Raw genomic sequence first — 115,343 nt, forward strand, 5'->3', positions numbered from 1 at the left:
CAAGGACGAGCTGGGCATCGACGACCTGAAAGCGTGGGACATTCCCTACGCTTCCGAAAAACTGCAAGAGCGCCGCTACGCCTTCTCGGCACAGGAAGTGAAGCAGTACTTCCCTGAACACAAAGTGGTCGACGGCCTGTTCCGCCTGATCCAGAACCTGTTCAACGTCGAAATCAAACCCGACGACGCGCCGGTATGGCACAAGGACGTACGCTTCTTCCGCATCGAGCGCAACGGCAAGCTGATCGGCCAGTTCTACCTCGACCTGTACGCCCGCGCCGGCAAGTCCGGCGGCGCCTGGATGGACGACGCACGCGGCCGCCGCGCCGACGTGACCAACGTGCAAACGCCAGTCGCCTACCTGACCTGCAACTTCACCGAGCCAGCCGTGGTGGATGGCGTGGCCAAGCCATCGCTGTTCACTCACGATGAGGTGACCACGCTGTTCCACGAATTCGGCCACGGCCTGCACCACATGCTGACGCAGGTGGATGAGCTGGGCGTGTCCGGCATCTCCGGCGTGGAATGGGATGCCGTCGAACTGCCATCGCAGTTCATGGAAAATTTCTGCTGGGAATGGGAAGTGCTGGAACACATGACCGCGCACGCCGTCACCGGCGAACCGCTGCCGCGCGCGCTGTACGACAAGATGCTGGCCGCGAAGAACTACCAGTCCGGCCTGCAGACCCTGCGCCAGGTCGAGTTCTCGCTGCTCGACATGCATCTGCACTACGACTACGACGCCAACGGCGGCAAGACTGTGCAGCAGCTGATCGATGAAGTGCGCAGCAAGTTCTCGCTGGTGATTCCGCCATCGTTCAACCGCTTCCAGAATTCCTTCGGCCATATCTTCGCCGGCGGGTACGCGGCCGGCTACTACAGCTACAAGTGGGCCGAAGTCTTGTCGGCCGACGCCTACGCCGCCTTCGAAGAAGCGCAGAAGCTGGGCCCGGCCGCCGTGTCGGAAACCGGCAAACGCTACCTCGCGGAAATCCTGTCGGTCGGCGGTTCGCGTCCGGCGCTGGAATCGTTCACCGCTTTCCGCGGCCGCGAGCCGAGCATCGATGCACTGTTACGCCACAGCGGCATGGCCGCGTAACGATTAACAATCTCCCCTCCACCCAAGCCGCACGGTAGCAAACTCGGTGCCAGCGGCTTGCGGCGTTTTCGCATACACTGGATTCACCATGACACGCATCGACTTCCACACCAATGTACCGGACAAAGTAGCCTACGCCTGCCGCCTCGTGCGCAAGGCCTGGGCCGCCAACAACCGCGTGGTGCTGATGGCGGAAGATAGCGCGCAACTGGCAGAACTTAACGCGGCGATGTGGGATTTTTCCGCCACCGACTACCTGCCGCACGTGCTGGTCACGGATGAGCTGGCGGCGCAGACGCCGATCCTGTTGACGGACTCGGATGAGGCGGAATTACCACACACGCACAAAGAATTATTGGTCAATTTGTCGCGCCGCGCGCCATCGCAGATGACACAGTTTGCGCGCATGATCGAAGTGATTTCCTCCCAAGAGGATGATGCGGCCGCCGGCCGCAAGCGTTATGTCGCATACAAGCAGCAAGACTATCCACTTACCCACTTTGTCGCAGGAAAATCATGAGCCAAGCATCGTTTGACGCAAGTATCCCTGTACTGACGGAAGTATTGAAAGCGGAACCGCTGGGCGAGGAGGGCGCCGCACCACCACCAGCCTCCGTCGCCGAACAACTGGAAGCCGCCGCCATCGACGGCTGGACCGAAGCCGAATGGGCGATGATGGAACACCGCCTGGCATCGCGCATCATGCACCAGCTGCAATCGCGGGTGGATTTCGTGCTGGAGCAGCGCATCAAGGACAGCATGGCGGAAGTGCTGAGCCATGCCTTGCATGACCTCACCAACGAAATCCGCATCGGCCTGCACGATACGATAGAGAAAATCGTCTCGCGCGCTGTCTCGCAAGAAATCACCCACCTGCAAGCGCAGAAAAAGTAAGTCCTCCGCCCCGATCCGTGCCCATGCTGGTGCACGGATCGCACCACCCTGAAGCAGGTTTGCCTCAAATCAGGGAAACGCTCCAAAAAAGTACAAAACCTCCGGTTTGCCGCTTTGCGCCGCCAAAAATTTGTTGTACCTTGGTGCCTTGCATACAACTTTGGAGATTGTCACATGCAGTTCAAATTCATTCCCCTCGCCATCGCCCTGGCCTTTGCCGGCAGCGCTGTTGCGCAAGAAGTGATCAAGATCGGTCACGTCGGTCCAGTCTCCGGTCCTTCGGCACACCTCGGCAAGGACAATGAAAATGGCGCCAAAATGGCGATCGAAGAATTGAATGCCAAAGGCATCAAGATCGACGGCAAGCCAGTCAAGTTCGTGCTGCAGCTGGAAGACGACGGCAGCGATCCGAAGCAAGGCACGGCCGTCGCGCAGAAGCTGGTCGACGCCAAAGTGAACGGCGTGATCGGCCACCTGAACTCCGGCACCTCCATCCCCGCCTCCAAGATTTACCACGACGCCGGCATCCCGCAAATCTCGCCGGCCACCACCCAGACCAAGTACACCCAGCAAGGCTTCAAGTCGGTATTCCGCGTGGTTGCCAACGACGCCAAGCTGGGCGGCTCGCTCGGCAACTACGCCATCACCAAGCTGGGCGCGAAGAAGATCGCCGTGATCGACGACCGCACCGCCTACGGCCAGGGCGTGGCCGATGAATTCGTCAAGGCCGCGAAGAAGGCCGCACCGAACGCCGAGTTCACCAAGGAATTCACCACCGACAAGGCCACCGACTTCAACGCCATCCTGACCAAGATCAAAGCCAAGAACCCGGACCTGGTGTTCTTCGGCGGCATGGACTCGGTGGGCGGCCCGCTGCTGCGCCAGATGAAGGCGCTGGGCATCAACGCCAAGTACATGGGCGGTGACGGCATCTGCACCGAATCGCTGCCGAAACTGGCCGGTACGGCCGCCGCCAATGGCGTGGTCACCTGCGCTGAAGCGGGCGGCGTCACTGCCGAGCAGCAAAAGGGCATGGATGATTTCGTGGCGCGCTACAAGAAGAAGTACAACGCCGACGTGCAGATCTACTCGCCGTATGTGTACGACGCCGTCATGACGATGGCAGCCGCCATGCAGCAGGCCAATTCGGCACAGCCGGCCAAGTACCTGCCGGTGCTGCAGAAGATCAAGTACCAGGGCGTGACCGGCCTGATTACCTTCGACGACAAGGGCGACATCAAGGATGGCGCGCTGACCTTGTTCACTTACACGGACGGTAAGAAAACCAAGATCGAAGTAATTCACTGATCCATAAAATTAAAAAGCGCCCTAGGGCGCTTTTTTCATTTCTGGCTCAGGACCCATTTCACCAGGGTCTTGGCTTCCGCTTCATTGACTTGCGGATTGGCTGGCATCGGGATCGCGCCCCAGGTGCCGGAGCCGCCTTTGATCACTTTGGCAGCCAGCTTGGCTTCCGCATCTTTCTGGCCGGCGTATTTGGCGGCAACGTCCTTGTAGGCAGGACCAACCAGCTTGGTGGCAACCGCGTGGCAAGCCATGCAATTCTTGGCCTTGGCCAGATCCAGGCCCGCGTCAGCCATAGCGGCCTGCGAAGCGAACGTCGATGCCAGTACTACCCCAATCATCATCAAATGTTTTTTCATAGTGCTCTCCTGAGTAAGTGCTGCTAAACATTCTACCGCGTTTTGCTTGATTACTTGTAAGATGGAGGCTAAGGAGGAAATCATGCCACTGATCCTATTGATCGTCGCTCTGGTTGCGTTGCGCTACTTTGAAGTGTGGAAGTTTGCCGAATTATCCTGGTGGGCGATTGGCGCCCTGATGGTGGTGGCATTCCTGTGGTTTGAATTCCTGGAGCCGATGCTCGGCTTCGACAAGCGCAAAGCCCACAACGAAGACGAAAAGCGCCGCAAAGCCCGCGTCAGCAAAACCTTCGACAAGAAATGATGTCGTTCCGGCGCAGGCCGGAACCCAATTGGGTCCCGGCCTGCGCCGGGACGACGTAGTTACTTCCGCAGCTGCGACAGGTCGCGCACCGCGCCACGGTCGGCGGAGGTGGTCAGCGCGGCGTAGGCTTGCAGCGCTTGCGAGACGTAGCGCTCGCGGTTCACCGGCTGCCATGCATCGGCGCCCTTGGCTTCCATCGCCACACGACGCGCCGCCAGCGTCTCATCGCCGATACGCAGATTGATGGTGCGGTTCGGAATATCGATATCAATCATATCGCCCTCTTCCACCAGACCAATCGCGCCGCCCTCCGCCGCTTCCGGCGAAGCGTGACCAATCACCAGGCCCGACGAGCCACCCGAGAAACGGCCATCGGTGAACAGCGCGCACGCCTTGCCCAGGCCCTTGGACTTGATGTACGAAGTCGGATACAGCATCTCCTGCATGCCAGGACCGCCCTTCGGACCTTCGTAGCGGATGATGACCACATCGCCTTCATGCACGGTGTCGCCAAGGATGGCTTCCACCGCCGCGTCCTGCGATTCAAACACGCGCGCCTTGCCGCTGAACTTCAGGATGCTCTCATCCACGCCTGCGGTTTTAACGATGCAGCCCTTCTCCGCCAGATTGCCGTACAAGACCGCGAGGCCGCCGTCCTTCGAATACGCGTGCTCCAGGTCGCGGATGCAACCGGTGCTGCGGTCCAGGTCCAGCGATTCATAGCGCTCCGATTGCGAGAACGCCACCTGCGTCGGCACACCGCCCGGCGCGGCGCGGAACAGCTGGTGCACTGCAGGATCGTCGCTGCGCTTGATATCGTTGCGTTCAATCGCCTCGCCCATCGTCGGCGCGTGAATGGTTGGACGCGACGTATCCAGCAAACCGGCGCGCGCCAGTTCGCCAAGAATCGAAATGATGCCGCCAGCGCGGTGCACGTCTTCGATGTGGAACTTGTCCGTCATCGGCGCGACCTTGCACAGGCATGGCACTTTGCGCGAGATGCGGTCGATGTCGGCCATCGTGAAGTCCACGCCCGCTTCGTGCGCTGCGGCCAGCAAGTGCAGCACGGTGTTGGTCGACCCCCCCATCGACACATCCAGCGCCATCGCGTTTTCCCAGGTCGCCTTGGTGGCGATGGAGCGCGGCAGGATGCTGTAGTCGTCCTGCTCGTAGTGGCGCTTGGCCAGTTCCACGATCAGGCGGCCGGCGCGCAGGAACAGCTGTTCGCGGTCCGAGTGCGTCGCGACGATGGTGCCATTACCCGGCAGCGACAGGCCCAGTGCTTCGGTCAGGCAGTTCATCGAGTTGGCGGTGAACATGCCGGAGCACGAACCGCAGGTCGGGCAGGCGGAACGCTCGATCTCGGCCACGTCGGCATCGCTGACGGTGGCGTCGCCGGCCTTGATCATGGCGTCCACCAGATCCAGCTTGATGATCTTCTGGCCGCCATTGACGACCTTGACTACCTTGCCCGCTTCCATCGGACCGCCCGATACGAACACCACCGGGATGTTCAAACGCATGGCAGCCATCAGCATGCCCGGCGTGATCTTGTCGCAGTTGGAGATGCAGACCATCGCATCGGCGCAGTGGGCGTTGACCATGTACTCGACCGAGTCGGCGATCAGGTCGCGCGACGGCAGCGAATACAGCATGCCGCCGTGGCCCATCGCGATACCGTCGTCGACGGCGATGGTATTGAATTCTTTCGCCACGCCGCCCGCTTTTTCAATCTCGCGCGCTACCAGCTGGCCCAGATCCTTCAGGTGCACGTGGCCCGGCACGAACTGGGTGAAGGAGTTGACCACGGCCACGATCGGTTTATCGAAGTCGCCATCTTTCATGCCGGTGGCGCGCCAGAGCGCGCGTGCGCCGGCCATGTTGCGGCCATGAGTGGTGGTACGGGAACGGTATTGCGGCATGATGATTCTCCAATGGTAAGGCTAGCCTAAGAGTGTGCGACTACCCTGCCACCATGTCAAATATCCGATTTCCGCACCTGTGATTCGTATAAAATATCACAGATAACAAATTGCATAGTTAACCATATGGAACTGCGCCAGCTCCGCTACTTCACCACCGTGGCCGAAGAACTCCACTTCGGCAAGGCCGCGCTGCGCCTGCACATGACGCAGCCGCCGCTGTCGCAGACCATCCAGGCGCTGGAGGAAGAACTGGGCGCCGCGCTGTTCGAGCGCAACCGGCGCGGCGTGGCGCTGACGCCGGCCGGCCTGGCGCTGCTGCCGGAAGCGCGCCGCATGCTGGCGCAGGCGCAGGAACTGCCGCAACTGGTGCAGCGCGCCGCCGCCGGCGAGGTAGGCCGCCTGACGCTGGCCTTCGTCTCCTCGGCCGATTACAGCGTGCTGCCGCCGTTTTTGCGCGCCTACCGCGCCGCCTACCCGCAAGTGCAGATCACGCTGCAGGAAGCCACCTCCGACCTGCAACTGGACGACCTGCTGCACAACCGCATCGACGCCGGCCTGCTGATCCCGCCGCTGCCCGACAAGGCGAAGCAGGAACTGGACTACCTGCCGGTGCTGAACGAGCCGCTGGTGCTGGCCCTGCCCGCCGGCCTGCCGGCGCTGAAGAAGAAAGGCAAGCTGAAACTCTCAGCGCTGCCGCAGCTCCCGCTCATCATCTTCCCGCGCGCGATTGCGCCGGCGCTGCACGACGCCATTCTGTCGGTATTCCGCGAAGCCGGCATCACGCCGCAGATCGGGCAGGAAGCGATCCAGATGCAAACCATCGTCAGCCTGGTGTCGGCCGGCATCGGCATGGCGCTGGTGCCGCAGTCGGTCTCCAACCTGATGCGGACCGGGGTAGAATACCGGGCGCTGGCCGACGCCACGCCGCTGGTCGAAACCGGCCTCGCATGGCGGCGCGATAATGCCTCGCCGGTACTGCACGGCTTTTTGGAACTACTGAGAAAGAACACCCTATGCTGATACACCCGATGCCCGACCCCATCGCCCTGCAACTGGGGCCAGTCGCCATCCACTGGTATGGCCTGATGTACGTGCTGGCCTTTGCGCTGTTCATCGCGCTGGGCCGGGTGCGCATCAAGCAGCCGCACATCGCCGCGCAGCAGTGGAAGAAGGAAGACCTGGACGACATGCTGTTCTACGGCATGATGGGCGTGATTATCGGCGGCCGCCTGGGTGAAGTGCTGTTCTACGAACCGCTCAAATACTTCTCCGATCCGATTGAAATCTTCAAGGTCTGGCACGGCGGCATGTCCTTCCACGGCGGCTTCATCGGCGTGCTGGTGGCGATGTCGATCTGGGCGCGCAAGGCCGGCCGCAACCTGCTGGATGTGTACGACTTCATCGCGCCGCTGGTGCCGCTCGGTTATGCGGCGGGCCGTCTCGGCAACTTCATCAACGCCGAACTGCCAGGCCGCGTGGTGAGCGATCAATCGCTGCCGTGGGCCATGCTGTGGCCGGACATCCGCTACCCGCTGCATCCGGATCCGGTGTTCCTGCAAGGCCTGCGCCATCCATCGCCGCTGTACCAGCTGCTGATTGATGGCCTGATCGTGTTCGTGATTTTGTGGCTGTATGCCCGCAAGGAGCGTCCACGGTTGGCGGTCGGCGCGTTCTATACCCTGCTGTATGGCTGCGCGCGATTCTTCACCGAGTATTTCCGCACGCCGGACTGGGAGCGCGTCATTGCCGGCGTACCGATCACCTCCGGCCAGGCGCTGTCGCTGCCGATGATTATCGGCGCGATCATCATGCTGGTGTGGGCTTACAAAGTACGCCAGCGCGGCGCACCACCAGTCATTTCAAAAGCTTGACGATGGCTTTCCATTGCGCCGGTGTGACCGGCGTGATGGACAGGCGGCTGCCCTTCTGCAGCACTACCATGTCTTCCAGCGCGGGGATCGTCCGCATCTCCGCCAGTGACAACAGGCGCGTTTTCTGCGTGCCCTGCACATCAATCGAAATCCAGCGCGGCTGCTCCTGCGTGGCCTTGGCGTCGTAATATTTGCTCTTGCTATCGAACTGCGAGGCGTCCGGATAAGGAGTGCTCACTATCTGCGCCAGCCCTGCAATGCCGGGCTCCGGGCAGCTGGAGTGATAGAACAGCACACCATCACCGACCTGCATCTGGTCGCGCATGAAATTGCGCGCCTGGTAGTTGCGCACGCCGAACCACGCGGTGGTCTGCTGCGGCGACGCCATCACGTCATCAATACTCACTTCATCCGGTTCGGATTTCATCAGCCAATATTGCATGCATATCTCCAGACGAAAAAAAAGCGGCTGCGCATTCACATGCTAACAACCGCTTCTTTTGATATAAGGCCCCGCCTGTGCCGTCTTGCCGGCATCCCGAACCTAAAAGGCTCAGGTGGTCACGGTTAGTTCAATTTCGGGTTCATCGGACTAGCGACGCTCTCGCCCACCGAACAAATTTCCACGACCGGTGCAAACAAATGGTTCAAGGAATATATGACAAGTCTCGAACACCGCAGGGTGAAACAGAGTTTACTCTTTTGTGCGCTGCAAAGGAAGGCCGATTTACAAATTAAAACAGCGCTTCCTGCGGCGTCAGGGCGGCGTCCAGCACTTTGTGCATGGCAGCCATCTTGGTCTGCACTTCCAGCATCGACATGTCAGACAACGGTCCCTGTGGTGCTTTCACCGACAGGAATTCGCCGGCCATGCTCAGTGCCGCCATCACGGCGATACGGTCGGTGCCCTTGACTTTACCGGCGTCGCGGATCGCGCACATCTTGCGGTCCACAAAGGCGACCGCCTTGCGCAGCGCCGCCTCCTCATCCTCTTTGCAAGCCAGCTTGTACGGCTGGCCCATGATGGTGACATCCAGCTGAATCATTGCGCATCCTCGTTTTCTGGAAGCTTGTCATCGGTATCGGCGCTGTCGAGGCCGGGGATCGATCCCAGCAAAGCTTCGAGGCGGCCGGAGGCTTCACCCAGCCGGCGCTGATAGCCCATGTTCTCCACCACGAGAGCGGCATTGGCCTGGCGCAGTTGCGCATTTTCCCGGCGCAGCGCGGCGGTCATTTCAGCCAGCTGGTCGATTTTATCGGAGAGGTCTTGGAATTCGGAAATCATCCCGCCACTATAGGGAGCGGGCGGGATGCCGTCAACCGAATCGCGTGTTTGCAACCAACAAGCACGCGATTTATTTACTGCTTACCAACAATCCCGCCTCAATCGTGACGTGGCCTTCAATACCGCTGCCCTGGCCCGGTTCGGCCTCGATCAGCACATTGAGCTCGCGCTTGCCGGCGCCGGCTGGCAGCGTCACGTCCAGCGCTTCGCTGGCGTAACTATCCTTCTTGCCGATCAACTGGCCGTTGAGCCAGACCTCCGCCTTGCCCTTGATGGCAGCGAAGCGGATCCGGCCGGTGCCGTCGGCCAGGTTCTTGCGCGGCGTGAAGCTGGCGCGATACAGGTGGTACTTGCTGCCCGCTGCGGCGCGCATCGGCGGCGAGCCCCAGCCCCAGGTGTTCATGTCGAAGCTGGCCAGTTTCTGGTTCGGATCGGGACGCGCGTCGCCGTCCGGCGCGATGCGCCAGCTGCGCACGAAGGTGAGCGGCGCATCGGCCGGCTCGACGAACGGGATGGCGGCAACCTGCTTCACCGGGATCGTCACGCTGGCGGCTTGCAAGCCGGCGGCAGTGGCGTTGATGGTGACGGCGTCCTTGCTGCCGTAGTTGGTCTGCACGATCAGCTGCGCCAGGCCGTTGAACAGGCGGCGGGTGGCGCCCTTCTCGTCCTCGTGCGAATTCGGATCGCCGTTGCCGTGGCCGATGGAGCGGCCGCCGCCGCTGACGGCGAAGGTCACTTCATTGTCCGCCAGCGGCACCGCGCGACCTTGCGCATCCAGCGCGCGCACGGTGATCGGCATGGCGTCGTAGCCGTCGCCCGCCAGTTGCGCGCGGTCCGGCACCAGTTCCAGCCTGACCGGCGCGCCGGTAGTTTCCACCGCCGTGCGGACCACTTCCTTGCCGCCCTTGTAACCAATGGCTTCCAGCTTGCCCGGCTCGAAGGCGACGTTGAAGTTATTCATGCGGTACGGATCAACCTTCTGCTCGCCCAGTTCGCGGCCGTTCAGCAGCAGCTTGATGCGCTCGACGTTGGCCATCACCATTACGCGCACGTTCTCGCCCTGCTTCCAGTTCCAGTGCGGCGCAATGTGGATCAGCGGCTTATCCTTGATCCACTGCACCTGGTGGATGTAGTACGCGGTCTTGGCAAAACCGTTCAGGTCCATGATGCCGAATACCGAGCTGACCGACGGCCATTCATTTGGCGTTGGTTCGCCGCGATAATCGAAACCGGTCCACACGAAACCGCCCGCCACGAATGGACGCGTGTCGATGGCTTGCCATGCGTCGCGGTGGGTGTTGCCCCACTGCGCCGCATCGTCGTCATAGCTGGCGATGAGGTTTTTCGACGGCACCGTCTTGTACTCGCCGCGCGTCATGAAGGCGGAGGTATCTTCGGAGCTGGTGAACGGTTTGTTCGGATACGCCTTGTGGTACTTGTCGTAGTCCGGCACCTGATAGTTGGCGCCCACCACGTCCACCGCGTGCGAGACATTCAGCTCGGTGAGGAAGCCGCCGTTCATGGCGGCGGTGACCGGGCGTGTATCGTCCAGCGCCTTCACGGCAGCCGACATGCGGCGCACCATTTCGTAACCGACTTCGGTCGCCTGCACCGGCTCTTCGTTAAATACGGACCACAGCACTACACCCGGATGATGGCGGTCGCGCTTGACCATCCACTCCAGCTGCTTCATGTAGTCCGGCGATGGATTGAAGTTGCGATTCTCGTCCATGACGACGAAACCCATGCGGTCCACCATGTCCAGCACCTCGGCCGCCGGGGCGTTGTGCGAGAAGCGAATCGCATTCACGCCCAGCTCCTTCAGGCGGCGCAGGCGGTACTCCCACACCGAATCCGGCACCGCGACGCCGACACCGGCGTGGTCCTGGTGGATGCACACGCCTTGCAGCTTGACGTGCACACCGTTCAGGAAGAAGCCTTGCGCCGCATCGAAGCGGATGGTGCGGAAGCCGGTGTGCAGCGTGGTTTCATCCACCGCCTTGCCGGCCTGCAGGACGCGCGTGGTCACGCGATACAGATTGGTTTTCTCGATCGACCACAGGGCCGGATCGTTGATCGTTACCGGCAGCTGCACCACGCTGTTGGCCAGCACGCCCACGCGCGCCGGCGCGCTGCGTTGCGCCACCTGCTTGCCGGACGGGTCGTACACCGTCACTTCGACGATTGCATCGCCGGTGGTCTTGCCGCTGTTGTTCAGCGTGACCGCGACCGGAATGCTCCACTGTTTATCTTTGACGGGGCGCGGCGTGGCGTGCACGCCGTCCGTCACCACGTGCAGCGGGCTGCGTTTCACCAGCCAGCTATGGCGGTACATGCCCGCGCCTTCATACCACCAGCCCTCCATCGCTTCCGCATCGACACGGATGGCGATGGTGTTCATCGCATCGCCGTAGCGCAGGTAAGGCGTGATGTCGATGTAGCTGGCGTTGTAGCCGGACCAGTTGCGGCTGACCACATTACCGTTCACCCACACCGTGGCGTGGGTGGCGATGGCGTCGAACTGCAATTCGAAATGCTTGCCGCGATCGGCCGCATCCACTTTCAGGTAGCGGCGATACCAGCCGATGCCGCGCGGACGATAGCCCTGCGCCACATTGGCTTTCGGATCGAACGGGCCTTCCACCGCCCAGTCGTGCGGCAAGTCGAGACGGCGCCAGTCCGAGTCGTCATATTCATTGCCGGCCGCGCCGCCGGCGCTGCCGGCCTTGGCATTGCCGTAGGATTCTTCATGTCCAACGATGGGCGGCTGGACGATATCGCCCTGGTGGAACAACCAGCCACGGTCGAGCGACAGGCGCTCGCGCGGGGCCGCACCTGCAGTCACGCAGGCCAGCATCAGCAGGACAGTAGCTATCAGTCTTGTTTTCAAAATCGGGCTCCAGATAAAAAAAGCGGAGTAGCGCCATCACGCACCACTCCGCAAAACCACGATAAAAAAGGGATTAACGCGTGCTTACAGCTTGAAGGTCAGCCCCAGGTTGAAGCGGCGGCCGAACTCGGTGACTTCCTGCTGTCCCGGAATGTTGGCGCTAGTGTAGACCGCTTTCTGGTTGGTCAGGTTGTCGATACCGAAGCGCACTTGCAGGTTAGGCGTCAGTTGCTTCGCCAGGTTCAGCGTCACATAGGTTTCGGCTTCGTTCATGATCAGCTGACCAGCGCCCCAGGTTGGGTTACGCGCAAACTTGCTGTGGTAGTTGGCCGACAGGCGCGCTTCGTAGCCTGCTTTCTCGTACCACAGGGTCACGCCACCGTTGGACTTCATCAGGCCTTCGATCGGATAAGGATTGTTGGCCGGCGTCTGTTCCTTGATGTTGCTGGTGGTGTAGGCGTAGTTGCTGGCGATACCCAGGCCATCGAACGGCGCAGGCAGCGACGTGAAGGCTTGCTGGTAAATCAGTTCCAGGCCGCGAATATCACCACCTTCGCCGTTCACTGAACGGGTAATGGTCGCAGTGCGGCCATTGATGGTGGTGGTGTCGCTTTCGATGGCGATATAACGCGATACCTTCTTGTAGAAGCCACCGGCCGACAACAGCGCGCCTTTGCCGAAGTACCATTGGTAGGACAAATCAACCTGATTGGCCATCATCGGCTTCAGGTCAGGATTACCGGCACTGCCGGTGATCGGCTGGCTGGTGTCCGTGGTGCTCAGGCTCAGGTTGCGCGAAGCGCGCATTTCATCCAGCGGTGCACGCGACATGGCGCGCGCCACGCTGAAGCGCACCTGGCGTTCCTGTGCTTCGTCCAGATTGAACACGAGGTTCAGGCTAGGCAGGACTTCGGTGTACGAAGTGCCGGCTTCCGTCGGGGTAGCCGCCGCGCCGTTGATCGACTCCGCGCCGTAGCCGGTCTGCTTGGTGTGCACCAGGCGCACACCGACGTTGCCACGGTAGGTTTTGCCGAAGGCTTCGCCATCCAGGTCGCCCTGCACGAAGGCCGAGGTGCTGCGCTCCTTGACCTTCCAGCCGGCCAGCTTGTCGTTCTGGATCTGCCAGTCTTCCTGCTTCTGGCCATTCGGGTTGAAGGCGTTGGCGCCGTAGGTCGAAGCGATGGTGCTGTCCCAGTCTTTCAGACCGATGAAGGCTGGGTAGCCATCAACGTTGATGGTCTCGTAGGCCGATGCCGGAATAGTTTTGCCGGCCAGGGTCCACGTGGTCTGGTGGTAGCTCTTCTCGCGATCGGTGGTGCGCACGCCAACCTTGAGGCGGTTGATAAAGCTGCCGTCAATGGCGCGCGATGCACTCAGGGCCGCTGCATTCAACTTGTCCCGCACGTGGCCGTCGGTGTCGATGTACAGGCTAGGATCGCCGAAATTGGAGACCTTGCCGCTGTCGATGCCAACGCTGTAGTTCTGCACTTCGTCGCCAGGGAACGACCAGGTGACCGGTACGTTGAAGGCACTCTGGCGCAGGTCGCGCCATGCGCTGCCACGGCGTGCGTGCGAAGTGGACAGGTCGGCGTCGATCTTCCACTCGCCGGCGTTGAACTTGCCGTTCAGGCCAGTGGCGGCCACGCTGGTGTCCTGCACGTAGATGAAGTCGTTGTTGATCAGGGTGGCGTTGCTGATGGTGCCGCCAACCACGTAGCCATTGCGTACATCGAGCTTGCTGTAGTTGGCCGAGTTGTAGCCATCCCAGTTGCCAACGCCGTCAATCCAGTGCTGCAGGCCGCGCTCCTTGATCTTCGCTTCCGCGTAGTAGGTGTCGGCGGTGATCTGCACGTCGTTGTTCGGCTTCCACTCAACCTTGCCCAGCACGCTGCCGCGCTTGTCCTTGCCCTGGCGCGCTTCGTCCTGGAAGCCCCACGGCAGCTTGTCGATCTTGCCGTCGCCGGTCACATCGACCGAGTTGGTTTCATTGAAGCCCCAATGACGCTTGTTCTTCTGGATCGCAGGCTGGTCCTGGTAGCTGAAGGCCAGCGCCGCGCCGATGGTCTTGTTCGCGAACTGGTCGAGGAACACGCCACCGACACGCGGTGCGCTCTTGTCGGCGCCCTGGATATCCTTACCCAGCGGGTAGTACAGCGCATCGGCGCGCAGCACCACCTGGCGGCCGCTCATCTTCAGCGGCGAAACCGTTTGCAAATCAATCGTCGTAGCGATGCCGCCTTCAGCCAGGTCGGCCTGCTGCGTCTTGTAGACGGTGGCGCCGCTCAACGACTCCGACGGGAACTGTTCGAAACGCACGGCGCGGTTAGGCTCCGACGATGCCAGCTCACGGCCGTTCAGGGTAGCGCCGATGAAGCGCGGGCCCATGCCGCGCGCCACGATCTGCGAAGCGTTGCCGCGATCCAGGCCCGAGGACAGGCCTGGCAGGCGCGCCAGCGATTCAGCGATGGTGGTATCCGGCAGCTTGCCGATGTCTTCCGATGCGATGACTTCAACGATACTGTTGCTGGCTTCCTTGGCCGCCAGCGCATTGCGCACCGAAGCGCGAATACCGGTCACGTTGACCTGCTGGATGCCATCGGCGGCAGCTTCTTGTGCGAGAACGTCTTGGACCAGCAGTGGGGAAGTGAAGAGCGTAGCAATCAGCCAGCTCATTTTTTTATGTTTCATTGTGCATCTCCAGTGTTTGTATTTGTCCCGTCTCTGATGAAGATGTGGACGGATAACCGGATGCTAACGAAACACGAATTTACAAACCAATAGCTATTTTAGTTTGGGCCATACCAAGTTCGTATATCACGAACCGCTTCAGCCCTGCGCTGGCGCGCGATAGTGAGGATAGATGCTGGCTGCAGCGTCGCGCAGCGCGGTCAGCATGGCATCGGCGCCGGGCGAGAGCTGATGTCGCTTGCGCGTCACAATGCCGAATGAGTCCATGCTGACGCCAAGATCGAACGGCAGCACCTTCAGCAAGCCGGCGTCGAGATAGGGCTGCACGGCTTCGGCCGGCAGCGCCACCACCATGTCGTTATTCAGCAGGAGGCTGGCAACCACCGGCATGTCCAGCGTTTCGACGGTTTCCGCCGGCTGCTCAAGACCGTGCGACAGGAACAGCGCGGTCAGGCGATCGCGCAGGATGGAACCGGCTGGCGGCAGGATCCAGCACTGCTCCATCAGGTCTTCGAGTTTCAATTCCTTGCGGTCCATCAGCGGATGGCTGGCACGCGCGATCAGCAAATGCGGCTCGTCGGTCAGTGGTTCAAAATTCAGTTCATCGGCCGCCTCGGTGTCGAGGATGCGGCCCACCACCAGATCCAGCTCACCACTGCGCAGGCGTTCCACCAGCACTTTGCTGGTCGACATATTCACCGCCACGTGCACGCGCGCGTGGCGCTCCTTGAGCAGGTTGATGGCTTTCGGCACCAGCCCGGTGGCCGGCGCCAGCACAGTGCCGATGCCCACGCGGCCGCGCAGGCCGGACAACAGTTCCATCACTTCCTGGTGCGCCGCGTCCATCTCCGCCAGCGCCGCGCCGGCGCGGCGGATCAGCACCTTGCCATACCAGGTCGGCGACACGCCGCGCGACAAGCGCTCGAACAACTGCACCCCGAGCGCGTGCTCCAGCTCACCCAATAATTTGGATGCACCGGGTTGCGTCAGGTTGGCTGCTTGCGCTGCGTGGGCAATCGAACCATGCCGGCCGAGTTCGACCAGCAAGACGAGGTGACGGGTTTTCAGGTGGGAACGAACAAAGCGGTCCGAGCGGGAATCAGTCATATTGGTGATCAGTTTGATTGCCCATCATAAAGGGGGGCCGGAGCAGCGTCAATCACCGTCACGCGTGCAAACTGGCAGTGGAAGCGCTCCCGCTATCAATAAACAAGGTATCGGCCACGCCGGGCGCCAGCCCTTTGAGCAGGCCAGGCGGCAAGCCGTACAAACCGCCCTGCGCGCCCAGCACCAGCAACTGGTCCAGCCCCGGGCCGCCGAAGGCCACGCTGGCCGCCGCCTCGCGCGCCAGCGCAACCTGCTGCAGCGCGTGGCCATGACTGTCGTACTGCACCAGTACGCCGCCCTGCACGCTCCACAAGTTGCCATCGCTGTCGAAGATGGCTGCGCCAGCGCCCTGCTCCAGCAACTCTGAAAACGGTTTCACAACGCTAACCTTGGCCCGTTCCGGCTCGTAGTCGCATTGCATGATGGCGCCCCGCGCGGCGTCGGCAAACACCATGCGCCGGCCGTCCGGGCTGAAGGCGATGCTGGCGGCGGCGGCCACCGCCGGCAAGGCCAGGCGGCGCAGGCCGTAACGCTGCGAATATTGGTAGAAGCTGCCGATCGGGCGCTTGTCCTGCCCGGTGTTGGCGGTGCCGAACACGAAGTTGCCGGCACGGTCGGCGCAACCGTCGCTGATGCTGGTGCGCGGCTCGGCCGCATCGATGGTGATCAGCACCTGCGCCTGCAACGGCCGGCTCGGCTGGCCGGGCTGCGGCAGCTCGACCATGCCGAGGCGCTTGCCCAGTCCCAGCAACACGCGGCCGGAGGTGCAGCACGCCATCACACTGGCGCTTTCCAGCATGCGCACGCCGCTCGGCATGGCGGGCGGCGCCGGCCATGCGTACAGCTGGCTACCGATCGGATCCGGCCAGCGCCAGCACTGTGCCAGCGCGTCCCAGCGTAACGCGCTACCGGCCTGCCCGACCCGGATTAACATGACGCCGGGCGTGGAAGCGACGGTGGTGCTGGGGGAGTTCATACGGCAGTCCTGGCAGGCGATTTTTGACGTTCCCAGTCTAAGCGAGGCCCCTGTGCTACAGCTATGAATAAACCGCTTCCAACCATGACGATATCGGATAGCACAGCCAACGTCATCCCGGCGCAGGCCGGGATCCATAGAACGCTGGCCGGTCAGCTCAGCATGGGTTCCGGCCTGCGCCGGAACGACGGCCGGAAGCTATCCGATATTGATATGGGTCCTTACGAATTAATCATATTTCCAGTCTAGCGACCCGGCTTAGACTGAGCGCTGTTCCCTGAACCACCCTCACACCGATCCGATCCTATGAAAATCATCAAACTGACGACCTACCGTGTTCCACCGCGCTGGATGCTGCTCAAAATCGAAACCGATGAAGGCGTCGTCGGCTGGGGCGAACCGGTCATCGAAGGCCGCGCCCGCACCGTGGAGACGGCGGTCCAGGAAATGGAACCGTACCTGATCGGCCAGGACCCGTCGCGCATCAACGACCTGTGGCAAACCATGTACCGCGCCGGCTTCTATCGCGGCGGCGCCATCCTGATGAGCGCCATCGCCGGTATCGACCAGGCGCTGTGGGACATCAAGGGCAAGGTGCTGGGCAAGCCGGTGTACGAACTGCTGGGCGGCCTGGTGCGCGACCGCATGAAGATGTACAGCTGGGTGGGCGGCGACCGTCCGTCTGACATCATCGAACAAATCCGCACGCTGCAAAAAGGCGGCTTCAATACCTTCAAGATGAACGGCACCGAGGAACTGGGCATGCTGGACACCTCGGCCAAGGTCGATGAAGCGGTGCGCCGCGTCGCCGAGATCCGCGAAGCCTTCGGCACCACCATCGAATTCGGCCTGGACTTCCACGGCCGCGTGGCCGCGCCGATGGCCAAGACCCTGCTGCGCGAGCTGGAACAATTCCGTCCGCTGTTCGTGGAAGAACCGGTGCTGGCCGAGCAGGCCGAATACTACCCGCGCCTGGCCGAGATGACCTCCATCCCGCTGGCGGCCGGTGAGCGCATGTACTCGCGCTTCGAATTCAAGAACGTGTTCGCGGCCGGCGGCCTGTCGATCGTGCAGCCGGACCTGTCGCACGCCGGCGGTATCACCGAGTGCCTGAAGATCGCCTCGATGGCCGAAGCCTACGACATCACGCTGGCGCCGCACTGCCCGCTGGGCCCTGTCGCACTGGCGGCCTGCCTGCACGTCGACTTCGTGTCGTACAACGCCGTGCTGCAAGAGCAGAGCATGGGCATCCACTACAACAAGGGCGGCGAGCTGCTCGACTACGTGGTGAACAAGGACGACTTCAAGATCGTCGACGGCTACTGCAATCCGCTGCCAAAACCAGGCCTTGGCGTGGAAGTGGATGAAGCGCGCGTCATCGAAGCGAGCAAGAACGCCCCTGACTGGCGCAATCCGGTCTGGCGTCACGAAGACGGCAGCATCGCGGAGTGGTAATTCGATGATCTTCCGCCTGCGCACCTGCGCGGCTCTGGTTGCGGGTGTGCTGGCGGCGGGTGCCGCTGGTGCAGACACGCTCACCATCGATGCCAGCGCTCCCAATCCTGCCCCTCTGAAAGCGGCGCTGCGTCTCGGCAGCGCCACCGCCCCTAACGGCGACACCCTCGGCGCCAACGCGCGCTACCTGACCCGCAACGGCGGCCCGTGGCTGCCGGTGATGGGCGAATTCCACTACAGCCGCACGCCCGCTTCGCAATGGGATGCGGAACTGCGCAAGATGAAAGCGGCCGGCATCGATATCGTGGCCAGCTACGTCATGTGGAATCACCACGAAGAAGTGGAAGGAAAATTCGACTGGTCCGGCAACCGTGATCTGCGCCGCTTCATTCAACTGGCCACCAAGGCCGGGCTGGATGTGGTGGTGCGCGTCGGCCCTTGGGCGCACGCGGAAGTGCGCTACGGCGGCATTCCGGATTGGGTGGTCAACGCCATGCCGACCCGCTCCAACGACCCGCAATACATGGTGCATGTGGAGCGTCTGTACGGCCAGATCGGCCAGCAGCTGAAAGGCCTGCTGTGGAAAGACGGCGGCCGCGTGATCGGCGTGCAGCTGGAAAATGAATACAACATCGACGGTCCCGACAAGGGCGTCGCGCACATCGCGGCGCTGAAGAAGCTGGCGCTGAAGGCGGGCATGGATGTGCCCTACTACACCGTCACCGGCTGGGACGGTACGATTTATCCGACCGGCGAAGTGACGCCGGTATTTGGCGGTTATCCCGATGAGCCTTGGGGTGTGAGCACCAAAGAGCTGCCACCAAAAGAAACGTACGCCTTCCGCTTCGATACGCGCGTGAGCGGCGATCTCGGCGCGCAGACTGCGGCGCATGCGCCGGGCACTGCGGAAACCGACAAAGATGTGACGCCATTCCTCGGCGCCGAATACGGTGCTGGTTTACCGTTCATGTATCGCCGCCGCACCGTGGTGTCGGCCGACGATATCGCGTCCATGCTGCCGGTGCAGCTGGGCTCCGGCGTGAACCTGATGGGCTACTACATGTTCCACGGCGGCCGCAATCCGCTGAGCCTCGGCGGCAGCGGCATGGAAGAGAGCACGCTCAGTGGCGGCTACAACGACACCACCATGATCAGCTACGACTTCCAGGCGCCGCTTGGGCCGGATGGCCAGCAACGCAAGGTGCTGGAGAAGCTGCGTCCATTCCACTTGTTCCTGCACGATTTCGGTTCGCGCCTGGCGCCGATGACGGTGCGTAAGCCGGATGTGTCGCCGGCCAAGCCGGATGATCTGGCGACTGCGCGCTTTGCGGTGCGCAGCGAAGGCGATCGCGGCTTCCTGTTCGTGAATAACCACGTGCGCCAGTACGACATGGCCGCGCAGAAGGCGACGCAGTTTGCGGTCAAGCTGCAAGGCCAGAGCATCACGCTGCCGAGCAAGCCGGTGGACATCGCCAATGGCGCGTACTTCATCTGGCCGCTGAACCTGAACCTCGACGGCACCAACCTGCACTACGCCACCGCGCAGCCATTGACGCTGCTGGATCAGGGCAAGGCAGGCGTGGTGGCGGTGTTTGCCGCCACCACCGGCGTGCCGGTTGAACTGTCGTTCGATGCTGGTGCGAAGATCAGCGCACCGGGCGCGCAGATCGCCACGGCGGCTGGCAAGACACTGGTCACCGGCGTGCAGCCTGGCGCTGGCGCGGCAGTGACTGTGCAGCGCGACGGCAAGCGTCCGTTGACCATCGTCGTGCTGACGGCGGAACAATCGCAGCAACTGAGCGTGGTGCAGCTGGCCGGCCAGCGCCGCCTGCTGCTCTCCGCAGACCAGGCCTACGTGGACGGCAACGCGCTGCAAATGCGCTCGGTCGGCGACAGCAAATTCCGCTTCGCTATCTACCCGGCACTGTCCGCCGCACCGAAAGCGACGACGACCAGCGCCGCATGGACCGCCGGCGCCCCCGCCACCGCCACGGTTGCTGTGCGGGCGGCCGGTAGCGAAGGCATCTTCCAGGCCTTCGAAGCGGCCCTGCCAAGCCACGATATCAAGGCCAGCGTCACGCAAACGCGCAACGCACAGGAAGCAGCCCCTATCGTCATCGGCGGTACGGCAAAGGCGGCAATCCAGCCGATTCCGGAAAACTTCAAAGCTGCCGGCGCATGGCAGATCAACGTCCCGCGCGAGCAATTGAAAGGGCTGGACGATGCCCTGCTGCAGATTGACTTCGTGGGTGACATCGGCCGCTTGTACTCCGGCACCCGCATGCTGGACGACTGGTACTACAGCGGCTACCAATGGCAGTTCGGTCTGCGCAACCACAGCGCGCTGCTGGATAAGCCGTTGACCATCTCCGTGCTACCACTTCGCGCCGACGCGCCGATCTACCTGCCAAAAGAAGCCCGCCCCAACTTCGGCGGTCAACAGCAGATGGCCACCGTGCGCGGCGTCACCGTCATCCCGGTCTATCAACTACGCATCACGCCTTAGGAGTAGCAATGTCTGAACGCCTCAAAGGCAAAGTCGCCATCGTCACCGGCTCCACGCAAGGCATCGGGCTGGCCATCGCCCGCCGCTTTGCGGCCGAAGGTGCGATGGTCACCCTCAACAGCCACCGCGAAGACGACGCCGCACGCGCCATCACCACTGAGCTGGGCTCCGAGCGCAGCCTGTTCGTGCATGCCGACGTCGCCGACCGCGCCGCGATGGAAACCCTGGCAGCGCGCACCATCGAACGTTTCGGCAAAGTCGATATCCTCATCAACAACGCCGGCATGAACGTGTTCGACGACCCGCTGGCGCTGAGCGAGGAAGACTGGAAGCGCTGCTTCGCGGTCGACCTGGAAGGCGCGTGGAACGGTGCGCGCGCCGTGCTGCCTTCGATGCTGGCACAAGGCGCGGGCAGCATCGTCAACATCGCCTCGGTGCACGGCCACAAAATCATCCCCGGCTGCTTCCCCTACCCGGTGGCCAAGCACGCGCTGATCGGCATGACGCGCGCGCTAGGCCTCGAATATGCGGCGCGCGGCATCCGCGTCAACTCCATCTCGCCGGGCCTGATCGTGACCGACATGATCGAACGCCACTTCGCCGCCCAGCCCGACCCGGAAGCCGAACGCGCCCGCCAGGCCGCCCTGCTGCCCTGCAAGCGCCTCGGCAAACCGGAAGAAGTGGCGGCTACCGCCCTGTTCCTGGCCAGCGACGAAGCCCCCTTTATCAACGCCACCGACATCCTGATCGACGGCGGTCGCTCCCAGTTGTACCACGAGTAATATTTCCCTCCTGACCACGCCGAAGGCACTTTTTTCGCCTTTCGGCGTGCTTTTTTGCCCTCCCGCAAAGTGTTTGCCTTGAAATGCTCCAAGGTCGTCCCTATAATTGGCACTCGTTAGGGAAGAGTGCTAACAACACGCCCGACTACCAACATTTTGTACCATTGTTAAAAAATTAAGGAGTTTTGTATGAACCTTCGCCCTTTGAACGATCGCGTAATCGTCAAACGTCTGGACCAAGAGACCAAAACTGCGTCCGGCCTGATCATCCCTGATGCGGCTGCTGAAAAACCAGATCAAGGTGAAGTCCTGGCTGTTGGCAATGGCAAGATCCTGGAAGACGGCAAAGTACGTCCTCTGGATGTCAAAGTAGGCGACCGCGTCCTGTTCGGCAAATACGCCGGCCAGACCGTCAAGATCGACGGCCAGGAACTGATGGTCATGCGCGAAGAAGACATCATGGCGATCGTCACCAAGTAATCCTTGGTCGAACCGATCCCACTTAATACCTCACAGGAGTAAATAACATGGCAGCTAAAGAAGTAATCTTCGGCGACGCAGCGCGCGCTAAAATGGTTGAAGGCGTTAACATTCTGGCTAACGCGGTCAAAGTCACCCTGGGCCCGAAAGGCCGCAACGTGGTGCTGGAGCGCTCGTTTGGCGCCCCAACCGTGACCAAGGACGGCGTGTCGGTTGCTAAAGAAGTCGAGCTGAAAGACAAACTGCAGAACATGGGCGCCCAGATGGTCAAGGAAGTCGCTTCCAAAACCTCGGACAACGCCGGTGACGGCACCACCACCGCAACCGTGCTGGCACAAGCACTGGTTCGCGAAGGCATGAAGTTCGTTGCCGCCGGCATGAACCCAATGGACCTGAAGCGCGGTATCGACAAGGCAGTTGCTGCTACCGTCGAGCAGATCGCCATCATCGCCCGTCCATGCACCACCACCAAAGAAATCGCCCAGGTTGGCTCGATCTCGGCCAACTCGGATTCGTCGATCGGCGAGCGTATCGCTGAAGCGATGGAAAAAGTCGGCAAGGAAGGCGTTATCACCGTTGAAGACGGCAAATCGCTGAACGACGAGCTGGACATCGTTGAAGGTATGCAGTTCGACCGCGGCTACCTGTCGCCATACTTCATCAACAACCAGGACAAGCAAGTTGCCGCTCTGGACAACCCATTCGTTCTGCTGTGCGACAAGAAAATCTCGAACATCCGTGACCTGCTGCCGATCCTGGAACAGATCGCCAAGTCGGGCCGTCCGCTGCTGATCATCGCAGAAGACATCGAAGGCGAAGCGCTGGCGACCCTGGTGGTCAACAACATCCGCGGCATCCTGAAAACCGTTGCTGTGAAAGCCCCAGGCTTCGGCGACCGTCGTAAAGCCATGCTGGAAGACATCGCTATCCTGACCGGCGGTCAAGTGGTTGCTGAAGAAGTCGGCCTGACCCTGGAAAAAGTAACCCTGGAAGAACTGGGCCAAGCCAAGCGTATCGAAGTCGGCAAAGAAAACACCATCGTTATCGACGGTGCTGGCCAGGCTGAAGCCATCGAAGCCCGCGTGAAACAAATCCGCGTGCAGATCGAAGAAGCGACCTCGGACTACGACCGTGAAAAACTGCAAGAGCGCGTGGCCAAGCTGGCCGGCGGCGTTGCCGTGATCAAAGTCGGTGCTGCTACCGAAGTTGAAATGAAAGAGAAAAAAGCACGCGTTGAAGACGCACTGCACGCAACCCGCGCAGCTGTGGAAGAAGGCATTGTGCCAGGCGGCGGCGTAGCCCTGCTGCGCGCTCGCGCTCAAGTGAAAAACCTGAAAGGCGACAACGCCGACCAGGACGCAGGTATCAAGATCGTGCTGCGCGCGATGGAAGAGCCACTGCGCATGATCGTACAAAACGCCGGCGAAGAATCGTCGGTGGTGGTGAACGCGGTGCTGGCAGGCGAAGGCAACTTCGGCTACAACGCATCGAACGGCACCTACGGCGACATGGTTGAAATGGGCGTTCTGGACCCAGCTAAAGTCACCCGTTCGGCCCTGCAAAACGCAGCGTCGATCGCCGGCCTGATGCTGACCACCGACTGCATGATCGCTGAAGTCACCGAAGACAAACCAGCCGGCGGCATGGGCGGTATGGGTGGCATGGGCGGCATGGGTGGCATGGACGGCATGATGTAATTCAGCCGGCCGGCTCACTGAGCCATTAAAGCCAGCAAAGCCAGCTTCTTCGGAAGCTGGCTTTTTTTTCGTCTGCTACACTGGCGGGATGCCCAATGCCCGCCGCCGCTCCCTCATCGCCGCCAGCACCGCGCACGCCGTGCACGACGGCCTCACCGATCTCATTTATGTTTTGCTGCCGATCTGGCAGGCCCAGTTCGCCATCAGCTACGCCATGATCGGCTTGCTGCGTGCGTCGTATTCCGGCGTGATGGCGAGCTTCCAGTTGCTGGCCAGCCGTCTGGCGCGGCGCTGGGGCCGCGAGCGCATGCTGATCGGCGGCACCGCGCTGGCAGGGGTGGCTTACCTCATTGCTGGACAGGCCGGCGGCTTGCCGGTGCTGCTGATGGCGCTGATGCTCGGCGGCCTTGGGGCCAGCACGCAGCATCCACTGGCCTCCTCGCTGGTGACGGATGCGTATGAAGCCGACGGCGGTGTGAAAGAAGCGCTGTCAACGTACAACTTCGCCGGCGATATCGGCAAAACCTTGATTCCCGGTGCGGTCGGCTTGCTGTTGGTGGTGCTGAGCTGGCAGGCCAGCGTGACCATGATCGGCGTGCTCGGCTTCGCAGCGGCAGCGTTGCTGTGGTGGCTGATTCCAGCAACGCCACCGGCGCACGTGGAGCACGCGGCCAAGGCTGCTACCGGCAAAGGCTCAGTAACCGGCCTGCGCGCGCTGCTGGCGACCGGCACGCTGGACAGCACCGTACGCATGGGCTTCCTCACCTTCCTGCCCTTTCTGCTGAAAAGCAAAGGCGCAGGCACGGCCGGTATCGGCATCGCACTGTCGCTGCTGTTTGTCGGCGGCGCATTTGGCAAACTGCTGTGCGGCTACCTCGGCGCGCGTATCGGCATGATGAAAACCGTGTGGCTGACCGAATCCGCCACCTCGCTGAGCATCGTGGCGGTGGTGTTCCTGCCGCTGGCAGGCGTGATGGCCATGCTGCCGCTGCTCGGCGTCGCGCTGAACGGCACCTCATCCGTACTGTATGGCACCGTGCAGGAACTGGCTGCGCCGGGCAAGCGCGAACAAGCGTTCGCTTTGTTCTACACCGGCACCATCGGCGCCGGCGCGCTGTCGCCGGTGCTGTTCGGCCGCGTCGGCGATGTGTTAGGCGTGCCGACCGCCCTGCTGTCACTGGCCGCCATCCTGCTGCTCACCCTGCCGCTAGCGTGGCGCGTCCAAAAATCACTTTGAGCTAGACTGGGCCGCACTCAACCAAGGAGTGTTGCTCATGGAAACTCAAGAACTGCATCGCGGCCGCCTGATCGACCACATCCAGCTGGTGGTACGCGACCTGCCGGCTTCGCAAAAATTCTACAGCGCGCTATTTGAAGTACTGGGCGTGCCTATCGGTGGCACCGGCCCGGACTTCTTCTGGGCCGACGAACTGTTCGTCTCCACCGCAGACAGCCAGGCGGCGCAAGGCGTGCTGACCGGCCGCCACCACCTCGCCTTCCAGGCCAAAGACCGCGCCACCGTGGACGCCGCCTACAAAGCCGCGTTGGCCAACGGCGGCAAAGACAACGGCGCACCGGGCGAGCGCCCCTACCACCCCGGCTACTACGCCGCCTTCATACTCGACCCTGATGGCAACAACATCGAAGCCGTGTTCCACGGCGCAGCCAAGCGCAGCGCCCCGTCGGTGCACATCACTTTCTAGCCAAGGGAGCGAGCGGGGCGATTCCATTTCTCGTCCATCATCCGGAAGAATTTCTCGACGTTCTCGGAATAGCCATCATCAGGATGACGCGCATCCAGAATATCCCCCGCATCGCCAATCAAATCCCAGTAGGCGTCGAACGTCTTCTTGTCCAGTTGGTCTATTTCCCTCTTAGCATCTGCCTCAATGGCAGCCAAGATAGCCAGCGTCAATTTTCGCACCTCCGGGCTTGGAAGGCAGGACGGATGCTCAAAGAAAATATCCGGCCGGCGCTCCTTGGGCCATTGAGCATGGTCAAACGCCCGTGAGCAATAGTGCAATGCCCCAACTGCAATCTCAACAGGGGCAGATTCAATGTAGGAAAATACGTCCATCCCGTTCATGCTAAACCTCCACTTCATAATTCGAAGGCATCAAAAAGATCCCTCGGAAGGTCAGTAATGATGTACTCCTCTGACATGGGATTAGCTCTTAGCTGCATGCTGGCAAACACGAAACGTCCAGCAAGAGGCTCCACTGGAATTACGAACATCAAGGGACTGAACGCAATGAGCTGTGATCGCTTGATGGTTCGGACAATCTCTTGGTGTTGACTCCTATTGATAATACCCGCATTAAGTTTAAGAGCAGCGCCATTCAGCATCCCTTTTCGAAGTCCTTTGATCTTCCGGGAGTGCCAGTCGCCAGCGTCAATCTCTTTCTTCAAGCTCCAGTAGATAGCCCGTGGATTCGAACTGGGCGGCACACAGTTATGGGGGCTGAATGAAGACTCGGCATCGAAGAACGGCGCGCACCATGCGTAATGGAGCTGGCCGTAGTAGAGCTGGCAGATCTCGTAGGACAGCCGAGTACTGCAGGAGTAATAAATGCGCTTGCTGTTCATTCTCGTCCTCCCATACGCGTACTACACATGTACCGCATAAGCAGACGAGACAAATGATCGGCATCAATCGTGCGTCACGTCGTCAGCGTATCGACTACTGACAGAAACTGACAGAGCTGCTGAATAGAATGAGTTTCACTTTTCTTTCAGGAGATTTCCAATGAAACCGAACACTGTCAGCGCAGTAGCCCACCTCAACTTCCGTGGCCAGGCGCGCGATGCGCTGAACTTTTACCAGTCCGTGTTTGGCGGCGAAGTGATGGCCATGAGCTACAAGGATTTCGGCCAGGTCACCAACGAAACGGAAGCCGATCAACTGATCTGGGGCCAGGTGGCGGCCGACAATGGCTTCCGCGTGATGGCCTGCGACGTGCCGTCAGCAACGCCTTACCATCCCGGCCAGAACGCCTTCCTGGTTGCGCTGGAAACCGAAACGGCGGAACAAGTCAACGCTTACTGGGACAAGATCGCCAACGGCGCCACCATCACCGTGCCGCTGGCGCCGGCCCAGTGGACGCCGCTGTTCGGCATGCTGACCGACCGCTTCGGCACCGCCTGGGCCCTCAGCGTCGCCACGCCGCAGAATTAACCCAGGTCTGCGATCAGTCCAAGGCCTTGGGGTTGCCAGCCGAGCAGGCGTCGGGTGATGGCGCTGGAACTGGCGGCGTCGTGCGAGATCAGGGGCGTCAGCCACTCGAAGTAGGCCGGCGCTTCTTCTTTCGTCAGCGACTTGACCGGCAACTGCAAACGCCGTCCCAGCGCGGCGGCGATCTCGAACTGGCTCACGCCCTCTTCGCCCACCGCATGATAGTTCGCTCCCGGCTGGCCCTTTTCCAGCACCAGCCGGTACAACTCCGCCACGTCCGAAATGTGCGCGGCCGGCCAGCGGTTCTGGCCATCTTCAAGATACGCGCAGTAGCCGGCTTTCAGCGCGCCCGGAACCATGTAGCTGATCAGGCCATGCTTGTCCTGGTTGTGCACCTGCGGCAGCCGCACCGCCGACACGTTCACACCCTGCGCGCGCGCCGCCGCAATCGCTTCCTCGGTGGCTGCGCGCGGGTGTAGTGCTGAACTCATGATGGGATCCTGCTCCGTCCCCATCTGCCCCGGTGCCGCCTGCACGACGTTAGTACCCGAAGTCACCAGCAGCGGACGCTGCGAACCCACCAGCAAATTCGACATGAAGCCAATCACCGCGCGGTCGTTCTCGCAGTTCTGCACGAAGTTGGCGAAGTTGTGATTGAAGCCAAGGTGGATCACGCTATCGGCCTGCTGCACGCCGCGCTCCAGCGAAGCAAAGTCCTCCAGCGAACCTGCATGCGGCTGCGCACCGGCAGCGAGCAGCGCTTGCGCGCCTTCCTCGCTGCGCGTCAGGCCGACCACGCGATGGCCCGCCGCCACCAGCTCCCTGACCACGGCCGAACCGACAAAACCCGTTGCACCCGTTACGAAAATATCCATTGCGATTCCTCTTTGATGTTGAACCGCTCCAGTATCCCGCATCAACATACCATGATAAAGTAGGGAGATTATCCTGCTATAAAAAGTATTACGATGACGTCGCAAACCAACGCCGACAACATGCTGGGCGAGTACCTTGCCCTGTGCCGCGCGCGGCTCGATCCGGCGGCGCTGGGCTTCCCGGCCGGCCGCCGCCGCACGCCCGGCCTGCGGCGCGAGGAAGTCGCGCTGCGCGCCCACATCAGCGTCGCTTGGTACACGTTGTTGGAACAAGGACGTGGCGCACGTCCATCGGCCAGCGTGCTGGCCCGCCTTTCCTCCGCGTTGATGCTGACCGAAGCCGAACGCGAACACCTGTTCCTGCTGGCCCTCGGCCGGCCACCCGAAGTGCTGTACAAGCCCGCGCCTGCGGTCAGCCCGCGCCTGCAGCGCATCCTCGACCTGCTCGATCCCTGCCCTGCGCTGATCCGCAGCGCCGTGTGGGACGTGGTAGCGTGGAACCGCGCGGCCACCGTCTTCCTGACCGATTTCGACGCCCTGCCGCCGGGACAGCGCAACTGGCTGCGCCTGATGTTCCTCGATCCGCATGCACGTGAGAAGCACGGCGACTGGGACATGATCGCGCGCTTCGTGGTGGGAGCCTTCCGCGCCGACACCGTGCGCGCCGGCGCCGCCGATGAAGTGGCGCCGCTGGTGGCGGAGCTGAGCGAACTCAATCCGCAATTCAAAAAGCTGTGGACCGAGCCGGGGATCTCCGACCCGCTGGAAATGCGCAAGACCATCCATCATCCGGAGCTTGGCCCGCTGTCGTTCGAATACTCGGCCTTCGCAGTGGAAGGCCGCAGCGACCTGAATCTGGTGATCTACAACATGCTGGACGGCGACGCCGGCAAGCTGGCGCTCAAGCTGCAGGAAAATCCTTCCTGATCGCCTGCACCGCATTGACGCCGCAAGCCCCATGCACGCCACCGCCCGGATGCGTGGACGCACCGCACAGGTAATAGCCGCGCACCGGACCGCGATACTGGTTGTCCCCTTCACGCAAGGCGATCTTGCGCGCCTTGTCGCTCGACAGCGTGATGCGATGCGCCAGCACCGCATCGCTCAGATTCGGCGCATACTCCGCCCACGTGGCGGCGAAGGCATGCGGATAGACAGCCTCCACCCGCTGCAGCATTGCGCCATCCAGGCCGTCGGGGAACTGGCAGTCCGCGCCGGCGGCATGCTGGCCGGCCGGCGCCTGCGAAGCATCCCACAGCGAGTTCACGCGAATCGCGCCGGACGGCAGCGGCAGGCGCCCCGCCTCCAGATCGGAGACATGTTCCATCACTTCAGCGCAGGAATCGAGACCGATGAACACCTGCCCGCACTGGTTGATGTCCGCATTGTGCGCGGCGCTGCTGTAGTCCGGTGCACGCGCCAGGCAAGCCGCATAGGAACCGATCATGTTCGACCGCACCTGCGCATAGCGCGAAGGCCGCTCATCGTCTGCAATCAATTCGCCCATGCTGGCCTCATAGTCCGCACTGGACACCACGATATCGGCCGGCATGAAACTGCCATCGCTCAGGTGCGCGCCGCGCACCGCGCCATCACGCAGCGCTATGCGATCTACACCGACGCCGCAAGCGACGACGACACCTGCCTTGCGGGCGGCGCCGGCCAGCGCTTCCGGCACGCTCGCCATGCCGCCGACCGGCAGTGTGCGGCGGCCCAGTATCCACAGCACGTAGCCGAGGAAAGCGGCATCGCCGCCCACCTCATGCAAGCTACCGGAAAACTCCAGCGTCAGGCGATAGAACAGCGTCCTCACCTCGTCCGACTCGAACAGCGCGTCGATTACCTGCTGCGCACTGCGCGTACCAAGCAGACGCGGATCGAACAGGCCTGCATACAACTCCGCCACCTCGCCCGCATACCCCTTGATGGCGGCGGCGTGCGGCGGCGAAAAGTAGATGCCGGCCAGGGGCCGCGTCAACTGATCGGCCAGCGCCTTGGCTTGCACAAAGGCGCGTGCATCATGCCGTGAAAACATCGACAGCGACTGCAGCGTCTTTTGCGCTGCCTCGCGCCGATACAGCACCAGCGGCGGCCGGCCATCGCGGAACGCCATGCCGTGCTGCGCCAGCGGCATCACCACATGGCGCGGCATGGCCTTGCTGGCCGCGTCGCTTTGGCGGTCGAGCAGGTCGGCATAGGACAGGTAGTTCGCATGCGGGTGCAGCTTGAACCCCGGCAGCAAAGACTCTTCGGTTACCGCCTGTCCGCCGCACTGCGGCGCACGTTCTACCACCAGCGTGCGGATACCGGTGGCGGCCAGGTTCAAGGCCGCCGCCAGCCCGTTCACGCCTGCGCCAATCACAATGGCTTGCATGGCTACGACTTCTTCGCCTCGGGACCGATGTAGCTGCGGATGATGCTGTTAATCTTCGGCAGCGTCGCCTTGGCGTATTCGGTATCGGGATGGAGGTACAGGAAGCCGTGTCCCTGCTGCGGCCCTTCCAGCAGGTGCACCGTCACACCAACGTCGCGCATGCGGTTCACGTACAGGATGGTTTCGTCGTACAGGATTTCCCACTGCCCCACCCACACCAGCGCCGGCGGCATGCCCTTCAGCGTGGGCGCCAGCACCGGCGAGGCGCGCCAGTCATAGCTGTCCTCGCGCGAACGCAGGTAGTTGCGGGTGACGAAATCCGCATCGTCCGCGCGCAGGCCGTAGCCGTTGGCGAATTCAAGATACGAGTGGTAGTTGTTGCGCATGTCGCAAGCCGGCGACCACAGGAACTGTAAGGCCGGCAGCACGCCGCCCGCGTCGCGCGCCATCAGCGTCACCACCGTGCCGATATTGCCGCCCGCGCAGCCGCCGCCGATGCCGATGCGCGCGGTGTCGAAGCCCAGCTCCGCACCGTGCGCGCCGATGTATTGCAGCACCGCGTAGCAGTCCTCGATCGCCGCCGGGAATTTGTGTTCGGGCGCGATGCGGTAGTCGGGACGCACCACCGCGCAGCCCCACTCCAGCACGTGCGCGCCTTCCTCGGCATCGTGATAATCCATGCCGTTGCCGAAGTTCCAGCCGCCGCCGTGGGTGCTGATGTAGACGCCCACCGGGCCGGTGGCGTTGGCCGGCATCCAGACGCGCGTCGGGATCGGACCTGCCGGACCGGGGATCTCGATATTCTTTGCCACCACGCCCGGCGGGATCACCGCATTGGCAGGCTGCTCGCCGCTCTTGCGAATGGCGGGAATGCCGATGGTGCGGATCGACGGACCGGCCAGGGCCGCATCGTAGATCGCCTTCATCTCCGGCGTCACCTTGCTCATGCGCTCGGCGCGCAGCGCGGCGTAATCGACCGCCAGTGCCATGCCGGGCAGGCATACCGGTGCATCGACCGTCGGCGTGGTGGTCGGCGGCGGCGTGGTGGTCGGCGGCGGCGTGGTGGTTTGTGCGTTGGCGTCGCTGCCGCCGCAGCCCGATACGGTGGCCGCCAGCAGGCCGATGCCGCCGATACTGGTGCCGAGGAAGTTGCGGCGGCTGTTGACTTCCGCCTGTTCTGGTTTGCTCATGCTAGTCTCCTTTATTGTTTGAGGATGCCGCAAGCGACCACCAGGTCGCCGGCGCGTTCGAAATACACAGAGCGCTTCTCGATTTGTTTGGTGACCGAGTTGGGCCACTTGAAATCGATCCAGCCGCGATTGGACGTCTTCAGCATGTCCAGCCGCTCCTTGATAAACATCTTGCCGTCTACGTCCTTCACCGCCGACAGATCGTGCCCCACCATGCGCGGCAGCACCGGGTTGGCCAGCACAGTGCCGTGCAGATCGTGAATCACTACATACAAGTCGCGGTCGACAAAGCGGCCGTGCGGATTGTTGGCTTCCGCGATGGTCTTGTCCTTGCCGCTGTCGGCCAGCATCGCCACCGCCTTACGCACCATGCTTACCGCTTCGTCAGCGGAACCGAGATCGGCGGCGCGCAGCGGACCGCCGAGGAAGCAGGCCAGCGCCAGCAACAGGTATCGAATGCACTTGGCCATGATTCACTTCCCTTCCTTGTAAAGACGTCCCGTCACCAGCATCGCGCAGCCGGCAATCACCGCCGGTACGGCGAACACCACGAAGGCCGTCTGCTTGCTGGCGATGGCCGCCAGCAGCGCGCCGCCGCTGACCGAGCCGACGATGGAACCAACCCGCCCCACCGCCAGCGCCCAGCTCACGCCGGTGGCCCGCGCCGCCGTGGTGTAGAAGCCGGAGACCAGCACATTGGCGCCGGTCTGCGCGCCGGACAATCCCAGGCCAATACAGAACACCGCCACATACAGCCAGCCCGGATGCGCAATCGCCGCGCCGGTCAGCACGATGGACAGCGCCGCCACCGCGTAGGAGCAGGTCAGCACGAAGAACGGGTTGTAGTGGTCCATCAGGCGCGCATTGATCAGCGAGCCGAGAGTGCCGCCGATCGGCATCATGGCGCCGATGGCGGCGGCTTCCGTCACCGCGATGCCGCTGTCGGTGATCACGGTCGGCAACCAGCTGCTGACCTGGTAGTACACCCACAGGGTGCAGAAGAAAGCCAGCCAAAGCAGCAACGTGCCGGCGCGGTAGTGGGCGTTGAACAGCGTCGCGAGAACACTGGCCTTTGCAGCGGTAGTGCCGCGTTCCTCCGGCACCACCGCTTCAAGGCGAACGTCGTCGCGGCCCGTCAGGCGGCGCAGCACGGCGCGCGCCTCCGCTTCGTACTTCGGCTTGCCGGCCATGAAGCGCAGCGACTCCGGCATCAGGAACCAGATCAGTGGCACCAGCGCCAGCGGCACTGCGCCGCCGAAGAAGAACACGCCCGGCCAGCCGAAGCGCGGGATCAGCAGCGCGGCGATGCCGCCGCCGAAGGCCAGCCCCAATGTGAAGCCGCAAAACATCAGCGTCACCAGCAAGGCGCGGTTGCGCTCCGGTGCGAATTCCGACGACAGCGTCAGTGCCGCCGGCATGGCGCCGCCCAGTCCCAGTCCGGTCAGGAAGCGCAACACGGCCAGCGACTGCACCGAGTCCGCGTAGCCGCAAGCAATGCTGCCAGCCGCGAACAGCAGCATGGACAGCACGATCACGCGGCGGCGGCCGATGCGGTCGGCCATCGGGCCGAAGATGAAACTGCCGATCGCCAGCCCGAACAGGCCGGCGCCGAAGATAGGCGCCAGTTGCGGCGGCGCCAGCGCCCACTCGCGTTTGAGCAGAGGCGCCACGTAGCCGGCTGCGGCCACGTCGAAGCCGTCCGCCGCCACCACCAGGAAGCACAGCACCAGCGTCAGTATCTGCAGCCCCGAGATTTTCGCGCCGTTCATCACGGCGCTGGAAGTCATGGTTTGTGTAGTCATGCTACTCCCCGATCAGAAGAAGTGCCGGATGCCGACGGACAGGCTGGAAACGTCCTGCCCCGCCACCGGCAAGCCCGCACCGCCCGCCGCTGGCGGCGGCGAATAAGTTTTACTGCTTGGCCAGATGCCAAAATTGGTGGCCGCACCATTGTCCAGGTGCGCATAAGAGGTGTAGATCTCGGAGCGCTTCGACAGGTGGTAGAAGTAGCCGATCGCGTAGATATGCGTCTTGCCGCCGACGGTATCATCGATCTTGCGCTGCGCGTAGGAGATTTTGACATCCGCCAGTCCCAGCGGAATGTTGGCGCCGACCAGCTGCGCATTGACGTTCTTGTTGCCGGACAGCGTGTTGTGCAGCAGGTAGCCGAACAGCTTGAATGGCTCGAATGCATAGCTGGCGCCCAGCGTGGCGGTCTTGTTGGACAGGACCGTGTTCGGCACGGCGCCGGCCAGCTTCTGCACCTCGTAGCTGGCGCCCACGTACAGCGGGCCGTTCTTCGAATACTCAATGTTCGCACCGGTGAACTGGCCGAGGTCCTTGGGCGCTGCGGCGCGTTCGCTGAAGCTATGCAGCACGCGCACCGATACGCCGTCGACCGCAGGCGACAAATACTGCAGCGAGTTATTCAGGGGCAGCTGGCCGACGAAGCCGCGCAGGTTGCCGGGCACTTGCTGCGTCAGCGTGACGCCATTGCCGTTCTCGTTGCGGCCGAAAGGATCGCTGCGCAGCTGCACCCACAGGCTGGGCGCGAACTGGCTGCCCAGCTGCACCGAGCCCCACTTGCCGCCATAGCCGACCAGCGCTTCGCGGTCGAACAGCTGGGTGCCGCCGCTGCTGGTGCCGGTGTCCGCGCTGAAGCCCGATTCCAGCTTGAAGTATGCCCGCGTGCCATCGCCCAGGTCTTCGCTGCCGCGCAGCCCCCAGTAGGAAATGTCGTTCGACACATAGCGCGCGCCGGATGCGGCCTTGCCCGGCGCCGACGAGAAGCGCACGCTGTCGACTGCGACATCGAGCTTGCCGTAGAAAGTGACGTTGCTGCCCTGGCCTTGCGCCAGGACGGCCGCCGGCATCAGCGCTGACAGCATCAGCGCCGTTGTGATCTTGTTTTGCATTTTTTATGTCTCCGTGGTTTTAATTATGGAAGTACTGCCTTACATGGTTGGAACCTCATGATTGGTGACGAAATCCGCCGGCAGCGCAGGGCCCCAGACGTAGAGCGAATCCTCGGGCGGATAGTCGGCCGCCGGCCACTGCACGCCGGCGGCGATAAAGTCGATGTCGAACGAATACTCGGCGTAGCTGCCCCACGGGTCGCGCACATAGCGGAAGTAGTTGGAGCCGAGCACATGCCGTCCCACGCCCCAGCCATCGGGATAGCCCGCCTGCGCCATCTGCTGCGCGCCCAGTCCCACCGCGTCGAAGGAATTCACGTTCCAGCTGCTGTGGTGCAGGCCTGGCGCCGCCGACCTGGCAAACGCCAGCAGGTGATGATCGCTGCCGTGCGGGCTATGCACGAAGGCGATGATGTCACCCGAGCGGTCGGACAGGCGCAGGCCCAGCGCCGCACAGTAAAACTCCACCGCCGCGTTCACGTCCGGCGTGAACAGCAGGATGTGCGACAAATGCGTCGGCCGCACTTGCCGGATCGCGCTGCGGCATGGCGCGCGCCCCGCATGGCCGCCTTCCGGCGCGAACTCGCGCGGCGCCTTCTCGCTGGGCGAGCACTTGGCCGCCACTTGCAGGCAGATCGCCACACCGTCCGGCGCCGCGATCCACACGCCGTCCGGCACTTCCGCGTGCGGCGGTGCGATGCGCCGCACCTGCTGCGCATCACAGCGCGCCAGCAGCGCCGCCAGGTCCTGCTGGTAGACGCCCAGCGCCAGCCATAGCAACTGCTTGCGGCCGCCCTCCAGCACCCTGCCCCAGCGCTGCGCGTGGCCATCGGTGTACAGACCGAGGCCGCCCGCTTCACGCCGCACATCGAGGCCGAAGCTGCTGTAGAAGTGCACAGCCGCTTCCAGGTCCGGCACGCAGAATGCGAATTCGTGCACCGAATGGACGGCGGTGTTCATATCACGTGCTGGGTTTGCGTACCCAGTTGTGCGATGGCGATGCTCACCACATCCCCTTTTTTCAGGAACTGCTGCGGCGTCATGCCCAGGCCCACGCCGGCCGGCGTGCCGGTGACGATCACATCGCCCGGCAGCAGCGTCATGAACTGGCTCAGGTAGGAAACGATTTGCGCCACCGTGAAAATCATGTCGGAGGTATTGCTGGCCTGGCGAATCTCGCCGTTGACGCGCAATTCCATATCCAGCGTCTGCGGGTCGGGGATTTCATCGGCCGTGACCAGCCACGGGCCGACCGGACCGAAGCTGTCGAAGCTCTTGCCCTTGCCCCACTGGCCGTTGCGGTGGATTTGCCAATGGCGTTCCGACACATCGTTAGCGGCGCAGTAGCCGGCTACGTAGCCCAGCGCATCGGCTTCGCTGACGCTGCGTGCCGTGGTGCCGATGACGACGGCCAGTTCAATCTCCCAGTCGGTTTGCTCGGAGCCGCGCGGCAGCACGATATCGTCATTGGCGCCGCTCAGCGAGGTGATGGCCTTGGTGAAAACGATAGGCTCGGCCGGCAGCGGCAGGCCCGACTCCTCCGCATGCTTGCGGTAATTCAGGCCGATGGCGACGAACTGGCGGATGTCGGCCACCGGCACGCCGATGCGCTGGTTCGGGTCCAGCAGCGGCAGCTTGCCAAGGTCCACGGCGGCCAGCGCCTGCAGGCGTTGCGGCGACAGCCAGTCCGGCGTCAGGTCCGGCACCAGCGCCGACAGGTCGCGAAGACCGCCTTGCGCATCAAGGGCCGCCGGTTTTTCGGCGCCTGCTGCGCCCACGCGTAAGAGTTTCATGTTGTGCTTTCTGTGCTTTTTGTTGAGGGGTTAAACGAGTACATCACCAGCCGCAGACATGGCGCAGCAGCGCCTTGCCGTCGTGCGGCCAGGTATTGCCGCGCCAGGCCACATGCTGGTCGGGGCGGATCAGCGCCAGGCGCGCCTGATACAGTTCGGCCAACGCCGGGGAATCGGGCTGGCACACCGTCAGCGGCAGGCCCACCTCGCGCGCATCGCGCTGCGCCTGATGCAGGTCGGCCGCGTTCCAGCCAGCGGTAGCCAGCAGCGTGTAGCCGGGGCCGAAGCCGTCATACAGCGAACTGCCGTCGTCCAGCCAGGCGTGCGGCGCCAGCGAACCGGGACAGGCGGACGGCGTCACCGTCGCCACTTCGGCGGCCGGCGCCGCGCCCTCTTCCTGCGTCACGATGGGCGAGCCGTGGTAGTGGCAGCCCAGCACCACGCCCAGCGTGTTGAATTCGCGCGCCTTGGCTTCGCGGATGACGGCGCCGATCTGCGCGCGCATGCGCACGCCGAGCGGCCCGTCGTCCTCGCTGCCCTCCTGCGTCAACTGCTTGCCCAGCACCGCATGGTTGGCCACCGCTTCATCCATCACGCGCTGATGCACCGGGCGCCGTTCGGCCGCGTAGCTGGCGATCAGCGACGGACCGCCCCAGCCACGTAGTACGGCGGCCAGCTTCCAGCCCAGGTCCACGCCGTCGGCCACGCCCATGTTCATGCCGTAGCCGCCGAACGGCGGATGCAGGTGACAGGCATCGCCGATCAGGATGGCGCGGCGATCCTGGTATTTGTCGGCGATCAGGCGGCTGGCCACCCATTCGTCGGTGCTCTTGATTTCGTAGGGCAGGTCGATGCCGGTGGCCTTGCGGATCAACTCCGCCGCCTCGGCGTCGCTGACCTTGAAGCCTTCCGGCACGCCGGTCGGCATGAAGAACCAGGTGTCGCCGCTGTCCATCGGGCCGATCAGACTGGGGGTGTCGGCGTTGATCTGCCAGTACATGATGGCTTTGCCGTGCGGGTGGGCCGCCGCCAGCCCCGGTGCGCGGAACACGATGTTGTAGTTGCGCGAAAGGCCGTAGGCGCCTTCCATCTTCGCGCCGATCGCGGCGCGCACCGTGCTGCGCGCGCCGTCGGCGCCGACGATGTACTGGCTGGCGATGACATCGCACTCGCCGTTGCGGGTGTGGCGCACTTTCGCGCGCACGCCCTTGCCGTCCTGCTCGAACGATTCCAGCTCGGTCAGGAAGCAGAACTGCACGCTGGGCAGGGATTGCGCATGCTCCTTGAGCACCTTCTCCAGCGTGTATTGCGGGATCCACTGCGCGTGCTCGGAGTACAGCGGGTTGCGCTCCGGTGCGCACTGGAAGGCGTTCTCGAAGCGCGCCAGCGGATAGCCGGCCAGCCGCGTCACGAACATCACGTCGGACGGATAGTCGAGGCCCAGCGGCGACGCCTCGGCCAGCTTGCCGGCGATACCCCAGCGGCGCAGGTGTTCGCGGGTGCGGACGTTGGTGGTCTTGGCGCGTGGCGCGGCGCCGACACGCTCGTTGCGTTCGACGACGATGCAGGAAATCGCGCGCGAACCGAGTTCGATCGCCAGCGCCAGCCCGGCCGGTCCGGCGCCGACGATCAGCACTTCGGTCGAATGTACGGTTGCCTGATTCATATTGAGTGTCTCCATTGCTAGCTCTTGTGAAGCAAGTCTAGGCCAGGAGTGGCGATCAAAAAAGATGACAAATTCCGGTAAGTGATACTAGAATCGCATCACCATGAAACTTACCCAGATCAGCCATTTGCTGGCCATCGCCGAGAAAGGCAGCGTGCGGGCGGCGGCGCGCCACCTTGATGTCAGCCAGCCGCAGCTCACCCGCAGCATGCAGGAGCTGGAACACGAGCTGGGCGTGACGCTGTTCGAGCGCGGCACGCGCGGCGTGGTGCTGACCCAGGCTGGCCAGCGCTTCCTGGTGCGGGCGCAGACCATCAGCAGCGAGGTGCGGCGCGCGCACGAGGAGATTGCGCAGCTGCAGGGCGATACCGCCGGCCTGCTGCAGGTCTGCATGTCGACCGTGCCGCACATTGCGCTGTTCCCGTATGCGTTGAAAGAGTTCCGCGCGCGCTATCCGCACGTGGTGATGGATTTGCGCGACGGCGTGTTCCCCAACGCCGAACCGCTACTGAAGAGCGGCACGCTGGATTGCTACATCGGACCGGTACCGGACCTGCCGCCGGGGTCGGACCTGATCGTTGAAAAGCTGTTCGACAACACGCGCGTCATCATGTGCCGGCGCGGCCATCCGCTGCGCAAGGCGACGTCGCTGAAAGAATTGAAAGATGCGGAGTGGGCCACCACGTCGGTCACGCACAAGGCTTACGAAGAACTGGGGCCGTTGTTCGCACAGCACGGCCTGCCGCCGCCACGGCTGGTGATGCGCGCACATTCAACGCTGACCTACATCACCGCCATCGCCTATTCGGACTTGCTGCTGATGCTGCCGGTGCAGTGGGCGGAATTTGAAATCACGCGCAACGCGCTGGAGATCATAAAGGTGAAGGAAACGCTGCAAGCGGCGCCGATCTGCATCGTGCGCCGCGCCGACCTGCCGCTGACGCCAGCCGCCGAATACTTCTGCGACATGATCCGCCGCGCCAGCGCCCACCTACTGGCGGCACGCGGCAAAGTGTGATCAGGCGGTGTGATACAGCTCTTCGAGCTCTTCGCGGCGCGGAGTGTCGGCCAGGTGGAGGATCAGGGTGGTGTTGAGGTCGTGCGCGGGATGGATGGCGCGGTGCTGGGCGAACCAAAAGGCTTCTTCCAGTTCTTCGTCCTCGTGCGAGGTGACGTAGACGCGCTTCGCTTCCGGCACGTCTTCATAGTTGACGGCTTCCTGCGCGGCGTCGTCGATCGCTTCGCGCCACTGGTCGCAGTCCTTGCCCCACGCCAGCGCATACATGCAGCCTGATTCGATCAGCCAGCGGGCGGCGTCCCACATCATGCTCTCGTCCACATCGGCTTCGACTACAACGATGGCTTTGAACTGGCGCAGGCCTTCCAGCGCAGGCAGCTCGCTGGAAGGGGAAAGATGAAGATATTTGACGGTGGAATTCAGCATTCCGGCATTCTCGCCGGATCCGCCGAATCCCGCAAGCTACAGCTTAAAACGGATCCAGCGCTACGGTGAATTTGCCGCTGGCGTCCAGCGCGCCCATTGTGTAGCCCTGCCAGCCTGGATAGGCTTGCGGCTCCCAGTAGAACACGCCCAGGCCGTTCGAGCCCAGCGCCTTGGTCTTGGTCAGCAAATCCGCCAGCATGGCTTTCGAGGTGGCCGCCTGGGTCCAGTCCATGCCCACTTCAGTCACCATCACCGGCTTGGCATAGCGCGACACCATGTCCCACATATTGGTCGAGATCTTGTTGTTGTAGTTGGCCCAGTCCGACGCCGGCGGATAGTGCGACATGCCGATCACGTCCCACTTGGCGCCGGCCGCTTTCACGCCGTCGAAGAACCAGCGGAACAGTGCGTTGTCATAGCCGTTCGAAATATGCAGGATCACCTTGCTGCTCGGGTACACCGCCTTGGCCGCGTTGTAGCCGTTGTTGATCAAGCCGGACAGGTTGCTGAAGCTGGTGGTCTTCCCTTCCGGCCACAGCATGCCGCTGTTGATCTCGTTGCCGACCTGCACCCACTCGACCGTGATGCCGTTGGTCTTCAGGTAATTCAGGATGCCGTAGGTGTGGTTGTAGACATCGGTGTTCAGCTGCGCCAGCGTATGGCTGGACCAGGCGGCAGGCTTGGTCTGCTGGCCCGGATCGGCCCAGCTGTCGCTGTAGTGGAAGTCGATCAGGATGCGCTGGCCTTGCGCTGCTGCGCGCTTGGCCTTGTACAGCACGTCCGCGCCATCGTTCCAGCCGCCGCTTGGGTTGACCCACACGCGCAGGCGGATCGCGTTCACCTGCAGGTTCTTCAGCAGCACGAATGGATCGGTCTTGACGCCGCTGCTGTTGTAGAACGAGTAGCCGCTCGATTCCTGCTGGCTGACCCAGCTCACATCGGCCCCATTGGCAAAGGTGGCGCTGCGCGCGGACAGGGCGAACGCCAGCCCGCATGCTGCGAGCAGCAATGCTTTCAATTTCATATTGTCTCCAGTGTTGTAGTTTTTAAGGGATGAACACACCCCTGCCGCTACACGCGGCATCTTGCAAACAGCGGGTTACAGCAGAGATGTCTGGTTAGCCGAAGCGGCCGGCAGGCACGCCGGCCACGTCCAACCGCACGGCAAACACGGCGCCGGTCAGCGGATGCGCTGCCAGCTGTTCGGGCGTGTTGTCTTCACGTGCGGTGGTGATGTACAGGGTCTTGAGGTCGGCACCGCCGAAGGTGCACGAGGCCGGGTTACGCACCGGCACGGCGATCGCCTCCAGCAGTTCACCTTCGGGCGAATAACGGCAGACGCGGCTGCCGCCCCATTGTGCGATCCACACGCAGCCTTCGCTGTCGACCGTCATGCCGTCCGGCGAGCCTTCGCCTTCGCCGAACTGGCGCCACACGCGCGGCGCGCCCAGCGTGCCGTCGGCGGCCAGCGGGTAGGCGTAGGTGCGGCCTTCGTAGCTGTCGGTGTGGTACATGGTGGCGCCGTCCAGGCTGAAGGTCGGGCCGTTGCAGATGTGGTAGTCGTTGTCGTGCGCGTGCAGCGCGTGGTCGGTATCGAGGCGGAACAAGGTGCCGATGGCTTGCGCGTAATCGGTGTTGTGCATCGAACCGGCCCAGATGCGGCCGGCGCTGTCGACCTTGGCGTCATTCATGCGCAAGCCGCTGCCCTCCGGGAACGGACGGTGCAGGTATTCGATGCGCAGCTCCGGCTCCAGCCACACGCGGGCAATGCCGTCGCGCAGGCCGGCCATGAAACCGTCGCCGTCGCGGCGCGCGATCAGCCAGCAGATGTAGTCGGGCATGGCCCAGCTGCGGCGTTCGCCGCTGGTCACGTCCTGCGCATGCAAGGTCTGGTTCTTCAGGTCGACAAAGTACAGGCGGTTCTGTTCCGCCACCCACAGCGGGCCTTCGCCCAGTTGCGCGCCTACTTCCCACAGACACTGCACGTCATGCTTGCTCATCGATTTGTCCCGTTATTTTAGAAAGCCGTCATCATACGGCCAAAGCGCGCCAGGTGTTCACGAAGGACTCGGCACGCTCCTTCAGCTGGCCCAGCGTTACGCCCGGGGTGTACAGGGCGCCGCCGATGCCGAAGCCGGTGGCGCCGGCTTTCACCCAGGCCGCCATCGTGTCCGGCGACACGCCGCCCACCGGCCACACCGGGGTGCCGGTGGGCAGCACGCTCTTCAGCGCCTTGACGCCGCCGTAGCCAACCGACTCGGCCGGGAAAATCTTCAGCGCGTGCGCGCCCGCGTCCAGCGCGGCGAAGGCTTCGGTCGGCGTGGCCACGCCCGGCGCGCAGTACATGCCGAGTTCGGCGGCGCGGCGGATCACAGCCGGCACGCAGTTTGGCGACACCAGCAGGCGGCCGCCCGCCGCATACACGGCTTCCACGTGTGCGACGGTCAGCATGGTGCCGCCGCCGACCAGCGTATCCGGCAGGTTCAGCTGGACGATGGCGGCAATCGCCTCGATCGCGCCCGGACGGTTGAGCGGCACTTCCAGCGCCCGGAAACCGGCTGCATGCAGCACCTTGGCGACATCGACCGCCTCGGCAGGGGCGAGGCCGCGCAGGATGGCGACCAGTGGCGTAGTTGGATGGGAGAGCGTAGTCATAATCAAGCCTTGAGGAATTGGGAAATTGCGGTGCAATACACCTGATGTGGGTCGAGCACCGCGCACTTCAAGCCAAAGTGGCGAGCCGCGAGGTCATAGCGCGCGGCCAGGGCCGGCGAACCGATCACGGTGATGCCCAGCCCTTCGGCCGCGCGTGCGGCGGCGGCAAACTCGGCGCCGATCAGCAGGCCGCTGATGGTGGCCGCCGCCTGCTGTGCCGGCGCCGAACGCGACACCACACCGGCGCGCACGCGAAACAGCGAATTCGATAATGGTTCGTTGCGGGCCGCCTGGGTCAGGCCGGTGGCAAAGCCTTCGGCGTCCGAGGTGTCGCCGTCCATCATGGCCGACAGCGTGCCGCCCTTGGACAGCATGGCGAACAGCTCGCCCGTCATGTAAGTGGCAAAGGACTGGATCACGCCGTCGCGCAGCAGCACCCACTTGCTGTGGGTGCCGGGCAGCACGATCCAGCCATCGCGATGGCCAAGCGCAACCGCGCCCAGCAACTGGGTCTCTTCGCCGCGCATGACGTCGGCGGAGGCGCCGTTGCGGTAGACATAGCCGGGGACGATGTGGCTGCGACCGGCCCAATCCGGGTCGGTGACGGCGGCCAGGTGCTGCGGCAGCTGCTCCAGCGGCACCGAGGCATCGAGATAGTCGACTTCCTGCCAGCCCGAGGCGCTGCCGACCATGCCGGACATAATCACCGGCACATCGGACGGCAGCTGCATCGCCTCCAGCACGCCGGCCAGCGAGGCGCCGAACTTGTCGCGCCCGCCCACGGCCAGCATGCCCTGGCTGTCTTCATGCTCGGCCAGGCAAGCGCCGGTGTGATCAATCAGATAAGCGCGACGATTGCTCGTGCCCCAATCTATCCCCAGAATGTTCTTATTCACGAAGCGTATCCTTTACTAAGCTGCAACGATGGTACGAAAAACCCCACGCCACAGCCAATGAATTATCTCGCGGGATGAATACCAAAATGGTATAGGGAAGGCCTCAAAAAGTTGCCCCTGAGGTGCCTTTGGTTTAGTATGGCCGACAATAAAAATGTTTCATCCTCCCCCTCATGGAATTAAGCAAGCAGTCCTCCCGCAAACTGATCGTCGCCGGTGCCGCGACGGCTGCGGTGACGCTGGGTGTAGCCGCCTATTTTATTGGTTCCACGCCGGCCGAGTCGCAGGTAACGCTCAAGGTGCCGATGTCGGCCTCGGCGTCGGCCAGCGCCAGCAAAGCCGCCTCCGCCGCCAAGGCCGCGCCGTCCGCCACGCCGCAACGCCCGGCCGAGGTCAAGGATCCGGCGCCGCCGGCCGAACCAAAGCCTATCCGCAGCAAGGAGCAAGGCGCTGCCGCCCTGATGGCGCTGCCGGAGCTGCAGGCATGGTCGGCCCTGATCGAGAAGAACACCGGCGGCAAGGCCCACGGCGGCCTGCTGGAATACGATCCGATGCCGCGCAAGCTCAATGGCAAAAGCTATTGGCAGTTCAGCTATGTGGAGAATAGCGCCGAGTCGGCGCTGCGCTGGGAAAGCTTCCTGGTGTCGTCCAACGACGATGAAATCCTGGTGGAAGACGCCACCAACGACGAAGTTATCAGCCTGGCACGCTGGCGCCGCGAGAAGCATCCGTCCAAGCGCACCAGCGTCGGCAACTAAGTGGCCAACTAAGCCGCCTTCTGCACCGGCGCCGTTTTAACGACGGCGCCGCGTACCTGCCCTACCCACAACACCGTCAACACCGCCATGCCGGCGGCGATCCAGCCATTCATGCCGTAGCCGGCGATATGGCCGGAGGCTTCCGTATGCAAGGTCAAGCCGCCCAGCAAGGCGCCCAGCCCGGTGCCCACTTGCTGGATGGCGGCGTTCGCGCTGAGGAAAGCGCCGCGCCGGGTCGGATCCGGCACCGTGGTCATCAGCGCCTGCATCGGGATATTGCGCCCCGAGGCCAGCACCATGAAGAACGGGAAGAACAACACCACCCCCACCAGTGGCAGCACCGGGATATGGGTGATGAACAGCACCGGCAGGATGAACAGCAGTGAGACGGCGCGGTACACCTTCTGCGCGCCATAACGGTCGGACCACTTGCCGATCCGGCGCGCGGTGAAGAAAGTCGCCAGCCCGCCGGCCAGATACACGTAGGTGATCTCCGCCGGCTTCAAGCCGACGTTGCTGACCAATACGGGAGAGATGAACGGAATCACCATCATGCCCGTCATCATATTCACCACGGAAAGCAGGAACGCCTTGAGGTGCATCGGCTCCTTGTACAGCGCGATCAGGTTGGGCAGCATCGCCGACAGCGGCGCGCGGTTGGCCAGATGTCCATCCAGCGGCGGCAGCACGCGCGCGGCCAGCAGCAGGATCGGCAGCGAGCAAACCACCAGGATGTAGAACGGCGAGGCCCAGCCATAGTGCGCGGCCAGCATCACGCCGGTCGGCACGCCGGCCACCGAGGCCAGGCTGAACGAGGTCATCACCACACCGGTGGCGGCGCCGCGCCGATGCGCCGGGATCAGGTCGCCGATGATGGCCATGACGATGGCGCCGAGAATGCCGCCGGACAGACCGGCAAAGGCGCGCGACAGCACCAGCACGTGGAAGTTGGGGGCGGCGGCGCACGCCAGGTTGGATAAGGTGAACAGCGCGAACACCGTCAGCAGCAGCTTGCGGCGGTCGAAGCGGTCGATGTACATGGCGGCGGCCAGCCCGGAAATGCCGGCGCACCAGGCGTAGGCCGACACTGCGCCCGAAACGGCGGCCGGTTCGATCTGGAAGGCCTGCATCAGTTGCGGCGCCAGCGGCATCATCACCATAAAGTCCATGATGACGGTGAACTGGGTCAGCGCCAGCAGCCACAGCACAAGGCGCTCGCGCGCCGGGGTCAGTTCGCTACTCATAAGGCGTTGATATCGGCTACCGCCTGGCGCAGGATGGCGCGGATTTGCTCGATTTTTTCAGGATTGTGATTGGACGCGCGGGCCTGCTCGATGGCCGCGTGTTTCAGCTCGTGCATGGCGTTGCGCAGGCCTTCGCGGTGCTCGTCGGGATCCGCCAGGCGGGCCAGGATGGCGTCCACGAACTGGCGGTTCTCGGCCAGGAAAGCCTCGCCTTCGGGGGTGATGGTGTGCAGTTTCTTGTTGCCGTCGGCCGAGGCCAGCACGTGGCCCATGTCCAGCAGCAGGGACAGCAGCGGATAGATGGCGCCGGGGCTCGGCGTGTAGCCGCCGCCCGAGCGCTGTTCCAGCTCCTTGATAATTTCGTAACCGTGACGCGGTTTCTCCGCAATCAGTTGCAACACGACATAGCGCATGGCGCCAGCGTCGAACATTTTAGGTCCACGCATGATGAGCTCCTTTAAGATATAACTTATTACGATATATCTTAACCCATTTTACCGCGCATCACAACATTAAATGAGATTGATTATCATTTACAAATATTTACTATCTCATTACAATGCTTTTTTTGCATGTAAACGAGGATAGAAAATGCAGTTGAAAAGTTTGGCAGTATTGTTAGCGCTGGCGCCGGTGGTGCACGCGGAGGAAGACCAGCAGCTGCAAGTCATCAAAGTGATCGGCGCACGCGACGATGGCAGCAACTACGTGACGCGCAGCTCGGGCGGCGCCACCAAGACCGATATGGACCTGAAAGACGTACCGCAAACCGTCAACGTCATCCCTGCCGCCGTCATCAAGGACTTGCACGCCACCTCGCTGCAGGATGCGCTGAAGACCGTGCCGGGCGTCGGTCTGTCCACCGGCGACGGCCAGCGCGATCAGGTATTCATCCGTGGCTTCACCGCCATCGGCGACCAGTTCGTCGACGGCTTCCGCGACGACGCGCTGTATTTCCGCGACCTGTCCAACATCGAACGGCTGGAAGTGGTCAAGGGCCCGGCGGCCGTGCTGTACGGCCGAGGCTCGTCGGGCGGCCTGGTCAACCGGGTGACCAAGCAACCGGGCACCGACGTCAATGACATCGCGCTGAGCCTGAGCGACCACGCCGGCCGCCGTGGCGAAATCGACTTCGGCCGCGCTGGCGACACCGCCTCCTGGCGCCTCACCGGCGCGCGCGAAAAGGCCGACAGCTTCCGCGCGCAGCAATTCCTCGACCGCACTGCCCTCGCCCCGTCGCTGGCGCTGCGCCTTGCCGCCGATACCAAATTGCTGCTGCAAGCCGACTACCTGGAGGACCGCCGCCTGACCGACTTCGGCATCCCTTCGTACAACGGCCGCCCGGTCAACGTCGATCCGGCCACGTACTTCGGCGCTGCCAACGCGCGCCAGGCCGACTACAGCCAGTCGCGTGTCGTCTCCGGCGCCGCCACGCTGACGCACAAGCTCGACCCCAGCCTGTCGCTGCGCAACGGCCTGCGCTACTACGACTACTCGCTGGACCGCAACAACACCAACATCTCCGGCAACATCAACGAAGTGGCGGCCACCATGTCGCTGGGCCACTCCAAACTGGCGCGCAAGGAACACGGCTGGTTCAACCAAACTGAGCTGACGCAGAAACTGGCCACCGGTGGCATCCAGCACGAGCTGCTGTACGGCGTGGAATTTGGCCAACAACGCAAGGACGCGGCCTCCAATGCCGCTGTAGTGGTAGCAACCGGAGTATCGATCTTCAGCCCGGTGTTGCCGCAAGTTGATCCCGCCAGGCTGGGCGCGCGCACCGACACCTTCGGCACCTATAAAACCTCGGCCGCCTACGTGCAGGACGCGCTGGTGTTCAGCGATGAATGGAAGGCGCTGGCCGGCGTGCGCTACGACGGCTTCAAGCAAGAGTCGCGCATCGTCAACGCGGCTGGCGTGGCCACCAGCCTGGGCCGCACCGACAACAACTGGAGCCCACGCGCCGGCCTGGTGTGGCAGCCGAGCCAGCAGCAATCCTACTACGCGTCGTGGAGCCGTTCATTCCAGCCGAGCGGCGAGAACTTCGCGCTGGCCGCCAACAACGCCGATCTGGCGCCGGAAATCACCCGCAACGCCGAAGTCGGCGGCAAATATGACCTGTGGGGAGGCCGCGCCAATGCGACCGTGTCGCTGTACCGCCTTGAACGCGCCAACATCAAGGTGACCGATCCGCTGACCAACCGTATCGTCCCGATCGGCAAGCAGCGCTCGGACGGTCTGGAGCTGACCTTCAGCGCCGACCTCGGCAACGCATGGAAGGTGCTGGCCGGCTACGCCTACACCGACGCCACCGTGATCGACTCGGTGGCCGTCGACACCAGCGTCAACCAAGCGGGCAAAACCGTGGCGGCGCAGATTCCAGTGCTGGGCAAGCACGCCACGCTGACTGCGCGCAATAGCGGCAACCTGTGGCTGACCAGGGAACTGGGATATGGTTTCAAAGTGGGTGGCGGGATCAATGCGGTTGGGAGCCGCTTTGCCAACACCGGCAACACGGTTACGCTGCCAGGCTATGTAACGGCGGATGCGTTGCTGGCGTACCAGCAGGCCAAATACGAAGTGCAACTCAACCTGAACAACATCGGCGACCAGCACTACATCGTCTCCGGTCACGGCTCCAGCCCTAACCTGAGCCTGCCGGGTGCACCGCGCAGCATCGCCCTGACGCTGCGCTACAAGCTGTAATCAGCCGTCCAGGTGGGAGATCAGCAGGCGGCGATTTTCAGCCGAATCGCCGGTCTTGTGTTCGACCACCAGGCGCGAATTCTGCGCGTCCAGCGAGATACCCACCGACAGGATGTCGATCAGCAGCAGCTGCAGGATGCGCGAGATCATCGACAGGAAGGTGGTGCTGTCCTCGGTGTGGTCCACCGTCAGGCACACGCTGGCCTTCTTCGCCAGCGGTGAATTGCTCGAGGTGATGGCGATAACGTCCGCCCCCGCCGCACGCGCCGCGTCCACTGCCGCCAGCAGGTCCGGCAGCTTGCCCGAGTTGGAGATCGCAATCACCACGTCGCCCGGTTTCAGCAGCTCGGCGGCCAGCGTCAGCAAGTGCGAGTCGCCGTAGGCGGCGGTCGGAATGCGGAAGCGGAAGAATTTGTGCTGGCCATCCAGCGCCACCACGCGCGAATTTCCCATCGCGTAAAACTCGACGCGCTTGGCCTTGGCCACCAGTGCGATGGCCTTGTCCAGCGAACGCACGTCCAGCTGGTCGCGGAATTTCAAAATCGCGGAAACCGTATTATCGATTACCTTGGCGCTCAGGTCGTGCGTGCTGTCGCTGACGCGCACCTGGCTGTGGCGCACAGGGATGGCGCCGGTCAGGCTCGACGCAAACTTCAGCTTGAAGTCCGCCAAGCCGAGGAAGCCGAGCGAGCGGCAGAAGCGGATCACGGTCGGCTGGCTCACTTCCGCCAGACGCGCGATATCGGCAATCGGCTCGTTCAGCACAAGGCGCGGCTGTTCCAGCACCAGCTGCGCGACGCGCTGCTCGGCCGGGGTCAGCTCGTGCTGCAGATGCTGCACGCGCTCCATCAAGGTGTTGGCGCCGCTGCGGCCGCGCAGGTGTTCGGACAAAATCGTCGCCACGCCGTAGAACGCCGGGTTCGGCGTGGTGATGACATAGGTTGGAATCTCGGCCAGGTAGCTGGTGAAACGGCCCTTGGCTTCAAAGCGCGCACGGAACGGCGAGGTAGTGAACCACTCGCCCAGGCGCGGCACAATGCCGCCCCCGATGAACATGCCGCCGAATGCGCCCAGCGTCACGGCCAGGTTAGCGGTGGCGCCGCCCAGCATGGCGCAGAAGCATTCCAGCACTTCGAGGCACAGCGGGTCTTTGTCGGTCAGCGCGCCGGAGATGATTTCTTGCGAGGTCAGGTCACGCACCTGGCGGCCATTGCGCTTGGCGATGGCGCGGTAGATGATTTCCATGCCGGGACCGGAGATCAGGCGTTCGGTCGAGACGTGCGACCAGGTCTGCCATGCGTATTGCAGGATGGCGTATTCGCGCTCGTCGGCCGGGGCGAAGTTGGTGTGACCGCCCTCGGAACCGAGGGTGACGAAACCGTCGACGGTCGGGATCACGCCCGATACGCCAAGACCGGTGCCCGGTCCCAGCACGCCGATCACGGAATTCGAGGCCGGCTTGCCGCCGCCCACCTGCATCAGGTCCGCCGGCTTGAGGCCCGGCAGCGACATCGCCAGCGCGGTAAAGTCATTCACCACCAGCAGCGTGTGCAGGCCCAGGGCGCGGCGCACTTCGTCGGTGGAGAATTCCCAATCGCGGTTGGTCATGCGGATGTAGTCGCCGCTGACCGGATTGGCCACCGCCAGCGCGGCGTGATTCAGGTTCACGCCGGTGTGGTCGGCCAGGTAGGACCGCAGCATGGCCACAATGTCAGGATAATCGTCGCATTTCAGGACGCGCACCGCGCGGAACTCGCCCGGCGCGGTCTGCAGGGCGAAGCGGGCATGGGTAGCACCAATGTCGGCCAGCAGGCGCGGGCCGTCCGCAAAGGCGGTGCGATTGAGTTTTTGATCCACTTCTGCTTGTTTCATCGTCGGTTCAGTCAAAACAGTTGGCGGAAGCATACCTGAAATGTTGAGTTCCCACTACGGTCATTCCGGCGTAGGCCGGAATCCATACTGAGTCGGCGTCCCCGCAGAAATTGGTTCCCGGCCTCCGCCGGGACGACGTGCTATTGTCCGTAGCCGAACCACGCGCCGAAGGCCGGCAAAGTCACCTTGCCATCCGCCGCGCTGCCCGGCAGGCCGTAGCCTTGCAGCGGTTCGGCGCCGGCGCTCTGCGGCAGGTCCACGGTTTGCGCTTCGCCACTCAAGTTGAAGACGGCGAGGATGCTGCGCTCACCGGCCAGGTCGCGGCGCAGCGCCAGCACCTGATCCTGCGTATCGAAGAAGGCGATCTCGCCGCGCAGCAGCTGCGGGTGCTTGCGGCGCCACGCGATGAAAGCGCGGGTGAAGGCCAGCGACGATGCCGCATCCTGCTCCTGCACCGAGGCCGCCTTGGCCAGATGGTCCGGCGATACCGGCAGCCACGGTTTGCCGGTGGTAAAGCCACCATTGGCTTCATTGGTCCAGGCGATCGGCGTGCGGCAGCCATCGCGGCCCTTGAACTCCGGCCAGAAGGTGATGCCGTACGGGTCTTGCAGCAGCTCGAACGGCACGTCGGCTTCGGCAAACGCCAGCTCGTCGCCCTGATACAGGCACGGCGTGCCTTTCAGCGACAGCTGCATCGCCAGCGCCAGCTTGGCGAAAGCCTGCGGCGCTTCCGCACCACCCCAGCGCGAAGCCACACGCTGAACGTCGTGATTACCGACCGACCACGAAGCCCAGCCGCCCTTCACGCGTGCTTCAAATGCTTCCACTTGCTTGCGGATGTAGTGCGAGGAGCACTGCGGCACCAGCAGGTTGAAGCTGTAGGCCATTTGCAGCTTGTCGCCGCCGGCGGTGTACTCGGCCATCACGGCCAGCGAATCGTCCGCACCCACTTCGCCGATCGACACGGCCTTGTATTCATCCAGCAGCGCGCGCAGCTTTTGCAGGAACGGCAGGTTTTCAGGGCGGGTCTTGTCGTAGATGTGGGCCTGCATGCCGTATGGGTTCACGTCCGACACGGTGGCGGTGTCGCGCACGGTGGCCGGCGGATTGCTGCGCAGCTCCTTGTCGTGGAAATGGAAGTTGCAGGCGTCCAGACGGATGCCGTCGACCCCGCGCTCCAGCCAGAAACGCAGAGCATCAAGGTGGGCCTGCTGTACTTCCGGATTGTGGAAGTTGAGCTGCGGCTGGCTGACCAGGAAATTGTGCATGTAGTACTGGCGGCGGCGCGTATCCCACTGCCATGCCGAACCACCGAAGACCGACATCCAGTTGTTTGGCGGATTGCCGTCCGGCGCCGGGTCGGACCAGACGTACCAGTCGGCTTTAGGATTGTCGCGGCTCGAGCGGCTCTCCTTGAACCATGCGTGGTCTTCGGCCGTGTGGGCCATCACCTGGTCGATCATGATCTTGATGCCGAGGCTATGCGCCTTGGCGATCAGCACGTCGAAGTCGGCCAGGGTGCCAAACAGCGGATCAACGTCGCAGTAGTCGGAAATGTCGTAGCCGAAGTCCTTCATCGGCGATTTGAAGAACGGGGAAATCCAGACGATGTCCACGCCCAGCGATGCGATATAGTCCAGCTTTGCCGTAATCCCCGGCAAATCGCCCACGCCGTCGCCGTTGCTATCCATGTAGCTGCGCGGGTAAACCTGATAGATGATCGCGTCGCGATACCAGTCTGGAGTGTGCGGGGAGACTTGAGTAAGTTGCTTAGTCATAAGAGAATCCGGGGTTGGCGTGCTGGTGGGATTGGTTTTGTAGATAATATACATCACGAAAACAGATTTTTCAATCAGCAACAGGCTTAACGAAAATCACAAATAATCGTTAAAAAACAAATACTTGAGTGTTTTTACAAGAATACTTGAGATAAAAAATAGTAGTCAAACTACACACCACAGGAGCAATCTAGTGAGCAATAACACCGGCAACGGGCCGATGCCCCGGCAAATTCCCTACATCATCGCCAACGAAGGCTGTGAACGTTTCAGCTTCTACGGCATGCGCAATATCCTGACGCCTTTCCTGCTCAGTACCCTGTTGCTGTTCATTCCCATCGGCGACCGCACGGCGGAAGCCAAGCACGTATTCCACACCTTCGTGATCGGCGTCTACTTCTTCCCACTGCTGGGCGGCTGGATTGCGGACCGCTTCTGGGGCAAGTACAAGACCGTGTTCTGGTTTAGCCTGATCTACGTGGCGGGCCACGCCTGCCTGGCGATTTTCGAACACGACCTGACCGGTTTCTACACCGGCCTGGCGCTGATCGCATTCGGCTCGGGCGGCATCAAGCCGCTGGTAGTGGCGTTCGTCGGCGACCAGTTCGACCAGACCAACAAGAACCGCGCCAAGGTGGTGTTCGACGCCTTCTACTGGATCATCAACTTCGGCTCCTTCTTTGCATCGCTGCTGATGCCGGTGTTCCTGCGCGACTACGGCCCGGCCGTGGCCTTCGGCATTCCCGGCATCCTGATGGCGATTGCCACGCTGGTGTTCTGGGCCGGCCGCAAAAAGTACGTGCACGTACCGCCGGCCGCGCCGAATCCGGATTCCTTCAGCAGCGTGGCGCGCACAGCCCTGCTGGCGCGTGCTGACGGCCAATCGCGTCCAGGCCTGATGGTCGCCGGCGCCGGCGCAGTGGCAGCGGTGATCTCGCTGTGCATGACGCCATCATGGGGCTTCGTGATTGCGGCTTGCACGGCGCTGGTGCTGGTGCTGGCGTTTGGCGGCATCGGCGTGTCGATGCAACTGGAACGCGCGCGCGGCATTCACACCGATGAAGCAGTGGAAGGCGTGCGCGCCGTGCTGCGCATCCTGATCGTGTTCGCGATGATTACGCCGTTCTGGTCCCTGTTCGACCAGAAGGCCTCGACCTGGATCGTGCAGGCCAACTCGATGGACAGCCCGTTGCTGTCGATCTTCGGCTGGGAATTCAAACTGCTGCCGGCGCAGATGCAGGCGGTCAATCCGATCCTGGTGATGCTGCTCATCCCGTTCAACAACCTGGCCCTGTTCCCGTTAATGCGCATGGTCGGCATCACACCGACGCCACTGCGCCGCATGGGTCTTGGCATCGCGCTGTCGGCGTCGTCGTGGGTAGTGATCGGCATGATTCAGCTGTCGATGGATGGCGGCGACCACGTCTCCATCCTGTGGCAGCTGCTGCCATATGCGCTGCTGACTTTGGGCGAAGTACTGGTCTCCGCGACCGGCCTGGAATTCGCGTACAGCCAGGCGCCGACGTCGATGAAAGGCATCATCCTCAGCTTCTGGTACCTGGCAGTCACGGTCGGCAACCTGTGGGTACTGATCGTGAACTCGGGCGTGAAAAACGACGTGGTAGGCGGCTGGATCGCCGGCAGCGGTTTAAGCCCGATCGCCTTCCAGATGTTCTTCTTCGCCGCCTTCGCCGCAGCCGTCGCCGCCCTGTTCGCAATGTACGCCCTGCGCTACAAGATGGTCGACAACTACCGCAAGACGTAAGCGAAGTATCAAAACTACAGATTCTGGAGTACCATAGCCGCCAAATTAAGGGGTAAATTGCAGATTTTGTAGCTGCACTACCTAAATCTACGGTTTTGGAGACGGAATATGGGTGGCTCGCGCTGGGCAATAGTTGGCTTGGGAGGCGCGCTGGCGCTGGGTTCTTTGACGGCGTCGGCAGCACCGGCCCTGGCGGATTGCGATGGCGCGTTTGCCACCACGCTGCACGCGGCCCCTGCCTCTGATGCGCGGGCCTATTGGCTCAATCGTCAGCTGCTCAAGTGGCCGGGCGCCGATGCAGCCAGTGGCGTGTTCAAGCTGTACTTCTCCGCTACCGCCCAACTACGCGCCACCGCTGGTGCACGCGTTGCGGGTGCGGACGGCGCTATTGCGCTGTCGCGCTTTGATGGCGCGCTGCCAGCCGATATCGCACAGCGCTTCAAGTTTGTCGGCAACGGCGCTGTACTGGCCGTGGCAGCGGGTGATGCGGCGCGCGTGCCAGCGGCTCTACAGCAGCAGGCCTTGCTCGTGCTGGAAGCGGAAGACGGCACGGTGCGCGATGCCACCGCGCTGCAGCTCGCCGGCGCACTCGATGATATTTATGCCAGCGCAGCCAAGGCCGATGATCTCGGCGTCACTGTCGGTCTGCGCGATGCAGGCTTCAAGCTGTGGGCGCCGACTGCGCAGAATGTAGCGCTGTGTACCTACGATAACGGCACCGGTAAGGCCAACACCATCACGCCGATGGTGCGCGACGAAGCGACCGGCATTTGGTCCGCACGCGCCGGCGCCGATGGGCAGTACTACCAATACCTCGTGGACGTAGTCGCGCCGGGTGCTGGCCTGGTGCGCAACCTCGTTACGGACCCGTATTCCATCAGCCTGACCACCGACTCGAAACGCAGCTACATCGCGGACCTCGGCGCGGCAAAGCTGAAGCCTGCCGGCTGGGACAAGACGCCGTCGCCAAACAAGGTGGCCGCGCAAACCGACATGACGGTTTATGAACTGCACGTGCGCGATTTCTCGATCAATGACAGCACCGTCAGTGCGCCACATCGCGGCAAGTACGCGGCATTCACCGAGACCAGATCGAATGGCATGAAGCACCTCGCCGCCCTGAGCAAGGCCGGCATGACCGATATCCACCTGCTGCCTGTGTACGATATCGGCAGCGTGCCGGAACAAGGCTGCGTCGCACCTAAGATTCCGGCCGCCGCGCCGGATAGCGAAGCACAACAAGCTGTCATTGAGCAAATCAAATTCAAGGACTGCTACAACTGGGGCTACGACCCGTTCCACTACAGCGCGCCGGAAGGCAGCTACAGCACCGATCCCGCCGACGGCGCCAGACGCATCGTCGAATTCCGCCAGATGGTGCAGGCCCTGCACAAGACCGGCTTGCGCGTCGGCATGGATGTGGTCTACAACCACACCTACATCGCCGGCCAGAGCGAGAAGTCGGTGCTGGACCGCGTGGTCCCAGGCTACTACCACCGCCTCAACGCCAAGGGCGACATCGAACGCTCCACCTGCTGCGACAACACCGCCACCGAAAACCTCATGATGGGCAAGCTGATGGTGGACTCGGTCGCGCTGTGGGCTAAACAGTACAAGATCGATTCCTTCCGCTTTGACCTGATGGGCCACCAGCCACGCGCCGCGATGGAACAAATCCAAGCCCGCGTTGGCAAACAAATTCACCTGATCGGCGAAGGCTGGAACTTCGGCGAAGTCGCCGACGGCGCGCGCTTCGTGCAAGCGTCGCAGCTGTCGCTGAACGGCAGCGGCATCGGCACCTTCAGCGACCGTGGACGCGACGCCGTGCGCGGCGGCGGCGCAGGCGACAGCGGCGGGCAGTTGATCTCGCAGCAAGGCTACATCAATGGTCTGATCTACGACGCCAACGAGCAGGCAGGTCAACGTCCGCTGGCCGACCTGCTGCACGCTTCCGACATGGTGAAGGTAGGACTGGCCGGCACCATCCGCAGCTACCCGCTGACCATAGCCGACGGTCGCACTGTCGCGCTGCAGGACATCGTCTATGGCGGCAACCAGCCGGCCGGCTACGCCAGCGAGCCGGGTGAAACCGTCAACTATGTGGAGAACCACGACAACCAGACCCTGTACGACATCAACGCCTTCAAGCTGCCGCAAGCCACCACCGCACGCGAACGCGCGCAAGTGCAGATGCTGGGCGCCGCCATCAACGCCTTCAGCCAGGGCGTGGCTTACTTCCACGCGGGCTTCGACATCCTGCGCTCCAAATCACTGGACCGCAACAGCTTCGAATCAGGTGACTGGTTCAATCGACTGGACTGGAGCTACAAGGACAACTACTACGGCACCGGCCTGCCTCCGGCCGCCGACAACGGCAAGGACTACGCGCTGATCAAGCCACTGCTGCGCAACGCGAACATCAAGCCGGCAGCAGCGGATATCGCCTACGCCCGCGACGCCTTCCGCGACCTGCTGGCCATCCGCTCCAGCAGCGCCCTGTTCCGCCTGCGCACGGCAGAAGATATCAAGCAGCGCCTGCGCTTCTTCAACACCGGCCCGTCGCAAGTACCGACCGTGATCGCCGCGCACATCGATGGCAAGGGCTATCAAGGCGCACGCTTCAAATCCATCACCTACCTGATCAACGTCGACAAGGTGGCGCAGCGCATCACGGTGGCGGAAGAAAAAGGCCGCTGCTACCAGCTGCATCCTGTCCACACCAGCATGACCGCAGCGGACAAACGCGTGGCCTCGCAAGCCAAGTACGACAAAACCACCGGAACCTACGTCATTCCAGCACGCAGCGCGGTGGTTTTCGTTGAAAATTAATGGATGCGAAAAACATCCATCCTGATCCTGTTCTTGCTGAGTGCCTGCGGCGGCGGTAACTACGAGCCGCAGGCCAATCGCGCGCCGGTCGCCAACGCCGGCCCGGCGCAAACCGTGGCCGCCGGCACCTCGATCAAACTGGCCGGCAGCGGCACGGATGCCGACCAGGATATCGTCCTGTATTCATGGACGCTCACCAAACCCACGGGCAGTAGCGCGACCCTGCTAAACTACCACGTCGCTACCCCGACCTTTTTCGCCGACCTGCCGGGAACCTATGTCGCCACCTTGGTTGTCAATGACGGAAAGCTCGATAGCGCGCCTTCTTCCGTCACCATCACAGCCAACTAGGACATGAAACCGCATACGCTCGCACTGCCTACCCTGTTGATAGCACTCACCGCCTCGGCGGCGCCGATCAAGGATCCGGTCGAATGGATCAACCCTCTCATGGGCACTGCGAGCAAGCCCGAACTCTCCAACGGTAATACCTACCCGACCATCGCCCTGCCGTGGGGGATGAACTTCTGGACGCCGCAAACTGGCAAGATGGGCCACGGCTGGACCTACACGTACGACGCCGACAAAATCCGCGGCTTCAAGCAAACGCATCAGCCATCGCCGTGGATGAACGACTACGGCCAGTTCGCCATCATGCCGGTGACGGGGAAGTTACGCTTCACACAGGATAACCGCGCCAGCTGGTTCTCGCACAAGGCGGAAACCGCCAAACCCTACTACTACAGCGTGTACCTGGCCGACGCCGACGTCACCACCGAGATCACACCGACCGAGCGCGCCGCGCAGTTCCGCTTCACCTGGCCCAAGACCGATGAGGCTTACGTGGTGGTGGACGCTTACGATAAAGGCTCCTACATCAAGGTCTTGCCGGAGCAGCGCAAGATCGTCGGCTACAGTACGCGCTACGCGCGCGGCCCGCTACCGAAAAACTTCAAGAACTACTTTGTCATCTACTTCGACAAGCCGTTCACCTCCACTCGCATCTGGAGCGGCGACAAGCTGGTGGAAGGCGTGACCGAACTGGCCAGCAACCATAGCGGCGCCGTGGTCGGCTTCAAGACCGAAAAAGGCGAGAAGGTCGGCATGCGCGTGGCGTCCTCCTTCATCAGCGAAGAGCAGGCCGAGTTGAATCTCAGGCGCGAACTGGCCAACGATAGCTTCGACACCACCGCGCAAAAAGGCAAGGATGTGTGGAACAAAACGCTGAGCCGCATCAACGTGGAAGGCGGCAGCGACGAGCAGACCCGCACCTTCTATTCCAGCTTGTACCGCATGCTGTTCTTCCCGAATAAGCTGTACGAGATCAACGCGGAGAACCAGATCGTCCACTGGAGCCCTTACAACGGCGAGATCCTGCCTGGCTATATGTTTGCCGGCACCGGTTTCTGGGACACCTTCCGCGCGCTGTATCCCTTCCTGAACCTGATGTACCCGTCGATCAACCGCGAGATGCAGGCCGGCTTGGCCAACGACTACAAGGAAGGCGGCTGGCTGCCCGAATGGTCCAGTCCCGGCCTCGCCAACGTCATGATCGGGAATAACTCGGCGTCGGTGGTGGCGGAGGCTTACATCAAAGGCCTGCGCGGCTACGACATCGAAACGCTGTGGCAAGCGCTCAAGCACGGCGCCGGCAACGAGGGGCCGATGGACGCCGTCGGCCGCAAAGGCGTCAACTACTACAACGAGCTGGGTTACGTACCCTACGACGTCAAGATCAACGAGAACGCCGCGCGCACGCTGGAATACGCCTACGACGATTTCGCCATCTATCAGTTGGGTAAGGCGCTAGGCAAACCGGAATCGGAAATCGCCATCTACAAGCAGCGCGCCTTGAATTACAAGAAGCTGTTCGATCCGGAGACGGGCCTCATGCGCGGCAAGAACAAGGATGGTAGTTTCCAGTCGCCGTTCAACCCCTTCAAGTGGGGCGATGCTTTCACCGAGGGAAATAGCTGGCATTACACGTGGTCAGTGTTCCAGGACGTGCATGGCTTGATGGAGTTGATGGGCGGGCGCGAGAAATTCGTCGCCAAGCTCGATCAGGTATTCACGCTGCCGCCGGTCTTTGACGAGAGCTACTACGGGGAAGTGATCCACGAAATCCGCGAAATGCAGATTGCGAACATGGGCCAGTACGCGCACGGCAACCAGCCGATCCAGCACATGATTTATTTGTACGGCTATGCAGGTGCGCCGTGGAAGACGCAGTACTGGGCGCGCGAAACCATGAACCGCTTGTACAAGCCGACGCCGGACGGCTACTGCGGCGATGAGGACAACGGCCAGACTTCGGCGTGGTATGTATTCTCGGCGCTGGGCTTCTATCCGGTGACGCCAGCCGTGCCGCAATATGTGCTTGGTGCGCCGCTGTTCAGGAAGGCCACGCTGACACTGGAGAATGGCAAGCAGATCGTCATCAACGCACCGGCTAATAGCGACAACAAGCGCTATATCGGCGCGTTGAAGGTGAACGGCAAGCCTTACAACCACAACTGGCTCGATCACAAGGCGCTCACGCAAGGCGCGGTGCTGGACTTCGACATGCGCGCCGCGCCGAACACGAAGCGCGGCGTGAGCAGCGCCGACGCGCCGTACTCGCTGTCGACGGCGCCCTCGCAGTAATCGCGCCGCTTACTCCTGGCCGATCAGCACCACGGCATTCTTCGTGCCGAAGTTGACGCTGCCGCCGCGCACCACGGCGGTCTTGCCGCTGTAGTAGTCCTTGACCTTCTGGCCGTCGGCAAACACGCCTCCCAGCTTGATGCTGGTCGGCTTGTTGGTCGGCAGGTCCAGCGCCACCACCACTTTGTCGCGCAGGCCGTTCTTGTCGTAGGTGCGCTTGAAGACGTAGGGCTTGGCCGACAGCTGCTGGTGCACGCCAGCGCCTACCGCCACGTGGGCCTTGCGGAACAGGCCCAGTTTGGCCCAGTGTGCGCGGACCTCGGCGACCTTGTAGCCGTCACGCGCCACGTTCTGCTCCAGCTCATCCCAGTTCATGAAGGAACGCAGTTTGGCGTCGCCGGTCGCTTCGGCGATATCGAGCTTGCGCGCGGTTTCGTCACCGTAGTAGATCTGTGCCGCGCCGGGCGCCAGCAGCAGCTTGGTCGCGCTTTCGAACGGCTTCTTGCGCGATGCATCGAACGGCGCGCCGTCGTCGTGCGAATCGAGGTAGTTCAGCGTGGTGAAACCATTCAGCGCACCGCCATGCAGCGCGTTGGAATAGCTGCTGAAGATGGACTCGTAATCCTTCTTCGCATCCTGCACCAGGCCAAAGTTAATCATACCGCTGAAGCCGGACTGGTAGTAGTCGATACGGTCGCCGCCCCCCAGGTGGTGCGACAAACCTTCGGCGATGTTGTAGTTGTAGACTTCCGCCACAGAGTAGAATTTGTCGTCGCCGAGTTTCTTGTCCGGATTGGCCTTCTTCCAGTCTTCAAAGGCGATCGCCGATTCCTTCAACAACTCCTTCCAGACCTTGGCTTCCACGTGCTTGACGGTGTCGGCACGGAAGCCGTCTACGCCGTACTTGCGGATCCAGTCGGTGTGCCACTTGATCAGGTAGTAGCGCGGCGCGCGTGGATAGCCGGTGCGGGCGAAGAACTCGTTCAGGCTTTTCACCTCTTCCTCGAAACGACCTTCGCGCTGCCATTTCGCCATCAGGCGCTCCGGCAGCTCAACCGGCGTATCGCTCTCGGTGCGGAAGTCCGGCAGGTTTTTCACCAGCGTGCATTCGATGAAGGTCTTGGCGTTCTTATAGGTGCACATAGGCTCGGTGCGGACCCAGTCTTTCGGCCACACCGGATCGATCGCCGTCACCGGGCCGGTTTGGTTCATCACCACATCCAGCAGCACACGGATGCCGCGCGCGTGCGCCGCTTCCACCAGGTTGCGGAAATCGTTCTCGGTGCCGATGTTGGCATCCACCGTGGTGAAGTCGGAAGCCCAGTAGCCGTGGAAGCCATACGAGCGGCCAGTGCCTTCATCGGTGCCGTCGTGGATCTGCTCCACCGGCGGCGTGACCCAGAGGGCGGTCACGCCGAGCGAGTCGAAATAGCCTTCGTTGATTTTGTTGATGATGCCGGCCAGGTCGCCGCCCATATAGCCGCGCAGCGGCGCCGCATCGGCGCGGCGGTCGTAGGCCAGGTCATTGCCGGTGAAGGCGTTGCTGAAGCGGTCCGTCAGCAGGAAATAGACTGTCGCGTTCTCCCACAAAAATGGCTTGGGCTTTTCCGCCGCCACGGCGGCGGTACTACCCAGTGCAAGAGCCAATGCGAGTGTGGTCAATTTCATGCTGTCGTCCTTATGGTTTTATGTTGTGACTGTGGGATGGGCGCGGCCGGTCCAGTCGGCGATGCCCGCTACTTGTTCGGCGATCAGAATCAACGCCGAGAGAGCCTGCTGGGTGGGCAGGTGGTGGAACTTCGGATCTGCTTCGTAACGTTCGAGGTAGACGCGCAGGGTCGCGCCTTCGGTGCCGGTGCCGGATAAGCGGAACACGATGCGCGAGCCGTTGGTCATGACGATGCGCACGCCCTGCTGCTTCGCCACCGAGCCGTCGACCGGATCGGTGTATTCAAAATCGTCTGCGAACGACACCACGTAATGACCGAGGTCCTGCCCCGCCAGCGTGGCCAGCTTGATGCGCAGGGAAGCCATCAGTTCATTGGCGGCCTTGGTTTCCACCGCTTCGTAATCGTGGCGCGAGTAGTAGTTGCGGCCGAAGCGCGCCCAGTGCCCGCTCACCAGCTGCTCGACCGACTTGCCGGTCGCGGCCAGCAGGTTAAGCCAGAACAGCACGGCCCACACGCCATCCTTTTCGCGGATGTGGTCTGAGCCGGTGCCGTAACTCTCTTCTCCGCACAGCGTGGCCTTGCCGGCGTCCAGCAGGTTGCCGAAGAACTTCCAACCGGTCGGCGTCTCAAATGCAGGGATACCCAGCGCGGCGGCTACGCGGTCGGCCGCTTGCGAGGTCGGCATCGAACGGGCGATACCTTTCAGGCCGGCGCGATAGCCCGGCGCCAGCGTCGCATGCGCGGCCAGCACGGCCAGGCTGTCGGACGGCGTGACGTCGAATTTGCGGCCGAGGATCATGTTGCGGTCGCCGTCGCCATCGGAGGCGGCGCCGAAGTCCGGCGCGTCGTCGGCGGCCATAATCTCAATCAGCTGCGCGGCGTTGACCGGATTCGGATCCGGATGGTGGCCGCCGAAATCTTCCAGCGGCACGGCGTTGATCACGGTGCCAGCCGGTGCGCCAAGCTGGCCTTCCAGTATCGCCTTGGCGTACGGGCCGGAGACCGCATGCATGCCGTCGAAGCACATGCGGAAGCCGCCCGCGAACAATGCGCGGATGGCGTCGAAATCGAACAACTGCTGCATCAGCTCCGCGTAGTCAGCCACCGGATCGATCACCTGCACGTCCATGTCCTCGATGCGCGCTGCACCGAGGCGGTTCAAATCGATATCCGCCGCGTCGCTGATGCGGTACTGCTTGATGGATTCGGTGTGATGGTAGATCGCCTCGGTCACACTCTCCGGCGCCGGGCCGCCGTTGGCGATGTTGTACTTGATGCCGAAATCGCCATCCGGGCCGCCCGGATTATGGCTGGCCGACAGCACGATGCCGCCCAGCGCGCCGTGCTTGCGTATCACGCAGCTGACGGCCGGCGTCGACAAGATGCCGCCTTGCCCCACCAGCACGCGCGCAAAACCATGCGCGGCCGCCATGCGCAAAATAGTCTGCACGGCGACGCGGTTGTGATAGCGGCCATCGCCGCCCAGCACCAGCGTCTTGCCGCTGCAATCGCCCAGCGTGTCGAACACGCTTTGCACGAAATTCTCGAGGTAGTGGGCCTGCTGGAAAACGCTGACTTTCTTGCGCAGGCCGGAGGTGCCCGGCCGCTGGCCGGGGAAAGGAGTAGTGCCGACAATATTGATGCTCATGTTCGCTCCACAAAGATAGGTGACGAGTTCTTGTCTCGCGAACAATATTACATCAGAGGAGTTACGCCTCGTCGCGCACTATGAGGGTCAACACGCCCGCTACCACCATGCAGACGCCGCCCAGCATCAGGGTCTTGACCGAGTGGCCGGCGAACCAGTATTTGGTCACAAAGCCCAGCACCAGGCCGCTGACGATCTGCGGAATCACGATGAAGAAATTGAACAGGCCCATAAAATAGCCCATGCGTTTAGCGGGCAGCGCGCCGGCCAGGATCGCATACGGCATGGTCAGGATGCTGGCCCACGCAATGCCGACGCCGATCATCGGCACGAACAGCGTGTTCAGGTCGCGGATGGCGTAGATGCTGAACAGGCTCGCGCCGCCGATAATCAGGCAGGTCATGTGCACGGTCTTGCGGCTGGTGTAGCGCGCGAACACCGGCAGGATGAACGCCGCCAGCGCCGATACGCCGCCGTAGACCGCGAACATCACGCCTACGTGATTACCGGCTTCCTGGAAGGCGGCCGATTGCGCGTCGGTGGTGCCGAACACATTTTCGGCGACCGCGTTGGTAGTGTAGATCCACATCGCGAACAGCGAAATCCAGGTGAAGAACTGCACGACAGCCAATTGCACCATCGTCTTCGGCATCTTGCCAAAGCCGCTGAAGATTTCCGCCAGCGCGTGGCCCAGGCCCTTGGCCCGCTTTTGCTCGGCGCGGAAGGCTTCCAGGTCATCCGGAGGCAGTTCGCTCGCGGTCAGCACGGTCCACAACACGGCCAGGAAGTACACGGCGCCGCCGGCGTAGAACGAGTAGCGCACGGTGTCGGGAATGCCGCCGCCGACCGGGATGTTGCTGACGCCGAGGTGGGTGAAGATCGTCGGCAGCAGCGATGCGATCACCGCGCCCCAGCCGATGAAGAAGGTCTGCATCGCGAAACCGGCGGTCTGCTGCGACGATCCGAGCTTGTCGCCGACGAAAGCGCGGAACGGCTCCATCGACACATTGATCGCGCCATCCAGCAGCCACAGCACCACCACCGCCATCCACAGCGAGGTGGAATTCGGCATCAGGAACAGGGCGATGGACGCCAGCAGCGCGCCGATGAAGAAGAACGGACGGCGGCGGCCCCACTTTGGATGCCAGGTGTTGTCGCTCAGGTAGCCGATGATGGGCTGGACCAGCAAGCCGGTGACCGGCGCGGCCAGCCAGAATAAGGATAGATCGTCGGGATTGGCGCCCAGCGTGGAAAAAATCCGGCTGACGTTGGCGTTTTGCAGCGCGAAACCGAATTGAATGCCGAAGAAGCCGAGGCTCATGTTCCACAGCTGCCAGAACGACAGGATGGGCTTGTTACTGGAAGAGTGCATGCTGCGCGTCCCGATTTTAAAAATTTGTAGGAAAATAACACGACCCTATGGACGTGTCAATCACAAGAACTTCCTTGTAAAATAACGATAAAAAGCCTATCCAGAGGCCGGGCTATGGTGTCAAATGTAGCCAAACAACAAAATTCAAGCCGACCACTGAGACCGAATTCATGACCATTAACTCCTTTGCAACACTGACCGCTCTGACCCTGCTGGCCGGCCATGCCGCCGCACAGAACGTGGACCGCAAATTCGACGGCATCACCCAGCGCGACGGCCACCTCGAAGTACGCACCAGCGACGGCGCTTACCTGATCAAGCCCTACTCCACCGGCATCGTCGAAACCACCTTCGTGCCGAAAGGCGAAACGGTGGATCCGTCGTCGCATGCCGTGGTGCTGGCGCCGGCCGAGGTGAAAACCACCTTGAAGCAAAAAGGCGGCAGCTATGAATATGCCACATCCGGCATCGTCGTCACCATTACAAAAGCGCCGTTCAAGATCGCCTACGCCTACAAAGGCAAACCGCTGGTGGCGGAAAAGCGCGGCTACATCCATGTGAAGGATGATGTAGCCAACGGCAGCAAGGATATCAACAAGGGCGAAGCACGCGAACTGGAAGCGATCGAATTCGCGCTGGACAAGAACGAAGCCTTGTACGGCGCGGGCTCGCGCGCGATGGGCATGGACCGTCGCGGCCATCGCTACACCTTGTACAACAAGGCCAACTACGGTTACGGCGACCGCTCGGAGCTGATGGGCTACACCATGCCGATCGCGCTGTCGTCCAAAATGTACGCCATCCACTTCGACAATCCGCAAACCGGCTATCTGGATTTCGACAGCAAGAAGAACAACAGCCTGACCTACGAAGCCATCGGCGGCCGCAAGACTTATCAGGTCATTGCCGGCGATACTTGGGAAGACGTGGTGGGTAACTACACCAGCCTGACCGGCAAACAACCGCTGCCGCCGCGCTGGGCCTTCGGTAACTTCGCCATGCGCTTCGGTTATCACAACGAGAAGGAAGCGCGCGACGTCGTCGACAAATTCATCGCCGAAGACATTCCGCTCGACGGCATCGTGTTTGACCTGTACTGGTTCGGCAAGGAGGTCAAAGGTACGATGGGCAACCTGGCCTGGGATAAGGACAGCTTCCCCAACCCGGAAGGCATGATGGCCGACTTCAAGGCCAAAGGCGTGCAGACCGCAGTGATTACAGAGCCGTTTGTAGTCGACACCTCGAAGCGCTGGCAGGAAGCCGTCGACAAGAAAGTGCTGGCCACCGGCGCCGATGGCAAGCCGGCCACATATGACTTCTTCTTCGGCCACACCGGCATCATCGACATCTTCAGCCCACAGGGCAAGAGCTGGCTGTGGGATATCTACAAGGGCCTGCGTCAGCAAGGCGTGACCGGCGTATGGGGCGACCTGGGCGAGCCGGAGATGCATCCGACCGAAGTGCGCCACGCCACCGGCACGGCGGACCAGGTGCACAACATCTACGGCCACCAGTGGGCGCGTTTGGTAGCAGAAGGCTACCAGCAGGACTTCCCGGCCGAGCGTCCATTCATCCTGATGCGCTCCGGTTACTCGGGCACGCAGCGTTACGGCATCATCCCGTGGTCTGGCGACGTTGATCGCGGCTGGGGCGGACTGCAATCGCAGCCGGAGATCGCGCTGCAAATGGGTATGCAGGGCGTGGGCTATATGCACTCGGACCTCGGTGGTTTCGCCAACCCGGTGCTGGACAATGAGCTGTACACACGCTGGCTGCAGTATGGCGTGTTCCAGCCGGTGTTCCGTCCGCACGCGCAGGAAGAAGTGCCGTCGGAGCCGGTCTACCGCGAAGACAAGACCAAGGCGCTGGCGCGCGAAGCGATCCGCCTGCGTTATCGTATGCTCCCGTATAACTACACGCTGGGCTTCGACAACAATCAGCAAGGCTTGCCGCTGATGCGTCCTATGATGTACGAGGAACCGGGCAACGCCAAAGTGCGCGCCATGTCATCGACCTACTTGTGGGGCAAGGACTTCCTCGTCACGCCGGTACTCAAGCAAGGCGCGTCGAAAGCCGATGTGTACTTCCCTGCCCGTAGCGCGTGGTTTGACTTCTATACCGGCGAGCGCCAGGCCGGCGGTGCCACGCGTTCGATCGAACTGTCGGCCGACCACGTGCCGGTCTACGTCCGCGCAGGCGCCTTTATTCCGATGGCAAAGGTAGTGCAGACCACGCGCGACTACAACACCAAAAACATCGAGCTGCACTACTGGCACGATGCGTCGGTGCGCGCAGGCTCCGGCAAGCTGTATGACGACGACGGGCTGACCGCGCAAGCCTACGAACAAGGCAAGTACGAACTGCTGAACTTCACCAGCAAGCTGCAAGGCAAAGCCCTGACGCTGCGCGTGGATTCGGAAGTGGGCAAGCAGTACCAGCGCCCTGAGCGCAGCATTTCGCTCACGGTTCACACGGTGACCGCGCCGCCATCATCGGTACGCGTAGATGGCAAAGTTACGGTGTTCAGCTGGGATCAGAAAACCTTCCAGCTGACGGTCGAACTGCCAGCCAGCGACGCGGCCAGCCGCACTGTCGATATCGCGATGTAATTCACCTGGCCTTGTCGGGGTATGTTAAATTGACATCCCCTCTTGATAGCATCACCCCGACATGAGCTTATCATTCCATATCAACTTCAACGGCCAGTGTGAAGAGGCCTTCTCGTTCTATGCCGAACACCTCGGCGGCAAGATCGGCACGATGTTGCGAGTGAACGACTCTCCAGTTGCGGCCTTGTCCGAAGCGCACGGCGAGACCATCGTTCATGCGAATATCTGCATCGACGGGGTTGACCTGGCTGGCGCCGATGTTGATGCCAGCGTTTATGAAAAACCGAAAGGCTTTTACGTGCTGCTAGGCGTGGACTCGGAGGTAAACGTTCATACCTACTTCGAGGCCCTGCAAAGAGAGGGGCACGTCGTGCTGGCACCGCAACGTACATTCTGGTCGCCATGCTACGCCATCGTGACTGACCGTTTCAGCGTACCTTGGAAAATCAACTACGGAGCCTGACCCGTGGCCAAATACCTTATCTCCTTTCCCAGCGTGGCGATGGTCGTGCCGGATGATGAATTCGCACAAGTCGGCGAGGATGCGCGCGCCGTGATCATCGAGGCGAAAGCAGCTGGCGTCTACGTGTTCGCCGGCGGCATCAATGAAAGCGTGCCGCCAGTGCTGGTTGCCGCCGATGGCTCATTCAAAGAAGGCGGCTACGAATGGGCACCGCCGTTGAATGGCGGCTTCACCGTGCTGGAACTGCCGACGCGCGAAGACGCCGTCGCATGGGCCGCGCGCATCGCCAAAGCCTGCCGCTGCGAGCAGGAACTGCGCGTGTTCCAGTTTGATCCAATATCATAATAAAAAAGGGAGACTACATGAATATCTGGGCCGTATTAATCGCAGCCGTTTCGAGCTTCATGCTCGGTGGACTTTGGTACTCGCCGGCGCTGTTCGGCAAAACGTGGAGCGCCGAGAATGGCGGTGAGAAGCAAGCCGGGCACCCGGCGAAAGTCTTCGGCATCAGCTTCCTGTTCTCCCTGATCGCAGCATTCGCCTTTGCCTGCTGGCTCGGCGCCACGCCGCCGTTGGACGTTGCATTGAAAGCCGGACTCACCGCAGGCTTCTGCTTCGTCGCCGCCAGCTTCGGCATCAACTACCAGTTCGCCCAACGCTCCTTTAAACTCTGGCTGATCGACGGCGGCTACCACACCGCCCAATTCCTCATCTTCGGCCTTGTGCTCGGGCTTTGGCACTGATGCCTCGGAAGTTGATCACCTTTCTCATTATTCTGGTGATTGTGTATGCCGGCCTTTGTGCCGTGCTGTATGCTGTCCAGCGCTCCTTTATCTACTTTCCCCAGCCGGGCAACACGACAACCGGGCCCACGCGCAAATTGACGGCGGATGGCGCGCAAGTCGTGGTCACAGTCCGCGAGCAGGATGGTGGCGACGCAGTAATTTACTTTGGCGGAAATGCCGAAGATGTCACGTTTAGCCTTCCAGGCTTAAACGAAGCGTTCCCTCACGACGCACTCTACCTCATGCACTATCGCGGCTACGGCGGGAGTTCCGGCAGCCCTTCAGAATCAGCACTCGTTGCCGATGCTGCCTTGCTGTTTGATGAAGTTCACAAAACGTACAAGAACATCACCGTGATAGGACGCAGTCTTGGCAGCGGCATCGCAGCGCAACTGGCAAGCCAGCGGCCCGTCGCACGCTTAATTCTCGTCACGCCCTACAATAGCATTCAGGAACTGGCCGAGCAGCAGTTCCCCTATTTCCCGGTTCGCTGGCTGTTGCGCGACAAGTACGAATCCTGGAAGTCTGCCGAAAAGATCTCCGTACCGACGCTATTGCTGATGGCCGAACACGACGAAGTCATTCCAGCGGCAAGCACGCGCGCATTGCATCAGCATTTTGCAAAGGGCGTGGCGACGCTAACTGTGGTGCGCGGCGCGCGGCATAATGACATATCAGAATCGCCCGCTTACACTCGCCTGCTCAGAGGCACCCCGTAACAGCAAGGATTAAATTTGACAATCATAGTTCGTCCAGCGGTCCGTGAAGACATCCCCGCCATGCATCGCGTGCGCAAGGCGGTGCGTGAAAACAAGCTGTCGCTCAACACCAAAATTCACGAAGAGACTTACGCCCCCTATCTGGAAACGACAGGCCGTGGCTGGGTACTTGAAGAGGATGGCGTCATCGTCGCCTTCGCGATTGGTGAGCATACGACCGGAAATATCTGGGCCCTCTTCGTCCACGAAGATCATGAAGGAAAAGGCTACGGCAGCAAAGTGCAGGAGCCGATGATCCAGTGGCTGTTTGCCCAAGGCCTGGATCGCATCCACCTGACCACCGGCGCCAACACCCGCGCACAAGGCTTCTACCACGCCACCGGATGGACATTCACCGGTATCGACACCCACGGCGACGCCGCATTCGAACGTCGTCGCCCTGAAAGTTAAGCTGCACTAGCTGCACTGCTCGCGCACAAATTTCTTTACTATGCTTGCCGCCGTTTCTGCGGCTACTTGAAGGAGAAAATGTGGAGCATCGACTGAAGCGATGGTGGTCTCAGGTCTCACCACAGTTCGATTTGCGCGGTGACGACAGCCACGTCTTGTGCCGTCGCACCGTCTCGAAAATAGACTTCCACATCGGCGACACCATGACTGGTCGTGGTCATTATCTGCACGACGTGGTCAAGTTTTTGCATGCTGCGTTGCACTGGTTCTGATACGGCCTTCTCCAGCTTCTCAGTGTCATTTTCTCGCACTGAGTAATGTACCGACACCACATTGGCATCAGCCTCACCGGCAATCGCAGCAGTGCCAATGCTCAGTGCTGCCGCTCCCATTAAAACCAGGCTTTTAATCCTCATGATGCGCCCCACTACGCCGCTTCCACTCGTCGGCGATATGGCCCAGGTTTTTCGGAGCGCCATCGTTTATCCACGCCATCAGATCGCGGTCGAACTTGAACTGCGGCCCACATTCGGACAACAGGAAACGCCGGACGTTCTGCGTATTCTTGTAGCTCGCATCAACCGCCGTTTCGCGCGTCAGTACCGCGCCGTGCTAATCGAAATTCATCACTCCTCCTTTATAACACCGCGCTGAAGCGCCAGGCATTGCATATTTAAACAGCAAACAACTCAGCGTGCCAGTTTTAGTTGCACAACAACTTTTCCTTTTCTCGTCAATGACTTAGCAGTCTAACGGCGACTTTTAAACAGAGTTACCCACAGAATCTGTGGGCAGATATGCACCTCCCGCTCGTGTATCATGAGCGCCGATCGGATCAACCGGTCCGGTCATAACAAGGGAGATGCCTGTGACACCAAAAATTATCAGCACGCTGCTGGCGGCCACCGCCATGACAGCCGCCAGCGCCACCGCGCTGGCCGCCCCTACCGCCAAGCCGTCCGCCGCCGAAGCTGAACGCTTCCTGGCCGACACCGAGGCCAAGCTGAATAAACTCAATAACGAACAAGCCCGCGCCGCCTGGGTCGGCTCCAATTTCATCACCGATGATACCGAAGCCATCGCCGCCTATTTCGCCGAGCGCTTCCTTGCAGCTTCGGGCGAAGCCGCCATCGGCGCGCGCCGCTTCAACAACGTCAAGCTGTCGCCGGACAGCGCACGCAAGATCAAGCTGCTGCAGCAAACCGTGGTGTTCGCCGATCCGAAGGAACGCGAACAATACGCCGCCTTGCAGGCCGCCCTCAACGGCGCCTACGGCAAGGCCAAGTACTGCCCGCAAACCGGCGACTGCATGCCGCTCGGCGAAATGGAACAAGTGCTGGCCACCAGCCGCGATGAAGCCAGGCTGAAAGAGATGTGGACCGGCTGGCACGCGCAGTCCCCGGCCTACAAAGACAAATACGTCGAATACGTCGCCCTGTCCAACAAGGGCGCCAAGCAGATGGGCTTTGCCGACACCGGCGTAATGTGGCGCTCGCAGTACGACATGCCGCCGGAAGCTTTCGCCGCCGAGATGGAACGCCTGTGGCAGCAAGTGAAGCCGCTGTACGATGCGCTGCACACCTACACCCGCCACAAGCTGCGCGCCACCTACGGCGCCGATGTGGTGCCGCTGACCGGTCCTATCCCGTCGCACCTGTTCGGCAATATGTGGAGCCAGACCTGGAACAATCTGTATCCGATCCTGAAGCCGGCCACGGAAACCAAGAGCTACGACTTGACCAAGGTGCTGGAAGAGCGCAAGACCGATGCCAAACAGATGACCAAGTACGCCGAGGGTTTCTACACCTCGCTGGGAATGCAGAAGCTGCCGGCTACGTTCTGGGAACGCTCGCTGCTGACCAAGCCGCGCGACCGCGATGTGGTGTGCCACGCCTCCGCCTGGCCGATCGACGAGAAGGACGACGTGCGCATCAAGATGTGCATCAAGCCGACCGCCGAAGAGTTCACCGTGATCCACCATGAACTGGGCCACGTGTACTACTTCCTCGGCTACGGCAAGCAGCCTTTCCTGTTCCGCAACGGCGCCAACGACGGCTTCCACGAAGCCATCGGCGACACCGTGGCGCTGTCGATCACGCCGGCCTACCTGAAGCAGATCGGCCTGATGGACCAGGAGCCTGACGTCACCGCCGATATCCCGCAATTGCTGGAACGCGCGCTGAGCAAGGTCACCATCCTGCCGTTCGCCTACACGGTCGACAAATGGCGTTGGGATGTCTATTCGGGCAAGACCAAGCCGGCTGATTACGACAAAAGCTGGTGGCAGCTGCGCGATCAGTACATGGGCATGAAGCGTCCGGTCGCCGGCAGCGGCGACACCGGCTTCGACGCCGGCGCCAAGTACCACGTGGCGGCCGACGTGCCTTACGCGCGCTACTTCCTGGCCGACCTGCTGCAGTTCCAGTTCCACCGCGCGCTGTGCCGCGAAGCCGGCTACACCGGCCCGCTGAATCGCTGCTCGGTGTACGGCAACGCCAAGGCCGGCGCCAAGCTGCAGCAGATGCTGGAACTCGGCGCCAGCAAGCCGTGGCCGGAAGCGCTGAAGGCCATCTCGGGCGAAGACAAAATCGACGGCAACGCGCTGCTCGAATACTTCGCACCGCTGAAGACCTGGCTGGATCAGCAGAACGCAGCCCTCGCCGCCGCCGACAAGAAGTAATCAGCATGCGGTAAAAAAAATGGCGTCCCGCAGGACGCCATTTTTGTTTGAAGCAGAATCAGCTTAGAACTTGTAGTTCAGGCCAGCCAGGATGGTGCGGCCGTACTTCTGGTATTCCAGCTGCTGGTTGGCGGTGCCGGTGTAGGTTTCGTAAGCGGCGTTGGTCAGGTTGTTCACCTGCAGGACGACGCCCATGCCTTTCAGCGAACCTTCGTTGAAGGTGTAGCCGATCTGGAAGTCAACCACGTTCTCACCCACGACGTAACGCAGGCTGCGCTCGCCGTTGAAGTTGCCGATCTCACCCACGAAGTCCGAACGCTTGCGCTGATTGATACGGGTTTCGAAGCCGTTCTTCTCGAAGTACACGGTCAGGTTGGTGGTGTGCTTCGACAGACCTGGCAGCGGAATGTTCTTACCGATGCTGCCGCTTGGATCGTCGATCGCGATCGAGCTGTCGCTGTAGGTGTGGCTAGCTTGCACGCCGAAGCCGTCCAGCGATTTCGAGATCAGGCTCAGTGGCGCCGAAGCCGACAGCTCAGCACCTTTCAGGATGCCGCCCTTGCCGTTGTACGGAGCCGAGTAATCGCCGATCGCGTACAGTGCCTTGGTGCCAGGGATGAATTTCGAGAAATCGTAGTCCTTGGTCTGGGTGAAGATGTAGGTGTTCAGCTTTTTGTAGAAGCCGGCAACCGCGAAGTAAGCCTTCTTGTCGAAGTATTTTTCATACGACACGTCGAAGGCGTTGGCGCGCCACGGATCCAGCTTGGCGTTACCGCCGCTGCCACCTGGTTTGAAGGTGGTGTCGGACACGCCGAAGTCCAGTGCGGAACGCAGCTGGTCAACGCGTGGACGAGCGATCTGCTTGGCCGCTGCGAAGCGCAGGGTCTGGCCGCCGTCGAACTGGAACGACACGTTCACGCTCGGCAGGTAGTCGGTGTAGGTCTTGCCGTCGTGGACAGGCTTGACTTGCGCACCGGCCGGCGCAGTGCCGTCATAGTAGTTGGCGTCCGACGACTGGTCGGTGTGCTGTGCCTGGATACCGGCGTTACCACGCATGGTCACGTCGCCGAATTCCGATTCGAAGCTGGTCTTGAGGAAGGCGGTGGTGATCTTTTCGTTCACGTCCCATGCCTTCGAGATCAGGTAGCTCTCGGTATCGGTCGGGTTGAAGGTCATGTACTTCGACACCATCGCTGGCACATTCCAGGTCGGGATGCTGCCGACGCCGGCGAAGCCCAGGTCGGCCGAGCCGTACAGCTCACCGCTGCTCACGCTGACTGGATCGGTGCCCTTCAGGTTGATGTTGCCTTCAGGCTGACGCTTCTTCTTGCTGCGATCGGAGTAGTTCACGCCGAAGTCGATGCCGGTCACGTATTTGTCCAGCGCGGTCGGGATTGGCGCGCTTGCCACCAGCTTGAAGCTCTTCAGTTCGTCTTCCACGCGCGGCACCTTGCCGTAGCCGGAACCGTAGATGGTCGGGCCAATGAACAGGGTGGCTGGGTTGCTGTAGTCGCGGCCCAGGCCGATGCTCGAGTAGGTGCCGGTGTTGAAGGTCAGCTTGGCGGTGTCCAGGTAGGCATTGCCGGCGCCGTCGTTGGTGCCGCGGCCGTTACCCAGCTGCGAGTTGTTTTCCAGGCTCAGTTCGTTGCGCTTGGCTTTCGAGATGCTGATGTCGCCCACCAGGGTCCAGTCGTCCAGCTTGACGGTGTTGTTCCAGCCGAAGGCGCGGATCTTGTCCTTGCGGTCGTTGTACATGCCGCGTACCAGCGGGTACACGCCGTTGGCGGTGGCGCTGGCCAGCGCGCCGCTCGAGACGACGGCGTTGGTGTAGCCGAAGGCCGGGGTGTTGTTGCCGTTCCAGCCGCCCAGGTTGATCTCGATCTGGTTGGCGGTTTCTTCGCGGCGGAACTCCGACGCGTACACGTCGATCATGCTGGTCCACTGCTTGTTCGGACGGTATTGCAGCACGCCCATGAAGCCGTCGCGCTCGTTCTTGCCGCTGCGGGCCACGGCCTTGATGCCGTCCATGATGTAGGTGCCGGCCGGCACGCCTGGGCGGCCGTCTTTTTTCCACGGCTCGTACAGGCCGGTCTCATTGTCCAGCACTGGCGATTCCAGGTGGGCGAAGCCCAGCGCGATACCGATGGTGCGGTTGGCGAACTGGTCGATGTAGCTGGCGCTGAAGCGGTTGCCGGTCGACTTGGCGTTGGCGATCGAACCCAGCGAGTTTTTCTCGCCACGGGCATTCAGCGCCACGGCGCGGGTCTGGAACGACAGCGGACGCACGGTCTGCATGTCGATGGTGCCCGACAGGCCCTGGCCGATCATGCCGGCGTCCGGGGTTTTGTAGATGGTAACGCCGCTGATCAGTTCCGATGGGTACTGGTCGAATTCCACGCTGCGGTTGTCGCCGGTCGAGACTTGCTCGCGGCCGTTCAGCAGGGTGGTCGAGAAGTCCGGCGACAGGCCGCGGACCGAAATCTGTTGTGCACGGCCGCCAACGCGCTGGGCAGCCAGGCCTGGCAGGCGCGAGATCGATTCAGCGATCGACACGTCCGGCAGCTTGCCGATGTCTTCCGCCGAGATGGCTTCAACGATCGAGCTCGAATCTTTCTTCACCGAGATCGCGTCTTCGATACCACGGCGGATACCCGACACGGTCACCGACTGCAGTTTTGCGTCTTCGGCGCCAGGGCTGGTGGTTTGTGCGTGGGCTGGGGCCACGGCGGCGGCGATCAGCAGCGCGCAACCTGCGGCAACTGGTTTCAATGCGAATGCAGTGTGGCTGCGCTTACTTGCGAAGATATTCATTAATGTCCCCTCTCATGACACAAATATAAGTCCCGCAAAGAGCTCAACTACACGGGATCCAAGGAATTACAACGTTCTAAAGACGTTCTGGAAAGAATTTTGTACTAAAACTAGATTCTGTGTCAATGAAACTTCCCTGCCACTACGGATTCAAAGGCGCTATATTGGCGCTACGCCCCACGATATGCGTGTTCACGTTGTATTTCGGCTACAGGGCCGACCACAACAACTTGTAGTAGAACTACAGATTAGCCTCGTTTGACTGCCATTTTTGGAGCGAAATGCCGACTTCCGGCCGCGCTACAGGCCGCAGCTTCACGCAACTTTCCATGCTGAAACGCAAATTGGAGGAAAATGACAATATTTCTGTATTCCGACTAAATTTCGCCTTGCCAGCGATGTTTGAACTGGCCGCACTTTGAGAGTATTCTCTCGTAAAATCAAAGCACTAAGACAGCTTCCGCAAAAAATACGAATGTGTAGTACGACTACCTTTCAGGAGACGAGATGAGAAAAACCCTGCTGGCGGCGCTGCTGGCCGCCCTCTTGCCCGCCGTTGCCGGCGCCGCGTCGCAGAACTACCGCGTCGATCACATGGATCCGCCGCTGTGGTGGACAGGCATGCACAACAGCAAGCTGCAATTGATGGTGCACGGGCCGCAGATTGCGGACATGGAACCGGCGCTCAGTTATCCCGGCGTGCGCATCGCCAGCGTGGCGCGGGTGGAAAACCGCAACTACCTGTTCATCGATCTGGAGATCGCGCCGGATGCTGCGCCGGGCAAGCTGGACCTGTCGTTCAAACGCGGCGCGCAGGCCATCCACTACAGCTACCAGTTGCTGGCACGCGAAGCAGGGTCGGCCCAGCGCGTGGGCTTCAACAGCAGCGATGCAATCTATCAAGTGATGCCGGACCGCTTTGCCAACGGCGATCCAACCAACGACAGCGTGGCTGGCTACGCCGACAAACTGAATCGCGCCGAGGGCGGCGGCCGTCACGGCGGCGACATCCAGGGCATGATCGACCATCTCGATTACGTGGCGGGCATGGGCTTCACCCAGCTGTGGCCTACGCCGCTGCTGGAATCGAACATGCCGGCCTTCTCCTACCACGGCTACGCCGCCACTGATCATTACCGCATCGATCCGCGCTATGGCAGCAACGAGGCGTTCCGCAAGCTGTCGGCGCAGGCCAAGGCGCGCGGCATTGGCGTGATTCAGGATGTGGTGCTGAACCACATCGGCAGCAAGCACTGGTGGATGCAGGACCTGCCGACGCTGGATTGGCTCACCTATCAGGGCAAGCCGGTGACGACTGCGCACCACCGCGTAGCGCTGCAGGACCCGTATGCGTCGGAAGAAGACAAGCGCAACTTCACGCAGGGCTGGTTCTCCCCGCACATGCCGGACCTGAACCAAGCCAATCCCTTCGTCGCCAATTACCTGATCCAGAACAGCATCTGGTGGATTGAGTATGCCGGCCTGTCCGGCCTGCGCGTGGACACCTACGGCTATTCCAACAGCGCCTTCCTGACCCGCTGGTCGGGCGCGGTGATGGCCGAGTATCCGAAACTGAATCTGGTGGGCGAGGAATGGAGCCCGCTGATTCCGGTGGTGGCGCACTGGCAGCAGGACAAGCAGAATTTCGACGGCTATGTCTCGCACATGCCGAGCATGATGGACTTCCCGCTGAACGATGCCTTGCGCCGCGCCCTGCTGGCCAGCGACGACAGCGAGCAAGGCCTGAACGCGCTGTATGAAACGGTGTCGCAGGATTACCTGTACCCGAATCCGGGCAATCTGGTTCTGTTCGAGGGCAATCACGATCTGTCGCGTCTTTACAGTGCACTGGAAGAGGATCAGGATTTGTTCCGTATGGCGCTGGCGTTTGTGGCGACCATGCCGCGCATTCCGCAGTTCTACACCGGCACCGAGATCCAGATGCCCAGCACCGTCAAGGTCCGCGACGATGCCTCGTATCGCCGCGACTTCCCTGGTGGCTGGGCGGGCGACAAGGTGAATGCCTTTACCGGCGCGGGCCTGACGCAGCAGCAGGCCGACGCGCAAGCTTATGTGCGCAAGCTGTTTAACTGGCGCAAACGCGCCACCGTGATTCACAACGGGAAGCTGATGCACTATGGGCCGGAGAAGAGCACCTACGTCTATTTCCGCTACAGCGACGGCAAGAAGGTGATGGTGGCGCTGAACAAAAATAAAACCGAGACCACGCTGCCAACGGCGCGCTTCCATGAGATGCTGGGCAGCTCGCGCTCCGGCGTGGACGTGATCAGCGGCCAGCGCGTGTCGCTCGACGGACAAGTTAAACTGCCAGCGCGTTCCGCGTTGATATTGGAGATCGAATGAAGAAGAAACTCACCGCGCTACTTTTCACACTACCTGCACTGCCTGCGTTACAAGCACACGCCGCCACCGGCACGGCCACGGCGACTTACCCAACCTGGGACGGCAAGCAGGAGACCGTGCACTACGCCACGCCGGACAGCGGTGCAGCGCTGCGCAGCTACACGCAGTCGACCACCATGCGCGTGCGCGAAGGCGGCAAGCAAGAAATCAGCTACGCCGAATCCCCTGCCCTGCCCACGGTCCGCAGCGGCAACCTCGCCTTCGATGCGCTGTTCGCGCTGGCCGGCAATGAAATGAAACTGGACTCGGTCAGCGAAATCCGCGACGGCAGCTACAACAGCGGCAACGCCATCCCTTGCGAGTGCTTTGAAACCGGCGAGTTGTGGCATTACGTCTGGACCCGCGACCTGTCCTACGCTGCCTCGCTGGGCCTTGGCATGCTGGATCCGCAGCGCACTCGCAACTCGCTTGAATTCAAATTATCCGGCTATCGCGAGGGCGTTGCGCCCGGCCTGCACGCCATCGGCGACGGCTTCCAGATCGTGCAGGACACCGGCAGCGGCGGCAGCTGGCCGGTCAGCACCGACCGTGTGAGCTGGGCCTTCGGCGCCGACGAAGCCTTGAAAGCCCTGCTGGCCCCAGAGCGCGCAGCCTTTGCGAAGAAGGCCCTGCACGCGCTGCGCAACACGCTGGAAAACGACCGCATCGCCATCTGGGATGCGGCCGATGGTTTGTACAACGGTGAGGAATCCTTCCTCGACTGGCGCGATCAAACCTACGCAACGTGGATACCGAACGAGCTGTCGTTCATGGCGACCTCCAAGGCGCTGTCCACCAACGCCGCGCACTACAAGGCGCTGACGCTGGCCGCGCAACTGGCGAAGGAACAAGGCGATGCGGCGCTGGCCGCACGCTACGGCGATTGGGCGACGCAACTGAAGAGCGCCATCAACAAGCGTTTCTGGCAGGCCGACAGCGGCATGTACAGCAGCGTCACCGCCGGCCACTTCGACGGCGCGGCCATGTACAAGTACGACTGGCTCGGGCAATCGCTGGCCATCGTCACCGGCATCGCCGACCAGCAGCAGGCGCAGAGCATCCTCGCGCACTATCCGCATGGCCCACTCGGCGCGCCGGTGATCTGGCCGCAGCAGTCCAACACCGCTGTGTATCACAACCGCGCCATGTGGCCGTTCGTGACGGCATACGGCTTGAAGGCCGCAGCCATCGGCGGCAATGTCGCGGTGGCAGATGCGGCTTACGCTACCTTGATGCGCGGCGCAGCCACCAATCTGTCCAACATGGAGAATCTTGAATGGCTGTCCGGCCAGCCGACGCTGGATGACGGCAAGCTCAGTGGCCCGGTGGTCAACTCGCGCCGCCAGCTGTGGTCTGTCGGCGGCTATCTCGGCATGGTGGTCGGCAGCGTATTTGGCGTGCAGACCACCAACGATGGCATCACGGTCAAGCCGTTCATCACCGCCAAACTGCGGCGCGAGACGTTTGCCGGCAGTGATGCAATCACGCTGAACAAGCTGTCGGTACGCGGCAAGCGCATGACGGTACGCGTGCAGTTGCCGCCGGCGGCCAAGGGCGATGGCTACTATGCGGTCGATGGCATCACGCTGAACGGTAAGCCGGCCAGCAGCGCGCTGGCGTGGGATGCGCTGAGCGAGGACAACACCATCGAGGTCCGTCTCGGCAAACTACTGCCCGGCCAGCAGGCCAAGCGCAGCGTGACGGCCAAGCCGCTGGTGCAGGACGCCGCCGTGTACGCGCCGGCCGAGCCGCGCATCGTCAAACTGGAACGCGGGACCTACGGCTATCCAACGCTGCAGATCGAAGGCGGGGGCAAAGGCATCGTGTACAACATCTATCGCAATGGGCAGTTGGCCGGGCCGCGCATCAGCGCTGCGAAGTGGGCGGATCGCCGGGCCGGTGCGGAGGCTAACCTGTGCTACGCGGTGGAAGCGGTCTACGCCAAATCCGGCAACCGCAGTCACCACAGCATGCCGGAGTGCCTGAACGATGGCGAAGAAATCCAGGTCGCCCGCGTCGACTTCGGCGCGACGCCGGACAACTTCACGCAGGCGATCAAGATCAACAGCGACGGCAACTACGCCGTTCAGATCAAATACCGCAACACCGCGCACCAGATCAACCTGGGCGTCAGCGGCGGCGTGAAATGGGCCGCGCTGAAAGACAGCAGCGGCAACATCGTCGCCAACGGCGTGGTGCAGCTGCCGCACTCCCCTGCCGAAGAAGGCGCCAAGTATTCGACGCCGCTGCGCGCCAGGCTGAAGGCCGGCAGCTACACGCTGCAGCTGGATGACTTTTACAACATGAGCTACATGAAGAGCAACACCACCTACAGCGACGCAGGCGGCATCAAAGGCCCGTCCAACAAACTCGATATCCACGGCGTGCGCGTGATGCCGCTGCCTGCGTCAAGCAACGATGCTGCAACGATGTCCATCCCGGCCGGCACCCTGCGCTTCATCGACAACTTCGCCTCGCCGCAACTGGGCAACAGCCGCAAGCTGCGCATCTACCTGCCGCCCGGCTACGACGCGCATCCACAGCAGCGCTACCCGGTGCTGTACATGCATGATGGCCAGAACCTGTTCGATCCTAAAACCGCCGCCTTCGGCGCCGCATGGGAAATCGGCACGGCGATGGACAAGTTGATCGCCGCCGGCATCATCGAACCGGCCATCGTGGTCGGCATCGACAACACCGCCGACCGCGTCGCAGAGTACACCCCGTGCTGCGATAAGGAACACGGCGGCGGCAAGATCGACCAGTACGCGGCCTTCATCGTCGATACCGTCAAACCGTGGGCCGACGCCAACCTGCGCACGCTGAAGGACCGCGAGCACACGGCCATCATGGGTTCTTCGCTGGGCGGCATCGCCTCGGTCTACATCGGGCAGAAATATCCGCAAGTGTTTTCGAAGGCGGGCGGCGTATCGAGTTCGTTCTGGTGGAATGATCAGGTGTTCGTCAAGAACGTTCCAGCGCGCCAGCCGGTGAAGTTCTACATTGATGCCGGCACCGGCGGCGATGGCCTGGATGGCACCCGCAGCATGCGTGACGCCATGCTGGCAAAAGGCTACAAGCTCAATGAAGACTTGTACTACTACGAAGCAGAAGGCGGCACCCACAACGAGCGTTCGTGGGCGGCGCGCGTGCACCTGCCGCTGACCTGGTTCTTCAAGAAATAAGCTCCTCCGTGCGCTGCCGGCGTCCTGCCAGCAGCGCCTCCACTTCCTGCGGTGAGACGGCCGCGCTCAGGAAGAAGCCGAACGCCTCGTCGCATCCCATCGCCGACAACTGCGCCAGCTGTTCGCCGGTTTCCACCCCCGCCGCGATCACCTGCATATTGAGCGTGTGCGCCATCTCGATGATGGCCCGCACCATCGCGCCGCCACGCGACAAATCATCGACAAACGATTTATCGATCTTCACCACATCTACCGGGAAGCGCCGCAGGTAATTGAGCGACGCGTAGCCGGTGCCAAAGTCGCTGATGGCAATCCGCACGCCCAGCTGCTTGAACTGGCGCAGGATGTCTTCCGTGTTCTGCGTCTTATCGATCAGCATCGCCTCGGTGATTTCCAGCTCGATGCAGCGGCCAGGCACACCCGCCTTTTCCAGGATATCGGCCAGCACCTGCGCGATCTCCTTGTGAAAGAACTGGCGCGGCGACAGATGCACCGCCACCGTCAGCAGAAGGCCTTTATCCATCCATTGCGCCACTTGCGCCACCGCCGTCGCCATCACCCACGCGCCCACCGGCAGGATCAGCGGGCTTTGCTCCAGCACCGGGAGGAAGTCCAGCGGCATCACCACGCCCAGCTCCGGATGCTTCCAGCGCAACAGCGCCTTGGCGCCCGTGATGCGCTGTTCGCGCAGATTCAGCTTGGGCTGGTATGTGAGGATGAATTCATTGTGCGCCTGCGCGTGGCGCAGCGCCGTTTCGAGTATCAGGCTGGAATACGCCCTGGCCTGCATGCTGGGCAGGAAGCGCAGGCTGGCGCCCTTGCCGCGCTGCTTGGCCGCATACATGGCCACGTCGGCCTTCTCGATCAGGGTTTCGATGTCCGCATCGTCGTCCGGGTACACCGCCACGCCGATGCTGGCCGCCACCGGCAGCAGGTCGCCGTTGACTACAAACGGCTCGGCGATCGCCTTCATGATCTTTTCCGTCACCTGCTGGGCGTCGGCGCCGGTGCGCAGCTCGGTCAGCAGCACAATGAATTCATCGCCGCCCTGGCGCGCCACCGTGTCGACCTCGCGCACGCACTGGCGCAGGCGCTGGGCGAACTGCACCAGCACCTGGTCGCCGGCGTCGTGGCCCAGCGTGTCGTTGATGCTCTTGAAGTGATCGATGTCGACAAACAGCACCGCCAGCAAGCTGTCGTGGCGGCGTGCGTAGGCCACGCCGTGCTCCAGCTGCAGCTGGAACTGCAAGCGGTTGGGCAAGCCCGTCAGGCTGTCGTGATGGGCGATGAAATCGAGCCGCATCTCGGTGTCGCGCTGCGCCGCCAGCGCTGCCTGCAATTGTGCGCAGCGCGCGCGCAAACCGCGCGCCTGCCATTGGCCGGCCGCCAGCGCCAGCAAGCATGGCGCGACACCGGCCGCTACCGGCCATAAGCTGTTCATGCTGTCCCTCTTCGTCGGACTGCGGAAGAAGGAATGATAGAAGATCGTACGCTAACACACAGACCGTTCGCGCGCCCTGTTGAGGCACATCAAACAGCCTGTGGCAAAAACTCAGTCCGTCAGTTGCAGAGCGCGGCTGCGCGAGGGTGGCAAGGTAGCCGCTGCGGAAGGCTGTCCTTGCAATTTGAAGATGCTGACTGCTTCCGACAAATTCGCCGCCTGCTGCTGCAAGGCGTCGGCCGCAGCGGCAGCCTCTTCCACCAGCGCGGCGTTCTGCTGGGTTACGCTGTCCATCTGGTTGATGGCGATGTTGATCTGCTCGATACCGTCGCGCTGCTCGCCGCTGGCGACCGAGATCTCGCCGATGATGGAGGTCACGCGCTGGACGCTGGCCACCACCTCGTTCATGGTCTCGCCCGCTTGCCCGACCAGCCGGCTGCCCTCTTCCACCCGGCCGACCGAAGTGCCGATCAGCTCCTTGATCTCGCGCGCCGCCGCCGCCGAACGCTGCGCCAGGTTGCGCACCTCGGAAGCCACCACCGCGAAGCCACGCCCCTGCTCGCCGGCGCGCGCCGCTTCCACCGCCGCGTTGAGCGCCAGGATATTGGTCTGGAACGCAATGCCGTCGATCACGCCGATGATGTCGACAATCTTGCGGGAGCTGTCGTTGATCTCGCCCATCGTGCGCACCATCTGCGCCACCGCGTCGCCGCCCTTGACCGCGACCGTGCTGGCGTTGTCGGCCAGGCGGCAGGCCTCGGCGGCGTTCTCGTTGTTCTGCTTGACGGTGGTGGTCAGCTCCACCATCGCGGCGGCGGTCTGTTCCAGCGAGCTGGCTTGCTCTTCCGTGCGGCCCGACAGATCCAGATTGCCGGCGGCGATTTCCACCGTGGCGCCGTGGATGGTCTCGGTCCCGGTGCGCACCTTGCCGACGATGTTGCTGAGGTTTTGCTGCATCAGCTTGAGCGCGCCCAGCAGGTCGCCGATTTCATCCTTGCTGGAGACGCGCACCTCGCTGCTGAGGTCGCCACCGGCCACGGTTTGCGCCACGCTGACCGCCTCGTCCAGCGGTTTGGTGATGCTCTTGATCAGCCACAGCACCGTTGCCACGCCGACCACCAGTGTCACCAGCACCGTCAGCCCCATCGCCAGCAAGGCCGCGCTGTGGGCGGCGGCGTTTTCCGCCGCCATCGTTTCGCTCAGGCGCTGCGCCTCCTTGCCGATGAAGGCGACGATATCATCGATCTTCTTGGTCGGCTCGCGGTCCATGCCCTTGACCAGCGCATCGACCACGTGGGCGCTCTCGGCATTGGCGGAATCGTATTTCTTCAGCGCGTCCATGTAGCGCGTGACCAGTTCGTTCTGGGTCTTGATGGCATCATCCACCAGCGGCGTGCTGAGCTGAAGCTTGTCGAGCAGCGCATCGAGTTTCTGCAGCTCGGCGCGGGTGGTTTCGCCGCCCTTGACGAAGGCCTTGCTGTACTTGTCCAGCTGGGCCGGATCGTTACCGCGGATCAGGATGTTTTTCCATTCCTGCACCTGGATTTTGAATTCCACCTGCGCGCTGCGCGCGGTGTCGATGGCCTGGCTCATGGCGACTGAGCGGCTCATCGCCTCGGCGGCGCGCTGGTTGCTGCGGTCGAGGGCGCGCCAACCGGCAGTAGCCACCACCGCCAGCGCCACAAAGAAGAATGCCCCCAGCAAGCCTAGTCGCACGCCGATCTTGAGATTGGCGAGTTTCATCGTTACCTCCTTGGCAAGGTCTGTTACCCATCATGCACGCATGGCGCACAAATGCCAATATGGTGGCCTGAAAATTCTATCGAATTCCCACAGCTACAACAGCTACAACAACTCGCGGCAGTAAATATTGGTAGGACGACCATCCGGCGGCAGCACCTTGAACTCGATAAAGGTCAGGCCCAGCTTGGCCAGCAGATTGATCGACACCGTGTTGGCCGGATTGGTGATGCCCATCAGGCGCGGCAGGCGCAGCACGTCGCGCGCATAGGCCACCACGGCCGATGCCGCCTCATAGGTGTAGCCCTGGCCGAAGTAGGCCGGGCGGATGGCGTAGCCGATATCGACGTCGGGCAAGCTGTCGCGCTTGATCAGGCCGCACAGGCCGAGCGGCACGCCGTCGCTCTTGCGCTCCATCACGTACAGCGAGTGGCCGAGCCGTTGCTGCATCACGCATGGCCCTTCGAGAATCGCGGTGCGCGCTTCGGCCACGGTGCGGATACCCTTGTCGCCGATGTGTTCCAGCCAGGTCGGGTCGTTGACCAGCTCGTAGTAAAACAGATCGTCGTCGGCGTTGATGGTGCGGAGGGTGAGGCGTTGGGTTTCCAGTATTTTCATGCGTCCGGCCAGTGAGTGGGGTCTGCCAGCAATTGGTACATCACGTAGACGTCCACATAGCCGAGGTATTGATGACGGTAAGCGCGCGGCAAGGTGCCGACGATGGAGAAGCCAAGCTTCTTCCACAGCAGCACGGCCGGCATGTTGGAGCTGACCACGTAGTTGAACTGCATCGCCAGATAGCCTTCGTTGCGGGCGCGCTCGATGCAGTCGGCGCCCAGCAGCTTGCCGACGCCGACGCCCTGCGCCGCCGGGCTCACCATGAAGGAGGCGTTGGCCACGTGGGCGCCACGGTCGCGCTGGTTAGGTATCAGGCGGTACATGCCGACCAGGCGTTCGCCGTTGAGGATAGCGACATAGCTGCTCACACCGGGGCCGAACCAGTAGGCGTGGCAATCCTCGCGGCTGGTGTCGGCGGCAAAATAATACGTGTCGCCACTGGCGATCAGTTCCTGGAATATTTCCCACATGGTGCCGAAGTCGGCTTCTGTTGCGGGTCGGATGGCGATTTCTTTCAAGATAGCTCCACACGCATTTAACAGTGTCCAATTGTCATGTATTTCGCAGGCCAAGTCCAGCTAGCGGCCCAAGCGGAAATTCACTTGTTCCGGCCGGCCGGGCAAATCCAGCCGGGCTTGCGCGCGCGGCGATTCAGCGACGATCTTCCCGCGCCGCATCACCATGCGGCGCGCGGCGCGCAGGCGGATCGCCTCCACCGGATCGGCCGCGTCAAGCAGCACCAGGTCGGCGTGGCAGCCGGGCGCCACGCCGTAGCCGTCCAGCCCGAGGATGGACGCCGGCGTGGCGGTGACGGCGCGGAAGCAGTCGCGCATGGCGTCCTGCCCGGTCATCTGCGCCACATGCAGGCCCATGTGCGCCACTTCCAGCATATCGCCCGAGCCGAGGCTATACCACGGATCCATCACACAATCGTGGCCGAAGGCGACCGGGATCCCGGCGGCCAGCAATTCCGGCACGCGCGTCATGCCGCGCCGCTTCGGGTAGGTATCGTGCCTGCCTTGCAAGGTAATATTGATGAGCGGATTGGCGATGGCCGCCACGCCCGCCTCGCGCATCAGCGGCAGCAGCTTGCTGACGTAGTAATTGTCCATCGAATGCATGGACGTCAGATGCGAGCCAGCCACGCGGCCGTGCAGGCCGAGGCGGTTGCTCTGATAGGTCAGCGTCTCAATGTGGCGCGACAGCGGATCGTCGGACTCGTCGCAATGCATGTCCACCATCAGGCCCTGGTCGGCGGCGTACTCGCACAGGATGCGCACCGATTCCGCGCCCTCCGCCATCGTGCGCTCGAAGTGCGGAATGCCGCCCACCACCTCCACGCCCATCGCGACCGCACGTTTCAGATTGATGAGCGCATTGGGCGCGCGCAGCACGCCGTCCTGCGGGAACGCCACCAGTTGCAGGTCGAGATAAGGCGCCACCATGCGCTTGACCTCCAGCAGCGCCTCCACCGCCAGCAGGCGGTCGTCGCAGATATCGACATGGGAGCGAATCGCCAGCAGGCCGCGCGCCACCGCCCAGTCGCAATACTGCAAGGCGCGCTCGATCAGCGCCTGCTGAGTCAGGTGCGGCTTGAGCTCGCCCCACAACGCGATGCCCTCCAGCAGCGTGCCGGACGCATTGACGCGCGGCAGGCCGTAGCTGAGCGTGGCGTCCATGTGGAAATGAGCGTCGACAAACGGTGCGGTGAGCAGGTCGCCGGCGGCGTCGATCTCCTGCGCCGCCATCAGCGGCAGGCGCGGCCCGACGGCGGCGATGCGCCCGCGTTCAATGGCCACGTCAATCCCGTGCTGCCCGTCGGCCAGATTGGCGTTGCGAATCACGACATCCATCAAAGCGCTCCCGTTAATTTAAAGTAAAACCATTGTAGGCATTTTCACCAAAAGACACCAATTGTTGCATTGCATTAATCTGGATGCGTGCACAGTGAAGCTCATGGTGTAAAAAATAACTTTCCAAGCCAGATAATCGTCGCTAGAATGGACTTATTGCGTTGCATCATAATCTCAGGAGAAACCATGTCTTCGATCACCGAACAGTTTTCCGCAGCCACGAAATCGCAACTTGAAGCGCAGTTCAACATCTTCAGCACCCTGGCCAGCACGGCCGTGGGCAGCGCCGAGAAAGTGTTCGCGCTGAACCTGAGCACCACCAAAGCCTCGGTAGAAAAATCGTCGGCCGCCGCCAAAAAGCTGCTGACCGCCACCGACCCGAAAGAATTCTTCAGCCTGAACGCGGCGCAGCCGCCGAGCTTCGACGGCCTGCTGGCCTATGGCCGCGAGCTGTACAGCATCGCGACGAGCGCCCAGAACGAATTGATCAAGAGCGCCCAGACCAGCCTCAAGCAAGTGACCGATCTGGCTGCCACCCGCGCCACCACCGCGACCAAAACCCCACCGGCCCTGGCCGCCGCCGTCAGCGCCGCAGTGGAGGCCGTGGCTGCCAACGAACCGGTCGTCGCCCCAACGCCCAAAGCCCCGAAAACCCCAAAACCAGCCGCCGCGCCGATTCCGGAAGAAGACACCTTCATCGAAGTCAAGGCCGACCTCAAGCCCTCGTTCCCGGAAGTGCCACCGAAGCCCATCGCCCTGGCGCCGGACAGCAAGCCAGCCAAAGCCGCCCCAAAAGCCAAAAAATAACCTCGGTAAATTCAGGGTCAGCTCTGTCAAATGGACAAAATGTCCGTTTGACAGAGCTGACCCTGATTTTTGTGTATCCTAGCGGGCTACACGCAATCCCGAGGCAACATGTCTAATCTCTCCCGGCTGATCGGCAGCTTTGTCCGCCAGCACAGCCGCGCTTATATTGTGTCCGGCGCCATGCTGGCCGGCGTCGCCATTCTCAGCATCATGGTGCCGCGCAAGGTCGGCGCCATGATCGACGGACTGGCCAACCATACGCTGTCCGGCAACGCCCTGCTGATGGACATCGGCGCGCTGCTGCTGATCGGCATCGGCATTTACTTCCTGCGCGTCGGCTGGCGGCAGATTCTGTATGGCGCCGCCTATCAGCTCGGCGTCTCGCTGCGCACCCGCCTCTATACCCGCATGACGCTGCAAGGCCCGGCCTTCTACCAGCGCCAGCGCACCGGCGATTTGATGGCGCTCGCCACCAACGATATCGACGCCATCGAGATGGCCGCCGGCGAGGCCATGCTGGCCGGCTTCGACGGCGCCCTCACGCTGGTGATGGTGCTGGGCGTGATGCTGCTCGGCGTCGACTGGCGTCTGGCTTGCATCGCGCTGCTGCCGTTCCCGCTGATGGCGTGGGCATTCTGGTATATCTCCGGCCATATCCACACCGCCTCCACCGATTCGCTCAAGCGCTTTAGCGCGCTCAACGATCATGTGCAGGAAACGCTGTCCGGCGTGCGCACGTTGCGCGCTCTGGGCCTTGAGCAGCGCAGCGCCAAACAGTTTTCCGAGCTGGCCTCCAAGGCCTCCGACGCCAGCCTGCGCGCGCAGGTGTGGGAAGCGGCCTACGAACCGGCCGTCGGCCTGACGCTGACCGCCGCCAGCGGCCTGACGCTGGGCCTCGGCGGCTATCTGGTCTGGCACAACCAGCTGACCATCGGCGCGCTGACCGCGTTCACCATGTATCTCGGCCAGTTGATCTGGCCGATGTTCGCCGCCGGTTGGGTACTGTCGCTGATCGAGCGCGGACGCGCGGCCTGGCAGCGCCTGCAGCCGATGCTCGATGCGCCGCTGGCGGTGGACGATCACGGCACGCTGGCCGCAGTGCCGGCCGGCCCGCTGTCGCTGCACGGCGTCAGCTACGCCTACGCCGAACAAACCCCGCCGGCCATCAGCGATATCACGCTGACGCTGCAGCCGGGCCAGACCCTCGGCCTGGTCGGTCCCACCGGCAGCGGCAAGTCGACGCTGCTGCGCGTGCTGCTGCGCCAACTGACGCCGCAACACGGCAGCGTGCAGTGGAGCGGCCACGCGCTCGACCAATACAAGCTGCACGCGCTGCGCGCCGCCATCAGCTGGGTGCCGCAGGAGTCCTTCCTGTTCTCCGCTTCGATTGCGGACAACATCGCGCTGGCGCGGCCCAACGCCACCCGCGCCCAGGTGGAACATGCCGCCAATCTGGCCGCCATCCACGACGATATCCTGCAGTTCCCGCAAGGGTATGACACGCAGGTCGGCGAGAAAGGCATCACGCTGTCCGGCGGCCAGCGCCAGCGCGTCGCCATCGCCCGCGCGCTGTTGGCCGATAACGATTTGCTGCTGCTCGACGATGCGCTGTCGGCGGTCGATACCGGCACCGAGACGCGCATCCTGCAGCACCTCGAAGAGCTGCGTGAAAAACGCCAGGGCCGCAGTGCGATCATCGCCAGCCACCGCCTCAGCTCCGTGGTCAGCGCCGATCTGATCATCGTGCTGCGCGACGGCCGCATCACCGAAACCGGCAATCACGAACAACTGCTCGCACTGGACGGCTGGTATGCCAGCCAGTGGCGCTATCAACAACTGGAAGCCAGTCTCGATGAAGCCTGAACACCAATCCACCGCCGGCCAGATGCGGCAGGCGATCGCCCTGCTGCGCCGCGCCGCCCGCCCCGACCAGCATCATCTCGGCTGGGCCGTGCTGTGGCTGGCCATCGCCGCCCTGCTCGAAGTGCTCGGCCCCATCATGGGCAAGGCGCTGATCGATGAACACCTGCTGCCGCATCATCTCGACTGGCCGCGCATGGCCGCTCTGCTGGCCGGCGTGGTGCTGACCGGCTGGATCGCCAGCGGCCTGCGCTACCTGCAACTGGTGCGCCTGTCCGGCCTCGCCATGCGCTCGGTGATGCGCTTGCGCGAGATGGTCTATACCCACGTGCTGCTGCTGCCGATGGCCTTCTTCGACCGCGCCATCACCGGCCAGCTGGTGTCGCGCGTGACCAACGATACCGAAGCGGTGAAAAGCCTGTACATCCAGGTGCTGTTCGTGATGCTCGATTCGACCATCGTCCTGGTCGGCACCATGTGCGCGATGGCGTGGCTGGACTGGCGCCTGATGCTGATCGTGCTGGCGCTGCTGCCGGCGGTGCTGCTGATCGTCTGGCTGTACCAGCGCTGGAGCGCGCCGGCCGTCACCCGTGCCCGCGCGCTGCGCAGCGAGATCAATGGCCAGATGGCGGAGTCCATCGGCGGCATGAGCGTGCTGCAAGCGAATAACGCCGAACAGCGCTTCGGCGCGCGCTTCGCCGCCACCAACCAGGACCACTACACCGCGCGCCTGTCCGAGCTGCGCGCCAACGCCTGGCTGCTGCGGCCGGCGCTGGACCTGTTCAACATCATCCTGCTGGGCGCTGTGATTTTCATGTTCGGTCACCGCGAGATGACGGCCACCGAAGTGGGCGTGCTGTACGCTTTCATCAGCTATCTCGCACGCGTGATCGAACCGCTGATCCAGATCACCATGCAGTTCAGCCAATTGCAGCAATCGGTGGTGGCCAGCGCGCGCGTGGCGACGCTGCTCGACGAAGGCGCGGCCAAAGAGCATACCGACCACGCATCGCACGCCGAAGCGGCCAACGACGGCAACGCCCCCGCCGTCGCCATCCGCCATCTCAACTTCGCCTACAACGAAGGCCAGCCGGTGCTGCACGATTTGTCGCTGACGATACCGCAGGGCGATTTCGTCGGCATCGTCGGCCACACCGGCAGCGGCAAATCGACCTTGCTGTCGCTGCTGCTGCGCTTTTATCCGGCGCAGCATGGCAGCATCATGGTGCACGGCGTGCCGCTCGACGCGATCGACAATGAACGCTTCCGCGCCGAGGTCGGGCTGGTGCCGCAGGATCCGTTCCTGCTGGCCGCCTCCGCGCGCGAAAACATCGACATGGGACGCGGCCTGACGCAGGCGCAGATCGAAGCGGCCGCCCGCGCCGCCCACGCGCACGACTTCATCGCCGCGCTGGAACGCGGCTACGACACGCCGCTGGGCGAAGGCGGCTCGCGCCTGTCGGTCGGCCAGAAGCAGCTGATCGCCATCGCCCGCGCGCTGGCCGGCACGCCGCGCATCCTGCTGCTGGACGAAGCCACCTCGCACATCGATTCGCAAACCGAGCAAATCGTGCAGACCGCGCTCGATGAACTGCGCGGCAAGGTGACGGTGATCGCCATCGCGCACCGGCTGTCGACCATCCGCGACGCCGACCGCATCATCGTGCTCAATCATGGCCGCATCGCCGAAACCGGGCCGCACGAGCAGCTGATGCAGATCGACGGCGGCTTGTATCAACGCCTATATCTTTTGCAACAATTGGCCGCGTGAGGAATGAAAACTGTGCGATTTTGACGAAAAATTCGTATCTTTTAAGGCTTTCTCGTCTGCAACAAGCATATAATTGTCTAGACATTGCGGTGCACTCGCGGGGGCGTCAAGTTGGCAGGTTCGAGAAATGACGGATGGTGGCAAACGAAACGGCGCGCCTTGGTTGTCGCCGTTGCGTTGGCGCTGGCTCCCGCCTTGGCGCCGGTCCTGGCACATGCCCAGGCCACGCTCGATGAACGCATCCTCGAGATCCGCGAACAAAGCCGCTTCGTGCCCGACAAGGCGCTGGCCCACCTGCTGAAACTCCAGCCCGAACTGGCCGCCGCCCCTTCCAGCACCCGCGCCGAATTCCTCAGCCAATTGAGCGCCGCACGCATGCGCCTCGGCCAGAACGACGTGGCGATGGAGTCGGCCGAACAAGTCATCGCCTTCGGCAAATCACTGCACGACAACGCCATCATCGCCAAGGGCATGCTGGCCAAGGCTTACGTGCTGTCGGCGCAAGCCGATCTTGAGGGCGCGCACCGCTACGCCTTCGATGCCGAAAAGCTGGCGCTCACCGCGAATGACAACGCGCTCAAGGTGCAGGCCACCGTCACGGCCGGGCAAAGCTACGCGGAACAGGGCAATTTCCCGGCCGCGCTGGTCAAGCTGCAGCATGCGGTGGATATCGCGCGGCCGCCAGCCGGCGATGCTCTCAGCCTGGTGGCGGCGCTGAACGCGCTGGCCAAGCTGCACGTGCAGATGAAGGAGTACGAGAACGCCTCCGAAACGCTGGACGAACTGCTGGCCGAAACCGAGAAACTCAAGTCGCCGGGCCGCATGTCGATGGCGAAGAATACCGAGTACGCGCTGGCGATCGAATCGGGCCAACCGAAGCGCGCCTTGCGCGCGCTGCTGCAAAGCCTGGACATCGAACGCAAGCTGGGTGCCGAGCGCATGGTCGGCATCACGCTGGTCAACCTGTCGGACAGCTACCTGAAAGAACACGACTACGCGCGCGCGGCCCAGTATGCGCAGGAGTCGCTGCGTTCCGCGCAGGAGACCAAGGACATGTCCACCGAAGCGACCGCGCGCCTCAACCTGGGCCAGGCCTACATCGGCATGGGGCGCCTGGCCGAAGGCAAGAAGCAGTACGAAGCCGGCATGACGCGCTACGAGCAGGAGAACAACAAGCCGGACCTGCAAGCGGCCCTGCGCGAATATGGCGAAGCGCTGGAGCGGGCGGGCGACCTGGCCGGCGCGGTATCGGCCTATCACCGCGAACGCGCCATCTCCAACGAGCTGTTTGAAAAGCGCCGCCAGCAAGCCATGCTGGAGCTGCAGGAAAAATACGAGACCGAGAAGAAGCAGCGCCAGATCGAACTCCTGAGCCGCGAAAATCAGGTCAAGGGCGCCGAGATCGACAACCGCCGCCTGCAGCAGCGCGTGTGGTGGCTGCTGGCACTGGTGTTCGCGCTGGCCGCTGCGGTGGTCGGGCTGTTGTACCGCAAGGTGCGGCACACCAATGCGCAGCTGGAGGTGAAGAACCTCGAACTGAAGGCGCAGTCCACGCTCGATCCACTGACCTCGCTGTACAACCGCCGCCACTTCCAGGAATTCATGCGCAGTCTGAATGCCAAGGAACGCAACGACGACATCGTGGGCGCGCTGTTCCTGCTGGACGTCGACCACTTCAAGCATATCAATGACGACTACGGCCACGCGGCCGGCGACGCGGTGCTGAAGATGATCGCAGAGAACCTGCGCATCGCGCTGCGCGAGACCGACATGATCGTGCGCTGGGGCGGCGAAGAATTCCTCGCCTTCCTGCCGGCGATCCCGCGCCACGGGGTGGACGAAGTCGCGCGCCGGATTTTGCTGGGCATCTCGTCGCAATCCCTGAAATACCAGGAGCACGAGATCTCGGTGAATGTATCGGTGGGCTTCTCGCCCTTCCCGCTGGTGCCGGGCGGCGTGCCGCTGCCGTGGGAGCGCGCGGTGAACCTGGTGGATATGGCGCTGTACCTGGCCAAGGCGCACGGCCGCAACCGCGCCTATGGCGTGCGCGGCTTCGAGAACTTCCACCTGACCTCAATGGAAGCCATCGAGCAGGATCTGGAACGCGCCTGGCGCGCCGGTTTCGTGGATTTGAGCGTGGTGCTGGGCGGCGATCCGGGCGCCCATCCGCCGACGCCGACCGAGCACACCAACGTGGTCTCGATCAAGCAGGCGGCGCAAAAGCACTGATTATTTTTTCGAATCGCTCTTCGCTTCGCGCTCTTCGGCGGCGGACTCGATCTTCTGGCCGGCCTCCTCCAGCTTGCGCCCGGCTTCCTTGCTGGCTTCGTTGAGTTTGTCGCTGGCGCGCTGTACCGAATTATCCAGCTTTTTTCCGGCCTGCTCGGTGGCTTGATCCAGCTTGCGGCCCGCGCGCTCAGCCGGCCCGGCCTCGCTCGGATCATCCTTCTTCTGACAGCCGCCCAGCAGCGCCAGCGCGGCCAACATCGTTACCAGATAACGCATGACAGTCTCCTGTAAGAATGGGTTCTTGCCAGCAGCATACAACGCAGCCCGGCATACGCGGCGCACGCCAAGCGATTGCAACATGGCGCCTGCTAAAAAGTTTCAATTTCGAAATATTTCGTGAGTTTTAAAATATTTCCTAGTAGTAAAATGCTTGCACTGATACCAAGTATCACAAGCAATCCTAACCACTACTTCGCCGGATATCCCAACATGTTTCTCGACAAGCTTACCGAAGCACAGCAGGGAGTTGTACTCTCGCTCACCACCACATTGATGAATGCCGACGGAAAAGTCACGCCCCAGGAGACTGCCCTGCTCGATACGCTGCGCCAGCAAATGCGGTCCAGCGTGACGCCGGCCAAGGTGGAATTAAGCGAGTTGCCGACCGTCTTTCCAACGCGGGCGGCGCGGATCGCCATGCTGCTGGAACTGCTGGGTATGGCATTGATTGACAACGAGTACCACGTCAACGAACAAGACTTCATCAGCGCCATCGGCAACGCCTTGCAGATTTCCCAAACCGAGCTGGTAGAAATGGAGAGCTGGGTACGCCGCCAGTTCGCCCTCGTGCGCGAAGCCGAACACTTCATGGAAGACTGATCATGCCTTTACCTCTTCTGTTAGCAGGCGCTGCGATCCTGGCCGGCGGCTACGGCGTCAAAAAAGGCATCGATGCAAAGAGCGATTTCAGCAAGGCCGATTCACTCAACTCCCAGGCCAGAAGCGTCTACCGCGAAGCAAGCGATGGCTTGGACGCCGCGCGCGAGCAGGCGCAGAACGCACTGATGCAACTGGGGAAACTCAAGTTCTCGATCTACGAATCCAAGCTGATTCCGTTCGTTGAAGCCTTCTCCCAGATCAAAGACATCGACTTCCAGGATGAAAAGCTGAAGGAAGAATTCAAGCTGGCAGGGGTGAGCGGCAGCGATTTGCGCGCCATCGAACGCTCGGCAGTGGGCATGCAGCAAGTCGTTACCGGCGGCGTGACCGCGCTCGGCGCCGGCGGCCTGGCCGGACTGGCCGCCTATGGCGGGGTTGGCACGCTGGCCACGACTGCGGGCGGCACCGCCATCGGCAGCCTGGGGGGCGCTGCCGCAACCAACGCCACGCTGGCCTGGCTCGGCGGCGGCGCCCTGAGCGCTGGCGGCTTCGGCATGGCCGGCGGTGCGGCCGTCCTGGGCGGCATCGTGGCGGGTCCGGTGCTGGCCGTGGGCGGCATGATGCTGGCGTCAAAAGCCGAAGAAGCACGGCACAACGCCTCGTCCAACCTGAACAAGGCGCGCATGGCGGCGGAGGAAATGCAGACCGCCACCGTGGCGACCGGCGCGATCCAGAAACGCTTCGCTGAAATTGCATCCGTGCTCAAGAAGCTGAACAAGGAATTCGCGCCCATGCTGGAAGGCTTGCAGCAGCGCGTGGCTGCCGGCAAGAACTACAAACGCTATTCGCGCGCCGACAAGACCGGCGTGATGATGGCAGCGGCGCTGGCGAAAACCATCAAGAATGTGATGGAAGCCCCCGTCATCGACAAGGATGGCGCATTGACCGCCGAGTCGCGCAAGGTCATCGCTGCCGCCAAGCTGCATCTCGCAGAACTGGAGCAGGCGTGAGCAAGCGAGCCGCCGACCGCAAAGGGCCGCATATCCTGGAAGTCCATGCCGCCACGCTGTGCGCGGATGCGCGCACACAGCACATCACCGAGCGCACGCTGGGCGTCATCAGGGATGCCGATGTGCTCATCGAGATTGCGGCCCAGCGCGCCAACATGGCCGCTGAGCTGGGGCAAGGCTTTCAATTGGAACAGCTGGAAGTGGTGAAGTTCAATCTGGACGCGTTGCGAAAAAACAGCGCGCTGAAAGCCGCCACCACGGACAGCCTGGGCATGACCAATCATGAGACGAGCGACGTCATCATCAGCAGAGGCAAGCGGCAGCTCAAGCAGTTCCAGCTCAAATCGGGCGGCAACGCCAGCAGGTCCGCGTTCATGCTGTCCGACCCCAAGTATAAAAATGTCGGGCTGGTCGGGCCATCCGACCAGGAGGCTGAAATCCAGCGCCTGTACCAGCAGCGCATTAAAACCGGCACGCTGAAAGCGGACGATTACAGCAGCGCCAGCAAGCGCCTGCGCAAAGGCGTCGCCGCAGAAAACGTCAGTTCGGGTGGCACCACCTACGACGAGGCACTAGAGGCCACCACAGCCAAAGGCGCCGAAAAAATGGCGGGCAGCTTTGGCCGCAAAGCCATGCTGTCCGAAGCGCATCAGTCCGGCCTGGAAGCCGCCCGTATCGGCGGCGCCATCGCCGGTGGCGTGAGCGGCGTGAGCGGCCTGATCCGGCTGGCGCGCGGCGAGGCCGATGCCGGCGAAATCGTGGCGCAGGTAACGGTCGATGCTGCGAAGGGTTATGCCATCAGCTACGCCTCGGGCGCCATCAGCAAGGCGTCCACCCACGCGGTGCGGGCAGGCTTTGCAAAAATGGGCGGCGCGGCGTTGGGCGAAACGGTCAGCGCCCGTTTCGCCCAGTCGAACGCCCATGTGGCCCTGGCCGCAGGCATCGTGCAAAGCGGGAAATCGCTGGTGCGCTACTTGCATGGCGAGATTGACGAGACCGAACTGATGTCTGAAGTCAGCCATACCGCCATGACCGGCGCGTCGGCGTTCTACTATGGCGCACTGGGCCAGGCGCTGATCCCGGTGCCGGTGCTGGGCGCCTTCGTCGGCTCCACCGTCGGCTATTTTGTCGGCAATATGCTGCATCAGTCAGGCCTGATCAGCCTTGGGGAAACCGCGACGGTGAAAATTGCGCGCGAGCGCAGGGAACGGGTGGAAGCGATCTGCATGACCGCCATCCCCTTGATGCGGGCCCACCGCATCGAACTCGATCAGCTCATCGAGGCGCACTTCGCCAAACGGCGCAAGAAACTGACCGGCGCCTTCGACCAGCTGGAAAGCGCGATGATCGCCTGGAACGGCGACAACTTCCTCGCCAGCCTCCAGCAGGTCAACGAGGAGTTTGGCAGCACCCTCCCCTTCAAGAGCCAGAAGGAGTTTGACGCGATGATGCTGGATGACGATCAGGTGTTTGTCCTGTAATGGATTTTCCATGCACGAAATGCGGCGCCTGCTGCCGCAACGTTCACCTGGCAGAGCAGACCAGAACCCTGGATCGCGGCGATGGCTGTTGCATGCACTATGACGACACCAGCAAGCTTTGTCGGATCTATGACAGCCGGCCGGCGATCTGCCGGGTCGATGTGCAATTTACGCTGCATTATCAATCGCAGATGAGCTGGCAACAATTCTGCGAATTGAACGTCGCCGCCTGCAGCCAACTGGCACAGTGGGAGCAGCAAAAATAAGCGCGCGCTTACCAGCTTATTCGGCGACGATTTTCTTTGGCGGGGGTGGCGGGGCGAAATCGATGGTTTCGGATTGGGGGGCGCTGTCGAGGGCGTCGGATTTTTCCAGCCAGTTCATCAGCTTTTCCATGCGGCGGATCAGGATGCCCTTGTTGCTGATGTAGCCGACCTGCTCGAAGTTCTCGGCCTTGCTGACCATCTTGGACACGGTCGGCATGTTTTCCGCCAGCCGTTCAAACGCCTTGCGCGCCTTTTGTTCCCATTTGGCCAGGTTGGTCTCGTTGAAACGGTTGCTCTCGTAGTAGATGGTTAGCGTTCTGTCATGGTTGCCATAGCCGACAATCGCCGCGCCCATACGCACGGCTTCCAGCACATCGGTCTTGATTGCCGCGGTCGGCACAAACAACGCTGCGCGCCCGGTTTTGTCCGGTCGCTCCAGCGGCAAATCCTGTCCCATGAGTACGGTCATCTTGCTTCCTGTTGTTATTGCCATGAAGTTGCTGGTAGGCTATTTTTTAATTCTATATCGCTCCCTCCGGCAATACAAGGAGAAAGCGTACCTTATAATGCGGGCTATGACGTCTTCTCTGCCCCCATCCGCCACCGATACCGCTGAACGCAATCTGCGCGACACCCTGACCCACGCCATCGAACACCGCGCGCCGCACGCCGCGCTGATCGTCTACGACACCCGCACCGAGCTCAATCGCGTGCTGACCGAGGCTTATCGCCGCGTGGTGCCGGACGCACAGTTCATCGATTTCGACAGCGTGGAGCCGGCCGCGATCCTTGCTATTTTTGAACGCATGCAGGCTGGCGATCTGGTGGTGCTGGTGCAGTCGAGCAGCTTCCGCATGGACGCCTATCGCATCCGCATCGAATTGTTCAAGCGCGGGCTGAAGGTGATCGAGCACGTGCACCTGTCGCGCATGCCCGGCGAGCAAGGCTTGCACTACATCGATGCGCTGGCCTACGATCCGTCATACTACCGTGGCGTGGGCCACGCGTTGAAAGCGCGCATCGACAGCGCGCAACAGGGCGTGGTCGATAGCGGCGACGGCGCGCGACTGGTGTTTGCCTCGCCGTTTGAATCGGCCAAGCTGAATATCGGCGACTACAGCGGCATGACCAACGTCGGCGGCCAGTTCCCGCTGGGTGAAGTGTTCACCGAAGCGCAGGACCTGGAAGCGGTGAGTGGGCGCGCGCGCATCTTCGTATTCGGCGACACCAAGTTTTTGGTCAACCGGCCGCAGACGCCGATCACCATCATCGTTGAAAAAGGCCGCGTGGTCGGCGCTGAAAACAGCACGCCGGAATTCGACAACATGCTGTCCATCATCCGCGAGCATGAAGGCGAAGTGTGGCTGCGCGAACTGGGCTTCGGCATGAACCGCGCGTTCTCGCGCGACTGCATGGTGGACGACATCGGCACCTACGAACGCATGTGCGGCATTCACCTGTCGCTGGGCGCCAAGCACGGCGTCTACACCAAGCCGCAGCTCAAACGCAAAGACGCCCGCTTCCACATCGACGTGTTCGCCGTTACCGAAGGCGTCTACCTCGACGACCAGCGCGTCTATCAGGGCGGCGCCTGGCAAATCGCCTGATCAGCGCTGAACGACTAGGGCCGCCGCGCCAGCAGGTGCGATAGCCGTTGCAGGCCGGCCTGCAAGGGGCCACGGTCCTTGATGCTGCCCAAGGAGATCCGAATTGCATTCGCGAATGCGCTGCCGGTGGCGAATGCCTCTGCCGGCGTGACGGCGATGCCCTCCCCTGCGGCGGCGCGCGCCAGCTCCGATGAGTTCCAATAGGCCGGCAATTCCAGCCATACGTGCAGGCCATCTCCGGTGCCGCTGTAACGGCCTGCCAGGATATCGCGCGCCATCCGGTGGCGCAGGCGCGCTTCCTTGCGTATGCCTTCCATTAATCTGCCTGCCGAACCGTCGACGATCCACTGGGTGGCCAGTGCGGTCGTCAGCGGCGCGGGCATCAGGGCGAATGACCTGAGCGCGGTCAGGAAGCGTTCGCGTTCCAGCGGGTCGCGCAGCAGCACGAAGGCGACGCGCAAACCGGGCGTCAGGCATTTCGACAGGGTTGAGATGTAGACCACCTGTTCCGGCGCCAAGGTGGCAATCGGTGGTGGCGGCGCATCGGCCAGCAGCCAGTAGGGATCGTCCTCGATGATGCGGACTTTGCAGCGCCTGGCGATGCTGGCGATTTCCCTGCGCCGGCGTTGCGGCATGGTGACGGCGGTCGGGTTCTGCAAGGTTGGATTGAGGTAGACCAGCGCAGGCTTGTGCTGGCGGCAGGCTTGCTCCAGCCGCGCGGGCAGCATCCCGTGCTGGTCCGCTTCCACCGCAACGAGGCGGCGGCCGAACTGGATCGCTGCGGCGCGCAGGCCGGGATAGCTGGCCGGCTCTGCGAGAATCACATCGCCCGGCTCCGACAGCGCCAGTAGCAAGGCGGCGATTGCCGCTTGCGCGCCTGGACAGACAAGCAGCTGTTGCGCATCCAGAGGGGCGAACATCGGCGCCAGCCATTGGGCGCCAGCCTGGCGGTCGGAATCGCTGCCGCCGGCCAAGTGGTAAGTCATCAACAATTCAGCGTCGGCCCGCATCAGCACTTGCGACAAGCCCTGTTTTAGCAGGTCGTCAAAGTCCACGCCGTCCGGCGGTGGCGGCGTGTTCATGCTCAGGTCGAGGATGGCGTTCAACTCGACTTTCGGCGCTGCGACATAGGTGCCGCGCGCGCCGCGCCCTTCCAGCAAGTTGCGGCGCCGGGCTTCGTCGTAGGCGCGTGTTATTGTCGTCAGGTCGACGTCCAACTGCGCGGCCAGCTGGCGCTGCGGAGGCAGGCGGTCGCCCGGCTTCAACGAGCCGTCGCCCACCGCCGTTTGCAGGGCATCCGCGATCTGCAAGAAGCGTGGTCCGCCGCGCGTGGCGAGGCGCGGCAGCCAGATCGGCGCATCGCCACCTTGTATGGTTTTTAACTGGGACATTTTGTCTCAATGTATGGATATTGCTTTTCGGTAGTATGCATCAGTAAATAACCTGGAATAAGCAAAATCATGGACTGGATCCCCATCGTCTTCGTGACGTTCAAATTTATCGTGCTCGGCATCGGCATGTTCTACGCCATCAAGTGGCACTACGACCAAGGGAAGAAGGGCAAGCAGGAAGAAGCGCGCGCGGTGCTGCGTGCGACCGTCAAGGTGGCCGCAGTGTTCCTGATATCGCTGCTGACACTCGGGTGGCTCACCTTCGACCTGATCAAACTACTCGGTATGGACTTGACCTTCCCATAAACAGCTAGCGGTCCCACGGCGGGACGGGCTGGTATTCGGCGACGAGGAAGTCGATCAGGGCGCGGACCTTGGGCGATGGCTGGCGGCTGGCGGGATACAGTGCGCTCAGGTGGTTGAGCGGCAGTTCCCAGTCGCTCAGGACCGGCACCAGCGTGCCCTCTTTCAGGCTGCGCCATGCGAGAAAGGTGGTGTTGTAGACGATGCCCAGGCCGCGCTGCGCTGCCTGCTGCAGCACCAGCCCATTGTTGGCGGTGAAGGCGGCGGGCACGCGCACCGACACTTGCTCCTCGCCGCGCGTGAAGTGCCATTGGGTGCCGTCGGTCAGGTGGCTGAAGTGCAGGCAGCGGTGCTGCTGCAAATCCTGTGGCGTGGACGGTACGCCATGCCGCGCCAGGTATTCCGGCGATGCGCACAGCACGGCGCGGCATGGCGCCAACGGCCGCATCGCCAGCGCATGCACGTCCGGGATGCCGCCGACCCGTATCGTCAAATCGAAACCGTGCTCGATCGGATCGAGCAGCGCATCGTCCACATACAGCATCGGTTCCAGCTGCGGGTGCAGCAGCGCAAAGCGCGCCACCGCATCCGCCAGCCATTCGCTGCCGAAGCTGGACGGCGCCTGGATCCGCAGCGGCCCCGCCAGATCGTCGCCGGCTTGCGCAACCACCCGCGCCGCTTCCTGCGCCTGCGCCACGGTCGCCATGCACGGCGCCAGATAGGCCTGGCCAACGTCGGTCAGGCTCACTTCGCGCGTGGAGCGGTGCAGCAGGCGCGCTTGCAGTTTGTGTTCCAGTTGCAGGATGTGCTTGCTCACCATCGCCCGCGTCAGCCCAAGGCGGCGCCCGGCCTCGCTAAAGCTGCGCAGCCTTGCCACTTCGACAAATATCTCCATCGCCCGTAACTGATCCATGCAGCAATTGTCTCCATATTGGCGACAATGTGTCAACCCAATGCCGCAACGAGCCACTGTAAAATGCCTTCATCGTATCTTTCCCACGGGAGCTGGCAATGCTGACAGAGGCACAAAAACAACAATATCGACGCGATGGTTTCATCGTCATCCCCGGCTTCAAGAGCCCGGAAGAAATCGCCGCCCTGCGTGCCCGCGCTGCGCAGATTGTCAACGATTTCGATCCTGCCAACCAGTCCGGCATCTTCAGCACCATCGAGCAGGAAAAGACCACCGACGATTACTTCCTCGGCTCCGACAACACCATCCGCTGCTTCTTCGAGGAAGAAGCCTTCGGCCCGGACGGCCAGCTGAAACAGGCCAAGGAACTGTCGATCAACAAGATCGGCCACGCCATGCACGATCTCGACCCTGCCTTCCGCGCCTTCACCGCCGACGCCCGCCTCGAACAGCTGGCGCGCGAAATCGGCCTGTCCGATCCGAAGGTCTGGCAATCGATGTACATCTTCAAGCAGCCCGGCATCGGCGGCGAAGTGCGCTGGCACCAGGACGCCACCTACTTCGACACCGATCCGGTCAGCGTCACCACCTTCTGGTTCGCGCTGGAAGACGCCACGCTGGACAACGGCTGCATGTGGGCCGAACCGGGCGGCCATCGCGGCCCGATGCGCGAGCGCTTCCTGCGCAACGGCGACGACGTGCGCATGGAAAAACTGAGCGACCTGCCGTGGCCCGACAACAGCACCGCCGTGCCGCTCGAATGCAAGGCCGGCAGCCTGGTATGCTTCCACGGCCTGCTGCCGCACTACAGCGCGCCGAACCGTTCGCCGGTGTCGCGCCACGCCTACACGCTGCACGTGACCGACGGCGCCACCCAATACTCGCCGCAGAACTGGATCCAGCGCGACGACCAACTGCCGGCGCGAGGCTTCCTGTAATGCAGATCCAGATCTTCGCCGCCCACTGGGGCCACCACGAACTGGAGCCGCAAGTCTTCATCGACCGCGCCAAGGCGGCCGGTTTCGACGGCATCGAGATGTCGCTGCCGCTGGACGCCGCGCAGCGCGACGACTGGACCCGCCGCATCGCCGACGCCGGCCTGGCGCTGATCGTCGGCCAGTGGGAGACCGTGTTCCACAAGGACTTCGCGCCGCACAAGGCGGCGCTGGCCGAACTGCTGCACAACGCCTGCGCCGCCAGGCCGCTGCACATCAATTCGCAGACCGGCAAGGACTTCTTCACGCCAGAACAAAACCGCGAACTGCTGGACCTGGCCGACGATATCTCGCGCCAGCACGGCGTGCCGATTTATCACGAGATCCACCGCAGCCGCTTCAGCGGCCACCCGATGCTGCTGCTCCCCTACCTGCAGCAGATGCCCAACCTGCACCTGACCGCCGACCTGTCGCACTGGTGCTGCGCGTGCGAGACGCTGCTGGAAGACCAGCCGGAAACGCTGGCCAGGACCCTGCCGCAGGTGCGCCACATCCACGCCCGCGTCGGCCACGCCCAAGGCCCGCAGGTGGCCGACTTCCGCGCGCCGGAATCGCAGGCCGCACTGGAAGCGCATCTGTCGTGGTGGGATGAAGTGATCCGCCTGCGCCGTGAGGCCGGTGCGGAGCGCATGACGCTGACGCCGGAATTCGGCCCGGTGCCGTACACGCAAACCCTGCCTTACACGCAGAAGGAAGTGTCGAATGCGTGGGAGCTGAACGTGGCCATGCTGGCCCTGCTGCGCCAGCGCTACGCCTGAAGCAGCTCCTCGTCCAGCCAGAGCGGCAGTACCAGCGTCACGCTGGTGCCTTGCGTCGGCACCGACTCGACGCGGATGGTGCCCTTCAATACGCTGGTGACAATGTTATAAACGATATTCATCCCCAGCCCTGAACCGCCCTGCCCCATCTTGGTGGTGAAGAAGGGATCGAAGATCTTGTGGAGCACCACGTCGGTCATGCCGACGCCATTGTCCTTCAGTTGCAGCATCACCAGATCCGCGCCTTCGCGGCGCGCGCTGATCTCCAGCGTGCCGCTCTCGCGCCCATCGAAGCCGTGCAGCAGCGCGTTGCCGATCAAGTTGCTCAGCACCTGGCTCAAGCTGCCCGGATAGGAGTCGAACACCAGGTCGGCCGGCACGTCCACCGTGACCACGCAGCTGGCGCGCCGCAGCTGTGCCGCATAGGTGGCCAGCGTATCGTGCATCACTTCATCCAGGCGGAAGCGGCGCCGGTGACCGCTGGCCTGGTCCACCGCCACCTGCTTGAAGGAGGTGATCAGGTCGGCCGCGCGCGTCAATGAACTGCTCATGATGTCGCACGCCTTGCGCGCATCGTTCAGATGAGACTCCAGCGCCGAGCGCTTCAAGCCGCCGTCCTCTTTCAAGCGCCGCTCGAAATCGCGCACCATGTCGCCCAGCGCGCTGGCGGTCAGCAGGCTGTTGCCGATCGGCGTATTCAACTCGTGCGCCACGCCGGCCACCAAGGCGCCTAGCGACGCCATCTTCTCCGAGGTTTGCAGATTGGTTTGCGCCTGCTTGAGCGTGGCCACCACGCGCGACAAATCGTTGCGCGCCTCTTCCACATTGCTCTTCTGGCGCTCCAGCTCTTTCAGGCTGAATTCCAGCCCATGCCGCGCCACCGACTCGCGCCGGTTGACCACCAGCAGCGCCGCGATCAACGCGCTGATCACCACGCCGACGATCGCGATCAACACCACCGGCAGCTGCGAGCGGCCGTAGCGCGAGCCGGCGCGGCCTTCAAACTTGATGATCCAGTTGCGCTGGCCGACCGGCAGCACGGTGCTGGTGCTCAGGCCCGGCACCAGGTCGGCCCGCTCCTGGTTGGACTCGGCCCGCCCATCGCTGTCATACAGCAGCGTATCGACGTCGGGCGCCGGCGGCTGGCCGGTCTGCAGGCCGGCGTCCTCGATGCGCACGTGCATGTGTTCCAGCAGCGAAGGATCGACGATCTCGCGCATCAGGGTATTCATGCGGAACACGATGGCCACAAAACCCACCAGCGCTTCGCGCCGCTGCGCCGTGGTGCCGAGCGGCAGATCCTTGCGGTACACCGGCGCGCGCGCCACGAAACCCGGTTCGCCGCTGGCGTCCTGCACCAGCGTGATGCGCTCGGTGGCGACAATCTCGCCGCTGTCGCGCCCCAGCTCCAGCGCGCGCAGGTGCTGCGGCAGGGCCGACAAATCCAGCCCGAAGGCGTTCTCGTTGCCCTTCAGCGGTTCGGTGTATTCGATGATGTAGTGCAGCGGGCGCACGCTGGCCGGATGCAGATGGAAATTCGGATAGCCGCCGGCATCCACGCTGGTGTCGCGCTTGACGCGCTCCACAAACGCCGGCAGCTCGGCCTCCGGCACCGGCCGCACGAATTGCAAGGCCTGGAAACCGGGATAGCGCCGGTCGATTTTCAGCTCGGTGACGAAACGGTGGAAGTGCAGCCGGTCGATGCGGTCGTTGACCGCGTACACGCCGCGCATGCCGTGCAGCGTGTCGAAATAGATTTGCATGCGGTTCTGCGTGTCGCGCGCCACCTTCTCGGCGTCGCGCTGGAAGCCGGCGCGCACTTGCAGCTTCTGCTGCTCCTCCAGCACAAAGTAGCAGGTCCAGGCAGTCAGGCAGATCCCGACAAAGAAAGCCAGGTAACCGCGCCCGCGTACCATGATCAGGCAGGATCGCTGTAACGTTCGGCGATGGACATGAACTCCTCTTCCACCGTCAGCATGGCGTCGACCACGTCCGGGTCGAAGTGCTCGCCGCTTCCCTGCCGTATCATCTCCATTGCGGTTTCGTGGGTGAAGGCCGGCTTGTAGACGCGCTTGGAAATCAGCGCGTCGTACACATCGGCCACCGCCATCAGGCGCGCCGACATCGGGATGGCGTCGCCCGCCAGCCCCTGCGGATAGCCGGAGCCGTCGTACTTTTCCTGGTGCGACCAGGTGATCTCGCGCGCATAGCGCAGGAAGGTGTTGGTGTAGCCCAGCGCCTGCTCGACGTTGACGATGGCGTCGCGGCCATGCACCGTGTGCCGCTTCATGATCTCGAACTCCTCGTCGCTCAGGCGTTCCGGCTTGAGCAGGATGGCGTCCGGGATCTGCACCTTGCCGATATCGTGCAGCGGCGCGGCCTTGAACAACGCCTTGATATTGGCGTCGCTCAGTTCCTCCTCGAAGCGCTTGTGGGTTTGCAGCTGGCGCGCCAGCGCCACCATATAGTGCTGCACCCGGCGCAGGTGGTTGGCGGTTTCGTATTCGCGCATTTCGGCCAGCGAGGCCATCGCCCAGATCATCGCGTCGAGCATCTGGCTCAGTTCCGCCGTGACTTCTTCCACCACGTCTTCCAGCAGGTTGCGCTGCTGCTTGAGCAGTTCGCGCGAATGGCGCAGCTGCAGATGGGTGTCGACGCGCGCGCGCAGCACGGCGCCCAGCACCGGCTTGGCCACCACCTCGGCGGCGCCGGCTTCGAACGCGCGCAATTCGTCGGCCTCGCGCTGCAGGATGATGACCGGGATGGCGGCGGTGTCGGGACTGGATTTGAGCTGCTGGCAGACGCTGTAGCCGTCGATGCCGGGCAGGTTGGCGTCGGCCACCACCAGGTGCGGGCGCGGGATGTGCTGCATGATGTCCAGCGCCGCGCGGCCACTGTTGGCCAGCCGGACCTCATACTGATCTTCCAGCATGCCGTTCATCTGGATCAGTTGGTCCGTAGCTTCATCGACAATCAGTACGATGGCCTTTTTGACATTCATCTGCCGCCACTCCCCCTAGTGTTCTAGTAGCCATCATAAACTATTTGCCGCCGTTAGCTTGCAATTATATAGCGCACTACCTATACTAAGTGGATGGAAACCCACACCGCCCCTTCTGCCGCCGTCCCGCAGCTCGATGCGCAGCTCTGCTTCGCCCTGTATTCAACCTCGCTGGCGATGAGCAAGCTGTATCGCAAGCTGCTGCGCGGCCTCGGCCTCACCTATTCCCAGTACCTGGTCATGATGGTGCTGTGGGAAAAAAACGAACTGACCGTGTCGGAGGTGGGCGAACGCCTGTTCCTCGACTCGGCCACCCTGACCCCGCTGCTGAAACGCATGGAGGCGGCCGAACTGCTGACCCGCACCCGCGCCGCCAACGACGAGCGCCAGGTCATCATCAAGCTGACGCCGCACGGCGACGCGCTGCGCCACGAAGCGGCCAAGCTGCCGCCGTCCATCCTGCAAGCGACCCAGTGCACGCTGGACCAGGTGGTCGGCATGAAGCAGCAGCTGGACGAACTGCGTTCCAGCCTGATGAACGCCTCCACCTGAACATGATGACGACACCACTCTACACGCCGCTGGCCGACGCGGCCACTGCCTTGCGCAACCACGGCTACGCCCTGCTGCGGCCGCAGGATGTGGCCGCGCTGGCCCAGGTGCCGCTGGCCGCGCTCGACGCCCTGATCCCGAGCTGGGACACGCTGGCACTGGACAACTACCTGAAGGACGGCGGCCGCTACCGCCGCCGCCGCCACTCCTGCTTCGTGCAGCAAGGCCGCCAGCTGACCCAGACCGCGCACCGCGCCCACTGGCAGCCGCTCGAATACAACGCCCTGCACGGCGGCATGCACCGCCTGTTCGAGCCGGTGCTGCCGGCCACCGTCACCCAGCCGGGATGGGCGGCGCTGATCACGTCCATCGGCCAGCTGTGCAGCGCAGCGCGCAAGCACAGCGACACGGCCGCGCCGTGGTACGTTGAGGCGCACCAGTTCCGCATCGACACCACCGACGGCATCGGCCGCCCCACCCCGGAAGGCGCGCACCGCGACGGCGTCGATTTCGTGGCGGTGCTGCTGGTGGCGCGCGAGGGCATCAAGGGCGGCGAGACGCGGGTGTTCGAGGCCGACGGCCCCAATGGCAAGCGCTTCACCATGACCGCGCCGTGGACCCTGCTGCTGCTGGACGATGCGACTGTCATCCACGAATCCACGCCGATCCAGCCGCTGGCCGGGCATGGCCACCGCGACACGCTGGTATTGACCTGGCGCGCCGGCGCCTTCCAGGGCGAGGAAACTTCCCCCGAGGGTTCCACTGCGAGGGCGAATCCGATATAGTCTGTACAGCTAACTATGCACCAGGAGGGTGGTCTGTGGACACCAGCTACGAAATACAGCCTGATGAAATTGAAATCCTGATCGTCGAGGACAGCCCCACCCAGGCTGAACGACTACGCCGCCTGATCCAGTCGATGCGCTATGGCGCGCGCGTGGCGCCCAATGGCAAGCTGGCGCTGGAGGCGATCCGCGAGCGCAAGCCGCACCTGGTGCTGTCCGACATCGTGATGCCGGAAATGGATGGCTATACGCTGTGCCGCGCCATCAAGGCCGACGAGGAGCTGCGCGACATCCCGGTGATCCTGGTGACCTCGCTGATGGACCCGAAGGACATCATCCGCGGCATCGAATGCGGCGCCGACAACTTCATCCGCAAGCCGTACGCCGAAGACTATCTGCTCAACCGCATCGGCCACATGCTGATGAACCAGAAGCTGCGCAAGAACCAGAACATGGAGATCGGCATCGCGCTCTACCTGGGCGAGCAGAAGCACTTCATCAACGCCGACCGCCAGCAAATCCTCGACCTGCTCATCTCGACTTACGAGCAGGCGGTGCAGGTCAACGCCGAGCTGCAGGCGCGCGAGCGCCAGGTGATCGAACTGAATATGCGCCTGGCCCACCACGCCGGCGAACTGGAAACCATCAACCGCGAAATCGCGCTGAAGAACCTGGAACTGGCCGAGGCCAGCCGCATGAAATCGGCCTTCATCGCCAATATGTCGCATGAACTGCGCACCCCGCTCAACGCCATCATCGGCTTCACCGGCGCGCTGCTGATGAAGCTGCCCGGCCCGCTGACCGACGAACAGGACAAACAGCTCAACACCATCCGCACCAGCGCGCGCCACCTGCTCTCGCTGATCAACGACATCCTCGACGTCGCCAAGATCGAGGCCGGCAAGGTCACGCTGGAACTGGAAACCGTGCAATGCCAGGAGCTGGTCAAGGACGTGGTCGACACGCTGCGGCCGCTGGCCCTGCAAAAAAACCTGGCGCTGGAAATGGAACTGGCCGCGCCCGCCGTCGTGCTGGAAACCGACCGCCGCGCACTGACGCAGATCCTGCTCAACCTTGGCAACAACGCCATCAAGTTCACCGAAACCGGCACCGTGCGCGTCACGCTGGCCGAGCGCAGCGGCGACAGCGGCAAGGGCGTGATCGAATTCTCGGTGGCCGACAGCGGCGCCGGCATCCGCGAGGAAGACCAGGCCAAGCTGTTCCAGGCCTTTTCCCAGCTCGACTCGACCTCGACCCGGCACGCCGAAGGCGCCGGCCTGGGCCTGTACCTGTGCCAGAACCTGGCCAACCTGATCGGCGGCTCGCTGTTCTTCAAGAGCGACTTCGGCCACGGCAGCACCTTCACCCTGGCCTTGCCGAAGCAGGCTTAGTTTGCATCGCAACAAATATTGCTTAAAAATCCACCTCTATAGAGGGATCAACAACGTAGTTCTACGGTATTGCGGCGCAACATAAAGAGGAGTATATTAGGAACTGTCTCCTCCAACCGTTCGCTGAACATTGGAATTCAACCCGCACCGTGTGGTCGCGGGTTTTTTTTTGCCCGGCGTCGCCAGGCGGGCGTGAGAATTGGTGAGCTTTGCCACAGTGCAAAACCTCTATACTGCCCGGCATGGATTCCTTCACCCTGGTCATCGTCTCCGCGCTAGCGAGCACCATCATGGCGGTCACGATGTACCTGCTGCATCGTGCCAGCCGGCGCACGCCCTGCCTGCTCGACTGGTCGGCCGCCGGGCTGAGCTTCCTGTGCTCCAATCTCATCGCCCTGCTGGCCATGCACAGCCAGCTGCCATTCGTGCTGGCGCCGGGCATCGCCAATGTGTTCTATGTCGGCGGCCACTACCTGATCCTGGCCGGCGTGCGCCGCCACCTCGGGCTGCGGCCGCGCTACGACTGGCTGGCCGCGCTGGCCGTGGTGATCCTGCTGCTGCACGCCACCGAATTTGCCCACGGCGCGGTCGGCCACCGGCTGATGCTGCTGACGCCGTTCGTGGCCGCCATCAACGCCGCCGTGGTGTGGACCTTGCGGCGCCAGCCCGACGACGCCGCGCGCGGCTCCTACCTGCCGCTGATGGTGGTGGAAGCGGCCTTCATGGCCCAGCTGTCGGTGCGCGCGCTGTACCTGGCGCTGGGCCAGCCGCCGCTGCTGACCTTCATGGGCAACCAGATCTGGCAGACCGCCGGCTCGCTGGCGGTGCTGGCCTTCCTGTCGCTGGCCAATATGTGCTGCGCGCTGATCGTGATCCGCCACCAGGAACTGGCGCTGCGCAGCGCCTCGCTGACCGACAGCCTGACCGGCTGGCTGAATCGCCGCGCCCTGCTCGACATGGCCGAACGCGAATTCCAGCGCCACCGCCGCAGCGCCGAAGCGCTGCACTTCCTCACCTTCGACATCGACCACTTCAAGCCCATCAACGACCAGCACGGCCACGCCGTGGGCGACGCCGCCATCCGCCACGTGACCACGGTGGCGGCGCAGGCGTTGCGCGGCTACGACGCGCGCTTCCGCATCGGCGGCGAAGAGTTCGCGGTGCTGATCACCGGCGAGGGCGAGGTGCGCCAGATCGGCGAGCGCCTGCGCGCGCTGATCGAACACAGCCCGATGGTCATCGACGGCCAGCGCCTGACGCTGACCGTCAGCCTCGGTGTCGCCGCCTGCCTGGCGGACGACCTGCAATGGGACGAAGCGCTGCGCCGCGCCGACCAGGCGCTGTACCACGCCAAACGCCGCGGCCGCAATCGCCTCAGCGTCTACGGCGAAGATTTGCTGCCGCCCGCCGTCGCTCGCCAAGCCTGATTCCCTCCCCCCGCTGAAAATTTTTCAAATGCTGCAATATTTGCAGCAGGCCCACGTCTACCCATATGCGGGACTTTCCCGCAATAAATTAAACAATCGATTTAGTTATATCATTTGTTTGAATTGTGTGATGTAATGCCGTCCATGAATCCGAAACCACTCCAACACGAATCCAGCCCGCCAGCCGAAGACGCCCGCAAGCCACGCTCGGACGGTGAGCAGTCGCGCGAGCGCCTGCTGCAGGCGGCCATGCGCCTGTTCGGCGAACAGGGCTTCTCGAAAACCTCAACCCGCGAAATCGCGCAGGCAGCCAACGCCAACGTGGCGGCGATCAGCTACTACTTCGGCGACAAGGCCGGTTTGTACCAGGCCTGTTTCACCGCCATCTGCACGCCGGCGGAAAACAACATCGCCATGTTCGACCAGCCGCATTTCACGCTGCGCGAATCGCTGCAGGGCTACTACCAGCAGATGATCGCGCCGCTGATGGGGGGCGAGGACGCGGAGGTGCTGCTGCGCCTGTTCTATCGCGAGATGCTGGAACCCACCGGCATCTGGCAGCAGGAGATCGAGAACAACATCAAGCCGGAGCACATGGCGCTGGTGGGAGTGCTGTGCCGTCATCTGGGATTGAAGAAGCCCAATGACAGCGTGCACCGCCTCGGCTACGCGATTGCGGCCATGTGCGTGCAGATGATGATCGGGCGCGACATCGTGGCGGTGATCACGCCGCACATGATGGCGTCGCCGCAGGCGATAGCGGAGTGGGCGCAGCACCTGACGGTGTTTGCCGAGGCCCTGGTCAATGCGGAAAAAACCAAACTTCAACAAGGGAAAGCATGAGTATCTTTTTACGCGCGACGGCATTGGCCGTCGCGGTGGCGCTGGGCGGTTGCGCCGTGCAGGGTCCGGCGAAGCAGGTCGATGCGCTGGCGCCCCGGCAGTGGCAGGCGCCGTTGCCGCACAACGGCAGCCGGGCCGATCTCGCCACATGGTGGCGCGGGCAGGCCGACGGTCTGCTGGTGGAACTGATCGAGTCGGCGCAGGCGGTGAGTCCGACTGTGGCGTCGGCGGCGTCGCGCATTGCGCAGTCGCGTTCCGAGCGCGTGGCGGCAGGTGCCGCGCTGGCGCCGAATGTGGATGCTGCCGCCAGCGTGAACCGTTCGAACCAGCAGTCGGCGCTGCCGATGGGGACTACCTCGCAGGCGGCCTTGAATGCGTCATGGGAGATTGATTTGTTCGGCGCCAACCGCGCGGCGCGCGATGCGGCGCAGGCGCGCCTGGAAAGTGCGCATGCAGGATGGCACGATGCACGTGTCTCCGTCGCGGCCGAAGTGGCGAACCAGTATTACGGCTTGCGCGCGTGCCAGCAGTTGCTGACGGTAGCGCAGCAGGATGCGGTGTCGCGCGCCGATACCGCCAAGCTGACGGAACTCAGCGCCAAGGCCGGCTTCCAGTCGCCAGCCAGCCTGTCGCTGGCGCGCGCCAGCGCCGCCGATGGCAACAGCCGCTACATCGCCCAGCGCGCAGCGTGCGACGTCGATGTGAAAGTGCTGTCCGCACTGACCGCGATCGCCGAACCGCAGCTGCGCCAGAAACTCGCCGCAGGCACGCCAGCGGTTGCGCCAGCGATCGCGATTGCGGAGCTGCCGGCGCAGACCCTGAGCCAGCGGCCGGACGTGTTCACGGCTGAACGCGAAGTGGCGGCGGCCAGCGCCGATGTCGGCAACGCGCAGGCGCAGCGCTATCCGCGCCTGTCGCTGTCGGGCTCCGTCGGCGTCGCCAACTTCCGCGCCGGCGGCGACAACACCAAGACCGACACCTGGACCATCGGCCCGCTGTCCGTCTCCGTGCCGGTGTTCGACGCCGGCCGACGCGCCGCCAACGTCGATGCGGCCAGCGCGCGCTACGACGCCGCCGTGAGCAGCTATCGCGCCACCGTGCGCAACGCCGTCAGCGAAGTGGAACAGGCAATGGTCAACCTCGACGCCACCGGCGCCCGCGCCGGCGACGCGCAAACCGCGCTGGAAGGCTACCGCGCCAACTACAGCGCCGTCGAAGACCGCTACAAGAACGGCATGGCCAGCCTGTTCGAACTGGAGGACGCACGCCGCACGCGCCTCGCCGCCGAGCAAACCGTCATCAACCTGCAACGCGAACGCAGCGCCGCGTGGGTAGCCCTCTACCGCGCCGCCGGCGGCGGATGGAATCCGTCCGCCCCCGCCCTCGCCGCCAACTAATCGCCAAAGCCAACTATGAAAACCAAACTCAAACCAGTCGCCTACCTCCTGGCCGCCGCTTTTGCCCTGGCAGCCGCCGGCATCGCCGCCTACGCCCCGGCCACGCAAGCGGCCGACGAGAAAAAACAGGACGCGCCGAAAGCCGCCCTCACCGTCACCACCACCAAACCCTCCGCCGCCAGCCTGCCGATCAAACTGGCCGCCAACGGCAACGTGGCCGCATGGCAGGAAGCCAGCGTCAGTAGCGAATCGAACGGCCTGCGCCTGACCGAAGTGCGCGTCAACGTCGGCGACGTGGTCAAAGCCGGCGACGTGCTGGCAGTCTTCTCCAGCGAGACCGTCAACGCCGACCTGGCCCAGGCCCAAGCCGCAGTCCACGAAGCCGAAGCCAACGCCGCCGACGCCGCCGCCAACGCGGCCCGCGCCCGCACACTGCAAAACTCCGGCGCCCTGAGCGCGCAGCAAATCAGCCAATACAACACCGCCGAGCAAACCGCCAACGCCCGCATCGCCTCCGCCAAGGCCGCGCTGGCGAGCCAGCAGCTACGCCTGAAATACACCAAGGTGGTGGCGCCGGACAGCGGCATCATCTCCGCCCGCAGCGCCACCGTCGGCGCGGTCTCCAACGCCGGCACGGAACTGTTCCGCATGATCCGCCAGGGCCGCCTCGAATGGCGCGCCGAAGTGGTGGCCGCCGACCTGCGCAACCTGAAGCCCGGCGTCAGCGCCGTGGTCAAAGCCGCCAACGGCAGCGAAGTCACCGGCAAGGTGCGCATGATCGCGCCGACCGTCGATCCGCAAACCCGCTCCGCACTGGTCTACGTCGACCTGCCGCCAAACGCCGGCAGCAAGGACGCGCCGTTCAAGGCCGGCATGTTCGCCAGCGGCCAGTTCGAACTGGGCAACTCGGCCGCCATGACCGTGCCGCAGCAAGCCATCGTGGTGCGCGACGGCTTCAGCTTCGTGTTCCGCCTCAACGCCGACAAACACGTCAGCCAGATCAAAGTGCAGCCGGGCCGCCGCCTCGGCGACCGCATCGAAGTGCTGGGCGGCCTGAACGCCGACACCCAAGTGGTGGTGCGCGGTGCCGGCTTCCTCAACGACGGTGACCTGGTCAGCGTCGTTACCGACACGCTGGCTGCGAAATAAGGAAGCACCATGAACTTCTCCGCGCTATCCATTAAAAACCCCATACCGGCGATCATGCTGTTTGTACTGCTGTCGCTGGCGGGCTTCATGGCCTACAAAGCCAATCCGGTGCAGGACTTCCCGGACATCGAACTGCCCATCGTGACCGTCACCGCGACGCTGGACGGCAGTGCGCCGGCGCAGCTGGAAACCGAAGTCTCGCGCAAGATCGAAGACTCGGTCGCCACCCTGCAAGGCGTGAAAAACATCTACACCACAGTGCTCGATGGCGTTTCCACCACCACCGTTGAATTCATCCTCGAGAAGAACATCTCCGACGCGGTGAACGACGTGCGCGACGCCGTGGCCCGCGTCAAGGCCGACATGCCGGCCGAGCTGCGCGACCCGAGCGTGACCAAGGCCTCTACCGCCGGCCGTGTGGTGCAAACCTTCACCGCCGCAGCAGCAGAAGGCCCCGGCGAAAAAATGGACGCGCAAGAAATCAGCTGGTTTGTCGACAACACCGTCGCCAAGCGCCTGCTGTCCGTACGCGGCGTGGGCGCAGTCAAGCGCGTGGGCGGCGTGTACCGCGAAATCCGCGTGGAGCTGGACGATGCGCGCATGGCCGCGCTGCGGGTCTCCGCGCTGGATGTGTCGCGCCAACTGCGGCTGGTGCAGAAAGAAGCACCGGGCGGCCGTGGTGACGTCAGCGGCGCCGAACAATCGGTGCGCACCATCGCCACCGTGAAAACGGCAGCCGAACTGGCCGCCATCGACCTGCCGCTGCCGGACGGCCGTCGCGTGCGTCTCGACCAGGTGGCCACCGTCACCGACACCGTATCCGAACCGCGCGCCATCGCCCTGCAGGACGGCAAAGCGGTGATCGGCTTTGAAGTATTCCGCACCAAAGGCGCCAGCGAAACCGAAGTCGCCAAGGGCGCACGCGAAGCCGTCGCCGAACTGCAAAAAGCCAATCCGAAAATCGTACTGAAACAGGTCATCGACAACGCCCATCCGGTCGAAGAAAACTTCGAAGGCTCGATGGAGCTGCTGTACGAAGGCGCCATCCTTGCCGTGCTGGTGGTGTGGTGGTTCCTGCGCGACTGGCGTGCCACGCTGGTGGCCGCTGCCGCACTGCCGCTGTCGGTGCTGCCGGCCTTCCTCGGCATCTACCTGTTCGGCTACACGCTCAATACCGTGACCCTGCTGTCGCTGGCCTTGGTGGTCGGTGTGCTGGTGGACGACGCCATCGTTGAAATCGAAAACATCGAGCGCCACCTGCGCATGGGTAAAACCCCGATGGAAGCGGCAATGGAAGCGGCCGACGAAATCGGCATGGCGGTGATTGCCACCACTTTCGCGCTGGTCGCCGTGTTCCTGCCGACCGCCTTCATGAGCGGCATTCCGGGCCTGTTCTTCAAGCAGTTCGGCTGGACCGCCGTGATCGCGGTGCTGGCGTCGCTGGTCGTTGCGCGTCTGCTGACGCCGATGATGGCGGCCTACCTGCTCAAGCCTGCGATCCACAAGGAAGAACAGGACGGCTGGCTGATGTCGCGCTACATGCGCGTGATGAAGTGGTGCCTGAGCCACCGCCTCGTGACCGCGAGTGCGGCGGGCGCATTTTTTGTTTGCTCGATCATGCTCGTCGGCCTGCTGCCGACCGGCTTCGTGCCGGCCGCCGACCGCGCGCAAACGCAGATCAACCTGGAACTGCCGCCCGGCTCCACGCTGGCCGAAACTCGCGTTGTCGCCGAACGCGCGCGCCAGGCTGCGATGGAAGTGAAACAAGTGAAGTCGGTGTTCAGCTCCATCGGCGGCGGTTCCAGCGGCGACGCCTTCGCACCGGGCGCCGCAGCCGAAGCGCGCAGCGCCGTGCTGACGCTGACCACCGTGCACCGCACCGAACGCAAGGAATCGATGGCCGACATCGAAGCCGAGATCCGTCACAAGCTGGACGCCATTCCCGGCGCCCGCTTCAAGGTCGGCCCGCCGGACAACGGCGTCAAGATGCAGCTCGTGCTGCGCTCCGAAGATCCGGTGGCGCTGAAAGAAGCGGCGCAAAAAGCCGAACGCGAACTGCGCACGCTGAAAGGCGTGGGCAATGTGCGCTCGACCGCCTCGCTGGTGCGTCCTGAAATCATCGTCAAGCCGGACTTCGCGAAAGCGGCGGACCTCGGCGTGACCGCATCCTCCATCGGCCAGACCGTGCGCGTGGCCACCGCCGGCGACTACGACACCGACCTGACCAAAATGAACCTGCCGGAACGCCAGGTGCCGATCCGCGTCAAGCTGCCGGACGCCGTGCGCGCCGACCTCGATGCCATCGGCCGCCTCACCGTGCCGGGCAAGAACGGCCCGGTACTGCTGGCCACCGTGGCCGAGATCACGATGGAAAGCGGCCCGGCGCAAATCAATCGCCTGAACCGCAGCCGCAACGTCACGCTGGAAGTGGAGCTGGGCAAGCGCGCGCTGGGTGAAGTGAACGATGAAGCGCGCGCACTGCCGTCGCTGAAAAACCTGCCGGCATCGGTGAAGATCGCGGAACTGGGCGACACCCAGGAAATGGCCGCGCTGTTCGCCAGTTTCGGCATCGCCATGCTGATCGGCGTGTTGTGCATCTACTGCGTGCTGGTGCTGCTGTTCAAGGACTTCATGCAGCCGGCGACGATTCTGGCGGCGCTGCCGCTGTCGATTGGCGGCGCCTTCGTGGCGCTGCTGATCACCAACAGCGCCTTGTCGATGCCGTCGATGATCGGCTTGATCATGCTGATGGGGATCGTGACCAAGAACTCAATCTTGCTAGTTGATTATGCTATTCTTGCGCGTCAGGCGGGCATGGGGCGTTTCGAAGCGCTGGTCGATGCCTGCCACAAACGTAGCCGTCCAATCCTGATGACCACCATCGCGATGGGCGCGGGCATGATGCCGCTGGCCCTGGGCTGGGGCGCCGACCCGAGCTTCCGTTCGCCGATGGCCATCACTGTGATCGGCGGCCTGATTACCTCGACGCTTTTGAGTTTGCTGGTGGTGCCTGCGGTATTCACCTACGTCGACGATCTGGAACACTGGATGAAGCGCGTGATGCGCAAGCTGCGCAAAGAACCGCCGGCCAAACAAGGAGACCTGCATGAAGTACGAAATAAAAGAACTGCCTGAAGTCCGCGTAGCCTACCTGCGCTACAAAGGCCCGTTCGGCGCCGCCATCGGCGAATTCTGGAAAGAGGTATTCACGCCGTGGCAGAAAGCCTTCGGTCTGACCGGCAAAGTGACCTACGGCGTGGCGCAGGATGACCCAAGCACTACGCCGGCCAACGAGTGCCGCTACGACGCCTGCGTCGAAGTGGCAGCTGGCTACGCTGTGCAGCCGCCAGCCAGGGAAGCCGTGATCCCGGCCGGCCGCTATGCAGTGTACGCGTTCAAAGGCACCGGCGCGGAAGTGCCGGCGGCGTGGGGTGAATTCTTCGGCCAGCTGCACGCCGAAGGCAAAGCCGATGCCGGCGCCTGTTTCGAACGCTACCCGGCCGACTACGCGATGGATCCCGCCACCGGCGTATTCGAATCCGAACTCTGCATCCCGGTCAAGGCTTAGTCCAGCCGCCGCCCATGACGCGGTACAGGTCCACTGAGGCCACCAGTATCCGCGTCTTCAATTGCAAGCGCCCGACGTCCGCGTTGTACAGCGTGCGTTGGGCGTCCAGTTCTTCCAGATACGAAGCGTAGCCGTTGTTGTAGCGGTTGTGCGCGATGCGCAGTGTTTCGGCTGCGGTGGCGCGGCGCGCGTCGTTCTGGATGGCTTGCTCTTTCAAGCGCACGATGGCGCCCAGGCTGTTGTCGGTTTCCGCAAACGCGGTGCGCACCGCATTTTCATACGCATAGATGGTTTGATCGCGCTGCGCCGCCA

Annotated in this window: 101 protein-coding genes and 1 other RNA gene (2 of these 102 only partly in view); 54 read left to right on the forward strand and 48 right to left on the reverse strand. The window is 62.8% G+C overall.

Features of this window, described 5'->3' with window-relative positions:
* From BMZ70_RS13520 to BMZ70_RS13535, 4 genes are all read left to right on the forward strand, one after another.
* Positions 1-1,099 carry the 3' portion of a M3 family metallopeptidase gene (locus BMZ70_RS13520; RefSeq protein ID WP_092274956.1) on the forward strand. Its footprint begins 977 nt before the window's first position, so only the last 1,099 of its 2,076 coding nucleotides appear in the window; its start codon lies beyond the left edge, outside the window; its stop codon occupies positions 1,097-1,099.
* 88 nt (positions 1,100-1,187) lie between these two features.
* A complete protein-coding gene (locus BMZ70_RS13525) occupies positions 1,188-1,619 on the forward strand; it encodes a DNA polymerase III subunit chi (RefSeq protein ID WP_092274959.1) in 432 nt (143 codons plus the stop codon).
* A complete protein-coding gene (locus tag BMZ70_RS13530) occupies positions 1,616-1,993 on the forward strand; it encodes a hypothetical protein (RefSeq protein ID WP_092274962.1) in 378 nt (125 codons plus the stop codon). The genes BMZ70_RS13525 and BMZ70_RS13530 overlap by 4 nt, the downstream gene beginning before the upstream one ends.
* A gap of 174 nt (positions 1,994-2,167) precedes the next feature.
* Positions 2,168-3,301 carry a branched-chain amino acid ABC transporter substrate-binding protein gene (locus tag BMZ70_RS13535; protein ID WP_092274965.1) on the forward strand — a complete coding sequence of 378 codons (1,134 nt, stop codon included), beginning with the start codon at positions 2,168-2,170 and terminating at the stop codon, positions 3,299-3,301.
* 35 nt (positions 3,302-3,336) lie between these two features.
* On the opposite strand, the gene BMZ70_RS13540 is transcribed toward BMZ70_RS13535, so the two are convergent.
* Entirely contained in the window at positions 3,337-3,657 is a 321-nt protein-coding gene (locus tag BMZ70_RS13540) for a c-type cytochrome (RefSeq protein ID WP_092274968.1), read from the reverse strand.
* An 82-nt stretch (positions 3,658-3,739) separates the two neighbouring features.
* On the opposite strand from BMZ70_RS13540, the gene BMZ70_RS13545 reads away from it, so the two are divergent.
* Complete coding sequence (locus tag BMZ70_RS13545; protein ID WP_092274971.1) at positions 3,740-3,961, forward strand: TIGR04438 family Trp-rich protein; 222 nt, start codon at positions 3,740-3,742, stop codon at positions 3,959-3,961.
* A 59-nt stretch (positions 3,962-4,020) separates the two neighbouring features.
* Here BMZ70_RS13545 and ilvD read toward each other — a convergent pair whose 3' ends face one another.
* Positions 4,021-5,883, reverse strand: coding sequence for a dihydroxy-acid dehydratase (ilvD, locus tag BMZ70_RS13550; protein ID WP_092274974.1), 1,863 nt, complete (start codon positions 5,881-5,883; stop codon positions 4,021-4,023).
* Positions 5,884-6,009: 126 nt separating this feature from the next.
* On the opposite strand from ilvD, the gene BMZ70_RS13555 reads away from it, so the two are divergent.
* The gene (locus tag BMZ70_RS13555) at positions 6,010-6,906 is read left to right on the forward strand and encodes a LysR family transcriptional regulator (protein WP_092274977.1); all 897 of its coding nucleotides are present in this window, start codon (positions 6,010-6,012) and stop codon (positions 6,904-6,906) included.
* Positions 6,900-7,757, forward strand: a complete 858-nt coding sequence (gene lgt / locus BMZ70_RS13560; RefSeq protein WP_092274980.1) for a prolipoprotein diacylglyceryl transferase — start codon at positions 6,900-6,902, stop codon at positions 7,755-7,757. The genes BMZ70_RS13555 and lgt overlap by 7 nt, the downstream gene beginning before the upstream one ends.
* Here the strand turns inward: lgt and BMZ70_RS13565 are convergent.
* From BMZ70_RS13565 to BMZ70_RS13600, 8 genes are all read right to left on the reverse strand, one after another.
* On the reverse strand, positions 7,741-8,199 hold the full coding sequence (locus BMZ70_RS13565) for an EVE domain-containing protein (RefSeq protein WP_092274982.1): 459 nt from the start codon (positions 8,197-8,199) through the stop codon (positions 7,741-7,743). The genes lgt and BMZ70_RS13565 overlap by 17 nt on opposite strands.
* A 64-nt stretch (positions 8,200-8,263) precedes the next feature.
* Positions 8,264-8,444, reverse strand: a non-coding RNA gene (gene ssrS / locus BMZ70_RS13570) — 6S RNA.
* A gap of 47 nt (positions 8,445-8,491) precedes the next feature.
* The gene (locus BMZ70_RS13575) at positions 8,492-8,803 is read right to left on the reverse strand and encodes a cell division protein ZapA (RefSeq protein WP_092274985.1); all 312 of its coding nucleotides are present in this window, start codon (positions 8,801-8,803) and stop codon (positions 8,492-8,494) included.
* Positions 8,800-9,042, reverse strand: coding sequence for a hypothetical protein (locus BMZ70_RS13580; RefSeq protein ID WP_092274988.1), 243 nt, complete (start codon positions 9,040-9,042; stop codon positions 8,800-8,802). The genes BMZ70_RS13575 and BMZ70_RS13580 overlap by 4 nt, the downstream gene beginning before the upstream one ends.
* Before the next feature lie 70 nt (positions 9,043-9,112).
* Complete coding sequence (galA, locus tag BMZ70_RS13585) at positions 9,113-11,932, reverse strand: beta-galactosidase GalA (protein WP_229205396.1); 2,820 nt, start codon at positions 11,930-11,932, stop codon at positions 9,113-9,115.
* Positions 11,933-12,016: 84 nt separating this feature from the next.
* Positions 12,017-14,620, reverse strand: coding sequence for a TonB-dependent receptor (locus BMZ70_RS13590; protein WP_092274994.1), 2,604 nt, complete (start codon positions 14,618-14,620; stop codon positions 12,017-12,019).
* 138 nt (positions 14,621-14,758) lie between these two features.
* Positions 14,759-15,727, reverse strand: coding sequence for a LysR substrate-binding domain-containing protein (locus BMZ70_RS13595; RefSeq protein WP_092274997.1), 969 nt, complete (start codon positions 15,725-15,727; stop codon positions 14,759-14,761).
* Positions 15,728-15,785: 58 nt separating this feature from the next.
* On the reverse strand, positions 15,786-16,703 hold the full coding sequence (locus tag BMZ70_RS13600; protein ID WP_229205397.1) for an SMP-30/gluconolactonase/LRE family protein: 918 nt from the start codon (positions 16,701-16,703) through the stop codon (positions 15,786-15,788).
* A gap of 306 nt (positions 16,704-17,009) precedes the next feature.
* Between BMZ70_RS13600 and dgoD the strand changes: the two genes are divergently transcribed.
* From dgoD to BMZ70_RS13635, 7 genes are all read left to right on the forward strand, one after another.
* Complete coding sequence (dgoD, locus tag BMZ70_RS13605) at positions 17,010-18,158, forward strand: galactonate dehydratase (RefSeq protein WP_092275003.1); 1,149 nt, start codon at positions 17,010-17,012, stop codon at positions 18,156-18,158.
* Positions 18,159-18,162: 4 nt separating this feature from the next.
* On the forward strand, positions 18,163-20,664 hold the full coding sequence (locus BMZ70_RS13610) for a beta-galactosidase (protein WP_092275006.1): 2,502 nt from the start codon (positions 18,163-18,165) through the stop codon (positions 20,662-20,664).
* Between the two features lie 8 nt (positions 20,665-20,672).
* Positions 20,673-21,446, forward strand: a complete 774-nt coding sequence (locus tag BMZ70_RS13615; RefSeq protein WP_092275009.1) for an SDR family oxidoreductase — start codon at positions 20,673-20,675, stop codon at positions 21,444-21,446.
* Between the two features lie 189 nt (positions 21,447-21,635).
* Positions 21,636-21,926: a co-chaperone GroES gene (gene groES, locus BMZ70_RS13620; protein WP_026637491.1), complete on the forward strand. Its 291-nt coding sequence runs from the start codon at positions 21,636-21,638 to the stop codon at positions 21,924-21,926.
* Positions 21,927-21,973: 47 nt separating this feature from the next.
* The gene (gene groL / locus BMZ70_RS13625) at positions 21,974-23,623 is read left to right on the forward strand and encodes a chaperonin GroEL (RefSeq protein ID WP_092275011.1); all 1,650 of its coding nucleotides are present in this window, start codon (positions 21,974-21,976) and stop codon (positions 23,621-23,623) included.
* 88 nt (positions 23,624-23,711) lie between these two features.
* Positions 23,712-24,860, forward strand: coding sequence for an MFS transporter (locus tag BMZ70_RS13630; protein WP_092275014.1), 1,149 nt, complete (start codon positions 23,712-23,714; stop codon positions 24,858-24,860).
* Positions 24,861-24,897: 37 nt separating this feature from the next.
* Positions 24,898-25,326, forward strand: a complete 429-nt coding sequence (locus BMZ70_RS13635) for a VOC family protein (RefSeq protein WP_092275017.1) — start codon at positions 24,898-24,900, stop codon at positions 25,324-25,326.
* Here the strand turns inward: BMZ70_RS13635 and BMZ70_RS13640 are convergent.
* Positions 25,323-25,709, reverse strand: a complete 387-nt coding sequence (locus BMZ70_RS13640; RefSeq protein ID WP_130300777.1) for a hypothetical protein — start codon at positions 25,707-25,709, stop codon at positions 25,323-25,325. The two genes, BMZ70_RS13635 and BMZ70_RS13640, sit on opposite strands and share 4 nt — an antisense overlap.
* Positions 25,710-25,723: 14 nt before the next feature.
* On the reverse strand, positions 25,724-26,209 hold the full coding sequence (locus BMZ70_RS13645; RefSeq protein WP_092275023.1) for a hypothetical protein: 486 nt from the start codon (positions 26,207-26,209) through the stop codon (positions 25,724-25,726).
* Between the two features lie 160 nt (positions 26,210-26,369).
* Between BMZ70_RS13645 and BMZ70_RS13650 the strand changes: the two genes are divergently transcribed.
* Positions 26,370-26,798, forward strand: coding sequence for a VOC family protein (locus BMZ70_RS13650; protein ID WP_092275026.1), 429 nt, complete (start codon positions 26,370-26,372; stop codon positions 26,796-26,798).
* On the opposite strand, the gene BMZ70_RS13655 is transcribed toward BMZ70_RS13650, so the two are convergent.
* On the reverse strand, positions 26,795-27,670 hold the full coding sequence (locus tag BMZ70_RS13655) for an SDR family oxidoreductase (RefSeq protein ID WP_092275029.1): 876 nt from the start codon (positions 27,668-27,670) through the stop codon (positions 26,795-26,797). The genes BMZ70_RS13650 and BMZ70_RS13655 overlap by 4 nt on opposite strands.
* A gap of 93 nt (positions 27,671-27,763) precedes the next feature.
* On the opposite strand from BMZ70_RS13655, the gene BMZ70_RS13660 reads away from it, so the two are divergent.
* On the forward strand, positions 27,764-28,597 hold the full coding sequence (locus tag BMZ70_RS13660; RefSeq protein ID WP_092275032.1) for a helix-turn-helix transcriptional regulator: 834 nt from the start codon (positions 27,764-27,766) through the stop codon (positions 28,595-28,597).
* On the opposite strand, the gene BMZ70_RS13665 is transcribed toward BMZ70_RS13660, so the two are convergent.
* The 8 genes from BMZ70_RS13665 to BMZ70_RS13700 are packed head-to-tail and all read right to left on the reverse strand — an operon-like array spanning position 28,572 to position 37,608.
* The gene (locus BMZ70_RS13665; RefSeq protein ID WP_092275034.1) at positions 28,572-30,044 is read right to left on the reverse strand and encodes a phytoene desaturase family protein; all 1,473 of its coding nucleotides are present in this window, start codon (positions 30,042-30,044) and stop codon (positions 28,572-28,574) included. The genes BMZ70_RS13660 and BMZ70_RS13665 overlap by 26 nt on opposite strands.
* A gap of 2 nt (positions 30,045-30,046) precedes the next feature.
* On the reverse strand, positions 30,047-31,234 hold the full coding sequence (locus BMZ70_RS13670) for an alpha/beta hydrolase (RefSeq protein WP_092275037.1): 1,188 nt from the start codon (positions 31,232-31,234) through the stop codon (positions 30,047-30,049).
* Between the two features lie 11 nt (positions 31,235-31,245).
* Complete coding sequence (locus tag BMZ70_RS13675; protein WP_092275040.1) at positions 31,246-31,704, reverse strand: cache domain-containing protein; 459 nt, start codon at positions 31,702-31,704, stop codon at positions 31,246-31,248.
* 3 nt (positions 31,705-31,707) lie between these two features.
* On the reverse strand, positions 31,708-33,036 hold the full coding sequence (locus tag BMZ70_RS13680) for an MFS transporter (protein WP_092275043.1): 1,329 nt from the start codon (positions 33,034-33,036) through the stop codon (positions 31,708-31,710).
* Between the two features lie 12 nt (positions 33,037-33,048).
* The gene (locus tag BMZ70_RS13685) at positions 33,049-34,149 is read right to left on the reverse strand and encodes a porin (protein ID WP_092275046.1); all 1,101 of its coding nucleotides are present in this window, start codon (positions 34,147-34,149) and stop codon (positions 33,049-33,051) included.
* A 39-nt stretch (positions 34,150-34,188) separates the two neighbouring features.
* Complete coding sequence (locus BMZ70_RS13690; protein WP_092275049.1) at positions 34,189-35,109, reverse strand: VOC family protein; 921 nt, start codon at positions 35,107-35,109, stop codon at positions 34,189-34,191.
* A complete protein-coding gene (locus BMZ70_RS13695) occupies positions 35,106-35,942 on the reverse strand; it encodes a fumarylacetoacetate hydrolase family protein (RefSeq protein WP_092275052.1) in 837 nt (278 codons plus the stop codon). Before BMZ70_RS13695 ends, BMZ70_RS13690 begins: the two co-directional genes overlap by 4 nt.
* Positions 35,943-35,985: 43 nt before the next feature.
* Complete coding sequence (locus BMZ70_RS13700; RefSeq protein WP_229205398.1) at positions 35,986-37,608, reverse strand: FAD-dependent monooxygenase; 1,623 nt, start codon at positions 37,606-37,608, stop codon at positions 35,986-35,988.
* A gap of 103 nt (positions 37,609-37,711) precedes the next feature.
* On the opposite strand from BMZ70_RS13700, the gene BMZ70_RS13705 reads away from it, so the two are divergent.
* Entirely contained in the window at positions 37,712-38,626 is a 915-nt protein-coding gene (locus BMZ70_RS13705; RefSeq protein WP_092275057.1) for a LysR family transcriptional regulator, read from the forward strand.
* On the opposite strand, the gene BMZ70_RS13710 is transcribed toward BMZ70_RS13705, so the two are convergent.
* The 5 genes from BMZ70_RS13710 to BMZ70_RS13730 form a co-directional block, all read right to left on the reverse strand.
* Entirely contained in the window at positions 38,627-39,052 is a 426-nt protein-coding gene (locus BMZ70_RS13710; RefSeq protein WP_092275060.1) for a DUF7684 family protein, read from the reverse strand.
* 43 nt (positions 39,053-39,095) lie between these two features.
* Entirely contained in the window at positions 39,096-40,076 is a 981-nt protein-coding gene (locus BMZ70_RS13715) for a glycoside hydrolase family 53 protein (protein ID WP_092275063.1), read from the reverse strand.
* 94 nt (positions 40,077-40,170) lie between these two features.
* Complete coding sequence (locus BMZ70_RS13720) at positions 40,171-41,052, reverse strand: SMP-30/gluconolactonase/LRE family protein (protein ID WP_092275066.1); 882 nt, start codon at positions 41,050-41,052, stop codon at positions 40,171-40,173.
* 31 nt (positions 41,053-41,083) lie between these two features.
* Complete coding sequence (locus BMZ70_RS13725; RefSeq protein ID WP_092275069.1) at positions 41,084-41,707, reverse strand: 2-dehydro-3-deoxy-6-phosphogalactonate aldolase; 624 nt, start codon at positions 41,705-41,707, stop codon at positions 41,084-41,086.
* A 2-nt stretch (positions 41,708-41,709) separates the two neighbouring features.
* Entirely contained in the window at positions 41,710-42,603 is an 894-nt protein-coding gene (locus tag BMZ70_RS13730; protein WP_092275072.1) for a 2-dehydro-3-deoxygalactonokinase, read from the reverse strand.
* 173 nt (positions 42,604-42,776) lie between these two features.
* Here BMZ70_RS13730 and BMZ70_RS28870 point away from each other — a divergent pair, with 173 nt between their 5' ends.
* Positions 42,777-43,361 (forward strand): hypothetical protein, encoded by a 585-nt coding sequence (locus BMZ70_RS28870; RefSeq protein WP_229205399.1) that lies wholly within the window; start codon positions 42,777-42,779, stop codon positions 43,359-43,361.
* 8 nt (positions 43,362-43,369) lie between these two features.
* Here BMZ70_RS28870 and BMZ70_RS13740 read toward each other — a convergent pair whose 3' ends face one another.
* Both BMZ70_RS13740 and BMZ70_RS13745 read right to left on the reverse strand, forming a co-directional pair.
* The gene (locus BMZ70_RS13740) at positions 43,370-44,605 is read right to left on the reverse strand and encodes an MFS transporter (RefSeq protein WP_092275074.1); all 1,236 of its coding nucleotides are present in this window, start codon (positions 44,603-44,605) and stop codon (positions 43,370-43,372) included.
* Entirely contained in the window at positions 44,602-45,051 is a 450-nt protein-coding gene (locus tag BMZ70_RS13745) for a PadR family transcriptional regulator (RefSeq protein ID WP_092275077.1), read from the reverse strand. Before BMZ70_RS13745 ends, BMZ70_RS13740 begins: the two co-directional genes overlap by 4 nt.
* Positions 45,052-45,196: 145 nt before the next feature.
* On the opposite strand from BMZ70_RS13745, the gene BMZ70_RS13750 reads away from it, so the two are divergent.
* Entirely contained in the window at positions 45,197-47,314 is a 2,118-nt protein-coding gene (locus tag BMZ70_RS13750; RefSeq protein ID WP_092275080.1) for a TonB-dependent receptor, read from the forward strand.
* Here BMZ70_RS13750 and BMZ70_RS13755 read toward each other — a convergent pair whose 3' ends face one another.
* Both BMZ70_RS13755 and BMZ70_RS13760 read right to left on the reverse strand, forming a co-directional pair.
* A complete protein-coding gene (locus BMZ70_RS13755; RefSeq protein ID WP_092275082.1) occupies positions 47,315-49,186 on the reverse strand; it encodes a glucokinase in 1,872 nt (623 codons plus the stop codon).
* A 140-nt stretch (positions 49,187-49,326) separates the two neighbouring features.
* The gene (locus tag BMZ70_RS13760; protein ID WP_092275084.1) at positions 49,327-50,964 is read right to left on the reverse strand and encodes an alpha-glucosidase; all 1,638 of its coding nucleotides are present in this window, start codon (positions 50,962-50,964) and stop codon (positions 49,327-49,329) included.
* A 220-nt stretch (positions 50,965-51,184) separates the two neighbouring features.
* Here BMZ70_RS13760 and BMZ70_RS13765 point away from each other — a divergent pair, with 220 nt between their 5' ends.
* From BMZ70_RS13765 to BMZ70_RS13780, 4 genes are all read left to right on the forward strand, one after another.
* Complete coding sequence (locus BMZ70_RS13765) at positions 51,185-52,729, forward strand: POT-type proton-dependent oligopeptide transporter (RefSeq protein ID WP_092277833.1); 1,545 nt, start codon at positions 51,185-51,187, stop codon at positions 52,727-52,729.
* Between the two features lie 108 nt (positions 52,730-52,837).
* Positions 52,838-55,558: an alpha-1,6-glucosidase domain-containing protein gene (locus BMZ70_RS13770; protein WP_092275087.1), complete on the forward strand. Its 2,721-nt coding sequence runs from the start codon at positions 52,838-52,840 to the stop codon at positions 55,556-55,558.
* A 3-nt stretch (positions 55,559-55,561) separates the two neighbouring features.
* On the forward strand, positions 55,562-55,909 hold the full coding sequence (locus BMZ70_RS13775; protein ID WP_092275090.1) for a PKD domain-containing protein: 348 nt from the start codon (positions 55,562-55,564) through the stop codon (positions 55,907-55,909).
* A 3-nt stretch (positions 55,910-55,912) separates the two neighbouring features.
* Positions 55,913-58,201, forward strand: coding sequence for a GH92 family glycosyl hydrolase (locus tag BMZ70_RS13780; protein ID WP_092275093.1), 2,289 nt, complete (start codon positions 55,913-55,915; stop codon positions 58,199-58,201).
* 9 nt (positions 58,202-58,210) lie between these two features.
* On the opposite strand, the gene BMZ70_RS13785 is transcribed toward BMZ70_RS13780, so the two are convergent.
* The 3 genes from BMZ70_RS13785 to BMZ70_RS13795 all read right to left on the reverse strand — a co-directional run bounded on the left by BMZ70_RS13785 (position 58,211) and on the right by BMZ70_RS13795 (position 62,891).
* Positions 58,211-59,869 (reverse strand): alpha-amylase family glycosyl hydrolase, encoded by a 1,659-nt coding sequence (locus tag BMZ70_RS13785; RefSeq protein ID WP_092275096.1) that lies wholly within the window; start codon positions 59,867-59,869, stop codon positions 58,211-58,213.
* Positions 59,870-59,887: 18 nt separating this feature from the next.
* Positions 59,888-61,519, reverse strand: coding sequence for an alpha-D-glucose phosphate-specific phosphoglucomutase (locus tag BMZ70_RS13790; protein ID WP_092275099.1), 1,632 nt, complete (start codon positions 61,517-61,519; stop codon positions 59,888-59,890).
* A gap of 61 nt (positions 61,520-61,580) precedes the next feature.
* Positions 61,581-62,891 (reverse strand): MFS transporter, encoded by a 1,311-nt coding sequence (locus BMZ70_RS13795; protein WP_092275102.1) that lies wholly within the window; start codon positions 62,889-62,891, stop codon positions 61,581-61,583.
* A gap of 170 nt (positions 62,892-63,061) precedes the next feature.
* Between BMZ70_RS13795 and BMZ70_RS13800 the strand changes: the two genes are divergently transcribed.
* The 6 genes from BMZ70_RS13800 to BMZ70_RS13825 all read left to right on the forward strand — a co-directional run bounded on the left by BMZ70_RS13800 (position 63,062) and on the right by BMZ70_RS13825 (position 67,917).
* Complete coding sequence (locus BMZ70_RS13800; RefSeq protein WP_092275105.1) at positions 63,062-65,500, forward strand: TIM-barrel domain-containing protein; 2,439 nt, start codon at positions 63,062-63,064, stop codon at positions 65,498-65,500.
* A 61-nt stretch (positions 65,501-65,561) separates the two neighbouring features.
* Positions 65,562-65,963, forward strand: a complete 402-nt coding sequence (locus BMZ70_RS13805; protein WP_092275108.1) for a VOC family protein — start codon at positions 65,562-65,564, stop codon at positions 65,961-65,963.
* Between the two features lie 3 nt (positions 65,964-65,966).
* Positions 65,967-66,308: a YciI family protein gene (locus BMZ70_RS13810; RefSeq protein ID WP_092275111.1), complete on the forward strand. Its 342-nt coding sequence runs from the start codon at positions 65,967-65,969 to the stop codon at positions 66,306-66,308.
* 17 nt (positions 66,309-66,325) lie between these two features.
* On the forward strand, positions 66,326-66,706 hold the full coding sequence (locus BMZ70_RS13815; RefSeq protein WP_092275114.1) for a DUF1761 domain-containing protein: 381 nt from the start codon (positions 66,326-66,328) through the stop codon (positions 66,704-66,706).
* 11 nt (positions 66,707-66,717) lie between these two features.
* Positions 66,718-67,467 (forward strand): alpha/beta hydrolase, encoded by a 750-nt coding sequence (locus BMZ70_RS13820; protein WP_229205400.1) that lies wholly within the window; start codon positions 66,718-66,720, stop codon positions 67,465-67,467.
* Positions 67,468-67,527: 60 nt separating this feature from the next.
* Positions 67,528-67,917: a GNAT family N-acetyltransferase gene (locus BMZ70_RS13825; protein WP_092275120.1), complete on the forward strand. Its 390-nt coding sequence runs from the start codon at positions 67,528-67,530 to the stop codon at positions 67,915-67,917.
* Positions 67,918-68,033: 116 nt separating this feature from the next.
* Here the strand turns inward: BMZ70_RS13825 and BMZ70_RS13830 are convergent, their stop codons facing one another.
* Together BMZ70_RS13830 and BMZ70_RS28875 are read right to left on the reverse strand one after the other, a co-directional pair.
* The gene (locus BMZ70_RS13830; protein ID WP_130300775.1) at positions 68,034-68,333 is read right to left on the reverse strand and encodes a hypothetical protein; all 300 of its coding nucleotides are present in this window, start codon (positions 68,331-68,333) and stop codon (positions 68,034-68,036) included.
* A complete protein-coding gene (locus tag BMZ70_RS28875; protein WP_229205472.1) occupies positions 68,323-68,517 on the reverse strand; it encodes a DUF6434 domain-containing protein in 195 nt (64 codons plus the stop codon). The genes BMZ70_RS13830 and BMZ70_RS28875 overlap by 11 nt, the downstream gene beginning before the upstream one ends.
* Before the next feature lie 262 nt (positions 68,518-68,779).
* Between BMZ70_RS28875 and BMZ70_RS13840 the strand changes: the two genes are divergently transcribed.
* Complete coding sequence (locus BMZ70_RS13840) at positions 68,780-70,597, forward strand: M2 family metallopeptidase (protein ID WP_092275126.1); 1,818 nt, start codon at positions 68,780-68,782, stop codon at positions 70,595-70,597.
* Between the two features lie 63 nt (positions 70,598-70,660).
* Here BMZ70_RS13840 and BMZ70_RS13845 read toward each other — a convergent pair whose 3' ends face one another.
* Positions 70,661-73,408, reverse strand: a complete 2,748-nt coding sequence (locus BMZ70_RS13845) for a TonB-dependent receptor (RefSeq protein ID WP_092275129.1) — start codon at positions 73,406-73,408, stop codon at positions 70,661-70,663.
* 281 nt (positions 73,409-73,689) lie between these two features.
* On the opposite strand from BMZ70_RS13845, the gene BMZ70_RS28350 reads away from it, so the two are divergent.
* The 3 genes from BMZ70_RS28350 to BMZ70_RS13855 all read left to right on the forward strand — a co-directional run bounded on the left by BMZ70_RS28350 (position 73,690) and on the right by BMZ70_RS13855 (position 78,996).
* The gene (locus BMZ70_RS28350) at positions 73,690-73,830 is read left to right on the forward strand and encodes a hypothetical protein (protein ID WP_165403473.1); all 141 of its coding nucleotides are present in this window, start codon (positions 73,690-73,692) and stop codon (positions 73,828-73,830) included.
* Between the two features lie 85 nt (positions 73,831-73,915).
* Positions 73,916-75,772, forward strand: a complete 1,857-nt coding sequence (locus BMZ70_RS13850) for a glycoside hydrolase family 13 protein (RefSeq protein ID WP_092275132.1) — start codon at positions 73,916-73,918, stop codon at positions 75,770-75,772.
* A complete protein-coding gene (locus BMZ70_RS13855) occupies positions 75,769-78,996 on the forward strand; it encodes an alpha/beta hydrolase-fold protein (protein ID WP_092275135.1) in 3,228 nt (1,075 codons plus the stop codon). Before BMZ70_RS13850 ends, BMZ70_RS13855 begins: the two co-directional genes overlap by 4 nt.
* On the opposite strand, the gene BMZ70_RS13860 is transcribed toward BMZ70_RS13855, so the two are convergent.
* The 5 genes from BMZ70_RS13860 to BMZ70_RS13880 all read right to left on the reverse strand — a co-directional run bounded on the left by BMZ70_RS13860 (position 78,986) and on the right by BMZ70_RS13880 (position 84,648).
* On the reverse strand, positions 78,986-80,437 hold the full coding sequence (locus BMZ70_RS13860; RefSeq protein ID WP_092275137.1) for a putative bifunctional diguanylate cyclase/phosphodiesterase: 1,452 nt from the start codon (positions 80,435-80,437) through the stop codon (positions 78,986-78,988). The genes BMZ70_RS13855 and BMZ70_RS13860 overlap by 11 nt on opposite strands.
* A 111-nt stretch (positions 80,438-80,548) precedes the next feature.
* A complete protein-coding gene (locus tag BMZ70_RS13865; protein ID WP_092275140.1) occupies positions 80,549-82,180 on the reverse strand; it encodes a methyl-accepting chemotaxis protein in 1,632 nt (543 codons plus the stop codon).
* A gap of 102 nt (positions 82,181-82,282) precedes the next feature.
* Positions 82,283-82,795 (reverse strand): GNAT family N-acetyltransferase, encoded by a 513-nt coding sequence (locus BMZ70_RS13870; RefSeq protein ID WP_092275143.1) that lies wholly within the window; start codon positions 82,793-82,795, stop codon positions 82,283-82,285.
* A complete protein-coding gene (locus BMZ70_RS13875) occupies positions 82,792-83,313 on the reverse strand; it encodes a GNAT family N-acetyltransferase (RefSeq protein ID WP_092275146.1) in 522 nt (173 codons plus the stop codon). Before BMZ70_RS13875 ends, BMZ70_RS13870 begins: the two co-directional genes overlap by 4 nt.
* Positions 83,314-83,373: 60 nt before the next feature.
* Positions 83,374-84,648: an amidohydrolase family protein gene (locus BMZ70_RS13880; RefSeq protein ID WP_092275149.1), complete on the reverse strand. Its 1,275-nt coding sequence runs from the start codon at positions 84,646-84,648 to the stop codon at positions 83,374-83,376.
* Between the two features lie 186 nt (positions 84,649-84,834).
* On the opposite strand from BMZ70_RS13880, the gene BMZ70_RS13885 reads away from it, so the two are divergent.
* The 4 genes from BMZ70_RS13885 (at position 84,835) to BMZ70_RS13900 (ending at position 91,315) form a co-directional block, all read left to right on the forward strand.
* Entirely contained in the window at positions 84,835-85,455 is a 621-nt protein-coding gene (locus BMZ70_RS13885) for a phasin family protein (RefSeq protein ID WP_092275152.1), read from the forward strand.
* Positions 85,456-85,563: 108 nt separating this feature from the next.
* Positions 85,564-87,318 (forward strand): ABC transporter transmembrane domain-containing protein, encoded by a 1,755-nt coding sequence (locus BMZ70_RS13890; RefSeq protein WP_092275155.1) that lies wholly within the window; start codon positions 85,564-85,566, stop codon positions 87,316-87,318.
* Positions 87,308-89,086, forward strand: coding sequence for an ABC transporter ATP-binding protein (locus BMZ70_RS13895; RefSeq protein WP_092275158.1), 1,779 nt, complete (start codon positions 87,308-87,310; stop codon positions 89,084-89,086). Before BMZ70_RS13890 ends, BMZ70_RS13895 begins: the two co-directional genes overlap by 11 nt.
* A 159-nt stretch (positions 89,087-89,245) precedes the next feature.
* Complete coding sequence (locus tag BMZ70_RS13900; RefSeq protein ID WP_307183912.1) at positions 89,246-91,315, forward strand: tetratricopeptide repeat-containing diguanylate cyclase; 2,070 nt, start codon at positions 89,246-89,248, stop codon at positions 91,313-91,315.
* Here BMZ70_RS13900 and BMZ70_RS13905 read toward each other — a convergent pair whose 3' ends face one another.
* Positions 91,316-91,591 (reverse strand): hypothetical protein, encoded by a 276-nt coding sequence (locus tag BMZ70_RS13905; RefSeq protein ID WP_092275163.1) that lies wholly within the window; start codon positions 91,589-91,591, stop codon positions 91,316-91,318.
* Between the two features lie 213 nt (positions 91,592-91,804).
* Here BMZ70_RS13905 and BMZ70_RS13910 point away from each other — a divergent pair, with 213 nt between their 5' ends.
* The 4 genes from BMZ70_RS13910 to BMZ70_RS13925 are packed head-to-tail and all read left to right on the forward strand — an operon-like array spanning position 91,805 to position 94,951.
* A complete protein-coding gene (locus BMZ70_RS13910) occupies positions 91,805-92,194 on the forward strand; it encodes a tellurite resistance TerB family protein (protein ID WP_130300773.1) in 390 nt (129 codons plus the stop codon).
* A gap of 2 nt (positions 92,195-92,196) precedes the next feature.
* Positions 92,197-93,204 carry a hypothetical protein gene (locus BMZ70_RS13915; protein WP_092275169.1) on the forward strand — a complete coding sequence of 336 codons (1,008 nt, stop codon included), beginning with the start codon at positions 92,197-92,199 and terminating at the stop codon, positions 93,202-93,204.
* Positions 93,201-94,685, forward strand: coding sequence for a hypothetical protein (locus BMZ70_RS13920; protein ID WP_092275172.1), 1,485 nt, complete (start codon positions 93,201-93,203; stop codon positions 94,683-94,685). Before BMZ70_RS13915 ends, BMZ70_RS13920 begins: the two co-directional genes overlap by 4 nt.
* Positions 94,685-94,951, forward strand: a complete 267-nt coding sequence (locus BMZ70_RS13925; RefSeq protein WP_092275174.1) for a YkgJ family cysteine cluster protein — start codon at positions 94,685-94,687, stop codon at positions 94,949-94,951. Before BMZ70_RS13920 ends, BMZ70_RS13925 begins: the two co-directional genes overlap by 1 nt.
* A 16-nt stretch (positions 94,952-94,967) precedes the next feature.
* Here the strand turns inward: BMZ70_RS13925 and BMZ70_RS13930 are convergent, their stop codons facing one another.
* The gene (locus BMZ70_RS13930) at positions 94,968-95,420 is read right to left on the reverse strand and encodes a hypothetical protein (RefSeq protein ID WP_092275177.1); all 453 of its coding nucleotides are present in this window, start codon (positions 95,418-95,420) and stop codon (positions 94,968-94,970) included.
* A 106-nt stretch (positions 95,421-95,526) separates the two neighbouring features.
* On the opposite strand from BMZ70_RS13930, the gene BMZ70_RS13935 reads away from it, so the two are divergent.
* Positions 95,527-96,558 carry a M29 family metallopeptidase gene (locus tag BMZ70_RS13935; RefSeq protein WP_229205402.1) on the forward strand — a complete coding sequence of 344 codons (1,032 nt, stop codon included), beginning with the start codon at positions 95,527-95,529 and terminating at the stop codon, positions 96,556-96,558.
* 14 nt (positions 96,559-96,572) lie between these two features.
* On the opposite strand, the gene BMZ70_RS13940 is transcribed toward BMZ70_RS13935, so the two are convergent.
* The gene (locus tag BMZ70_RS13940) at positions 96,573-97,949 is read right to left on the reverse strand and encodes an aminotransferase-like domain-containing protein (protein WP_092275183.1); all 1,377 of its coding nucleotides are present in this window, start codon (positions 97,947-97,949) and stop codon (positions 96,573-96,575) included.
* A gap of 69 nt (positions 97,950-98,018) precedes the next feature.
* Here BMZ70_RS13940 and BMZ70_RS13945 point away from each other — a divergent pair, with 69 nt between their 5' ends.
* Positions 98,019-98,255 carry a hypothetical protein gene (locus tag BMZ70_RS13945; protein ID WP_092275186.1) on the forward strand — a complete coding sequence of 79 codons (237 nt, stop codon included), beginning with the start codon at positions 98,019-98,021 and terminating at the stop codon, positions 98,253-98,255.
* Positions 98,256-98,259: 4 nt separating this feature from the next.
* On the opposite strand, the gene BMZ70_RS13950 is transcribed toward BMZ70_RS13945, so the two are convergent.
* The gene (locus BMZ70_RS13950; RefSeq protein WP_229205403.1) at positions 98,260-99,165 is read right to left on the reverse strand and encodes a LysR family transcriptional regulator; all 906 of its coding nucleotides are present in this window, start codon (positions 99,163-99,165) and stop codon (positions 98,260-98,262) included.
* A gap of 98 nt (positions 99,166-99,263) precedes the next feature.
* Here BMZ70_RS13950 and BMZ70_RS13955 point away from each other — a divergent pair, with 98 nt between their 5' ends.
* Both BMZ70_RS13955 and BMZ70_RS13960 read left to right on the forward strand, forming a co-directional pair.
* Entirely contained in the window at positions 99,264-100,103 is an 840-nt protein-coding gene (locus BMZ70_RS13955; protein WP_092275192.1) for a phytanoyl-CoA dioxygenase family protein, read from the forward strand.
* The gene (locus tag BMZ70_RS13960) at positions 100,103-100,918 is read left to right on the forward strand and encodes a sugar phosphate isomerase/epimerase family protein (RefSeq protein WP_092275195.1); all 816 of its coding nucleotides are present in this window, start codon (positions 100,103-100,105) and stop codon (positions 100,916-100,918) included. Before BMZ70_RS13955 ends, BMZ70_RS13960 begins: the two co-directional genes overlap by 1 nt.
* Here the strand turns inward: BMZ70_RS13960 and BMZ70_RS13965 are convergent.
* The gene (locus tag BMZ70_RS13965; RefSeq protein WP_092275198.1) at positions 100,909-102,834 is read right to left on the reverse strand and encodes a CHASE domain-containing protein; all 1,926 of its coding nucleotides are present in this window, start codon (positions 102,832-102,834) and stop codon (positions 100,909-100,911) included. The genes BMZ70_RS13960 and BMZ70_RS13965 overlap by 10 nt on opposite strands.
* Before the next feature lie 2 nt (positions 102,835-102,836).
* Positions 102,837-103,919, reverse strand: coding sequence for an HD-GYP domain-containing protein (locus BMZ70_RS13970; protein ID WP_092275201.1), 1,083 nt, complete (start codon positions 103,917-103,919; stop codon positions 102,837-102,839).
* 93 nt (positions 103,920-104,012) lie between these two features.
* Here BMZ70_RS13970 and BMZ70_RS13975 point away from each other — a divergent pair, with 93 nt between their 5' ends.
* From BMZ70_RS13975 to BMZ70_RS14015, 9 genes are all read left to right on the forward strand, one after another.
* Entirely contained in the window at positions 104,013-104,471 is a 459-nt protein-coding gene (locus tag BMZ70_RS13975; RefSeq protein WP_092275204.1) for a MarR family winged helix-turn-helix transcriptional regulator, read from the forward strand.
* Positions 104,472-104,476: 5 nt separating this feature from the next.
* Entirely contained in the window at positions 104,477-105,256 is a 780-nt protein-coding gene (locus BMZ70_RS13980) for a 2OG-Fe dioxygenase family protein (RefSeq protein WP_092277835.1), read from the forward strand.
* Positions 105,257-105,291: 35 nt separating this feature from the next.
* Positions 105,292-106,647: a hybrid sensor histidine kinase/response regulator gene (locus tag BMZ70_RS13985; RefSeq protein ID WP_092275207.1), complete on the forward strand. Its 1,356-nt coding sequence runs from the start codon at positions 105,292-105,294 to the stop codon at positions 106,645-106,647.
* 242 nt (positions 106,648-106,889) lie between these two features.
* Positions 106,890-108,074 (forward strand): GGDEF domain-containing protein, encoded by a 1,185-nt coding sequence (locus BMZ70_RS13990; protein ID WP_092275209.1) that lies wholly within the window; start codon positions 106,890-106,892, stop codon positions 108,072-108,074.
* Between the two features lie 144 nt (positions 108,075-108,218).
* Positions 108,219-108,917 (forward strand): CerR family C-terminal domain-containing protein, encoded by a 699-nt coding sequence (locus BMZ70_RS13995; RefSeq protein WP_092277837.1) that lies wholly within the window; start codon positions 108,219-108,221, stop codon positions 108,915-108,917.
* Positions 108,914-110,314, forward strand: a complete 1,401-nt coding sequence (locus BMZ70_RS14000; RefSeq protein ID WP_092275212.1) for an efflux transporter outer membrane subunit — start codon at positions 108,914-108,916, stop codon at positions 110,312-110,314. The genes BMZ70_RS13995 and BMZ70_RS14000 overlap by 4 nt, the downstream gene beginning before the upstream one ends.
* 15 nt (positions 110,315-110,329) lie before the next feature.
* Entirely contained in the window at positions 110,330-111,463 is a 1,134-nt protein-coding gene (locus BMZ70_RS14005) for an efflux RND transporter periplasmic adaptor subunit (RefSeq protein ID WP_092275215.1), read from the forward strand.
* 9 nt (positions 111,464-111,472) lie between these two features.
* The gene (locus tag BMZ70_RS14010; protein WP_092275218.1) at positions 111,473-114,598 is read left to right on the forward strand and encodes an efflux RND transporter permease subunit; all 3,126 of its coding nucleotides are present in this window, start codon (positions 111,473-111,475) and stop codon (positions 114,596-114,598) included.
* Complete coding sequence (locus BMZ70_RS14015) at positions 114,570-115,031, forward strand: AraC family transcriptional regulator (RefSeq protein ID WP_092275221.1); 462 nt, start codon at positions 114,570-114,572, stop codon at positions 115,029-115,031. The genes BMZ70_RS14010 and BMZ70_RS14015 overlap by 29 nt, the downstream gene beginning before the upstream one ends.
* Here the strand turns inward: BMZ70_RS14015 and BMZ70_RS14020 are convergent.
* Positions 115,021-115,343, reverse strand: partial view of an efflux transporter outer membrane subunit gene (locus BMZ70_RS14020; RefSeq protein WP_092275224.1) — the 3' end only. 1,081 nt of this gene lie beyond the right edge of the window; only the last 323 of its 1,404 coding nucleotides appear in the window; the start codon falls outside the window, past its right edge — the gene reads right to left on this strand; its stop codon occupies positions 115,021-115,023. The two genes, BMZ70_RS14015 and BMZ70_RS14020, sit on opposite strands and share 11 nt — an antisense overlap.

Origin of the sequence: Duganella sp. CF402, from assembly GCF_900109645.1 — a bacterium.
Taxonomy (GTDB): domain Bacteria; phylum Pseudomonadota; class Gammaproteobacteria; order Burkholderiales; family Burkholderiaceae_D; genus Rugamonas.

Coding starts and splice junctions, on each gene's coding strand:
- BMZ70_RS13525 (WP_092274959.1), top strand. CDS start 1,188: ATGACACGCATCGACTTCCACACCAATGTACCGGACAAAGTAGCCTAC.
- BMZ70_RS13530 (WP_092274962.1), top strand. CDS start 1,616: ATGAGCCAAGCATCGTTTGACGCAAGTATCCCTGTACTGACGGAAGTA.
- BMZ70_RS13535 (WP_092274965.1), top strand. CDS start 2,168: ATGCAGTTCAAATTCATTCCCCTCGCCATCGCCCTGGCCTTTGCCGGC.
- BMZ70_RS13540 (WP_092274968.1), bottom strand. CDS start 3,657: ATGAAAAAACATTTGATGATGATTGGGGTAGTACTGGCATCGACGTTC.
- BMZ70_RS13545 (WP_092274971.1), top strand. CDS start 3,740: ATGCCACTGATCCTATTGATCGTCGCTCTGGTTGCGTTGCGCTACTTT.
- ilvD (WP_092274974.1), bottom strand. CDS start 5,883: ATGCCGCAATACCGTTCCCGTACCACCACTCATGGCCGCAACATGGCC.
- BMZ70_RS13555 (WP_092274977.1), top strand. CDS start 6,010: ATGGAACTGCGCCAGCTCCGCTACTTCACCACCGTGGCCGAAGAACTC.
- lgt (WP_092274980.1), top strand. CDS start 6,900: ATGCTGATACACCCGATGCCCGACCCCATCGCCCTGCAACTGGGGCCA.
- BMZ70_RS13565 (WP_092274982.1), bottom strand. CDS start 8,199: ATGCAATATTGGCTGATGAAATCCGAACCGGATGAAGTGAGTATTGAT.
- BMZ70_RS13575 (WP_092274985.1), bottom strand. CDS start 8,803: ATGATTCAGCTGGATGTCACCATCATGGGCCAGCCGTACAAGCTGGCT.
- BMZ70_RS13580 (WP_092274988.1), bottom strand. CDS start 9,042: ATGATTTCCGAATTCCAAGACCTCTCCGATAAAATCGACCAGCTGGCT.
- BMZ70_RS13590 (WP_092274994.1), bottom strand. CDS start 14,620: ATGAAACATAAAAAAATGAGCTGGCTGATTGCTACGCTCTTCACTTCC.
- BMZ70_RS13595 (WP_092274997.1), bottom strand. CDS start 15,727: ATGACTGATTCCCGCTCGGACCGCTTTGTTCGTTCCCACCTGAAAACC.
- BMZ70_RS13600 (WP_229205397.1), bottom strand. CDS start 16,703: ATGAACTCCCCCAGCACCACCGTCGCTTCCACGCCCGGCGTCATGTTA.
- dgoD (WP_092275003.1), top strand. CDS start 17,010: ATGAAAATCATCAAACTGACGACCTACCGTGTTCCACCGCGCTGGATG.
- BMZ70_RS13610 (WP_092275006.1), top strand. CDS start 18,163: ATGATCTTCCGCCTGCGCACCTGCGCGGCTCTGGTTGCGGGTGTGCTG.
- BMZ70_RS13615 (WP_092275009.1), top strand. CDS start 20,673: ATGTCTGAACGCCTCAAAGGCAAAGTCGCCATCGTCACCGGCTCCACG.
- groES (WP_026637491.1), top strand. CDS start 21,636: ATGAACCTTCGCCCTTTGAACGATCGCGTAATCGTCAAACGTCTGGAC.
- groL (WP_092275011.1), top strand. CDS start 21,974: ATGGCAGCTAAAGAAGTAATCTTCGGCGACGCAGCGCGCGCTAAAATG.
- BMZ70_RS13630 (WP_092275014.1), top strand. CDS start 23,712: ATGCCCAATGCCCGCCGCCGCTCCCTCATCGCCGCCAGCACCGCGCAC.
- BMZ70_RS13635 (WP_092275017.1), top strand. CDS start 24,898: ATGGAAACTCAAGAACTGCATCGCGGCCGCCTGATCGACCACATCCAG.
- BMZ70_RS13640 (WP_130300777.1), bottom strand. CDS start 25,709: ATGAACGGGATGGACGTATTTTCCTACATTGAATCTGCCCCTGTTGAG.
- BMZ70_RS13645 (WP_092275023.1), bottom strand. CDS start 26,209: ATGAACAGCAAGCGCATTTATTACTCCTGCAGTACTCGGCTGTCCTAC.
- BMZ70_RS13650 (WP_092275026.1), top strand. CDS start 26,370: ATGAAACCGAACACTGTCAGCGCAGTAGCCCACCTCAACTTCCGTGGC.
- BMZ70_RS13655 (WP_092275029.1), bottom strand. CDS start 27,670: ATGGATATTTTCGTAACGGGTGCAACGGGTTTTGTCGGTTCGGCCGTG.
- BMZ70_RS13660 (WP_092275032.1), top strand. CDS start 27,764: ATGACGTCGCAAACCAACGCCGACAACATGCTGGGCGAGTACCTTGCC.
- BMZ70_RS13665 (WP_092275034.1), bottom strand. CDS start 30,044: ATGCAAGCCATTGTGATTGGCGCAGGCGTGAACGGGCTGGCGGCGGCC.
- BMZ70_RS13670 (WP_092275037.1), bottom strand. CDS start 31,234: ATGAGCAAACCAGAACAGGCGGAAGTCAACAGCCGCCGCAACTTCCTC.
- BMZ70_RS13675 (WP_092275040.1), bottom strand. CDS start 31,704: ATGGCCAAGTGCATTCGATACCTGTTGCTGGCGCTGGCCTGCTTCCTC.
- BMZ70_RS13680 (WP_092275043.1), bottom strand. CDS start 33,036: ATGACTACACAAACCATGACTTCCAGCGCCGTGATGAACGGCGCGAAA.
- BMZ70_RS13685 (WP_092275046.1), bottom strand. CDS start 34,149: ATGCAAAACAAGATCACAACGGCGCTGATGCTGTCAGCGCTGATGCCG.
- BMZ70_RS13690 (WP_092275049.1), bottom strand. CDS start 35,109: ATGAACACCGCCGTCCATTCGGTGCACGAATTCGCATTCTGCGTGCCG.
- BMZ70_RS13695 (WP_092275052.1), bottom strand. CDS start 35,942: ATGAAACTCTTACGCGTGGGCGCAGCAGGCGCCGAAAAACCGGCGGCC.
- BMZ70_RS13700 (WP_229205398.1), bottom strand. CDS start 37,608: ATGAATCAGGCAACCGTACATTCGACCGAAGTGCTGATCGTCGGCGCC.
- BMZ70_RS13705 (WP_092275057.1), top strand. CDS start 37,712: ATGAAACTTACCCAGATCAGCCATTTGCTGGCCATCGCCGAGAAAGGC.
- BMZ70_RS13710 (WP_092275060.1), bottom strand. CDS start 39,052: ATGCTGAATTCCACCGTCAAATATCTTCATCTTTCCCCTTCCAGCGAG.
- BMZ70_RS13715 (WP_092275063.1), bottom strand. CDS start 40,076: ATGAAATTGAAAGCATTGCTGCTCGCAGCATGCGGGCTGGCGTTCGCC.
- BMZ70_RS13720 (WP_092275066.1), bottom strand. CDS start 41,052: ATGAGCAAGCATGACGTGCAGTGTCTGTGGGAAGTAGGCGCGCAACTG.
- BMZ70_RS13725 (WP_092275069.1), bottom strand. CDS start 41,707: ATGACTACGCTCTCCCATCCAACTACGCCACTGGTCGCCATCCTGCGC.
- BMZ70_RS28870 (WP_229205399.1), top strand. CDS start 42,777: ATGGAATTAAGCAAGCAGTCCTCCCGCAAACTGATCGTCGCCGGTGCC.
- BMZ70_RS13740 (WP_092275074.1), bottom strand. CDS start 44,605: ATGAGTAGCGAACTGACCCCGGCGCGCGAGCGCCTTGTGCTGTGGCTG.
- BMZ70_RS13745 (WP_092275077.1), bottom strand. CDS start 45,051: ATGCGTGGACCTAAAATGTTCGACGCTGGCGCCATGCGCTATGTCGTG.
- BMZ70_RS13750 (WP_092275080.1), top strand. CDS start 45,197: ATGCAGTTGAAAAGTTTGGCAGTATTGTTAGCGCTGGCGCCGGTGGTG.
- BMZ70_RS13755 (WP_092275082.1), bottom strand. CDS start 49,186: ATGAAACAAGCAGAAGTGGATCAAAAACTCAATCGCACCGCCTTTGCG.
- BMZ70_RS13760 (WP_092275084.1), bottom strand. CDS start 50,964: ATGACTAAGCAACTTACTCAAGTCTCCCCGCACACTCCAGACTGGTAT.
- BMZ70_RS13765 (WP_092277833.1), top strand. CDS start 51,185: ATGCCCCGGCAAATTCCCTACATCATCGCCAACGAAGGCTGTGAACGT.
- BMZ70_RS13770 (WP_092275087.1), top strand. CDS start 52,838: ATGGGTGGCTCGCGCTGGGCAATAGTTGGCTTGGGAGGCGCGCTGGCG.
- BMZ70_RS13775 (WP_092275090.1), top strand. CDS start 55,562: ATGCGAAAAACATCCATCCTGATCCTGTTCTTGCTGAGTGCCTGCGGC.
- BMZ70_RS13780 (WP_092275093.1), top strand. CDS start 55,913: ATGAAACCGCATACGCTCGCACTGCCTACCCTGTTGATAGCACTCACC.
- BMZ70_RS13785 (WP_092275096.1), bottom strand. CDS start 59,869: ATGAAATTGACCACACTCGCATTGGCTCTTGCACTGGGTAGTACCGCC.
- BMZ70_RS13790 (WP_092275099.1), bottom strand. CDS start 61,519: ATGAGCATCAATATTGTCGGCACTACTCCTTTCCCCGGCCAGCGGCCG.
- BMZ70_RS13795 (WP_092275102.1), bottom strand. CDS start 62,891: ATGCACTCTTCCAGTAACAAGCCCATCCTGTCGTTCTGGCAGCTGTGG.
- BMZ70_RS13800 (WP_092275105.1), top strand. CDS start 63,062: ATGACCATTAACTCCTTTGCAACACTGACCGCTCTGACCCTGCTGGCC.
- BMZ70_RS13805 (WP_092275108.1), top strand. CDS start 65,562: ATGAGCTTATCATTCCATATCAACTTCAACGGCCAGTGTGAAGAGGCC.
- BMZ70_RS13815 (WP_092275114.1), top strand. CDS start 66,326: ATGAATATCTGGGCCGTATTAATCGCAGCCGTTTCGAGCTTCATGCTC.
- BMZ70_RS13825 (WP_092275120.1), top strand. CDS start 67,528: ATGCATCGCGTGCGCAAGGCGGTGCGTGAAAACAAGCTGTCGCTCAAC.
- BMZ70_RS13830 (WP_130300775.1), bottom strand. CDS start 68,333: ATGAGGATTAAAAGCCTGGTTTTAATGGGAGCGGCAGCACTGAGCATT.
- BMZ70_RS13840 (WP_092275126.1), top strand. CDS start 68,780: ATGCCTGTGACACCAAAAATTATCAGCACGCTGCTGGCGGCCACCGCC.
- BMZ70_RS13845 (WP_092275129.1), bottom strand. CDS start 73,408: ATGAATATCTTCGCAAGTAAGCGCAGCCACACTGCATTCGCATTGAAA.
- BMZ70_RS28350 (WP_165403473.1), top strand. CDS start 73,690: ATGCCGACTTCCGGCCGCGCTACAGGCCGCAGCTTCACGCAACTTTCC.
- BMZ70_RS13850 (WP_092275132.1), top strand. CDS start 73,916: ATGAGAAAAACCCTGCTGGCGGCGCTGCTGGCCGCCCTCTTGCCCGCC.
- BMZ70_RS13855 (WP_092275135.1), top strand. CDS start 75,769: ATGAAGAAGAAACTCACCGCGCTACTTTTCACACTACCTGCACTGCCT.
- BMZ70_RS13860 (WP_092275137.1), bottom strand. CDS start 80,437: ATGAACAGCTTATGGCCGGTAGCGGCCGGTGTCGCGCCATGCTTGCTG.
- BMZ70_RS13865 (WP_092275140.1), bottom strand. CDS start 82,180: ATGAAACTCGCCAATCTCAAGATCGGCGTGCGACTAGGCTTGCTGGGG.
- BMZ70_RS13870 (WP_092275143.1), bottom strand. CDS start 82,795: ATGAAAATACTGGAAACCCAACGCCTCACCCTCCGCACCATCAACGCC.
- BMZ70_RS13880 (WP_092275149.1), bottom strand. CDS start 84,648: ATGGATGTCGTGATTCGCAACGCCAATCTGGCCGACGGGCAGCACGGG.
- BMZ70_RS13885 (WP_092275152.1), top strand. CDS start 84,835: ATGTCTTCGATCACCGAACAGTTTTCCGCAGCCACGAAATCGCAACTT.
- BMZ70_RS13890 (WP_092275155.1), top strand. CDS start 85,564: ATGTCTAATCTCTCCCGGCTGATCGGCAGCTTTGTCCGCCAGCACAGC.
- BMZ70_RS13895 (WP_092275158.1), top strand. CDS start 87,308: ATGAAGCCTGAACACCAATCCACCGCCGGCCAGATGCGGCAGGCGATC.
- BMZ70_RS13905 (WP_092275163.1), bottom strand. CDS start 91,591: ATGCGTTATCTGGTAACGATGTTGGCCGCGCTGGCGCTGCTGGGCGGC.
- BMZ70_RS13910 (WP_130300773.1), top strand. CDS start 91,805: ATGTTTCTCGACAAGCTTACCGAAGCACAGCAGGGAGTTGTACTCTCG.
- BMZ70_RS13915 (WP_092275169.1), top strand. CDS start 92,197: ATGCCTTTACCTCTTCTGTTAGCAGGCGCTGCGATCCTGGCCGGCGGC.
- BMZ70_RS13925 (WP_092275174.1), top strand. CDS start 94,685: ATGGATTTTCCATGCACGAAATGCGGCGCCTGCTGCCGCAACGTTCAC.
- BMZ70_RS13930 (WP_092275177.1), bottom strand. CDS start 95,420: ATGACCGTACTCATGGGACAGGATTTGCCGCTGGAGCGACCGGACAAA.
- BMZ70_RS13935 (WP_229205402.1), top strand. CDS start 95,527: ATGACGTCTTCTCTGCCCCCATCCGCCACCGATACCGCTGAACGCAAT.
- BMZ70_RS13940 (WP_092275183.1), bottom strand. CDS start 97,949: ATGTCCCAGTTAAAAACCATACAAGGTGGCGATGCGCCGATCTGGCTG.
- BMZ70_RS13945 (WP_092275186.1), top strand. CDS start 98,019: ATGGACTGGATCCCCATCGTCTTCGTGACGTTCAAATTTATCGTGCTC.
- BMZ70_RS13950 (WP_229205403.1), bottom strand. CDS start 99,165: ATGGATCAGTTACGGGCGATGGAGATATTTGTCGAAGTGGCAAGGCTG.
- BMZ70_RS13955 (WP_092275192.1), top strand. CDS start 99,264: ATGCTGACAGAGGCACAAAAACAACAATATCGACGCGATGGTTTCATC.
- BMZ70_RS13960 (WP_092275195.1), top strand. CDS start 100,103: ATGCAGATCCAGATCTTCGCCGCCCACTGGGGCCACCACGAACTGGAG.
- BMZ70_RS13965 (WP_092275198.1), bottom strand. CDS start 102,834: ATGGTACGCGGGCGCGGTTACCTGGCTTTCTTTGTCGGGATCTGCCTG.
- BMZ70_RS13970 (WP_092275201.1), bottom strand. CDS start 103,919: ATGAATGTCAAAAAGGCCATCGTACTGATTGTCGATGAAGCTACGGAC.
- BMZ70_RS13975 (WP_092275204.1), top strand. CDS start 104,013: ATGGAAACCCACACCGCCCCTTCTGCCGCCGTCCCGCAGCTCGATGCG.
- BMZ70_RS13980 (WP_092277835.1), top strand. CDS start 104,477: ATGACGACACCACTCTACACGCCGCTGGCCGACGCGGCCACTGCCTTG.
- BMZ70_RS13990 (WP_092275209.1), top strand. CDS start 106,890: ATGGATTCCTTCACCCTGGTCATCGTCTCCGCGCTAGCGAGCACCATC.
- BMZ70_RS13995 (WP_092277837.1), top strand. CDS start 108,219: ATGAATCCGAAACCACTCCAACACGAATCCAGCCCGCCAGCCGAAGAC.
- BMZ70_RS14000 (WP_092275212.1), top strand. CDS start 108,914: ATGAGTATCTTTTTACGCGCGACGGCATTGGCCGTCGCGGTGGCGCTG.
- BMZ70_RS14005 (WP_092275215.1), top strand. CDS start 110,330: ATGAAAACCAAACTCAAACCAGTCGCCTACCTCCTGGCCGCCGCTTTT.
- BMZ70_RS14010 (WP_092275218.1), top strand. CDS start 111,473: ATGAACTTCTCCGCGCTATCCATTAAAAACCCCATACCGGCGATCATG.
- BMZ70_RS14015 (WP_092275221.1), top strand. CDS start 114,570: ATGAAGTACGAAATAAAAGAACTGCCTGAAGTCCGCGTAGCCTACCTG.